This window comes from Labrys sp. ALF-8 (assembly GCF_059699065.1).
This window is the reverse complement of the sequence record NZ_AP048537.1, coordinates 3,952,329-4,067,671: the sequence shown is the minus strand read 5'-3', so window position 1 is coordinate 4,067,671 and position 115,343 is coordinate 3,952,329. Positions and strand designations below refer to the sequence as shown.

The 115,343-nt window shown below is 64.7% G+C and carries 93 protein-coding genes, 2 tRNA genes and 1 pseudogene (1 of these 96 only partly in view); 47 read left to right on the top strand and 49 right to left on the bottom strand.

Features of this window, described 5'->3' with window-relative positions; all coding sequences use genetic code 11:
* Together AC6H34_RS18620 and AC6H34_RS18615 are read right to left on the bottom strand one after the other, a co-directional pair.
* Positions 1-375, bottom strand: partial view of a peptidoglycan-binding domain-containing protein gene (locus AC6H34_RS18620; protein WP_448148429.1) — the beginning only. It extends 417 nt beyond the left edge of the window; only the first 375 of its 792 coding nucleotides appear in the window; its start codon is at positions 373-375; its stop codon lies off the left edge, out of view.
* The gene (locus AC6H34_RS18615) at positions 368-2,161 is read right to left on the bottom strand and encodes a sensor histidine kinase (protein WP_448148430.1); all 1,794 of its coding nucleotides are present in this window, start codon (positions 2,159-2,161) and stop codon (positions 368-370) included. The genes AC6H34_RS18620 and AC6H34_RS18615 overlap by 8 nt, the downstream gene beginning before the upstream one ends.
* 317 nt (positions 2,162-2,478) lie before the next feature.
* Here AC6H34_RS18615 and AC6H34_RS18610 point away from each other — a divergent pair, with 317 nt between their 5' ends.
* Together AC6H34_RS18610 and AC6H34_RS18605 are read left to right on the top strand one after the other, a co-directional pair.
* Positions 2,479-2,775 carry a hypothetical protein gene (locus tag AC6H34_RS18610; RefSeq protein WP_448148431.1) on the top strand — a complete coding sequence of 99 codons (297 nt, stop codon included), beginning with the start codon at positions 2,479-2,481 and terminating at the stop codon, positions 2,773-2,775.
* Between the two features lie 41 nt (positions 2,776-2,816).
* The gene (locus AC6H34_RS18605; RefSeq protein ID WP_497539701.1) at positions 2,817-3,236 is read left to right on the top strand and encodes a SufE family protein; all 420 of its coding nucleotides are present in this window, start codon (positions 2,817-2,819) and stop codon (positions 3,234-3,236) included.
* A 108-nt stretch (positions 3,237-3,344) separates the two neighbouring features.
* On the opposite strand, the gene AC6H34_RS18600 is transcribed toward AC6H34_RS18605, so the two are convergent.
* Positions 3,345-3,764 (bottom strand): Ros/MucR family transcriptional regulator, encoded by a 420-nt coding sequence (locus AC6H34_RS18600; RefSeq protein WP_448148433.1) that lies wholly within the window; start codon positions 3,762-3,764, stop codon positions 3,345-3,347.
* A 652-nt stretch (positions 3,765-4,416) separates the two neighbouring features.
* Here AC6H34_RS18600 and msrB point away from each other — a divergent pair.
* From msrB to murJ, 4 genes are all read left to right on the top strand, one after another.
* On the top strand, positions 4,417-4,824 hold the full coding sequence (gene msrB / locus AC6H34_RS18595) for a peptide-methionine (R)-S-oxide reductase MsrB (RefSeq protein WP_497539700.1): 408 nt from the start codon (positions 4,417-4,419) through the stop codon (positions 4,822-4,824).
* Between the two features lie 7 nt (positions 4,825-4,831).
* Positions 4,832-6,931, top strand: a complete 2,100-nt coding sequence (locus tag AC6H34_RS18590) for a S9 family peptidase (RefSeq protein ID WP_448148435.1) — start codon at positions 4,832-4,834, stop codon at positions 6,929-6,931.
* 210 nt (positions 6,932-7,141) lie between these two features.
* The gene (locus AC6H34_RS18585) at positions 7,142-7,741 is read left to right on the top strand and encodes a superoxide dismutase (RefSeq protein WP_497539699.1); all 600 of its coding nucleotides are present in this window, start codon (positions 7,142-7,144) and stop codon (positions 7,739-7,741) included.
* 417 nt (positions 7,742-8,158) lie between these two features.
* Positions 8,159-9,688 (top strand): murein biosynthesis integral membrane protein MurJ, encoded by a 1,530-nt coding sequence (gene murJ / locus AC6H34_RS18580; RefSeq protein ID WP_497539698.1) that lies wholly within the window; start codon positions 8,159-8,161, stop codon positions 9,686-9,688.
* Here murJ and AC6H34_RS18575 read toward each other — a convergent pair.
* The 4 genes from AC6H34_RS18575 to AC6H34_RS18560 form a co-directional block, all read right to left on the bottom strand.
* Positions 9,666-10,706, bottom strand: coding sequence for a zinc-dependent alcohol dehydrogenase family protein (locus AC6H34_RS18575; protein ID WP_497539697.1), 1,041 nt, complete (start codon positions 10,704-10,706; stop codon positions 9,666-9,668). The genes murJ and AC6H34_RS18575 overlap by 23 nt on opposite strands.
* A 141-nt stretch (positions 10,707-10,847) precedes the next feature.
* On the bottom strand, positions 10,848-12,233 hold the full coding sequence (locus AC6H34_RS18570) for a dipeptidase (RefSeq protein ID WP_448148439.1): 1,386 nt from the start codon (positions 12,231-12,233) through the stop codon (positions 10,848-10,850).
* Positions 12,234-12,376: 143 nt separating this feature from the next.
* Complete coding sequence (locus tag AC6H34_RS18565) at positions 12,377-12,835, bottom strand: response regulator (RefSeq protein WP_448148440.1); 459 nt, start codon at positions 12,833-12,835, stop codon at positions 12,377-12,379.
* 195 nt (positions 12,836-13,030) lie between these two features.
* Positions 13,031-14,533: a helicase HerA-like domain-containing protein gene (locus AC6H34_RS18560; protein WP_497539696.1), complete on the bottom strand. Its 1,503-nt coding sequence runs from the start codon at positions 14,531-14,533 to the stop codon at positions 13,031-13,033.
* A gap of 220 nt (positions 14,534-14,753) precedes the next feature.
* Here AC6H34_RS18560 and AC6H34_RS18555 point away from each other — a divergent pair, with 220 nt between their 5' ends.
* The 3 genes from AC6H34_RS18555 to scpA are packed head-to-tail and all read left to right on the top strand — an operon-like array spanning position 14,754 to position 18,643.
* Positions 14,754-15,146, top strand: coding sequence for a DUF2780 domain-containing protein (locus AC6H34_RS18555; protein ID WP_448148442.1), 393 nt, complete (start codon positions 14,754-14,756; stop codon positions 15,144-15,146).
* A 3-nt stretch (positions 15,147-15,149) separates the two neighbouring features.
* Positions 15,150-16,490, top strand: a complete 1,341-nt coding sequence (locus AC6H34_RS18550; RefSeq protein ID WP_497539695.1) for a methylmalonyl-CoA mutase family protein — start codon at positions 15,150-15,152, stop codon at positions 16,488-16,490.
* Positions 16,487-18,643 carry a methylmalonyl-CoA mutase gene (gene scpA, locus AC6H34_RS18545; protein ID WP_497539694.1) on the top strand — a complete coding sequence of 719 codons (2,157 nt, stop codon included), beginning with the start codon at positions 16,487-16,489 and terminating at the stop codon, positions 18,641-18,643. Before AC6H34_RS18550 ends, scpA begins: the two co-directional genes overlap by 4 nt.
* Positions 18,644-18,730: 87 nt before the next feature.
* On the opposite strand, the gene AC6H34_RS18540 is transcribed toward scpA, so the two are convergent.
* The 4 genes from AC6H34_RS18540 to AC6H34_RS18525 form a co-directional block, all read right to left on the bottom strand.
* Complete coding sequence (locus AC6H34_RS18540; RefSeq protein WP_497539693.1) at positions 18,731-19,297, bottom strand: invasion associated locus B family protein; 567 nt, start codon at positions 19,295-19,297, stop codon at positions 18,731-18,733.
* A 73-nt stretch (positions 19,298-19,370) separates the two neighbouring features.
* Entirely contained in the window at positions 19,371-20,000 is a 630-nt protein-coding gene (locus tag AC6H34_RS18535; protein WP_497539692.1) for a L,D-transpeptidase, read from the bottom strand.
* A gap of 91 nt (positions 20,001-20,091) precedes the next feature.
* Positions 20,092-22,566 carry an autotransporter family protein gene (locus AC6H34_RS18530; protein ID WP_497539691.1) on the bottom strand — a complete coding sequence of 825 codons (2,475 nt, stop codon included), beginning with the start codon at positions 22,564-22,566 and terminating at the stop codon, positions 20,092-20,094.
* A 601-nt stretch (positions 22,567-23,167) separates the two neighbouring features.
* Positions 23,168-24,208 carry an alpha/beta hydrolase gene (locus AC6H34_RS18525; protein WP_497539690.1) on the bottom strand — a complete coding sequence of 347 codons (1,041 nt, stop codon included), beginning with the start codon at positions 24,206-24,208 and terminating at the stop codon, positions 23,168-23,170.
* Between the two features lie 281 nt (positions 24,209-24,489).
* Between AC6H34_RS18525 and pstB the strand changes: the two genes are divergently transcribed.
* A complete protein-coding gene (gene pstB, locus AC6H34_RS18520) occupies positions 24,490-25,347 on the top strand; it encodes a phosphate ABC transporter ATP-binding protein PstB (protein WP_497539689.1) in 858 nt (285 codons plus the stop codon).
* Positions 25,348-25,526: 179 nt separating this feature from the next.
* Here the strand turns inward: pstB and AC6H34_RS18515 are convergent, their stop codons facing one another.
* On the bottom strand, positions 25,527-26,990 hold the full coding sequence (locus tag AC6H34_RS18515) for an NAD-dependent succinate-semialdehyde dehydrogenase (protein ID WP_497539688.1): 1,464 nt from the start codon (positions 26,988-26,990) through the stop codon (positions 25,527-25,529).
* A 122-nt stretch (positions 26,991-27,112) separates the two neighbouring features.
* Between AC6H34_RS18515 and AC6H34_RS18510 the strand changes: the two genes are divergently transcribed.
* Positions 27,113-28,117 carry an asparaginase gene (locus tag AC6H34_RS18510; RefSeq protein ID WP_497539687.1) on the top strand — a complete coding sequence of 335 codons (1,005 nt, stop codon included), beginning with the start codon at positions 27,113-27,115 and terminating at the stop codon, positions 28,115-28,117.
* Positions 28,118-28,212: 95 nt separating this feature from the next.
* Positions 28,213-29,301: a PLP-dependent cysteine synthase family protein gene (locus AC6H34_RS18505; RefSeq protein WP_497539686.1), complete on the top strand. Its 1,089-nt coding sequence runs from the start codon at positions 28,213-28,215 to the stop codon at positions 29,299-29,301.
* A gap of 69 nt (positions 29,302-29,370) precedes the next feature.
* Here the strand turns inward: AC6H34_RS18505 and AC6H34_RS18500 are convergent, their stop codons facing one another.
* The 10 genes from AC6H34_RS18500 to AC6H34_RS18455 form a co-directional block, all read right to left on the bottom strand.
* Positions 29,371-30,387, bottom strand: coding sequence for an aldose epimerase family protein (locus AC6H34_RS18500; protein ID WP_497539685.1), 1,017 nt, complete (start codon positions 30,385-30,387; stop codon positions 29,371-29,373).
* Between the two features lie 87 nt (positions 30,388-30,474).
* Positions 30,475-31,416 carry a phosphatidate cytidylyltransferase gene (locus AC6H34_RS18495; protein ID WP_448148454.1) on the bottom strand — a complete coding sequence of 314 codons (942 nt, stop codon included), beginning with the start codon at positions 31,414-31,416 and terminating at the stop codon, positions 30,475-30,477.
* Positions 31,413-32,060 carry a lysophospholipid acyltransferase family protein gene (locus AC6H34_RS18490; protein WP_497539684.1) on the bottom strand — a complete coding sequence of 216 codons (648 nt, stop codon included), beginning with the start codon at positions 32,058-32,060 and terminating at the stop codon, positions 31,413-31,415. The genes AC6H34_RS18495 and AC6H34_RS18490 overlap by 4 nt, the downstream gene beginning before the upstream one ends.
* Positions 32,061-32,074: 14 nt before the next feature.
* Positions 32,075-32,518 (bottom strand): hypothetical protein, encoded by a 444-nt coding sequence (locus tag AC6H34_RS18485; RefSeq protein ID WP_448148456.1) that lies wholly within the window; start codon positions 32,516-32,518, stop codon positions 32,075-32,077.
* Positions 32,511-33,926: a phosphatase PAP2/dual specificity phosphatase family protein gene (locus tag AC6H34_RS18480; protein WP_497539683.1), complete on the bottom strand. Its 1,416-nt coding sequence runs from the start codon at positions 33,924-33,926 to the stop codon at positions 32,511-32,513. The genes AC6H34_RS18485 and AC6H34_RS18480 overlap by 8 nt, the downstream gene beginning before the upstream one ends.
* Complete coding sequence (locus AC6H34_RS18475) at positions 33,923-35,680, bottom strand: bifunctional alpha/beta hydrolase/class I SAM-dependent methyltransferase (protein WP_497539682.1); 1,758 nt, start codon at positions 35,678-35,680, stop codon at positions 33,923-33,925. Before AC6H34_RS18475 ends, AC6H34_RS18480 begins: the two co-directional genes overlap by 4 nt.
* Before the next feature lie 58 nt (positions 35,681-35,738).
* Positions 35,739-36,359 carry a CDP-alcohol phosphatidyltransferase family protein gene (locus AC6H34_RS18470; RefSeq protein WP_497539681.1) on the bottom strand — a complete coding sequence of 207 codons (621 nt, stop codon included), beginning with the start codon at positions 36,357-36,359 and terminating at the stop codon, positions 35,739-35,741.
* A 188-nt stretch (positions 36,360-36,547) separates the two neighbouring features.
* Positions 36,548-38,815, bottom strand: coding sequence for a xanthine dehydrogenase family protein molybdopterin-binding subunit (locus tag AC6H34_RS18465; RefSeq protein WP_497539680.1), 2,268 nt, complete (start codon positions 38,813-38,815; stop codon positions 36,548-36,550).
* The gene (locus tag AC6H34_RS18460; protein WP_448148461.1) at positions 38,805-39,863 is read right to left on the bottom strand and encodes an FAD binding domain-containing protein; all 1,059 of its coding nucleotides are present in this window, start codon (positions 39,861-39,863) and stop codon (positions 38,805-38,807) included. Before AC6H34_RS18460 ends, AC6H34_RS18465 begins: the two co-directional genes overlap by 11 nt.
* The gene (locus AC6H34_RS18455; protein WP_448148462.1) at positions 39,860-40,357 is read right to left on the bottom strand and encodes a (2Fe-2S)-binding protein; all 498 of its coding nucleotides are present in this window, start codon (positions 40,355-40,357) and stop codon (positions 39,860-39,862) included. Before AC6H34_RS18455 ends, AC6H34_RS18460 begins: the two co-directional genes overlap by 4 nt.
* A gap of 199 nt (positions 40,358-40,556) precedes the next feature.
* Between AC6H34_RS18455 and AC6H34_RS18450 the strand changes: the two genes are divergently transcribed.
* A complete protein-coding gene (locus AC6H34_RS18450) occupies positions 40,557-41,138 on the top strand; it encodes a TetR/AcrR family transcriptional regulator (protein ID WP_497539679.1) in 582 nt (193 codons plus the stop codon).
* Positions 41,139-41,214: 76 nt separating this feature from the next.
* Here the strand turns inward: AC6H34_RS18450 and AC6H34_RS18445 are convergent, their stop codons facing one another.
* Positions 41,215-41,694 carry a hypothetical protein gene (locus AC6H34_RS18445; protein WP_448148463.1) on the bottom strand — a complete coding sequence of 160 codons (480 nt, stop codon included), beginning with the start codon at positions 41,692-41,694 and terminating at the stop codon, positions 41,215-41,217.
* Positions 41,687-45,523 carry a glycogen debranching protein GlgX gene (glgX, locus tag AC6H34_RS18440; RefSeq protein ID WP_497539678.1) on the bottom strand — a complete coding sequence of 1,279 codons (3,837 nt, stop codon included), beginning with the start codon at positions 45,521-45,523 and terminating at the stop codon, positions 41,687-41,689. Before glgX ends, AC6H34_RS18445 begins: the two co-directional genes overlap by 8 nt.
* Positions 45,524-45,731: 208 nt before the next feature.
* Between glgX and AC6H34_RS18435 the strand changes: the two genes are divergently transcribed.
* Entirely contained in the window at positions 45,732-46,667 is a 936-nt protein-coding gene (locus tag AC6H34_RS18435) for a lysophospholipid acyltransferase family protein (protein WP_448148465.1), read from the top strand.
* 15 nt (positions 46,668-46,682) lie between these two features.
* Here the strand turns inward: AC6H34_RS18435 and AC6H34_RS18430 are convergent, their stop codons facing one another.
* The 9 genes from AC6H34_RS18430 to AC6H34_RS18390 form a co-directional block, all read right to left on the bottom strand.
* Positions 46,683-48,245 carry a hypothetical protein gene (locus tag AC6H34_RS18430; protein WP_497539677.1) on the bottom strand — a complete coding sequence of 521 codons (1,563 nt, stop codon included), beginning with the start codon at positions 48,243-48,245 and terminating at the stop codon, positions 46,683-46,685.
* Between the two features lie 259 nt (positions 48,246-48,504).
* Positions 48,505-50,133 carry an alpha-D-glucose phosphate-specific phosphoglucomutase gene (locus AC6H34_RS18425; RefSeq protein WP_497539676.1) on the bottom strand — a complete coding sequence of 543 codons (1,629 nt, stop codon included), beginning with the start codon at positions 50,131-50,133 and terminating at the stop codon, positions 48,505-48,507.
* A gap of 47 nt (positions 50,134-50,180) precedes the next feature.
* The gene (gene glgA, locus AC6H34_RS18420; RefSeq protein WP_497539675.1) at positions 50,181-51,617 is read right to left on the bottom strand and encodes a glycogen synthase GlgA; all 1,437 of its coding nucleotides are present in this window, start codon (positions 51,615-51,617) and stop codon (positions 50,181-50,183) included.
* Between the two features lie 86 nt (positions 51,618-51,703).
* A complete protein-coding gene (glgC, locus tag AC6H34_RS18415) occupies positions 51,704-52,975 on the bottom strand; it encodes a glucose-1-phosphate adenylyltransferase (protein ID WP_448148469.1) in 1,272 nt (423 codons plus the stop codon).
* 120 nt (positions 52,976-53,095) lie between these two features.
* The gene (glgB, locus tag AC6H34_RS18410) at positions 53,096-55,282 is read right to left on the bottom strand and encodes a 1,4-alpha-glucan branching protein GlgB (protein ID WP_497539913.1); all 2,187 of its coding nucleotides are present in this window, start codon (positions 55,280-55,282) and stop codon (positions 53,096-53,098) included.
* Between the two features lie 326 nt (positions 55,283-55,608).
* Positions 55,609-57,039, bottom strand: coding sequence for a hypothetical protein (locus tag AC6H34_RS18405; RefSeq protein ID WP_497539674.1), 1,431 nt, complete (start codon positions 57,037-57,039; stop codon positions 55,609-55,611).
* 188 nt (positions 57,040-57,227) lie between these two features.
* Positions 57,228-58,538: an esterase/lipase family protein gene (locus AC6H34_RS18400; RefSeq protein ID WP_497539673.1), complete on the bottom strand. Its 1,311-nt coding sequence runs from the start codon at positions 58,536-58,538 to the stop codon at positions 57,228-57,230.
* 24 nt (positions 58,539-58,562) lie between these two features.
* On the bottom strand, positions 58,563-59,870 hold the full coding sequence (locus AC6H34_RS18395) for a ComEC/Rec2 family competence protein (protein WP_497539672.1): 1,308 nt from the start codon (positions 59,868-59,870) through the stop codon (positions 58,563-58,565).
* A gap of 190 nt (positions 59,871-60,060) precedes the next feature.
* Entirely contained in the window at positions 60,061-62,574 is a 2,514-nt protein-coding gene (locus AC6H34_RS18390) for a glycogen/starch/alpha-glucan phosphorylase (RefSeq protein ID WP_448148473.1), read from the bottom strand.
* A gap of 224 nt (positions 62,575-62,798) precedes the next feature.
* On the opposite strand from AC6H34_RS18390, the gene AC6H34_RS18385 reads away from it, so the two are divergent.
* From AC6H34_RS18385 to AC6H34_RS18335, 11 genes are all read left to right on the top strand, one after another.
* Positions 62,799-63,683, top strand: a complete 885-nt coding sequence (locus AC6H34_RS18385; RefSeq protein ID WP_448148474.1) for a glucosamine kinase nucleotide-binding domain-containing protein — start codon at positions 62,799-62,801, stop codon at positions 63,681-63,683.
* A 134-nt stretch (positions 63,684-63,817) separates the two neighbouring features.
* Complete coding sequence (locus tag AC6H34_RS18380) at positions 63,818-64,846, top strand: SIS domain-containing protein (RefSeq protein WP_497539671.1); 1,029 nt, start codon at positions 63,818-63,820, stop codon at positions 64,844-64,846.
* Positions 64,843-65,994 carry an N-acetylglucosamine-6-phosphate deacetylase gene (gene nagA / locus AC6H34_RS18375; protein ID WP_448151320.1) on the top strand — a complete coding sequence of 384 codons (1,152 nt, stop codon included), beginning with the start codon at positions 64,843-64,845 and terminating at the stop codon, positions 65,992-65,994. The genes AC6H34_RS18380 and nagA overlap by 4 nt, the downstream gene beginning before the upstream one ends.
* Positions 65,995-66,342: 348 nt before the next feature.
* Positions 66,343-67,668 carry an ABC transporter substrate-binding protein gene (locus AC6H34_RS18370; RefSeq protein ID WP_448148476.1) on the top strand — a complete coding sequence of 442 codons (1,326 nt, stop codon included), beginning with the start codon at positions 66,343-66,345 and terminating at the stop codon, positions 67,666-67,668.
* Between the two features lie 127 nt (positions 67,669-67,795).
* Entirely contained in the window at positions 67,796-68,686 is an 891-nt protein-coding gene (locus tag AC6H34_RS18365; protein ID WP_448148477.1) for a carbohydrate ABC transporter permease, read from the top strand.
* A gap of 3 nt (positions 68,687-68,689) precedes the next feature.
* A complete protein-coding gene (locus AC6H34_RS18360) occupies positions 68,690-69,511 on the top strand; it encodes a carbohydrate ABC transporter permease (protein WP_448148478.1) in 822 nt (273 codons plus the stop codon).
* 55 nt (positions 69,512-69,566) lie between these two features.
* Entirely contained in the window at positions 69,567-70,340 is a 774-nt protein-coding gene (locus tag AC6H34_RS18355; protein ID WP_497539670.1) for an SDR family NAD(P)-dependent oxidoreductase, read from the top strand.
* A 477-nt stretch (positions 70,341-70,817) separates the two neighbouring features.
* Entirely contained in the window at positions 70,818-71,948 is a 1,131-nt protein-coding gene (locus tag AC6H34_RS18350; protein ID WP_497539669.1) for a sugar ABC transporter substrate-binding protein, read from the top strand.
* A 166-nt stretch (positions 71,949-72,114) separates the two neighbouring features.
* A complete protein-coding gene (locus tag AC6H34_RS18345) occupies positions 72,115-73,668 on the top strand; it encodes a sugar ABC transporter ATP-binding protein (RefSeq protein ID WP_497539668.1) in 1,554 nt (517 codons plus the stop codon).
* A complete protein-coding gene (locus tag AC6H34_RS18340) occupies positions 73,665-74,645 on the top strand; it encodes an ABC transporter permease (protein WP_497539667.1) in 981 nt (326 codons plus the stop codon). Before AC6H34_RS18345 ends, AC6H34_RS18340 begins: the two co-directional genes overlap by 4 nt.
* Before the next feature lie 126 nt (positions 74,646-74,771).
* Positions 74,772-75,761, top strand: coding sequence for an ABC transporter permease (locus tag AC6H34_RS18335; RefSeq protein ID WP_497539666.1), 990 nt, complete (start codon positions 74,772-74,774; stop codon positions 75,759-75,761).
* Between the two features lie 38 nt (positions 75,762-75,799).
* On the opposite strand, the gene AC6H34_RS18330 is transcribed toward AC6H34_RS18335, so the two are convergent.
* The 4 genes from AC6H34_RS18330 to AC6H34_RS18315 form a co-directional block, all read right to left on the bottom strand.
* On the bottom strand, positions 75,800-76,126 hold the full coding sequence (locus AC6H34_RS18330) for a YnfA family protein (protein ID WP_497539665.1): 327 nt from the start codon (positions 76,124-76,126) through the stop codon (positions 75,800-75,802).
* A 170-nt stretch (positions 76,127-76,296) separates the two neighbouring features.
* Entirely contained in the window at positions 76,297-77,325 is a 1,029-nt protein-coding gene (gene mgrA / locus AC6H34_RS18325) for an L-glyceraldehyde 3-phosphate reductase (protein WP_497539664.1), read from the bottom strand.
* 194 nt (positions 77,326-77,519) lie between these two features.
* Positions 77,520-79,064 (bottom strand): monocarboxylate uptake permease MctP, encoded by a 1,545-nt coding sequence (gene mctP / locus AC6H34_RS18320; RefSeq protein WP_497539663.1) that lies wholly within the window; start codon positions 79,062-79,064, stop codon positions 77,520-77,522.
* Positions 79,064-79,231: a DUF3311 domain-containing protein gene (locus tag AC6H34_RS18315; RefSeq protein WP_448148487.1), complete on the bottom strand. Its 168-nt coding sequence runs from the start codon at positions 79,229-79,231 to the stop codon at positions 79,064-79,066. Before AC6H34_RS18315 ends, mctP begins: the two co-directional genes overlap by 1 nt.
* A gap of 314 nt (positions 79,232-79,545) precedes the next feature.
* Here AC6H34_RS18315 and AC6H34_RS18310 point away from each other — a divergent pair, with 314 nt between their 5' ends.
* Entirely contained in the window at positions 79,546-81,051 is a 1,506-nt protein-coding gene (locus AC6H34_RS18310) for a multicopper oxidase family protein (protein ID WP_497539662.1), read from the top strand.
* 246 nt (positions 81,052-81,297) lie between these two features.
* On the opposite strand, the gene hutC is transcribed toward AC6H34_RS18310, so the two are convergent.
* Entirely contained in the window at positions 81,298-82,023 is a 726-nt protein-coding gene (gene hutC, locus AC6H34_RS18305; RefSeq protein ID WP_497539661.1) for a histidine utilization transcriptional repressor HutC, read from the bottom strand.
* Positions 82,024-82,126: 103 nt separating this feature from the next.
* Between hutC and hutI the strand changes: the two genes are divergently transcribed.
* From hutI to AC6H34_RS18260, 9 genes and pseudogenes are all read left to right on the top strand, one after another.
* Positions 82,127-83,350 (top strand): imidazolonepropionase, encoded by a 1,224-nt coding sequence (gene hutI, locus AC6H34_RS18300; protein WP_497539660.1) that lies wholly within the window; start codon positions 82,127-82,129, stop codon positions 83,348-83,350.
* Positions 83,347-84,894 carry a histidine ammonia-lyase gene (gene hutH / locus AC6H34_RS18295; RefSeq protein ID WP_497539659.1) on the top strand — a complete coding sequence of 516 codons (1,548 nt, stop codon included), beginning with the start codon at positions 83,347-83,349 and terminating at the stop codon, positions 84,892-84,894. Before hutI ends, hutH begins: the two co-directional genes overlap by 4 nt.
* Positions 84,891-85,718 (top strand): N-formylglutamate deformylase, encoded by an 828-nt coding sequence (gene hutG / locus AC6H34_RS18290; RefSeq protein ID WP_497539658.1) that lies wholly within the window; start codon positions 84,891-84,893, stop codon positions 85,716-85,718. The genes hutH and hutG overlap by 4 nt, the downstream gene beginning before the upstream one ends.
* An 81-nt stretch (positions 85,719-85,799) precedes the next feature.
* Positions 85,800-86,363 carry a HutD/Ves family protein gene (locus tag AC6H34_RS18285; protein ID WP_497539657.1) on the top strand — a complete coding sequence of 188 codons (564 nt, stop codon included), beginning with the start codon at positions 85,800-85,802 and terminating at the stop codon, positions 86,361-86,363.
* Positions 86,364-86,416: 53 nt separating this feature from the next.
* Positions 86,417-87,232, top strand: a complete 816-nt coding sequence (locus AC6H34_RS18280) for a GntR family transcriptional regulator (protein WP_448148494.1) — start codon at positions 86,417-86,419, stop codon at positions 87,230-87,232.
* A 145-nt stretch (positions 87,233-87,377) separates the two neighbouring features.
* Positions 87,378-88,875, top strand: a pseudogene (locus AC6H34_RS18275) (putative N-acetylmannosamine-6-phosphate 2-epimerase).
* Positions 88,872-90,191: an ABC transporter substrate-binding protein gene (locus AC6H34_RS18270; RefSeq protein ID WP_497539656.1), complete on the top strand. Its 1,320-nt coding sequence runs from the start codon at positions 88,872-88,874 to the stop codon at positions 90,189-90,191. The pseudogene AC6H34_RS18275 and the gene AC6H34_RS18270 overlap by 4 nt, the downstream one beginning before the upstream one ends.
* A 192-nt stretch (positions 90,192-90,383) precedes the next feature.
* The gene (locus AC6H34_RS18265) at positions 90,384-91,247 is read left to right on the top strand and encodes a carbohydrate ABC transporter permease (RefSeq protein ID WP_448148496.1); all 864 of its coding nucleotides are present in this window, start codon (positions 90,384-90,386) and stop codon (positions 91,245-91,247) included.
* Positions 91,244-92,074: a carbohydrate ABC transporter permease gene (locus tag AC6H34_RS18260; RefSeq protein ID WP_448148497.1), complete on the top strand. Its 831-nt coding sequence runs from the start codon at positions 91,244-91,246 to the stop codon at positions 92,072-92,074. Before AC6H34_RS18265 ends, AC6H34_RS18260 begins: the two co-directional genes overlap by 4 nt.
* Before the next feature lie 76 nt (positions 92,075-92,150).
* Here AC6H34_RS18260 and AC6H34_RS18255 read toward each other — a convergent pair whose 3' ends face one another.
* Both AC6H34_RS18255 and AC6H34_RS18250 read right to left on the bottom strand, forming a co-directional pair.
* A complete protein-coding gene (locus AC6H34_RS18255) occupies positions 92,151-92,285 on the bottom strand; it encodes an entericidin A/B family lipoprotein (RefSeq protein ID WP_497539912.1) in 135 nt (44 codons plus the stop codon).
* 151 nt (positions 92,286-92,436) lie between these two features.
* Positions 92,437-93,765, bottom strand: coding sequence for an NAD(P)/FAD-dependent oxidoreductase (locus tag AC6H34_RS18250; RefSeq protein ID WP_448148499.1), 1,329 nt, complete (start codon positions 93,763-93,765; stop codon positions 92,437-92,439).
* Positions 93,766-93,947: 182 nt separating this feature from the next.
* On the opposite strand from AC6H34_RS18250, the gene AC6H34_RS18245 reads away from it, so the two are divergent.
* From AC6H34_RS18245 to AC6H34_RS18235, 3 genes are all read left to right on the top strand, one after another.
* Positions 93,948-95,222 carry a hemolysin family protein gene (locus AC6H34_RS18245; protein WP_497539911.1) on the top strand — a complete coding sequence of 425 codons (1,275 nt, stop codon included), beginning with the start codon at positions 93,948-93,950 and terminating at the stop codon, positions 95,220-95,222.
* Positions 95,223-95,337: 115 nt separating this feature from the next.
* A complete protein-coding gene (locus AC6H34_RS18240; protein WP_497539655.1) occupies positions 95,338-96,552 on the top strand; it encodes a trans-sulfuration enzyme family protein in 1,215 nt (404 codons plus the stop codon).
* Entirely contained in the window at positions 96,549-97,154 is a 606-nt protein-coding gene (locus AC6H34_RS18235; protein ID WP_497539654.1) for a peptide deformylase, read from the top strand. The genes AC6H34_RS18240 and AC6H34_RS18235 overlap by 4 nt, the downstream gene beginning before the upstream one ends.
* 39 nt (positions 97,155-97,193) lie before the next feature.
* Here the strand turns inward: AC6H34_RS18235 and AC6H34_RS18230 are convergent, their stop codons facing one another.
* From AC6H34_RS18230 to AC6H34_RS18210, 5 genes are read right to left on the bottom strand one after another with little or no spacing between them, the layout of a single operon-like run.
* Complete coding sequence (locus AC6H34_RS18230; RefSeq protein WP_497539653.1) at positions 97,194-97,877, bottom strand: ABC transporter ATP-binding protein; 684 nt, start codon at positions 97,875-97,877, stop codon at positions 97,194-97,196.
* Positions 97,874-98,713 (bottom strand): ABC transporter ATP-binding protein, encoded by an 840-nt coding sequence (locus AC6H34_RS18225; protein ID WP_497539652.1) that lies wholly within the window; start codon positions 98,711-98,713, stop codon positions 97,874-97,876. The genes AC6H34_RS18230 and AC6H34_RS18225 overlap by 4 nt, the downstream gene beginning before the upstream one ends.
* On the bottom strand, positions 98,706-99,548 hold the full coding sequence (locus tag AC6H34_RS18220) for an ABC transporter permease (protein ID WP_497539651.1): 843 nt from the start codon (positions 99,546-99,548) through the stop codon (positions 98,706-98,708). Before AC6H34_RS18220 ends, AC6H34_RS18225 begins: the two co-directional genes overlap by 8 nt.
* Positions 99,549-99,550: 2 nt before the next feature.
* Positions 99,551-100,645: an ABC transporter permease gene (locus tag AC6H34_RS18215; RefSeq protein ID WP_448148505.1), complete on the bottom strand. Its 1,095-nt coding sequence runs from the start codon at positions 100,643-100,645 to the stop codon at positions 99,551-99,553.
* Positions 100,646-100,652: 7 nt separating this feature from the next.
* Positions 100,653-102,254, bottom strand: a complete 1,602-nt coding sequence (locus AC6H34_RS18210; RefSeq protein ID WP_448148506.1) for an ABC transporter substrate-binding protein — start codon at positions 102,252-102,254, stop codon at positions 100,653-100,655.
* Between the two features lie 160 nt (positions 102,255-102,414).
* On the opposite strand from AC6H34_RS18210, the gene AC6H34_RS18205 reads away from it, so the two are divergent.
* The 7 genes from AC6H34_RS18205 to AC6H34_RS18175 all read left to right on the top strand — a co-directional run bounded on the left by AC6H34_RS18205 (position 102,415) and on the right by AC6H34_RS18175 (position 110,210).
* Positions 102,415-103,704, top strand: coding sequence for a M24 family metallopeptidase (locus tag AC6H34_RS18205; RefSeq protein ID WP_497539650.1), 1,290 nt, complete (start codon positions 102,415-102,417; stop codon positions 103,702-103,704).
* Positions 103,701-104,129: an OsmC family protein gene (locus tag AC6H34_RS18200; RefSeq protein WP_448148508.1), complete on the top strand. Its 429-nt coding sequence runs from the start codon at positions 103,701-103,703 to the stop codon at positions 104,127-104,129. The genes AC6H34_RS18205 and AC6H34_RS18200 overlap by 4 nt, the downstream gene beginning before the upstream one ends.
* A 51-nt stretch (positions 104,130-104,180) precedes the next feature.
* Positions 104,181-105,140: a serine O-acetyltransferase EpsC gene (gene epsC, locus AC6H34_RS18195; protein ID WP_497539649.1), complete on the top strand. Its 960-nt coding sequence runs from the start codon at positions 104,181-104,183 to the stop codon at positions 105,138-105,140.
* A 181-nt stretch (positions 105,141-105,321) separates the two neighbouring features.
* Positions 105,322-106,362: a sugar ABC transporter substrate-binding protein gene (locus AC6H34_RS18190; RefSeq protein WP_448148510.1), complete on the top strand. Its 1,041-nt coding sequence runs from the start codon at positions 105,322-105,324 to the stop codon at positions 106,360-106,362.
* A gap of 281 nt (positions 106,363-106,643) precedes the next feature.
* Positions 106,644-108,182, top strand: coding sequence for a sugar ABC transporter ATP-binding protein (locus AC6H34_RS18185; protein ID WP_497539648.1), 1,539 nt, complete (start codon positions 106,644-106,646; stop codon positions 108,180-108,182).
* Entirely contained in the window at positions 108,172-109,206 is a 1,035-nt protein-coding gene (locus tag AC6H34_RS18180; protein ID WP_497539647.1) for an ABC transporter permease, read from the top strand. The genes AC6H34_RS18185 and AC6H34_RS18180 overlap by 11 nt, the downstream gene beginning before the upstream one ends.
* Positions 109,203-110,210, top strand: coding sequence for an ABC transporter permease (locus tag AC6H34_RS18175; protein ID WP_497539646.1), 1,008 nt, complete (start codon positions 109,203-109,205; stop codon positions 110,208-110,210). Before AC6H34_RS18180 ends, AC6H34_RS18175 begins: the two co-directional genes overlap by 4 nt.
* Positions 110,211-110,470: 260 nt before the next feature.
* Here the strand turns inward: AC6H34_RS18175 and AC6H34_RS18170 are convergent, their stop codons facing one another.
* From AC6H34_RS18170 to AC6H34_RS18160, 3 genes are all read right to left on the bottom strand, one after another.
* Entirely contained in the window at positions 110,471-112,447 is a 1,977-nt protein-coding gene (locus AC6H34_RS18170; protein WP_497539645.1) for a family 2A encapsulin nanocompartment cargo protein cysteine desulfurase, read from the bottom strand.
* 114 nt (positions 112,448-112,561) lie between these two features.
* Complete coding sequence (locus AC6H34_RS18165) at positions 112,562-113,509, bottom strand: family 2A encapsulin nanocompartment shell protein (RefSeq protein ID WP_448148515.1); 948 nt, start codon at positions 113,507-113,509, stop codon at positions 112,562-112,564.
* Positions 113,510-113,674: 165 nt separating this feature from the next.
* Positions 113,675-114,073, bottom strand: coding sequence for a hypothetical protein (locus AC6H34_RS18160; RefSeq protein ID WP_448148516.1), 399 nt, complete (start codon positions 114,071-114,073; stop codon positions 113,675-113,677).
* Between the two features lie 266 nt (positions 114,074-114,339).
* Here AC6H34_RS18160 and AC6H34_RS18155 point away from each other — a divergent pair, with 266 nt between their 5' ends.
* A complete protein-coding gene (locus AC6H34_RS18155; protein WP_448148517.1) occupies positions 114,340-114,789 on the top strand; it encodes an RrF2 family transcriptional regulator in 450 nt (149 codons plus the stop codon).
* Positions 114,790-114,897: 108 nt separating this feature from the next.
* On the opposite strand, the gene AC6H34_RS18150 is transcribed toward AC6H34_RS18155, so the two are convergent.
* A tRNA-Pro gene (locus AC6H34_RS18150) sits at positions 114,898-114,974 on the bottom strand.
* A 144-nt stretch (positions 114,975-115,118) separates the two neighbouring features.
* Here AC6H34_RS18150 and AC6H34_RS18145 point away from each other — a divergent pair.
* Positions 115,119-115,193 (top strand) — tRNA-Gln (locus AC6H34_RS18145).
* The last annotated feature ends 150 nt before the right edge of the window (positions 115,194-115,343 follow it).

The window sequence follows — 115,343 nt, the reverse complement described above, 5'->3', positions numbered from 1 at the left end:
GTTCACGCCATCCGCGAGGCCGTCGTAAAGGCCACGCTCGGCGAGAGCGAGCTGGACGTCGCGCAGCACGGCCACCGTGTCCTGGGCCGACTGGTCGGAAGAACCACGTTCGGCCGCACTGGAGGCGGAGGCCGGCGCCGCGACGGAGCCTGCCCTTTCCTGGGCACGGATAAACGGAGAAGCCCGCATGCCGGTCTGCAGGCTGAGCGCGTTGACGAGGATCGCCATGCCAAGTCCTGCCATCGCGGCAAGACCAGCAATCTCCATGGGACGCTGCAACAGGACACGCATCACGCCGACATAGCGCGACGGCGACTCTTCCATCTTATCCGACAGCGTGAAATCGCGGTCGGAGCGGGCTAACGCTTCACGCACGTTTTTTCCCCAATTCTTCGTCGATAAAATGTTCTGTCGCCGCCGGAGCCGGACGGACCGGCAGCGTCTCGATCACCGCGCTGCCCGCAAAGGCGCGGCGGGAGGCTTCGTTCTCGCAATCGTTCGGCAGCAGCACGGTCACCGTTGTGCCATGGCCGACGAGGCTGTCGACTTCCATGCGGCCACCATGAAGCTGCGCCAGACCCTTCACCACGGAAAGGCCAAGGCCGGTGCCTTCATAAGTGCGCTCATAATCCTTCGTAGGCTTGCCGGCCGTGGACTGGAAGAAAGCTTCTCCCAGGCGCGGCACGTCCTCGCGCGCCACACCCACGCCGTCATCGGCAACGAACAGGGCCACGCCGTGCTTTTCCTGGCGGGCGCCTATGGTGACATGGCCGCCCCGCTTGGTGAACTTCAGCGCATTCGACATGAGGTTGAGATAGATCTGCCGACAGGCGCGCTTGTCCGCGATGATAGGCGGCATATCGGCGCTGATCGAAGTCTCCAGGGCGATGCCGAGTTCCTGCGCCTTCAGGAGCAGGAGGTTGCGGCAATTCTCCGCAAGGTCGCGCACCTGGAAGGATTCCGGCACCAATTCGAAGCTGCCGCTCTCGATCTTCGACATGTCGAGGATGCCGTTGACCATCGACAGGAGGTGGTGGCCGCTGTCGTGGATCAGGCCGGCATATTCGTGGCGACGCTCGGCGGAGAGCTTCATCATCTCCTCGTTCAGCATCAGCTCGGAGAAGCCGATGATGGCGTTGAGCGGCGTGCGCAGCTCGTGGCTCATGGTGGCGAGGAAACGGCTCTTGGCGGCGTTGGCCTTTTCGGCCTCGATCTTGGCGTCGATGAGCTGGTGCTCATAGGCCTTGCGGTCGGTGATATCCTGCATCACCGCGACTGTCTGGCGGTCCTCGTCCTCGCCGAGCGGCCGGCAGCGCATTTCGACCCAGAGGAACACCGGAGCGCCCTCGCCCTTGCGGCGCAGGCGGAACTCCACGGTGGAAGAGAGCCCGTCCATCTCGGCGGCCGAGAGGGCAGAGAGGTAGGCGGGGCGGTCGGCGATGTGGACATAGTCGAACAGGCCCTGGCCAAGCAGATCGGAAGGCTCGACGCCGAACAGCGCCTGCGAGGCAGGAGAGGCATAGACCACCTGTCCCCGTTTGCCGTGGCGGGTCACGAGGTCGCTGATATTCTCGGCGAGCAGCGTGTACCGCGCCTCGCCGGACTTCACGAGCTGGCGGTCGTACCGACGCAGGCGCAGCTCCGCCAGCATGATGCCGCTGACGGCTCCGACCGCGAGCACGACGCCGAGTCCGTCGAGGAAACGCGCGGCCAGGGTGAAAGGGACGGCTGTGCCGGAACCTGCCAGCGCAGCGGCCAGGCCCGTCAGGCCGGCCAGGACCATGGCGCGAATGACGATGTTGCGGGCGCCGGTGAGCATGGCGATCGCAGGCGCGATGGCGAGCAGGGCATAGGCGGCGGCGCTATGGCCGCCGCTCTGGCGGGCAAGAAGTCCGGAGAAGCCGCAAATGACCAGCACCGTCATCAGGGCTGCAATATCCAGGCGTCCCGTGGTGGACAGCCGCCAGACGATGGCGAGGAGAGCAGCGCCGAGCAACAGGACGCCGGCGGTGATGAGGCTGGGACCTTGCGAGAAGGCCAGAATGGGTGGCACCAGGGTCATGCCGAACAGGGCGGCCCCGAGAAGCATGGCGACGAAGGTGCCATGCCGGGCCGCGGTCAGGGGATCGTGACGAGCCGAACCATGGACCAGACGGTCCACGGATGCCTTGGCTGATATGAACCAATCGAACTGACGCAACGCCCAGGCACGGCCCCCGGCCGCGCTCCCTACCATGACCCCACGACCATGGCAGCGCGTCCTTTAAGCGAACCCTAAGACGGCGGTGCCGCGGCGGCCTCAGACGCCCCTGAACGGCCTCCAGGACGACGAACCGATGAATATGGTGAACAAGGTATCAACGAGATGCCCTTTCAGGTTAACCACTTCTTCACTTTGGCGGCCGTCCTGTCGCTCATCACGCCGGCATCCAGCAACCTCATGATAAAGTGAGCTCCTCTCACCGGGAGTTCCTGAGAATGTTCTTCATTCTCCGCATGGTGTTCTGGATTGCTGTTGTCGCCCTGCTCCTGCCGGCCGCCCCGGGGCCGCGCACGCAGAGCGCTTCCGCGAGCACGACGTCGCTGACGGACAGGGCCGTCTCCGCCGCGATCTCCTATTGCGCCGCGAGCCCGGACAAATGCGCTGCCGGATTGGAAGGCGCCCGCAAGATTGGCGAACTTCTTGCCGGCAAGAGCGAGCCGGCCGACGGTTCGGCGCCCTCGGTGCCGCAGCGTGTCGTGACCCTGCCGCCGCCGCGGCCGGCCATTCCGTGAAGGACTTTGTCTTTCGATGCATCTCACCTATATGGTGAGGCATGAGCACGACGCAGATTTCAGAGATCATCGAGAATTTCGAACTCCTCGACGATTGGGAAGACCGCTATCGCTACCTGATCGAGTTGGGAAAGACGCTTGAGCCTCTGCCGGACGAGGCTCGCACCGCCGCCAACAAGGTGCAGGGCTGCGTCAGCCAGGTCTGGCTGGTGACGCATTGGCAGGATGGGCATGCCTCTTTCATATGCGACAGCGATGCCTTCATCGTACGCGGGCTGCTCGCAATCCTCGTGTCCGTCTACAGCGGACACACCGCACTGGAGATTCTTGCCATCGACGCGCTGCAGATTTTCCGTGACCTGCAACTGCAGGAGCATCTCACGCCGCAGCGCTCCAACGGGCTCAAGTCGTTCGTCGAGCGCATCCGCCACGATGCCCAGCAAGTTCTTGCGGCGACCTGAGTTAGAAGCGTCTTTTCTTCACTTTCATTTCTGCACGCAATAGAAAAGCCGGGCGCATGGCACCCGGCTTTCTCGCTGCATGGAGAGATCCAACAAGGGCTGCGACGTTTACCGGCCCTTGCGGCGACGCTGCTGGCCGAGGCCCATCTGCTTGGCAAGGTTGGAACGAGCCTGCGCATAGTTCGGAGCAACCATCGGATAATCTGCTGGCAGAGCCCACTTCTCGCGATATTCTTCCGGCGAGATATTGTATTGCGTGCGCAGGTGACGCTTCAACGACTTGAACTTCTTACCGTCTTCAAGGCAGATGATGTAATCAGCGGTCACCGACTTCTTCACAGGAACGGCGGGCTTGGGAGCTTCTGCCGGAACCTCCTGGACCCCGCTGGTGATGCGCTGGAGAGCACCATGGACCTCATTGATCAAGCCCGGCAGGTCCGATGCAGCGACCGAATTGTTGCTGACATAGGCCGAGACGATGTCCGCTGCGAGCTCGATGAAGTTGGTGTTGTTTGATCCGTCGCTCATGGAAAATCGACTTTCTTCTTTTGGTCTGATTCAACTAAATGTTCACCACAGGCTACACTGCCGCGCCATTCAATTACAGCAGAGCCAGCCATACATTCGCTTCGCAACATTGGAATCGCGAAATTCGAATTGGAATTTGATTTAAACTCGGAATTCTTATCAATCAAGTTCTTTTGCAAGACAAGCTTGAAATTTGCATTGAGGTGGCGCTGTTTACTGCCGCTAAAACATGCAACCGCCTACGTAAGGCCACCACCTACCACAATTGGGTACTGAAATGCCCCATTGGTCTAGCTGAGATTCACTGTGGATGAAAGCGACCTACCCCATCGGATAGAAAGCAATTTTCTAAAAAAGGCATGAACAATCAGCGTATTAAACAGAATCAGCCTGAACGGTATCAAAATACCGCCACGATAAAGCCCATGTCGCCAATCGTCTTCCCCTGCGACAACCAGCGCCACCACAAACACCGCCTGCAAATTTGCAAGACCTAACTCCATCGTGATCAGTGCAAGAATTGCGGACCCTCGGTCTCCTCCCTATCTACGGCTCAGTGACGACTACCTAGCGATGGGTTCGTCGAATCAGTCGCCAAGTATGTTCTTTGCTTGAATAGCATCCATTTGCGGCAAAATATTGGGAGACAATTGTGCCGAACAAGAAAGTCAGAAAAACCGACGCAGAATGGCGGGCGCTTCTCTCTCCAGAACAGTACCGCATCACCCGCGAACACGGCACAGAGCGTGCTTTTACGGGGCCGTTCTGGAATTCCAAAGAAAAAGGCACCTATTCCTGCGCCTGCTGTGGAGAAGATCTCTTTCGCTCGGACACCAAGTTCGATTCGGGCTGCGGGTGGCCGAGCTATTTCGAGCCGGTTCGGGCGGATGCCGTAACCGAACTCGAGGATCGTTCATACGGCATGCGCAGAATTGAGATCCGCTGCGCCGCCTGTGACGCCCATCTGGGCCACGTCTTTCCGGACGGTCCCAAACCGACCGGATTGCGTTATTGCATCAATGGTCACGCGATGAACTTCACACCCGATTCGAAAGAATAAACGCCCCATGTCCGCCTCGATTCTTCCGCCGGCCGCCGAGAAGCGGCCGAGCGAACGTATTGTCCATGGCGTTACCTTGTACGATGACTATGCTTGGCTGCGTGCCGACAACTGGCAGGAGGTACTCCGGGACGGGTCGGCCCTGCCGGCCGATATCCGGGCGCATCTCGAACGCGAGAACGCCTACGCGCAGGAGCGGCTCGCCGAGGGCGAGGACCTGCGGACGACCCTGTTCGCGGAACTGAAGGGCCGGATCAAGGCAGACGACTCCTCCGTGCCCGCGCCGGACGGGCCGTTCGAATACTATTCCCGCTTTCGGGAAGGCGGGCAGCATCGCCTCTATTGCCGCCGCCCTCGCGGCGGCGGGGAGGAGGCGCTTCTTCTCGATGGCGATGCTTTGGCCGAGGGCAAGAGCTTCTTCGCGTTCGGCGGCTCCGATCCCTCGCCCGATCACCGCCTGATCGCCTGGAGCAGCGACGATAACGGCTCCGAGTTCTACGTGGCCCGAATACTCGATACCGCCACGGGCGCGATGCTGGCAGACGAAGTGCCCGATACTGCGGGCGGCGTGGTCTGGCGCGCGAACGGCACGGCCTTCTACTATGTGAGGATGGACGAAAATCACCGTTCATCAAGTGTGTGGGAGCATCGCTTGGGCACGTCGCCCGGCGAGGATCGCCTCGTCTACGAGGAAAAAGACACTGGCATGTTCGTCGGCCTCGGCCAGACCCAATCGCGCCGGATGGCGGTGATCTCGATCCATGACCACGAGACCTCGGAGGTGCACGTGGTCTACCTCGACGATCCCGAGGGCAAGGCACATCTGATCGCGGCGCGGGAGGCCGGCGTACAGTACGAGATCGAGCATCTGCCGGCGGCTGACGGCCGGGACCAACTGCTGGTTCTCACCAATCTGGATGGCGCCGAGGATTTCCGCATCATGAGCGTGCCGCTCGCCGCCGCCGACCGGCGGTCGTGGCGGGACGTGGTTCCGCACAAACCCGGCCGCTACATCATCTCGATGGTCGTTCTGGCGGATTGGCTGGTGCGGATCGAACGCGAGGACGGCCTGCCCAGAATTATCGTTCGCGAACTTGCCACCGGCACGGAACACAGCATCGCCTTCGAGGAGGAAGCCTATTCGCTGGAACTGCGCGGCTGGGAAGAATTCAAGACCGACGTGATTCGCTTCGTCTATTCCTCGATGACGACACCGGCGGAGACTTACGACTACGATATGCGCACGCGTGAGCGCGTGCTGCGCAAGCGCCAGGAAGTCCCTTCCGGCCACGATCCCTCGCTCTATGTGACGCGTCGCGTCTTCGCGCCCACCGCCGATGGCGAAAGCGTGCCCGTGAGCCTCCTTTACCGTAGGACGACGCCAACCGACGGATCTGCCCCGCTGCTGCTCTACGGCTATGGCGCATACGGCATCTCCATCCCTGCTCAGTTTTCGACCAACATTCTCTCCTTGGTCGACCGCGGCTTCATCTACGCGATCGCCCACATTCGCGGTGGCTCGGAGAAGGGCTGGCGCTGGTACCGCGAAGGCAAGCTGGCGAAGAAGACGAACAGCTTTCACGACTTCATTGCCGCCGGCACCTATCTGGCCAATCACGGCTTTACCAGCAGGGGGCGCATCGTGGCGCATGGCGGCTCGGCGGGCGGCATGCTGATGGGGGCGGTCGCCAACCTGGCTCCCGGCCTGTTCGGCGCCATCGTCGCGGAGGTCGCCTTCGTCGACGTGCTCACCACGATGCTCGACGACACGTTGCCCCTCACGCCGCCGGAATGGCCCGAGTGGGGCAATCCGATCTTGGACGAGGAGGCCTTCAGGACGATTCTCTCCTATAGCCCGGTTGAAAATGTCACTGCTCAGGCATACCCGCCGATCCTGGCGCTGGCCGGGCTTACCGATCCTCGCGTGACCTATTGGGAGCCGGCCAAATGGGTCGCGCGGCTGAGGGAGAAGAACACGGGGCCTAATCCCGCAATCCTCAGGGTAAACATGGATTCGGGCCATGGCGGAGCATCCGGACGCTTCGACCGCCTGAAGGAAGTCGCGCTCGTCCATGCCTTCGCCCTCAAGGCCATGAAGGCGGCATGAGTTGCATAATTTCATGCCAGTCATTCTACCAAATCTGTTCCCTTCCTCCGTCATCCCGCTTAAGTTCGCCTGCCGACAGTCTCGGCGCTCGGTTCCATCCTGGATTTCCACGAAATCTGCGATTTCGGCCCGGAGATTCGGGAACACGCAACGACAGGCGGCGTTTTGCCGTCATGCCCGTTGATCACATGCCAAATGAAGAGGAACGCCATGTCCTTCACGCTTCCCGAATTGACCTACTCCTACGACGCCCTCGCGCCCTACATGTCGCGTGAAACGCTGGAGTTTCACCACGACAAGCATCACCTTGCCTATGTCAACAATGGCAACAACCTGCTCAAGGGCACGGAGTGGGAAGGCAAGAGCCTGGAAGAGATCGTCAAGGGCTCCTTCGGCAAGAATGCCGGCCTGTTCAACAATGCCGGCCAGCACTACAACCACCTCCATTTCTGGAAATGGCTGAAGCCCAATGGCGGCGGCGCCATTCCCGGCAACCTCGAGAAGGCGATCGTCGACGGCCTCGGCTCGGTCGAAAAGGCCAAGGAGGATTTCATCCAGGCCGGCGTTACCCAGTTCGGCTCGGGCTGGGCCTGGCTCGCCGTCAAGGACGGCAAGGTGATCGTCTCCAAGACCGCGAATGGTGAGAGCCCGCTCGTCCACGGGGCGACCCCGATCCTGGGCGTCGATGTTTGGGAACATTCCTATTACATCGACTATCGCAACCGTCGCCCCGACTATCTCAAGGCCTTCGTCGACAGCCTGGTAAACTGGGAATATGTGGCCGAGCTCTATGAAGCGGCCGTGAAGTAAGCCTCGGTGCAGGAAGAAGAACCCTCCTCAAATCGCTTTGGATTTTTCTTCCATCGGAGAACGAAACAGAAGGCGGAGTCGCAAGGCTCCGCCTTTCTCTTTAAGTCACTGAAATATAACGAATTACGCGATAAACGGCGTTAAACCACCTGCGGCGCACCTGCATGGCTTGCCTAACAGCCATGCAAACTCAGCATTTGTTTATTGTGCGCCGCACACTAAACTAACCCTTGTCAGACGGCGCGGATTTGTTCCCCGTCTGGCAGCCCTCCTTGGGCGTTTCCTCCCTAGACTTGGGCCGCAGCGCAAGCTGCGGCCTCTTTCTTTTCCGGCCCGTCGCGGCATGCCGGTGCTTGTCACTGTTCAGACTCGGCAAAGCCGCGTATCAGGGCGAACTCATCTCATATGGGCTCGCCCTTGCTCAAAAACATCCTGAATATCGGTGCCTGGACGATCCTGTCGCGCATCACGGGCTTTGCCCGTGATGCAATGACGGCCGCCCTCCTCGGCAGCGGCCCGGCAGCCGAGGCGTTCTTCGTCGCATCGCGGCTGCCCAACAGTTTTCGCGCCATCTTCGGCGAAGGCGCCTTCAACACCGCCTTCGTGCCGGCCTATGTCAAGGTCCACCAGCAGGAGGGCGACGAGGCGGCACGGCTTTTCCAGGGGCGCATCGTCTCCCTCCTGCTGATCTCGCAGGTGATTCTGCTCGGCCTCGTGCTGCTCTTCACGCCCCAGTTCATCAGCCTGACCGCGCCGGGCTTCGAGGGAGAGCGCTATGATCTAGCAGTTGTCTTCACCCGCATCACCTTTCCCTATCTCCTTCTGATTACGCTGGCGGCGCTCTATAGCGGCGTGCTGAATTCGATCGGACGCTTCACGGCGGCGGCGGCGGCGCCGATCCTCCTGAATATCCCGATGATCCTGGCGCTGGCATGCCACCGCCTGTTCCCCTCGCCCGCCTATGCCGCGACTTGGGGGTTCGTGATTTCCGGGGTCCTGCAGCTCGGCTTCATTCTCTGGGCCGCCTGGCGTGCACATGTGCTGGCGCGGCCCGAACCCATCAGCTTCGACAAGCCGGTTCGCGGCTTCTTCCGGGCGCTCGGCCCCGCGACCATCGGCTCGATGGGTACCCAGATCGCCGTATTCGCGGACACGATCATCGCTTCACAGCTCCTCGCCGGCGCCGTCGCGGCCCTCTATTACGCCGACCGCATCAACCAGCTTCCGCTCGGCATCATCGGCATTGCCGCCGGCACCGTGCTGCTGCCGGAGATGAGCCGCCTGCTGGCAGCCGGCAAGCCCGAGGCGGCCCATGCCGCGCAGAGGCGAGCCATCTTTCTGACATGGCTGATGGCCGCGCCTTTCCTGGCCGGCTTTGCCGCGGTACCCGATCTCATCATGCGCGCACTCTTCATGCGCGGCGCGTTCACGGCCGAGAATGCGAGCTCGGCCGCCCAGGCGCTGCTCGCCTACGGCGTGGGCCTGCCAGCCGTGGTGCTGATCCGCTCGGCGACCGCCAGCTTCTACTCGCGAGGCGACACGGCGACGCCGCTCTGGGCCTCGCTCACCGCGCTCACCGTCAACGTCCTGCTCAAGATCGCCCTGACCGGCACGATGCAGCAGGCGGGCCTCGCCCTCGCCACCTCGATCGGCGCTTGGATCAATCTTATCCTGCTCATCGTGCTTGCCAGCCGGCGCAACTACATGGAACTCGACGGGCGGCTATGGCGCATGCTCGCCTGCATTGCCGCCGCCACGGTCGTCATGGCCGAGGCGATGTACATGGTCTCGGAGGAAGCGGAGCCCTACACGGCCCTGCTGCCGCGCTTCCAGGAGATTGCCCGCCTCGCCCTTACGGGCACCGTGGGCGCCGTCGCCTATGGCGTGGTGGTGCTGCTCGCCTTCCGATTCGCCGGCCTCAACTTCAGAAGCGCGTTACGACGCTGATGCCGAGGCCGTCGAAGCGGTCCATCTGCATCAGCGCCTCGGGCGCCTCATCCAGGCCGATACGCTTGCCGATCAGCTTCTGCGGCGTGAGCTTGCCGGTCTCGATCATGTCGAGCATCGCCTTGTAGCGATAGGCCTGCATGCCATGGCTGCCGAGGATCTCCAGTTCATAAGCGATGACGCGATCCATCGGGACCGGCGGCCGCGCGTGGTCGCCCAGCATCAGGCCCACCTGAACGTGGCGCCCTCGCCGGCGTAGATTGCGTATCGAGTTGAAGCTGGTGGTGGGATGCCCGAGGGCATCGATCGAGACGTGCACGCCCTCCCCCGTCAGTTCGCGCACGGCACTTACCACGCTCCTGGGCTCGGTGGCGTTGATGGTCGCCACCGCCCCGAGTTCGCGGGCGAAAGCCAGCTTCTCCTCGGTGAGGTCGATGGCGACCACATTGGCGCCGATGGCGTTGGCGATCATGATGGCCGAGAGCCCGACGCCGCCGCAGCCATGCACGGCCACCCAATCGCCCGCCTGCACGCGCCCCTGGTCGACGATGGCGCGGAAGGAGGTGGCGAAGCGGCAGCCCAGGCTCGCCGCCGTGGCGAAGTCGAGGCTTTCGGGCAGCGCCACGAGATTGGTATCGGCGAAATCCAGCGCGACATATTCGGCGAAGGAACCCCATGCCGTGAAGCCTGGCTGGAACTGCCGCTCGCAGACCTGGTGATTACCCGAATTGCATTGCGGGCATCGGCCACAGCCGGCGACGAAAGGCACGGTGACGCGGTCGCCCACGCGCCAGCGCTTCACCTCTCGCCCGACCGCCGCCACGGTGCCGGCCAGTTCGTGGCCGGGAACATGGGGCAGCACGATGTCGGGGTCGTGTCCCATCCAGCCATGCCAGTCGCTGCGGCACACGCCGGTTGCTTCCACCTTGACGACCACGCCTTCCTCCGACGGCGTGGGGTCGTACACGGTCTGGATCGTCGGCGCCTGGCCGAACTGCTCGAAAACGACAGCCTTCATGAAAGCTCCGAAGGTGAGAAAGGTCGGACGGAAGCACGCCTGTAGCATGTCTCCTCATCATCACCGGGGAGCCCGATGGTGACAGGATCTCAGCCTTGGCCGGCCGCGCCCAAGGTCGGGTGAGGCTGTTTCGCATCCCCCTCACTTCGCCAGGGCGTGCAGGATGCGCACCCAGGAGCGGATGCCCTTATGGAAGCTGCGCAGCTCGTATTTTTCATTCGGCGAGTGGATCTGGTCGTCCTCCAGCGCAAAGCCGATCAGCAGCGAATCGATGCCGAGGATGCGCTGCATGTCGCCGACCACCGGGATCGAGCCGCCCGAACCGATGACGGGCGCCGTGCGGCCCCATTCCTCCGCCAGGGCCGTGCGAGCCTTGGCAAGGGGCGGGCTGTCCGTGGGCACCGCGATTGCGGGGCTGGCGCCATGGGAGAGGAATTCCGCCTTGCAGTCGGCGGGCAAGCGCCGGGCGACGAAGTCGCGGAAAGCCGCCTGCACCTTGGCTGGCTCCTGGCCCGCGACCAGCCGGAAGGACACCTTGGCAGAGGCCTGCGCGGCGATCACCGTCTTCGCGCCCTCTCCCTGGTAGCCGCCGGTGATGCCGTTGACGTCGCAGGTCGGCCGCACCGTGATCTGTTCAAGGACCGTGCGGCCCTTCTCGCCGGCCGGAACCTTGAGGCCGACCTCGCCGAGGAAGGCCTCGCCGTCGAAACCCAGCGCCTCCCATTCGGCCTTCACTTGGGCCGGCAAGTCCTTCACGCCGTCATAGAAGCCCGGCAGCGTCACGCGGCCGTCTTCGTCGTGCAGGGCCGCCAGGATCTTGGAGAGCACGCGAATCGGGTTCTGCGCCGCCCCGCCATACATGCCCGAATGCAGATCGCGGCTGGCCGCCTTGATGATGACCTCCTCATAGACGATGCCGCGCAGCATGGTGGTAATCGCGGGCGTATCACGGTCCCACAGGTCGGTATCGCAGACCAGACAGAAATCGGCGGTCAGCTCTTCCTTGTTTTCCTTGAGGAAAGGCACGAGGCTGCGGGAGGACGACTCCTCCTCGCCCTCCAGGAAAACGGTGACGTCGACGGGCAATTCGCCTTCCGTCTTCAGGATTGCACGGCAAGCCTCGATAAAGGTCATCACCTGGCCCTTGTCGTCGGACGCGCCCCTGGCGACGATCATGTCGCCATGCGGCCCCTTCACCCTCTCGGGCTCGAAGGGCTTGGTATTCCACAACTCCAGCGGATCCGGCGGCTGTACGTCGTAGTGCCCGTAGAAGAGCACATGGGGCACGCCCTTGCGGCCGGTGCGCCGATGGCCGACGACCATGGGATGGCCGATGGTCTTGCGCGGAGAGGCGTCGAAGCCGATCTCGCGCAGCGTGGCCGCCGCCCATTCTGCAGCCTTGCGGCAATCGGCTTCATAGGCGCCGTCGGCGGAAATCGAGGGGATACGGAGAAACTCGTACAGCCGCTCGAGGCTGGCATCGAGTTCCTGGTCGGCAGCATCGAGCGCTTTGAGAATTTGAGGCATGAATCTGAACTACGCGATGAAGGAAAGCAGCAGGCTATCGCGCATTTGACGCGGTGGGTAGGGCCGACTCGTTCAAAATCGGGCGATGTTCGCGGCACACCTGCAGGCCGATCCTTCCCGAAGCGCCCTGCCGGGATGCCCCGTCAGTTCGCCAGGCTGCGCGTGCGGGCAGAAAGACGTGCCCGCTGAATCATCGAGGCCACGCGGCGATAGATCTGCCGCGGCGACACCGGCTCGCTCAGTACCGCGTCGAAACCGGCATGCGTAGCGGTCAGCAGGACGGCCCGGCTGGGCTGGTTGGCCACGAGGAGAATCGGAACGTCTCGCAGATCGTTCCCTTCATCCTGGCTCAGCGTCCCCATCAGGGCGAAGGCGTCGGCGAGGACCGGGAGGGCGACGACGATGCCTGAGGGCGGGGATAGGCGAACCTGCTCAAGCGCTTCCACGATACTGCACGCGATCCGAACCTTCGTCATGCCGAAGTCGAGCAGACTTGCACGCCAAAATTCCGCGACGTCCCTGTCGGAATTCACCAGCACTATATCGGCGAGCTGTATTATTTTTTTGTTCGCCCGTTGGTGCAGTATCGTTGTACCGTCCATCGTTCCCGAGCTCCTAGCTGTCGCGCCACAAAAGCTCATACGTTGCAAATGTTCAAACGTATATGCGACAGCAATACTTCCCCAGCCCACGGGTAAATGCAATATGATAAATTCGACATTGCGCTGCGTCAGGCTCTCGTCGAGCCTGACGAAGTATATTGGTATATCAGTTGCGTGACTACAAAATGCCTGCCTTCATCTGCGGGATCGGCCACCGAGTACGCCTCGAAGGATCGCCTGGGTTATTTCACGGCCGGCCGTGGTCGCAATGGTGCGCGTGACTGAACGGATGACGGCTTCGGAGGTCGACATGCGGCCCGAAGTCGCCTTTCCGGAGGCCGCTCCTCCAAAGACGCTGCCGAGCACGCCGCCAAGAAAGCCGCCGCTCTCCTGGCCGGCTTCCGTAGTGCCATTCCCCTGCTCGACCCTGCGCTGGAGCACTTCGAAGGCAGACTCGCGATCGATGGCCGTTTCATATTTGCCCCGGAGAGGGGAGGATTGCTGAATTGCCTGCCGCTCCGCGGGCGAGATGGCCCCTACTCTCCCTGCGGGTGGCAGGATCAGCGCTCGCTGAACGATCGCCGGCACGCCATTGCCTTCCAGGAACGAGACCAGGGCTTCTCCCTTGCCCAGTTCCGAAATCGCGCGAGCCGTGTCGATATCCGGGTTCTGCCGAAACGTCTCGGCGGCGGCCTTCACAGCCTTCTGGTCACGCGGGGTGAAGGCACGCAAGGCATGCTGGACGCGATTGCCGAGCTGCCCGAGCACCGTATCCGGCACGTCGAGCGGGTTCTGCGTGATGAAATAGATACCGATCCCCTTGGAACGGATGAGGCGAACCACCTGTTCGATCTTCTGCAGCAAGGCGGGGGGCGCATCGTCGAAGAGGAGATGTGCTTCATCGAAGAAGAAGACCAGCTTGGGCTTTTCGAGATCTCCCACTTCGGGAAGCTGCTCGAACAGTTCCGACATCAACCAGAGAAGGAAGGTGGCGTAGAGCTGCGGCGCCGTCATCAGCTTGTCCGCCGCCAGAATGTTTATGGTTCCCCGTCCCCGCGCATCGACAAGACCGATATCGACGAGGGAAAGTGCCGGCTCGCCGAAGAACTTGTCTCCCCCCTGCTGCTCCAGCACGAGAAGCTGGCGCTGGATGGCGCCGACGCTGCTCTTGGAAACGTTGCCATAGGTCTTCATCAGTTCGGCGGCATTGTCGGCCATGTCCGCCAGCAGGGCACGGAGATCCTTGAGATCCAGCAGGAGAAACCCCTGGTCGTCCGCAAGCTTGAAGGCGACGTTGAGCACGCCCTCCTGAACATCGTTCAGCTGCAGCATCCGCGCGAGCAGCAGCGGCCCCATATCGGAAACGGTGGCGCGGATCGGCGTGCCCTGCTCGCCGAAGATATCCCAGAACTGCACCGGAAACTGGTCGGGCTGGTAGGCAATACCCACCTCCGCCGCGCGCTTGACGATGAAGTCCTTGGCTTCTCCCCGCTGGGATACGCCGGAGAGGTCGCCCTTGATGTCGGCTGCAAAGACCGGAACGCCCCGTGCAGAGAACCCCTCGGCGAGCACCTGCAGGGTCACCGTCTTGCCGGTGCCGGTGGCACCGGTGATCAGGCCGTGGCGATTGCCGAAAGCCAGGGAGAGGTATTCGGGCTGGGTACCCTTGGCGACGAAGATTCGGCTCTGATCGATCATTTCTTCCCGTTCCACAGTGTCAGGTCTGCCGGTGCACCATAAACAGGCGCGCCGTCTATCGCCATGGTTGCATGGCCAGGCCGGTACGATACGTCCTTTTGCGTACCGGATCGGGGGTTCCCGCGGCCTTGATCTCCATGTCAAAATACGAAACAGAGAAAGGCGGTATGCGCACCATGAATCTCTGGTAGCATCGGCGTAACGTCAGGGAGAAATGAATATGGAAGAGCTGGTCGCCCAATTATCCGCGAAAGTTGGCGTAACCCCCGATGTTGCCACGCAGGCCGTCGGTGCGGTCCTGGCTTTCCTCGAACGGGAGGGCCCGGCCGACTCGGTGGCAAAACTGGTCGATTCCATCCCGGGTGCGCGCGAGGTCACCAACGAGGCCATGAATGCGCAGAGCGGCGGCTTCATGGGCATGCTGGCCGGCATGGTCGGTCATGTCGGCGGCGGCATTGCCGGGCTTGGCGGCCAGTTGATGGCCCTCGGTCTGGATCTCAACCAGATCCAGGCCATCGGCAAGGAGCTTTTCGCCTTCGCAGAGAGAGAAGCGGGACCCGAAGTGGTCGGTAAGATCGTTGCGGAAATCCCTGAGTTGGGGCAATTCGTCTGAATCATGAGCGAGTTGGATGCTGGTGAGGCGCGATGGCGGGACGCTGTCGCGGGCGTATTGAAGGGCGCGTCCCTTGAGGACACGCTGACGACGTTCACACCGGACGGCATACGCCTCCAGCCCGTCTATCCACGCAGGACCGGTACCGGTCCCATTCCCGGCCGAGCCCCGGCAATGCCCTGGACGATAGTCCAGCGCATCGACCATCCGCAGGCGAGCGATGCCAATGTGCTCGCGCTGGAGGATCTCGAAGGCGGCGCCGGCGGCCTCGCTCTGGTGACCGGCCACAGCCCGTATTCCCGCGGGTTCGGGGTCTCCGTGCCGCTTGCCGGCGATCTCGACAGGCTGCTGGACAAGATCGAGCGAAAGGCGATCGTGCTACGGCTGGAGGCAGGGGCGCATACGCTCGACCTCGCCCGCCTGCTCGGCGAAATTCCGGGAGGGACGGTTCACTACGGGTACGACCCGGTTGGCCAACTCGCCGCCACCGGCGCACTCCCACCGGCCTGGCCCTCGACGGTTTCCGTACTTGCCGGCCATCGCCAGAACGGCACGGTCGTGAGCGCCGACGGCCGTGTCTTCAACGAGGCCGGGGCGACGCCGGGCCTCGAGCTTGCCTGCGTACTCGCGGCTGGCCTTGCCTATCTGCGCATGCTGGAGGCGACGGGTCTTCGGCTCGAGGAGGCGCGGCACTGCATCGGCTTCACGCTCGCGGCCGACCAGAACGTCTTCGCCACCATCGCCAAATTCAGAGCACTTCGTCTCGCCTGGCGACAGATCGAAGAGGCCTGCGATCTCGCGCCCGCGCCCATCCACATTCATGCGGAGACGGCCTGGCGAATGATGAGCCGGCTGGACCCAGCCACGAATATCCTGCGCAACGGTCTCGCGACGGCAGCAGCCGGCCTTGGGGGAGCCGACAGCATCGCCACCCTCCCCTTCACCAGCGCCAACGGCCTGCCGGACGCGCATGCGCGCCGCATCGCCCGCAATTGCCAGCATGTGCTGATCAGCGAGGCCAATCTCCATCGCATCAGCGATCCAGCCGCTGGTTCGGGCGGGCTGGAGGCCATGACGGACGGCCTTTGCGAGGCGGCCTGGGCCCAGTTGCAGGCCATCGAACGGGAGCATGGCATCGTCAAGGCCCTGCAGTCAGGCTGGATCCAAGCCGAGATCGATCGACTGCGGCCGTCCATCGGCACGATCATCGGCGCGAACAAATACCGCCTGGCCGAGGAGTTGCCGGTCTCCGTGCTGCGACCGCTCGTCGAAAGTACCGTGCAACCATCGGCCCCGGCCTTGCTTCGTCGCCGTGATCCGCTCGAATTCGAGACCGCGCCATGAGCCGTATCCCTGATTTCTCCGGCCTCTCCTTTCGCCGGGCGGCGGCGCCCCTGATGTTCTCCGACGAGACATGGCTCACGCCCGAGAGCATCGAGGTCAAGGCCGTCAACGGCGAGGCCGACATTCTCGGCTCCTCCGAACTCGACGGCTGGCCGGGCCTGCCGCCCTTTCTGCGTGGCCCCTATCCCACCATGTATGTCCAGCAGCCCTGGACCATCCGCCAATATGCGGGCTTCTCGACGGCGGAGGACTCCAACGCCTTCTATCGGCGCAACCTGGCGGCGGGCCAGAAGGGCCTCTCCATCGCCTTCGACCTCGCTACTCATCGCGGCTACGATTCCGATCATCCGCGTGTGACCGGCGATGTCGGCATGGCCGGCGTCGCCATCGATTCCATCATCGACATGCGCACGCTGTTCGACGGCATCCCCCTCGACGAGATGTCGGTGTCGATGACGATGAACGGCGCCGTGCTGCCCATCCTCGCGCTCTATATCGTCGCCGCAGAGGAACAGGGCGTGCCGCCGGAAAAGCTGGCCGGAACCATTCAGAACGACATTCTGAAGGAGTTCATGGTCCGCAACACCTATATTTACCCGCCCGGCCCCTCGATGCGCATCGTCGGCGACATCCTGAACTATACGGCCAAGAAGATGCCGAAGTTCAACGCCATTTCGATTTCCGGCTACCACATGCAGGAAGCGGGTGCGACGCAGGACCTCGAGCTTGCCTATACGCTGGCGGACGGCGTCGAATATATCCGCGCCGGGATCAAGGCGGGGCTCGACATCGATCATTTTGCCCCGCGCCTATCCTTCTTCTTCGCCATCGGCATGAACTTCTTCATGGAGGTGGCGAAGCTGCGCGCTGCCCGGCTGCTCTGGACGCGCCTCGTGAGGCAGTTCAATCCCAAGTCGCCGAAGTCCCTGGCGCTGCGCACCCATTGCCAGACGTCGGGCTGGTCCCTCACCGCGCAGGACGTCTTCAACAACGTCACACGCACCATGATCGAGGCGATGGCGGCGACGCAGGGCGGCACCCAGTCCCTCCATACCAACGCGCTTGACGAGGCCTTGGCACTGCCGACGGACTTTTCGGCCCGCATCGCGCGCAACACCCAACTCGTGCTGCAGCAGGAAAGTGGCACCACGCGGCTCATCGATCCCTGGGGCGGCTCGCACGCCATCGAGCGTCTGACGGAGGATCTCGCGGCCAAGGCCTGGAGCCATATCGAGGAAGTCGAGGCGATGGGTGGCATGGCGAAGGCCATCGAGGCCGGCCTGCCGAAACTGCGCATCGAGGAAGCAGCCAGCCGTACGCAGGCGCGCATCGATTCGGGCGAACAATCGGTGATCGGGGTCAACGTCTACAAGCCCCGGTCCGAACCGCCGCTCGAACTCCTCAAGGTCGACAACTCGGCCGTGCGAGCGGCCCAGATCGCCAAGCTCCAACGCCTCAAGGCGGAGCGGGATCCCGACGCCCTCGCCAAGGCGCTGGACGCCCTTGTCGAGGGAGCTGCCGGCGACGGCAATCTCCTCGCCCTTGCCGTCGACGCTGCCAGGGCCAGGGCAACGGTGGGCGAGATTTCAGCGGCACTGGAGAAGGTCTTCAGCCGGCACAAGGCGGAAATCCGCTCGATGGCTGGCGTCTACAAGGCCGGCATGGACGAAGAGCGCGTTGCGCGAGTGCAGCAACAGACGGAGACCTTCCGCGAAGAGGAAGGCCGGCCGCCCAGGATCCTGGTCGCCAAGATGGGGCAGGACGGGCACGACCGTGGCCAGAAGGTGATCGCTTCCGCCTTCGGCGACCTCGGCTTCGAAGTCGTAATCGGTCCCCTCTTCGCCACGCCCGAGGAAGTGGCGAAGCAGGCCGCCGACGGCGACGTGCATATCGTGGGCATCTCCTCGCTCACGGCGGGGCACCTGACCCTGGTGCCGGCCCTTCGCAAGGCCCTGGTGGCGGAGGGACGTCCCGACATCATGATCGTGGTGGGCGGCGTGGTGCCCGAGCAGGACTTCGAAGCGCTCTACGCCGCGGGAGCGCAGGCGATCTTCCCCCCCGGCACGGTGATCACCGAGGCGGCGGAAAACCTCCTGGCAGAGTTGCTCTCGCAACTGCGCCATCGCCATCACAACCGTCCGCAAGGAGCGTGAAGAATCACGTCTCCAGCGATTGCAGGTCTCGGGCCGATTTCGACGTGGCCGCAAAAGCTCAGATGAGGCTGGCGAACGCGGTCAGGGTCATTTCTGGATTGCGGCCGCCCGATCGAGGGCGGCACCGAAGCCCTTGAGCGAGATGGAGAACACCAGTGGCTTGGCATTGGAGACAACCGGCTTGGCGGTGAGCTTCAACTGCTGGGCGCTGCGCAGGGCAGCGACCGTGCTGGCATCGAGGGTTGCCGGCACGATGCAGCCGGCGGGAAGGCAGGTCTTGAACGCCAGCGGCTTGCCTGCCGGGCCGGCATCGACGGACAGGGCCACCCCCACCTCGAATAGCAGGCCGAACGGCATCACGAACTCGCCGGAAGCGGCACCTTTCGAAGGCGCCAGCTTGGCTGCCAGCACCAGTTGGCCCGTCTTGGCGTCTGACTGCAACTGCTGGATCATGCACTGCCTGGTCCCGTTCGACGAAGCGCAGATCACACGCCAGTCGTCGAATGTTTCCTGAATCGAGCTGGCTCCGCCCGGCAGGGACGAGGGAGCCGGAGCGGGCGCGGCGGCTGCCGGTGCCTGGGGCTTGGACGTCTGCGCTGCGGCAGCACCGGCCAGCAGCAGGACCAGGGCGGAACTCAGGGATATCTTCAACATGGATTTCTTTCTATGGGGAAAACGAAACGGGGACGCGCCCCTGGAGCGCAACCGTTTTGGATCAGGCGCGGCGTCATTGGACGACGACCCTGGCGCCGGGGCGGGTGCGGGCGTAGAGATCGATCACATCCTCGTTGAACATGCGGATGCAGCCCGAGGAGGCCTGGGTGCCGATGGTCCAGGGCTCGCTAGTGCCGTGGATGCGGTAGAGCGTATCCTTGCCGTCGGCATAGAGGTAAAGGGCACGGGCACCGAGTGGGTTGTCCGGGCCGGGTGGGATCTGCCGCGGCATGCCGGGGGCGGTGGAGAGCATGTCGTCGGTGGGGTACCAGGCCGGCCATTCGCTCTTGCGCTGGATGGCGGCGACACCCTTCCAGCCATAGCCGGCCTTGCCGACCGCCACCGTGTAGCGTCGTGCCTTGCCGTTGCTCTCGATGAGGTAGAGCTTGCCGGTCTGCGTCTGCACGATGACGGTGCCGGCGGGCTCCTGGCTCGGATAGTCGACCTCGGTGATGGCGAAGTCGGCGGGAAAGCGCGCGCGATTGATCAGGCGCACCGGGAATCGCTCCCCCGAAAAGCGCGACGATGCCTCCAGCGTGGAGGGAGCCCGGTCCGCGCTCGTCCCGCAGCCCCCCAGGCCGAGACCGATCAGGGCCACCACCCCGGCGATGCGTAGATGTCCGGTTCGCATGCTGTTCGACACGTCGATTGCCTTCCCTTGGTCGATCACTGACACAGGAAAAGGCCGGACCGTTTCCGCCCCGACCTGTCTTGCTGTAGAGCCCCCGAGGTTCTCACCACCTGTATCTGAGGCCTGCGGTGCCCTTGAGGGCATAGTTGTCGCCGGAGCCGGAGGAGAGGGCGGCGGCATAGTCGGCCTCGCCATAGAGGCTCCACTCATCGTTCCAGGCATAGCTGCCGCCCAGGCCGACCTCGCCCCACAGGCGCTTGTTCTGCTGGGTGAAGGAGGAGCCGGCCACCTCGACCGAGGTGCCGTCCAGGAACTGGTAGCTCAGATTGGCGACGGCGTAGAGCTGCAGGCGGTCGGTCCTGCCCTGCTGGTTCTTCCAGCTGGCCAGGTTCTCGACCCGCAGGCCGAGCCGGCCCTTCAGGCTGTCGCCGTCGCCGAGGGCGACGCGGGCGCCGTTGAGGTCGGTGAAGCTGTCGAAGTCGACATGGGCCCAGGCGAGCTGGGCCTGGGGCACCAGCGCCCAGCCCGAGCCGAGCTCGAAGCGCCTGCCCGCCTCCAGGCTCAGCACCGAGGACCAGCCCGAATTGCCGCCGCCCGCCTTGTTGGACAGGTCCGACTCATACCAGGTGAACTGGCCGACCGCATCGGCATAGAAGCCGTCCTGGCCGAGCCAGGTCAGGTTGCCGCCGAGCCCGTAGCCGGTCGAGGTGATCTTGCCGCTGCGCGCCGCCTTGGTCACCGGGTCGGGCGAGACGTCGATCTCGGCGCGCGAGGTGCCGATGGTGGCGAAGGCGCCGAGCGTCAGTTCGCCCGAGCCGTTCTCATGGGCCACGCCCTCATAGCCGGCCTGCAGGAAGCCGAGGGACTGGGTGTAGGCCGAGCCTGTCCTGGGATCGTAGGAGGCATACTGGCCGCCGATGCGCCCCCAGGCGCCCTGGCCGTAGATCACCGGCCTGCCGTCGGCATAGGAGGCGTTCTGCTCGCCGGTCGGGGTGCAGCGGAAGTTGCGGGACGGGTCCTTGCACCAGATCGCCTCGGGCGGCGTGCCGTTCGGCCAGACGCGGTTGCCGGTCCTCTGCTGCAGCGTGCCCAGCGTCGCCTCGGCATAGTTCACCAGCGTGTCCGCATAGGGCAGCGCAGTCTGCGTCGAGGCGGTGGCCTGCCCCGTGGAGCGCAGGTACCAGTTCTGGTCGGTCTTGGCGAGATCCTGGAAGTAGAGGCCGTAGTCATAGGCGCCGACCGCCACCGCCCCGTTGAGATGGAAGGCATCCGAGGTCGAGTTTCCCCCGACCACGACCACCTCGATGCCGTTCGTCGTCTGCGCCCCGGTGCCGCCGACATTATGGATCGCCAGAGTCGTCGAGCCGGAGGCATCGCCATTGATCACGAGCTTGTCGGTCAGGGAATTGTCGTCGCCCAGCACGGTATTGAGCCGGACGACACCGCCCCGGCCGACATAGTCTCCCGTGACGGTCAGCGTCGTGCCAGCCGACGTACCCGCAGCGTTGGTAGCGACGATACCGGCATTGGTGAGCGAGGCAACGGTCTGGTCGAAGCCGTTGGCATCGAGGGTGCCGCCGGTAACGGCGACATCCGAATTCGGGCTGAAGACACCCGCCGCTCCGGCCTGCAACGTACCGGCTGAGACCATCGTCGCACCCGTATAGCTGTTGGCTCCCGTCAAGGTCGTCATGCCTGAGTTCGCCTGGTTCACAGCCAGACTGCCCGTCAGAGTGGGGCTGAATACGATGTCGTCCGTGTGATTGAAATTGACCGTGGCGGCACCGGCGCCGCCATTTACCGTCGCACTGCTCAACTGGCCGGAGAGCCCGCCCGTACCAATATTGAGGATACCGGTGCTGCCTTCCTCGACCGCCAATTGTATCGATGGAGCGTTGAACACCCCTCCATTGCTGAGGTTCAGCGTACCGCTGCCCATATAGCCGATATAGGCATCGCTCGTGCTGGTTATCGAGGAAGACTGGCCGTTGGCGTTCACCCCATCGACACTGATGACCCCGACACCGGTCTCGGAAAACGTCCCCGCAAGCACGCTTCCGTCAGTTGTGACGGAGGCCCCATCCGTAACGTTGAGATTTCCCGTGCCACCACGTCCGACCTCGATCAGAGACGAATCGTGCCAGCTCGTGACGGTGCCATCCGTGTTGATGCCACTGACGTTGATGGTACCCAGCCCGCCGGGGTACTCACCGATGATCGCGGCGAGAGTGCCGAGCTGGCCGCCATCGGTAACGTTGATCGTTCCCTGGCCGTAGGTACCGACACTTATCAACCACGGCACTTGCAGTTCCGAGGCCGCCCCACTCGGGCTTACGCCTGAAATATTGACCGTGCCCTGCCCGGTGCCGAACAGGCCGACGACCATACCGTAGCCGCTAACAGTGGTTACGAACCCGCCGTCGGTAATATTGAGAGTGCCCTGTCCCGTATCGCCTATCTCCAGATTGCCCGCCGGCACATTCCAAGGTGAGGAATAGGTTCCAGGAACATCGACCGTCTGCCCACCGTCGATGACGGTCTGTCCCCAAGCGGGGCCTGCCAAGCCGACAATCAGCATGGAGCCCACCGACAGGAGCCCCTGAGCTCGAAGCTTTGATTTCAGACCGGATGAACTCGAAATATTGCTCTTTACATGGACCAGATCAGAATAACGCCCCTTGCGCATAGAAATGCCCACCTCTCCAGCCACCAAAGACTTGCGAGCTTATTTCGTATCTTTCTCAAGAATATATACGACCCAAAAGCCACAAGTAGGTATGATATTTCCATGCTGGAGAAGCATAAAATCAAACTCAAGTACAAAAAATAAACAATTGATCATTTCATGATAAAAATAGATCATTATGTGATAACTTAATAACCAATACCTCTCTGGTGTTGCAAAAGAGCAACCCACCTCTCAGTTACGGCAGGTGCTGGAATCGTGGCGATCGCGGTGGAGCCGTGAAATTCAGAAGGATCGAGTAATGGGCACTGCTCGCAGCCCGATCGCGCGAGCGACAGTATGCTGATCCCGCAGGCGGGACTCTCGGGTCCGAGCGCACGCCGCACGAAAGAGCCCGACGGTGGCGCGGGTGAGGGGAGAGCTTGCGGAATAGGCGCGAGGGGCCTCTCGGGGGCCTGCTCCCGAAGATGAAGGGCGCTCGCCGCTTTCGTTGCTACTCGTCGGCGTTCTCAATAGCGCGGGCGACGACGGCGCGGACTTCCTCGCGACTCATGAAGATGTCATGGTTGATGATGCCGGAACCGAAATCGGACGCATCCACCACCTTCACCCCGGTCTGGCGCAGCGTGTCGCTATCGCCCGAGCCGACACGGGGAACACCGCCGGCCAGCTTCGTGGAGACCTCGAGGGCGCGGTCGTTGGAGGATACGATCACCGTCATCTTGGAGGAAAGCGACGACAGGCGTTTCATCTGGCGCTTGAAGAGGTCGGTATCGACATCGGGATTGGCGAGCACGATCGCACCGAAGTGATCGCCGACAGTGCTGCCCATGCGGTCGGACATCGAGCGCAACGCTTCCATCGCCACCATGCCGCCCATGGAATGGGCGATCAGGTTGATGCGGCCGACTTTCGGGTCGTTGGCAAGGGCGGTGAGCGTGTCCTCCAGCGCGTCGCGGGACCACATCGCGCTGTCCCTGTCGGTGACGTAATCGAGCAGAGCCGCACGGGATGGCCAGGAGAACAGCACCGGTACGCCCGAGAACTTTATACCGTCGACCAGTCGGGCGTAGCTCGTGGCGGCGCTGTCGAAGGTCTCGTTATAGCCATGCACATAGACGAGCACGTCGCGCCCTTCGGCCTGCGTGGCGAGAGCCGTGGCCGGCTGATCGCCGGACAGCGGGCTTACGCCGGCGATTGTCCAGCCGGACGACGAGATCGGATTGACGCTGGCAAGAAGCGTCTTGGACGGAGGATACATCACCACGCGCGCCGCCGTGGGATCAGAGGCGCGGCCCGTGCCGAACCAGGGCTCTTCGTTGCCGGTGCGGTTGCGCGTGGTCATCGCCAGCATGGTCATGCCGCCGCGCCAGATGCCGAGAGGAGTGGCCCCTGCCGACCGGTCGTTGCTGGCGGTGGTGGTGAGAACCGGCTTGAGGGACGCGGTCGTATCGCCGGAATCGTCATCGATCCCGACGCAACCCGCCAGGGTCAAAGCCGAAACGAACAAAACGAAGAGCGAGGCGACCCGCATCGATACCCAATCCCTGTACTGCGCCGCACTCAATGCAGCCAAAGGGGTGAATAGTCAGTGAACGGGCGAAAATGAGGCAACGGGCCGGTGCGCGAGTAAAAAGCAGGCGATCGCCGTCGCTTTTTCCGCGATGTCGGCAAAAATGTCACTCGTTTCGGGCGTCGGTTGAAAAGTCCCGAAGCCGCACGGCAAGTGTCACATTTTCATGACTGATCTGGCGCAAGGCGCCCTCTCCTCCGTCCGTCATGCTGTCCCGGCAGCGAAACAGGGTGTCCAACACCATGCCATCGGATCTCTCCTCCCGGCCCGGAAAGCAGAGGGTTCTCTCCAACGAAACGCCGGCCGGAAAACCGGACTTCCACGAAGGAGACGGCGCGCCTCAGCCGGCCGCAAAGCTGCTTGTCAGCCATGTGAGCTTTCGCTACGGGGCAAAGAAGGCGCTGAGCGATGTCAGCATGCCGTTCTACCTCCATAAGGTGACGGCGCTGGTCGGCCCTTCGGGCTGCGGCAAATCAACACTTCTGCGGCTGTTCAACCGCATGGATGACCTCTATCCCGATCAGCTTGTCGAGGGGGAGATTTTCCTCGATGGCGAGAACATTCTGGCGCCGTCCTGCGATGTGCTCGCGCTTCGCACCCGCATCGGCATGGTTACGCAGAAGCCAACGCCTTTTCCGATGTCGATCTACGACAATGTCGCGCTTGGCGTGCGCCTCGCCAGGGAACTCCCGCAGGCTGATCTCGATGCCAAGGTCGAAGCAGCGCTGCGACGGGCTGCCCTGTGGGAGGAAGTCCGCGACATCCTCGCCTCCAGCGCCTATGAATTGTCCGGTGGCCAGCAGCAGCGCCTCTGCATCGCGCGTGCCATCGCCATGGAGCCCGAGATCCTGCTCTTCGACGAACCGTGCTCGGCCTTGGACCCGATTTCGACGGCGAAGATCGAACAGACGATCGAAGAACTGAAGGTCGATCACACCATCGTCATCGTCACCCACAATCTGCAGCAGGCCGCCCGCATATCCGACTATGCCGCATTCATGTATCTGGGCGAAATCGTCGAGTTCGACAGGACCAAGACGTTATTCACTACCCCCCGAAACGAGCAGACACAACGCTACGTCACCGGGCGGTTTGGCTGAGGCGGAACAAATCAGGCGTCGTCCCGGGAGCAACCACAGGCAGCTGGACCGGGATCGATGAAACGGCCCCGGCAAGACAACACGTCATAGCGGCAGCTTTTGGCTTCCCAGGGAGCGCTCCGCGATACAATAGGAAAAGGGCCGGACTTGCCGGCCCCTCCTAAACTGTGTGGCCCGGTTCAGCCCAGTCCGCCCAAGCAGACATACTTGGCGTCGATATAGTCCTCGATGCCGTATTTCGAGCCTTCCTTGCCCATGCCTGATTCCTTGACGCCGCCGAAGGGGGCGACTTCCGTGGTGATGAGGCCCTCATTCACACCGACCATGCCGTATTTCAGCGCCTCAGCGACCCGGAAGGCGCGGGCAAGGTCCTTGGTGTAGAAATAGGAAGCAAGCCCGAACTCCGTGTCGTTGGCCATCTGCACGGCCTCTTCCTCGGTCTCGAACTTGAACACGGGAGCAAGCGGGCCAAAGGTCTCGTCCCGCGCCACCAGCATGTCCGGGGTCACGCCGGTCACCACCGTGGGTTCGAAGAAGCTTCCGCCGAGCGCATGGCGCTTACCACCGGCCACCACCTTGGCGCCCTTGGAAACAGCGTCACTGAGGTGCTCTTCCACCTTGGCAACCGCCTTCTCGTCGATCAGCGGGCCCTGCTGCACGCCCGCTTCCAGGCCGTTGCCGACCTTGAGCGCGTTGGAAGCGGCTATCAGCTTCTCAACGAACTTGTCGTGGATGCCGGCCTGCACGAGGAAGCGGTTGGTGCACACGCAGGTCTGGCCCGAATTGCGGTACTTGGCGATCATCGCACCCTCGATGGCCCGGTCGACATCGGCGTCGTCGAACACGATGAAGGGAGCGTTGCCGCCGAGTTCCATCGAAACCTTCTTCAAGGTCTTGGCGGACTGCTCGACCAGGAGCTTGCCGATCGGCGTCGAGCCGGTGAAGGTGATCTTGCGCACCAGCGGATTGGAGGTCAGCTCGCCGCCGATAGCGGACGCAGAGCCCGTGAGCACATTCACCACACCAGCGGGAATACCGGCCATCTCGGCGAGCGCACCCCAGGCAAGGCCGGAATAGGGCGTCTGCAGCGCCGGCTTGATCACGATGGTGCAACCGGCCGCGAGCGCCGGGCCGAGCTTGCGCGCGATCATCGAGGACGGGAAGTTCCACGGCGTGATGGCGCCGACGACGCCGACAGGCTCCTTCGTGACGAGGATGCGGCGGCCCGGCCAAGGCGAAGGAATGACGTCGCCATAGATGCGCTGCGCCTCCTCGGCGAACCAGCGCACATAGGCGGCCGAGAAGTTGACCTCGCCCTTTGCCTCCGCAAGCGACTTGCCCTGTTCCACCGTAAGCAGCACGCCGAGGGCATCGGCATTGGCTTCCACGAGATCGGCCAGCTTGTGCAGGATCTTGGCGCGCTCCTTGGCGGTCTTGGCGCGCCAGGCGGGAAAGGCCGCGTTCGCCGCCTCGATGGCGCGAGCCGTCTCTGCCTTGCCGCAATCGGGAACGGAACCGATCAACTCGCCGGTGGCGGGATTCGTTACGGACAAGGTCTTGCCGCTGTCGGCCGCGATCCATTGCCCGTTCACATAGGCGGCCTCACGTTTGAATTCGAGTTTCTGCGCGGTCTTGTCCAACATGAGCCTTCCTCCGAAGCATGATGGCGCTTAGATAAGGCTTCCCGAGGCGTCGATCAATGCGGCGCTGCGGGAGAGACCGGTATTTCAGGCCTCCGACCGGCCTGCCATGAAAGCGAGTATCGATGTCGAACCCCGTTCTGGCTGAGTTGTTGCGTGGCGGTCTGGTCGAAAGCCGTCATACCGGGGCAGTGGCCGTCTCGGATGCCGAGGGCAGGCTCGTGCTGGCGATCGGCGACGTCGAACGTCCCGTCTTCCCGCGCTCGGCCGTGAAGGCTTTCCAGGCCCTGCCGCTGCTTGAATCCGGAGCCGCCGACAGGCTCGGGCTGACGGACGCCGAGATCGCCCTCGCCGTCTCCTCGCATGGCGGCGAAGCGCGCCATGTCGAAACGGCCGTCGGCATGCTGGCGAAGGTGGGTCGCGACGTCGGCACCCTCGAATGCGGCATCCATCCGCCGAGCTACCGTAAAGCCGCCGAAGCCCTCATCCGGGCCGGGGAAAAGCCGTCCGCGCTGCACAACAACTGTTCCGGCAAGCACGCAGGCTTCATCTGCGTCGCCTGCGCCGAGGCTCGCGACCCCAGGGGCTATATCCAGGCGAGCCACCCGGTGATGCGGGAAATCATGGGTGCGGTGAACGAGATGAGCGGTGCGGCACTCTCGGGCAACGGCGTGGGCATCGATGGTTGTTCGATTCCGACCCAGGCCGCACCGCTCGCGGGCGTGGCCCGCGGCTTCGCCCGCTTCGGCACGGGCGCGCATCTCGGTCCCGAGCGCTCCCGGGCCGCGGCCCGCATCCGCAAGGCCGTCGCCGCTGATCCCTTCCTCGTGGCCGGAACAAAGCGTTTCGACACGGGCATCATGGCGCTTTTCGGCGAGCGCGTGTTCGTGAAGACCGGCGCGGAAGGTGTATTCTGCGCGAGCTTTCCCGAGCTCGGCTATGGCGTCGCCCTCAAATGCGACGACGGCGGCACCCGGGCATCGGAACTCATGATGGCCGGCGTCATCGCCAAACTGCTGCCCTTGTCGCACTCCGAAGCCGGAGCCCTGGGGCCATACCTCGCTCCCGTCCAAAGAAACTGGAACGGGATGGAGGTGGGGCGGCTGAAGTTGGCGGGGGCCTTGGCCTAGCGGCTCCTCGTCGAACGAAGGGCCCGACGCTCACGTCACGGCTGGATGCTACCACTTTTCCGTGTCGGTTTGCATGACAACAAGGAAAGGCTGAAATGACCAAGCAAAGCGAACCCAGGGCGACAGCCGGCCGAGGCCGCCTTTTCGAGAGTATTCTGGAGACGGTGGGCGACACGCCCGCCATCCGCATCAACAATCTCGCGCCTTCCCACGCGACGATCTATGTGAAGGCCGAATTCTTCAATCCCGCCGCATCGGTGAAGGACAGGCTCGCCCTCAGCATCATCGAGCACGGCGAACGCACGGGTGCGCTCAAGCCCGGCATGACCGTCGTCGAGGCCACCAGCGGCAATACCGGCATCGGCCTGGCGATGGTCTGTGCCCAGAAGGGCTACCCGCTCGTCGTCACCATGGCGGACAGCTTCTCCGTGGAACGGCGCAAGCTGATGCGCATGCTGGGTGCCAAGGTGGTTCTGACACCGCGCGCGCAGAAGGGTTTCGGCATGTACCGCAAAGCCGTGGAACTCGCCGAGGCCAATGGCTGGTTCCTGGCCCATCAGTTCGAAACCGAGGCCAATGCCGCCATCCACGAGGCGACGACCGCCCGGGAGATCATCAACGACTTCGCCGGCAAGCGTCTCGACTGCTTCGTGACGGGCTACGGCACCGGCGGCACCGCCGTAGGCGTGGGGCGCGTCCTTCGGCGAGAGCGTCCGGAAACCCGCATCGTGCTGTGCGAGCCCGCCAATGCCCAGCTGATCGGCAGCGGCAAGAAGCAGGAGCGAGAGGCCGATGGATCGCCCGCCGTCAGCCATCCCGCCTTCGAACCGCATCCGATCCAGGGGTGGACCCCCGATTTCATACCCAAGGTGCTGCAGGAGGCGCTCGACAAGAGCCTCTATGACGAACTCGTCCCCATACCGGGAAGCGAAGGCGTCAAATGGGCTCGGGCGCTTGCCCAGAAGGAGGGCATCTTCGTGGGCATTTCGGCGGGTGCCACTTTCGCGGTCGCCCGCCAGGTAGCCGAGAGGGCGCCCGAGGGATCGGTGATCCTGTGCATGCTGCCGGACACCGGCGAGCGCTACATGACGACGCCCCTGTTCGAAGGGATCGAAGCGGAGATGGACGCCGAGGAAGAGGCTCTCTCCCGCTCGACCCCCGGCTTCCAGTTTCCCCCGGCGTGAATCCCTGCAGGCAGGGCGAGATCCTGGCGCGGACAGGATGTCTGCCCCAGAAAAAACCGGCGCTTCGGGCTACACCTGTCCGAAGCGATATTGCGTCTCGTGGTGATAGACCTGCCCCGGCCGCAGGATGGACGAGGGGAAGTGCGCCTTGTTGACCGCATCGGGAAAATTCTGGGTCTCCAGGCAGAAGCCGCCGAAGGCGCCATAGGTCGCGCCGCCAAGGCCCGGTACGGGAATGTCCAGCTTCGCGGCGTCGTAGAGCTGGACGCCGGGCTGCGTCGTCCAGGTTTCAAGGCTCACGCCGCTCTTGGGCGACCATGCCCGCGCTGCACGCGCCAGTACGCCCGAGGAGCGCAAAACGACGTTGCCGTCATATTTGAACGGCCCCTCCGACGTGTCGAGGCGCAAGCTACGTTCCTCGCGGAAATCCCAGGGCGTGCCCGCCACGGAGAGGATCTCGCCAGTGGGGATGAGGTCCGCATCGGTCGGCGTATAGAAATCGGCATCAATCTGAATGCGATGATCGAGCACGTCCGGCGAGCCGTCGAGATTGAAATAGGAGTGCTGCGCAAGATTGACCGGCGTCGCCTTGTCGGTGGTGGCGGCAAAGACGACCTGGAGCGTCGCGGGTTCGAGCAGGCGGTAGGTGCAGGTCGTCACCACGCGGCCGGGGAAGCCCATGTCGCCATCCTCGGAGACCAGCACGAAGGTGGCGGAGCGCTCGTCGGACTGCACCAGCGACCATACGCGCTTGCCGAAGCCGGTCGCGCCGCCATGCAGCGTATGCGGCCCCCCATGGCTCTTGGAAAGATCATAGGTCACGCCATCCAGCGTGAACTGGCCGAGGCCGATGCGGTTGGCGACACGGCCCGGCACGGCGCCGAAATGCGGAGAGTGTTCGGGATAGTCGTCGAACTTCTCGAAGCCCAGCACCACGCGCTGCGGACCGGCCTTGGATGGCACCAGGAGATCGCGCACGACACCGCCGTAGGAGATGATCCTGGCTTCTGCCCCGGCATCCGAACGCAGGGTGACCTCGAACACGTCGGCGCCCTTGAACGTGCCGAACAGAACGGAATTGGACATGGGATTTCCTTACGGTGGGGGACTTTTGTTCGACGGGATGTCGCACCAGGCGGCGCATGGCGCCACCGCGGGAGCGATGACTGGCATTTATACCGTCCACCAATACCGAACCAAGTGAAAGAATATCGGCGCGGCAAAGATGACGGAATCGAGACGGTCGAGCATGCCCCCGTGCCCCTCGATCAGATGGCCCCAATCCTTGACGCCGCGGTCGCGCTTGATGGCCGACATCACGAGCCCGCCGAAAAAGCCCATCAATGTAAGCACGAACGCGACGACCCCCGCCTGCATGACGGTGAAGGGCGTAATCCACCACAGGCATGCGCCCAGCAGCGTGGCGCTGGCGACCCCGCCTACAAGGCCTTCCCAGGTCTTCGAGGGCGAGAGCCTGGGCGCCACCTTGTGGCGGCCGAACAGCTTGCCCCAGACATATTGCAGGACGTCGCTCATCTGCACGACGATGACGAGGAAAGCGATGAGCAGGAGCTTGCGCGACTCGAAGCCAGGGATGTCCAGCGTCAGCAGCGCGGGCACGTGGGAAATGCAGAAGATCGCGATCATCACGCCCCACTGCATCTCGGCCACCCGCGTCATGAACTTCGCCGTGTCGCCCCGCAGCGCGATCAGGATCGGCATCAGCAGGAAGACATAGACGGGGATGAAGATCGAATAGAGCCCGTACCACTCGATCCAGATCAGATAGTACTGGAGCGGCAGCACCACGAAGAACATGGCGAAGAGCGTGCGGTGATCGGCCCGGCGCGTGGGCGTGAGCGTCAGGAATTCCCGCAGCGCCGCGAAGGAGGCGAAGGCGAAGAGAAGGATCACGCCTGGCTTGCCGAGCAGGAAGGCCGCGGCCATCAGCGCCACCATCACCCACCAGGCGCGGATGCGGGCATTGAGATTGTCGATGCCGGGATTGCCTTCCGGACCGGCCTTGCGGCCGAGAAGCCAGCCGACGGCCGATGCCAGGAAGAGGAAGGCGACGATGCCGCCGAAGAGCATGAGGGCGTGGCCGTCGACGATCATGCCTCCTCCCCTTCCTTCGGCCGCAGGGCGAGCAGGGCGTCACGGCTCCGGTCGAGGAAGGCCTGCCGCTCCTCGCCGACAGCCAGGCGCAGCGGCGCGCCAAAGGTGACCGTGCACAGGAAGGGCACGGGCAGGAACTCACCCTTGGGCATGACGCGGTTGAGGTTGTCGATCCACACCGGCACGAGGTCGATTCCCGGCTGGCGCCTGGCGAGCCAGTAGAGTCCCGACTTGAAAGGCAGCAGCGGGCGGTCCCCGGTATTGCGCGTGCCCTCCGGGAAGAGAATCAGCGAGGAACCGGCTTCGAGTGCATCGCTCATCTGCCCGATCGGATCGACGCTGCGCGTGATGGCCTCGCGGTCGATCAGCACGGCATCGAAGACGCTGCGGGCGATGAAACGCCTCAGCGTTCCGGCTTCCCAATAATCACGCGCGGCGACGGGCCTGGCTGAGGCGCGCAAGCCGGCCGGGAACACGGTCCAGACCAGGATGAAGTCGCCATGGCTGTTATGGTTTGCGAAATAGATGCGAGGCGCTGTCGACGGCAGGCAACCCAGCCAATTGCCTCGCACGCCGGTGACGAGGCGAGCAAGGCCTATGGTGGCAAAGCTCACGGCCCGCCCGGCAACCGACCGGTCAGCCATACGAAAGGAGGAGGTCACAGAAGGATACCGAGCACGGGAAGCGTCAGGATTGACAGGACCTGCAGCCCGACGACGGTGGCCTGGCGACGTACGAGGACCATCGCGCCCCGTGCCCTGTCCGACATGGGACGCGGCGTGCGCTCCGCGTCGATCAGCCTGAGGATCTTCATGGAACCGTCGAAGGTCGTGGCGCTGAAGGAACCGGTCGCGAGATGCCCGAAGATCTCGGCATCGAATCCGGCTCGCAGCGCGAAATAGACCTGCAGCATACCAAACAATACCGAAAGAGCGGCCACACCGGTTACCAGCAGGGGGGCAGAGGCAAAGGCCCCCACGATCACGGTCACGCAGCCGACGATCGTCAGGCCTCGCGAGATCTTGTCGAGCAGTTTGCCCTGGCGGAGATAGGAAGCGGCGATTGCCGCGATGACTGCCGGATTCTCTTGCGCCTCAGCCATCGATCTGCCCCGCCTTCCCCGCCGCCGCTATGGCGGCGCGCGCATCCGGACCGAGAACGATGCCGGGCCGGACGGCGCGTATGATTGCAACTGCTTCCTCCACCGTCCTCGCGCGCCCGCTGTACAGCAGCCAGGTTGCGACGGCGGCGGCGCTGCGCGAATAGCCGAGAGCGCAGCACGCGAGCACTCTACCTTCACCGCGAGCGGCTTCAATCGATTTGGCGACATCCCTGAGAGCGGCGGGCGACGGAGCGACGAGGTCGAGCAGCGGAAAGGCTCGGACAACGCCCCTCCCCCGCCAGGCCGGCAATTCGGCGCAGAGGTCGATGATCACGTCGAACGCTTCGGCCGGGCGATCGAAGCGGGAGGGAATGCGGCCGAGGAACAGGCCATGGCCGATCTCGACCGGCCGCGGCGCCGAGCGCGTCCACCAGCGGGAATTGAGGAAGGCACCAAGCTGATAGGGGGCGAACAGCAGTCTCTCCGCGAGCGGCATGCTGCCGTCCGGCCGCTTGTGAAAACCGACGGCGCCCCGCCAACGGTATGCCGCCGCCACCAGCGCCAGCGAAGCTGCCGGATAGCACAGCCACAGATACCAGCCTCCAAGGGCGATACCGGACAGCGCCAGCAAAACCGCGCCGAGGGCATAGAGGCCCGCTAGCTTCAGGCGCTTCGTGGATCCGGCACGAAGCGAGGACCTGTGGTTCTCGGTCACTTCCTCCCGATGGCCGGCAACCGCTGAGGGATCCCCAGCACGCTGACCCTCCGGTCTCTCGACATCCGGCCAGAGCCAGAGGCAGAACAGACCCAGCAGGGCGCCGGTGGGAATGTCGAGGAAGTGATGCTGATAAGTCGTGAGCACGGAGGCCCCTATCAGCACACACCAGACACTCAGCGCTCCACGCGCCCAGACCGGTACGTGGCGGTGATAGTGGGTCCACAGGATCACGAGCAGTGCGATATGCAGCGATGGCGCCTGGTTGTACGGCTTGTCGAAGCTCAGCAACGCATCGAACAGGAGGCGAGGCAGGCCGTCACCGATTTCCGGCCTAGCGAAGCTGAAGCGCAGCGGAAACAGGATGAAGCAGGCGACGGCGATGAGTTGCGCCGTCAGCAGCCGCCGGCCGAGCGTATCGAGCTCTGCCTTCGTGGTGCAGAAGAACAGCGAGGCGGCATAGAAGAGATTGATCGACCAGTAGGGGATGATCGTCCAGGGCAGAAACGGCATGCCCTGCTCCCAGCCGAAAACGACGGAGGGCACGGAGGCGCGACGGTCGGCCAGATAGTTGGCGAGCGGATAGCTGGTGTAGAAGAACACGCCGAGGCCCGCGAGCCAGATGAGCGCGCGCAGCCACGGCCGGCGAGAAGGCAGGTCCTGCGGCGGCGTGGGGGGAACGGCGACGGTCACGAAACGACCCTGCGGCGGGCGAGCGACACGGTGAAGATGCCCCATTCGTCGATGCGCTGCTCCAGCTTTTCGAAACCAGCATTTTCAACGAGTTGGTCCATTTCGGCCTGTGTGCGGCGGCGCATGACCCAGGCCTGGCCTTGGCGATGGCTGGTCAGGGCCCGGGCGATGAATTCGAGCTGGGGGTGCCAGGGCTGTCCGGTGTAGATGAGGTAGCCGCCGGGCCGGATTGCGGCAGCAAGGCCGCCAAGCGACCATTTGACCAGGTCGTTGTCCGCAAAGAGCTCGTAGAGGCCGGAGACCAGACCCAGCGTCGGTGCGGGCTCGATACCGGCGAGGCTGGCGGCATCGAAGGCGTCGCCCTTCACGAAGCGGGCGATGTCCGCGAGGCCTTTTTCGGCAATCAGCCTGTTGCCGGCTTCGACATTGATGTCGCTGTAGTCGCGCAGGAGAATGGAGTTGGGCCGCGCCACGCCTTCCGCCTCCAGTGCCTCGAGCACATAGCGGCCGTGGCCTGCGGCAATATCGACGATGTCGATCTGCCTGCCCTCTTCCCCCAGACGGGCAATGGCCGCGCGGAGGAGTTCCTCGACGTGGATCTTGCGCTGGCGGATGCCGCGCCAGCCGATCGCATCGAGATAGTTCCCGTCGGCCAGACGCCCCAGGGCCGAACGTCCCGAGGGGGTATTGCGGTAGACATAGTCTAACGTCGACCCGGAATCGAAGCCCGTCCTGTGGCCCAGCCTTATGCCGTCGGAGATCAACCCCGCTGCCTTGAGGCCCAGCCTCGTTCCGGCCCAGTAGAGCCCCCGGGGCGAGGACAGGGGCAGCGGGGATGCGAGACGGTCCGCCTCGTCGCGCGTGGCCCCCGTGCGATCGGCGTCCAGGAGATCCGGGCGTTCGAGCGGAGCGGCGAAACGCTCGGTGAGGAAGCGGCGGATATGGCCGATGGCCAGCGCTCGGTCCTTCTCCCCCAGCGTATCGTGATAGAAGCCCGGCAGGATGCGGCGTTCCTTGATGGCCGAGCCCAGATTGACGTAGAAACGGTGCTGCGGTCCATGGTGCACCACCCAATCCGAGCCCGAGACAAGCAGCTGCGTCGGCACGACGATGGCGCGGGCATCCTCGACGACGCGCTTCGCCGCTTCGTAGAGACCGAGCAGGATGCGCACCGAAATCGCGCGCGTGATCAGCTTGTCCTCGTCGAAGGACCGCTGGCGCGCCTTGTCGTGCGTCAGGAAGGTCGACTTCACATAGGACTGCACGAAGAAATTGCCCTGGACGGCCTGCATGAACCGCAGGCCGGGCCGGGCGAAGGGCACATAGAGCTTCACCTTGAAGGCCGGCGACGCCACGACAAGTGCCCTGATCTTCGGCGCATAATCGTGCACCCAGGTCGCGGCGACTACCGCACCCACGCTCTGGGCCACCACGGCGATATCGGCGGGCTCGATGCCGTGCACATGGCCAATGTGGTCGATGAAACTCTGTACATCGCGCACCAGGGCGGCAAAGCTTGGCGCGTCGCCCCGACTGCCAGGGGACTCGCCATGGCCGCGTGCGTCCCAGGCGAAGAAATCGTAGTCGGGCATGTCGAGTTCGTCCGGAATATGCGCCATGCGCCCGGAGTGCTCGTGGCCCCGATGGAACAACACCACCGCGCCCTTGCGATGGCCGCTCACGGCAGGCCAGTGTCGATAGAAAAGCGCCTCGCCATCGTGCGTGGTGAAGTGGTCTGTCCGAACGGAACGCATTACGTCTCCTTCAAGGCGCATTTCGAAGCGTCTTTGCGATTCCCGGCGTGAAATCGGGTCACAAGACGTCCTGGTGCTCTCGCGCTTCGCGCAGGCCCTTATGCACGCGATTGGCGATGGTCAGTGTGAGGAAAAGCACGGCGAGCGGCATGAGCCAGAACAGCCAGGCCGGCAGCGGCAGGCCGAGGCCAATCCACAGTCCCAGCGCTCCGAATATGAAGGCCCGGTCGCTCTTGCCGAGAGGACCGTCATAGCGGCGCGAGGCCCCCACCATCGGCCCCATCACGCCGGCGAATTCGGCGATGACGGCCAGCATGATCACGGCACCGGTCCAGAACGCTCCAAAGACCGGAAGGGTGGCGAAGGGCAGAATCAGTGCCGCATCGGAGACGACGTCGGCGATCTCGTTGAGATAGGCCCCGAGCAGGCTCTTCTGGCCGAATTCGCGCGCGAGCATCCCGTCGATCGCGTTCAGCGCCATACGAATGAACAGCCAGGCCGGCAGCAGGAGAAAGAGGATGCGCAGATCCGACAGCGCGGCGACGCCGAGGCCGACGAGAAGCGACCCTGCGGCCGCGGCCAGCGTGACCTGGTTGGCCGTACGGCCAGCCGCGGCGAGCCGCGTCGCCTGCGGGCGCAACAGGGCCTGGAATCTCGGCTTGAGGGCATAGAGGCTCATGAACGAGTCCTGCGACACAAAGCCGTCATACTCGTTCAATGCACGGCAATTGCAACCGCATGGCTCCTCTTGCCTGTGAAGAGTGCCTCTAAGCTGCGATCCTCCCTCAGCGCCGGCGGGTGTGGAACGAGGACTGCCCGGGACAAGCCCGGGCAGTCCTGGAAGGTAGCGTTTCCCCTACTCTTCGTTCATTCCTCGGCCGGTGCCAGGAGATCCTCGATACGGATCGGGAACCGGCGGACGCGCTTGCCGGTGGCGTGCCAGATGGCATTTGCGATCGCGCCGACAGTTCCCGTGATCCCGATCTCGCCAACACCCTTCACGCCGAGCGGATTGATGTAGGGGTCGTCCTCCGGAATCAGGATCGCATCCAGCGCGGGTACGTCCGCGTTGACGGGCACGTGGTACTCGGCGAGGTCGGCGTTCATGATCCGCCCCGTCCTGTGGTCGGTGATCGCCTCCTCGTGCAGGGCAAAGGAGATCCCCCAGATCATGCCGCCGAAATACTGGCTGCGCACCAGACGGGGATTGATGATGCGCCCGGCCGCGAAGGCGCCGACCAGACGGGTGGCGCGAACCTGGCCGAGATCGGGATCGACCTTCACCTCCGCGAAGACCGCGCCATGCGAATAAAGCGCATGCGCCGAGCCGACGGCTGGGTCCCTCATGGCCCTTGCCGTGCCGACGACCTCGGCGCGGCCGGCGCGCCTGAGGATATCGGCATAGCTTTCACCCTGGCCTTCATCGTCGCGGCGATGCAGCCGCCCGCCACGGGCGACCACGCCGATATTGCCGGCGCCGAACAGCGGCGACTGTGGATCGGCGGTCGCCAGTTCGGCCAGCCGGGCGATGGCGTCCTCGCCGGCATTGTTCAGCGCCAGGCCGGCGCTGGCAGTGTGGCCGGAGCCACCGGCTATACCGCCATCGGGCAGGCTTGAGACGCCGGAATGAAACTCGACCTGATCGGGATCGAGGCCGAGCGTCTCGGCGGCGATCTGGGCGAGAGCAGTCCAGGCCCCTTGCCCCATGTCGGCGCCCGACGTCTCGACGAGTGCGGTGCCGTCGTCCCGCAAGGTCGCGCGCGCCTCGGCCGGAAAATGCGGACAATGGAAGACCGCCGTACCCATGCCCCAGCCGACGAGAAGGCCATTCTCGTCGCGCATCTGCCGTGGCCGGAGCGGACGCCCGGACCAGCCGAAGCGCTTGGCCCCTTCCGCATAGCATTCGCGGAGCGCCTTGGAGGAGAAGGGCTTGCCGCTGCCGGGCTCGGTCTCGGCGTAGTTGGCGAGCCTGAAATCGAGCGGATCCATGCCGCAGGCGTCTGCCGCCTCGTCCATCGCGATCTCGAGTGCAGCCGATCCGGAGGCCTCGCCGGGCGCGCGCATCGGTCCAGGCGTGCCGATATCGAGCCGCAGACCCGTGTGCTCGGCAAGAATGGCCGGGCTTGCATAGAGAGGCAGCGAGGCGTTTGCCGCCGGCTCGATGAAATCGTCGAAGCTGGAAGTGGCGCAGAGGGCGTGATGATGAAGCGCGGTGAGGTGTCCCTCCCCGTCCATGCCGAGACGCAAGGTCTGCCAGGTCTTGCCGCGGTGCCCGACGGGGCCGTACATCTGTGCCCGCGTCAGCACCAGCTTGACAGGTCGCTTCAGCATGCGAGCCGCCAGAATTCCCAGGAGTTGCGGCCCGTTGAGGATCGCCTTGGAGCCGAAGCCGCCACCGAGGAAGGGCGAACGAATGAGCACGTTCTCGGCAGGAATGCCGAAATAGGCCCCGTAGGAAATGCAACTCAGCGCCATCGCCTGATTGGGCATGTCGAGGGTCAGGTGGTCGCCATCCCACTGGGCTACCACGGCGTGCGGCTCCATGGCATTGTGATACTGCGGCGGGGTGACGTATTCGGCCTCGGTGACGATGCTGGCAGCCTGGAATCCGGCGTCGAGATCGCCATGGGCGGTTCTTGCGGGGGAACCGATGCCGACGGCGCTGAGCTCATAGTGCTGGCCGTTCTCGAGCGTCGTGCGAGCCTCCTCGACCGCATAGCGGGGATTGAGCAGCAAGGCACCCTCGGTTGCAGCCTCCAGCGTTTCGGCGATCACCAACGCAATCGGCTGGTTGACATAGCGAACGGTGTCGTCCTGCAGCACCTCCACGCGGAAGCCGAAGGGCGCCATTTTCACATCCGGGTCATGCGACAGCGGCGGCCTGTTGGCCGGCGTCATGATTTCCACGACCCCGGGATGGCCCTTGGCAACCTCGATGTCGAGATGGGTGACCCGCCCGCGCGCGATGGTGCTCACGGCCGAGACGGCATAGAGCATGCCCTCGGGGTGGTTGTCGGCGGCGAAGGTCGCCCGGCCCGTTACCTTGAGTCTGCCGTCGCGGCGCGTCAGGGGCTGGCCCGCGTTGGAGCCATGCCGGCGGTGGGGCACGGACAGGGTAGCGCTCTCATGCGGCATGATTCGCTCCGGTGTTTGTCGAGAAAAGCGAGGCTGGCAGCGCTGGCATGACCGTAGGGGTGCCTTCCAGCGCCAGATTGAGCGCGCGTGCGAGAATGCCGCGCGCCAGTTCGATCTTGAAGGCATTGTCGCCCGACGGCCGTGCCTGGGCCAGCGCCAGCACGGCGGCGTTCGCGAAAGCCCGTGTCGATGGCCGCACCCCCATCAGGGAAGCCTCCGCCTCGTAGGCTCGCCACGGCTTGGGGGCGACACCGCCGAGCGCGAGGCGCGCCTCGCGGACCACGCCCCCCTCGATATCCAGGGCCGCCACGGCCGAAACCACCGCGAAGGCGTAGGATGTCCGCTCGCGCAGCTTGAGATAACGAGCATGGCGCGCAAAGACGGCCGCCTGTGCGGGAATCCGGAGCGCCACGATGAGTTCGCCCGCCTCCAGTTCCGTCTCCCGTTCCGGAGACGTGCCGGGCAGCCTGTGCAAGGCCGAGACGGCGATTTCGCGGGCACCGCTCGGCCCCTGGACTTCGGCCACGGCGTCGAGCGCCACCAGCGGCACGCAGAAGTCGGACGGATGGGTGGCGATGCAGTGCTCACTCCAGCCGAGCACGGCGTGGAGCCGGTTCTCGCCTTCGCGCGCATCGCAGCCCGAGCCGGGAGAGCGGCGGTTGCAGGCACCGGCGCGGTCATGGAAATAAGGGCAGCGCGTCTGCTGCAGCAGGTTGCCGCCCACGGTTGCCGCGTTGCGCAGCTGCGCCGATGCCCCGGAAAGCAGCGCTTCGGCAATGGCCGGAAAAGTCCGCGCGAAGCGGGCGTCATAAGCGAGATCGGCATTTCGCACGAGCGAACCCACGCGAACACTGCCGTCGGCGAGCCACTCGACCCTGTCGAGGCCGGGCAGCCGCGAAATGTCTATGACCCGCTCTGGGCGTGCAACGCCCACCTTCATCAGGTCGAGCAGGTTCGTGCCGCCGGCCAGATAGGCGGAACCTGGCTCGGCCGCCGAAGCCACGGCCTCCGGAATGCTGGAGGGGCGAATATAGTCGAAACGGTTCATGCCGCGTTCCTCCGGTTGCGTTCTGCAAGGATCTTCTGTGCTTCGAGCACAGCTTCGGTGATGCCCTGGTAGGCGCCGCAGCGGCAGATATTGCCGCTCATGAGTTCGCGGATCCGCTCCGGATCGTCTCCCGCGTGGCCCTCCAGGATGAGGCCCACGGCACTCATGATCTGGCCGGGAGTGCAGTAGCCGCACTGGAAGGCGTCATGGGCGATGAAGGCCTGCTGGACCGGATGGAGTTCATCGCCTTCCGCCAGCCCCTCGATGGTCGTGATCTCGGAACCATCGAGGCTGGCCGCCAGTGCAAGGCAGGAATTGATGCGCCGGCCGTCCACGAGGACTGTGCAGGCGCCGCATTGCCCCCGATCGCACCCCTTCTTGCTGCCGGGGAGATCGAGGCGCTCGCGCAACAGGTCGAGCAGCATCACGCGCGGATCGTCGAGCTCGACCGTGCGCGGGAGCCCATTGACGGTGAGGCTGATGGAGAGTGACATGGGGTGGGTACTCCATTCAGTATTTGTGATGTATGAGTGACACCGCGAGGCGGCGGCGAGGAAGGCTGGCGGGCAGACCGACGAAAGGTCATCGGATCTCATCGGCATGGCGTCGCTGATTGCGTTGCCCCGCTGCATCACTATTTATACGGAGGCATCCTCCGTTTATCAAGAGGCAATCAACGCCGTCGGAAAAAGAATGGATTCCGCGACCCCCAAACCACAGCGCAAGCTGCGCGCCGATTCGATCCGCAACCGCGAACTCCTCCTCGAGGCCGCGACGCATGTCTTCAGCGCCGGCGGGCCGCTGGCGACCCTGGAGGCCGTCGCAAAACGGGCGGGGGTCGGAATCGGCACGCTCTATCGGCATTTTCCGACGCGCGAGGCGTTGTTCGAGGCGGTCTATCGTCATGAGGTCGACCATCTCGGAGACCTCGCCGGGCAACTCGTCGGGGATGGCAGCCCAACGGAGGCGCTGCGGAAATGGCTGCACGCCAATGTGCGCCTGGTCGCCGCCAAGAAGGGGATGATGGAAGCACTCCAACCCGCCGCCCACGGCTCTTCGGAACTGAAGGCCTATTCCTACGAGCGGCTGACGACCGCGATCGGCCTGCTTCTCGAACGTGCGATCGCCGCGGGCGAGATTCGCTCCGACATAACGGCGGACGACCTTCTGCGCACCCTCGTCGGCATCTTCTACTCGCAGGGCACCAGCGAATGGCAGCCGACGGCCCTGCGCCTCGTGGATGTCTTCGTCGACGGGCTTCGCAAGCGCGGATAGCGCATTCTATATCCCGATCGATCGCACGACGGTCATTCCGGCTCTCTGCTCAACTGGTGTCGGATGTTCGCGCGCCCTATGTGCGGGCGGGGCGTTTTCCGAGCCGTTCAAGTTCCAGCGAAAAGCAGAACCACGAGAACAGCACGGCGAAGAAGAGGACCATCCGGAGCACGCTGGCTGACGTCAGGTTCGATGGTGCCAGGAGCGGCACATGGCGGAAGAAGATGAGCGAGGCCAGGGTGGCGGCGAACAGGAAGCTCAGCCGGCCGACGAACAGGAACAGATGGGAAATCACCTGGCTCCTGGTGGCGAACGGCACACCGAGATTTGCAAGCCGCCACCAGTAGCAGGCCTGGAAGATCGCCACGCAGGTGAAGGCCAGGGCCTGCCGCGGAGCGGAGATGTCCTGCACTTCGCCGAGTTCGTCGACGAGACGCCAGAAGAACGGCATGAGTTCCAGGACGAGGATCGTCGCGCAGGCGGTCTGAATAGCTAGCAGCACCAGATAGAGCACTCGCCGCTTTCGCAGGCCGGCGGACGCCAACCCGCTACCCATTCGACCGCCCCTGTTTCTTCATCGCCGCGAACACGGCGTCTGCAGCCTCGGTCTCCAGAATGGCCTCGACGTCGAGATCGAGCCGGCGGCGCCAGTTCGGATATTCGCGGTTCGTACCGGGCAGGTTGACGGGGTCGGTCTCGCCCGCAAGATCCTCGACCTGCGCCACCACGAGCCCGGAAGGAGCGGAGGCAAGGAAGCCATGGATGGCGCCGACGAGTCCAGGCGTCAGCACCTTCGCTCCCTCCTCGCCGACTGCCTCCAGCAGAGCGGCCTTGTCCCGGTCGCGCTCCTCCTCAGCCTCCTCGCTGACCGTGCGGCCGAGCGAGCGGTTGAGCTCGATATCGGCGCCGCTCCACCAGCCGCGCAGGGTCGCGAGATCATGCGTGGCAACGCAGGCGAGCGATTGTGCGGGATAGACATCTGGCTGGCGGAACACCTCCCCGTCGCGCTCGAAGAACAACACACGGTAGGAGTAGAGATCGGCTTCGGCGAGACGCTCGCGGAACCCTTCCGGGACGGTGCCGAGATCCTCGCCCACGACGAGGCAATCGGCACGCGCGCTTTCTTCCGCCAGCACTTTCAGCATCGCCTCGATCGGATAGCGCAGATAGGCGCCTTCCTTTGCAGGCGCACCGTCGGGGATGACGAAAAGCCGCGTCAGTCCCATCACGTGGTCGATCCTCAACGCACCGGCGTGGCGCATGTTCGCCGCCAGCAAATCGCGATAGTGGCTGAAGCTGCTGTTCTGCAGGGCCACGGGATCGAGCGGGGGGATGTGCCAGATCTGCCCGTCCGCCGAGAAGGGGTCGGGCGGCGCGCCGACCGAGACGCCTTTCAGGAAGGACTCGGGCGAAGTCCAGACTTCCGCGCCATCCGCCGCGGCGCCGACCGCAAGATCGCGGCAGAAGCCGATGGCGAGTCCGTTCCGGCTGGCGGCCGCAAGCTGCTCTTCGGCGAGGAACTGCAGGTAGCAGGCGAAGTCGGCGGCCTTGTGGACCTCGCCGCCGAGATCGACCGCCTCTTCCAGCGGCATGATCGCCGCCGAACCTGCCTGCTCCTCCAAGGCCTGGAACAAGGCAAAACGGGCCAGCGCTTCACCTCCGGCCGTCTTGAAGGCCTCGAAGGCGGCCACGCGCGCCGGCCTCGATGCAAGCGTCGCGAAGGCCTCCGCCAGGGCGGAACGCTTGAGCCGCCACACGGCCGGCCAGTCGATCAGGCGTCCCTCGGGCAGCGTGAAACGGCCGGGATCGGCGATCTCCGGCACGGCATCCAGGGCTATCATGGCCGGATCGAGAAAACGGCGGTCCGAGGGCTGGTAGGGGCTCGCCCGCTCCCGGTCCGACGGGAACATGGCATGGAACGGATTGAGAGCCAGAAGGCTCGCGCCCTTCGCCGCAGCAGCCCTGCCGAGCTGTTCGAGCGTACGGAAATCACCGACGCCCTGATCGCCCTGGCGCCGCAGGGTATAGAGCTGCGCCGAAAGGCCGAAACGCTGGCCGCCATCGGCAAGGACGGACGGCTGATAGCATTTTCCGGCCACCGCCATGCCAGCCGTGGGGGCCAGCAGGCGAAGCCGGTCGAGACTCTCGCGGGCCTGCGCCAGCGTGTGGTGCGGAAGACCCATGGCCGCAAGCAGCGTTCGCTTCGTATCCGCCGAGACAAGAGTGTGCTTGCCCGAGACCTCCCACCATTCCGGGGCAATTCCGGCGGCGGTCGCGAGCAGATCCAGCATTTCTGGCGGTGCATCCCCATCGCGGCGGGGCGCCTGTCCCGGCTCGGCGATGAAGACCCCGACGGATCGGGGCGCGAGTTCCATGATGTCGAAGGCGCCATACAAGGTCGGCAGCGCCAATGCCTGATATTCGTCGCTGGCATGCGCCAGACGCCAGATCCTGCGTGGCGGCAGGTCGGGAAGCCGGGCATAGAAGGGCTCATTGCCGGCATGGAACCAGATCAGCACTTCGCCGCCGTCCGCTCCACTCAACAGCATGCCCAGCGTACGCCGCGCGGGATTGCTCCATTCGGCACCCTGCAACGGCTGGCCGCTGGCCCCAAGCCAGATCACGTCGGGCCTTCCCGCAGGACCGGTCCGGCCGGTCAGGAAGCTCGCGGCGGCTACCACCGGCAGCGACTTGCGCAGCCGCGTGAGCCCGCCGACGAAGGCGATCAGCGATTGGTCGGCGTCGTCCCAATCGATCCAGGTCGTGTCGTTGTCCTGCGCATAGGCATTGTTGTTGCCGCGCTGGCTCCGGCCGAGCTCGTCGCCCATGCCGATCATCGGTGTGCCGCGCGAGAGCAGCAGCGTCGTCAGCATGGCCCGCACGTAGGAGCGGCGCAGCGCCACGATCTCGGGAGCCGTGCTCGGTCCCTCCGCCCCATTGTTCCAGCTGATCTCGCCCGAATGCCCGTCGCGGTTGTCCTCGCCGTTGGCCTCGTTGTGCTTCGTCGCGAAACTCACCGTGTCGTCGAGCGTGAAACCGTCATGCGCGGCGATGAAGTTGACGCTGTCGGTCGGATGACGCGTGCCCGCATCGAACAAATCCGAAGAACCGGCGAGCCGTGTTGCCAGCGCGCCGATGCCACCGTCTCCGCGCCAGAAGCGCCTGATATCGTCACGATAGCGGTCGTTCCACTCGCCCCACCCCGCGGGAAAATGACCAAGCTGGTAGCCGCCGGGACCGACGTCCCACGGTTCGGCGACCATCAGCCTGCCGCTCAGCAGCGGATCGGTGGCGATCGCCGCGAAGAGAGGCGCCCTGGCATCGAAGCCCTGCTGCGTGCGACCGAGAACCGGGGCGAGATCGAAGCGGAAACCGTCGAAGCCGCCCACGCCGGCCCAGTGGCGCAAGGCGTCGAGCGCAAGGCCCATGGCAGGCTCGCGATCGAGCGCCAGCGTATTTCCGCAGCCCGTGTCGTTGGCGTAGAAACGGGGATTGCCCGCAAGGCGATAGTAGGTGCGGTTGTCGAGACCGCGCAACGAATGGGTGCCGCCTCGTTCATCGCTTTCGGAGGTGTGGTTGTAGACGACGTCGAGGATGACCTCCAGGCCCGTTTCATGCAGCGTGTCGATGGTCCGTGCAATTTCGGCCATGCCACCCGGCGCGAGCCGCGGGTCCGGAGCCAGGAAACAGGCAGGATTGTAGCCCCAGTAATTGCTGAGGCCGAGCGGCTCGAGATGGCGCTCATCGATCCAGGCGGCCAGCGGCATGATCTCCAGGGTGGTCACGCCAAGCGCCTGGAAGTGGCTGATGGCGGCCGGATGCGCCAATGCCGCGAAGGTGCCCCGCAGCTCCGCCGGGATCTCAGGGTGCTTCTGGCTGAAGCCCTTCACATGAAGTTCGTAGACGATCCTCGTTTCCGGCTTGGGCCTGGACGGCCTTCCGGTATCCGCCGGCGGCCGCTCCAGCACCGCCTTGGGCATGATGGGCGCCGTATCGGTTCCCTCGAGGACGAGATCGTCCACGCCGCCCGCCCCCTTCACCGGCAGGGCCGAGGTCAGGCCGGCCGGCAGGACGAGTCGCGTGGCATAGGGATCGATCAGCAGGCGGGCGGGATTGAAGCGCAGTCCCTGCTCTGGCGCCCACGAGCCATATGCACGCAAGCCGTAGAGCTGTCCTGCGCCAAGCCCCGGAATGACGCCATGGTGCACCGCGCCCTCCCGCCCCGACAGGACGAAACGAGCGGTTTCGCTGCCGTCCGGATCGAAAAGGCAGACCTCGACATGTTCCGCATCGGCTGAATAGACGGCAAAGTTGACACCCTGTGCAGTCCAGCTTGCTCCAAGGGGTAAAGCTGCGCCGGGATCTGCCGTTGAAACATTTGCCATGCCGTCCATGCCTCGATTGTCGAATTACCGTCGTACTTTCCTGACACTCTGAACGGTCAAAAGGCAAAGACCAGATGCTCTGCGTTTGACAAATATCAGGCGCGCCCACAAGGAATTGCCAATCTACAGGTTGTGGCACGTGCTTCGCTACCGATGCCGCGATATAGTGATATCCCGCCAAGGGAAAACCGGCAGCTGAAGGCAACACATGGCTGGCAAGACAGGGCATGGCGCAAAGGGCAACGAGGTCCAGTTCACCTATGCGGATCCGACCTTTTCCAAACCGAAACAGGCCCTGATCAAGGTCATCGAGAAGGTGACAGGTCAGCCCAGGCTGAAGAAGCTCTACCTCGAGAACCAACGCAATCCCGTCGAAGGCGAGACGTTCTTCGCCGCTGCCGTGCGCAAGCTCAAGCTCGACGTCCAGTTCGACTATTCGCAACTCGCCAAGATCCCGCCGACGGGCCCCTGCGTCATCGTGGCGAACCACCCCTACGGCGTGCTGGACGGCGTCACCATAGCCTGGCTGATCGGCCTGGTGCGCCAGGACTACGTCATTCTCACCCACGCCTTGTTGCTGCGTGCACCCGAAACGCACAAGCATCTGCTCCCCGTCGACTTCTCGGAAACCGAGGAGGCGATGAAGACGAATTTGCGCACGCGCGCCGAGGCCCGGCGCCGGCTGGACGCGGGTGGCTGCGTCATCGTCTTCCCCGCGGGCGGCGTCTCCACCTCGCCCGACAAGCTTGGGCGTCGCCCAGCGATGGATGCGCCCTGGCAGCCCTTCACCATCCAGTTGATCCAGCGCTCGGGCGCCGTGGTCGTGCCGATCTTCTTCGGCGGCCAGAACAGCCGCCTCTTCCAGATCGCGAGCCACCTGAACCAGACGCTTCGCCTGTCGCTGATCTTCAAGGAAGTGCGCGACCGCATCGGCACGGTACTGCCGATCGCCATCGGCGATCCCATCGACGGCAAGGACTTCGCCGACGTCACCGATCGAAAGGCCGCGGCGTTGCGCTTGATGGAGCGTACCTACGCCCTGGCCCGCAACCTGCCCGGCGACAAGACGGCTAGGCGCATCTCGGCCGGCAAGGTGGAACCGGTGGTCCTCGACCAGCCGCGGGTGAGCGCTCCGAGAGGATAGGATCGCGGTTCCCGGCTACTCCCGCGCGATCACGCAGGCGCCGTAGGCCGGATCGTGCGCCGTCTTGGCGGCGCCGTTCTCGACATGGCGCAGAAGCCTGGCGACGGCCACTCGCCCCTCGACTCTCGCTTGCAAGTCGGCGGCCTTGGCGAATGCCTGCTCCCAGGCCAGAAACTGCGCGTCGCCCGGCATGCAGCCGGCGATCTGCAACTCGGCATCCGCGAGCATCACCTCCGTCAGTTCCCGCGGCAACCCCTCCGCTCCTGGCAGGGCGGCAATACGCTCGCCAAGGGCTTTCAGCCTGACCACGAAGGGGCGCTTGGCCTCCTTGTACCCCGGAAGAGCCTCCGCCGTTCGCAACATCTGGGACATGGCGTCGACGCCGACATTATCGTCGTCCTCCTTCTCCCACCGATCGACATCGGCAAGGACCAGCCGGGCATCGCTGCTCAGGGAACGCGCCTCGGCCCAACTCCTGTACTCTGCCTGCCAACCACCTTCGCCGTTCTGGGCATCGGGGTCCCCCGGTGAGCCATCCGAACCGAGAGTGACGCTGTCCGAGCTATCCTGCGCCGGTAGACGGGCGAATATCCGCTCGGCGTCGTCCGTGCGGCCGGCATCGAGATAGGCTCGGATCAGCGGCCGCACACCGGTTTCGGCGACCGCCTGTTGCAGGAGGTCGACGGTAGCCTGCGCATCGTCCTTGTCGGCGATATGCGTCCGGATGGCGGCGACGTCGCCCTGCATCTGGCTCTCGGCGGCATCGAGCCGCTTTTCCGCCGCCGCGAAGCCGTCGCAGGACGCAACCGCCATCACAGAACTCGCGAGATTGGTCGCGTCATGGCTCCTATTGGTGTTCCAGGCCGTGCGCTCCTCTTCCAGAAGCGCCAGCAGGCTGTCGCCCTTGTCTCGCGCACCCTGGCGGCAGAGGCGTTCCGCCACACCGGAAATCGCCGCCCAGCCGCCCTCCGCCAGCCCTCTTGTCCTGATGCTGTCCCGCAGGATGTCGGGCGCCGTCTCGGCGAGCCAGGCGTCGATGGCGAGTTCCGCCTGCGGCGCATTGCGCCAGAGCTGCTTGCCCTCCTCGCGCCAGAGCTTGAGGATGGTGTCCCTGTCGTTGCGCGCGATCAGGCCCTGAAACGCCAGCCGGGCGTATTCGGTGAGCGCGAAATCCGGCTCAGGCGAGATGCCGGTTGCCAGGGCCTTCTTCAGCGCCTCCACATCCGGCTTCTGGCGAAGCCGCGCCGGCACCAGGAAATTCTCGATCCTCGTCTGCAAATCATCGTCCCGGCCGGCGGAAGCGAGAAACTGCTGCGCGACCTCCACTCGCTCGGCCTCGGGATAACCCTTGACGATGTCGACGAGATAGCGGCCATGGCTGCCGCCACTTTCCTGCTTGTCCTTGCGCACATCCTCCGCCGCCTTCTTCAGGAGGCAGTGCCAGTCGCGCGTGGCACAGGCATCCTGGGCCTGTTCGGCCGCGGGCGCAGCAGCGACGCCGCTGGAAATGCAGGCGGCAAGGAAAGCCGGGACCGAGACCGATCGCAGGAAGCGGCGGAAGGAGGCCAGCGCAGGCATGACATGCCCTCAAGAGGGGTATGAAACCTACGATAGAAGTAAGGCGCCGAACCTGGCAAGACGTGCGCGCGCACGATCGCAGCCGCGTCCTCGGAACTCAGGCCAAAAGTCGCAACAGCGTAAAGACAGGCTCAATATTCGTCGTGCCCGGGCGTCTCCCGGGCATCCGAACGCAGGCTCTGCGATCTTCGCGCATCCCCCGATTGCCGGGACAGGCCCAGCAATGCCAAGGGTCGGTCGGGCTTCTCTCCGATCTGCCTCAGGTCACGACCGTCGGTTCGGCCATGCCCGTCTTGTCGGCGATGCCGCTGACCTTGCGCGCCACGGCGATGACATCGGCCAGCGCCGTCTGAGTCTCGATGCCCTGATGGGCGCTATCTGGTTCGTAGCGTTCCAGGTAGACGCGCAGCGTGGCCCCCTCCGTCCCCGTGCCGGAGAGGCGGAACACCGCGCGGGAGCCGCCCTCGAACATGATGCGCAGTCCCTGGTTCTTGGAGTCCGAACCGTCGACGGGATCATGGTAGGAGAAATCATCGGCCGAATGGACCTTGAGCTTGCCGAAAGTCTGCCCGGGCAGGCTGGAGATCTGCGAGCGGATCGCCTCCATCACCGCATTCGCCGCTTCGGTGGGCACAGCCTCATAGTCGTGGCGCGAATAGTAGTTACGGCCATATTTCACCCAATGCTCTCGCACGATGTCGATGACGGGCTGGCGCCGCTTGGCCAGCAGGGTCAGCCAGAGCAGCACGGCCCAAAGGCCGTCTTTCTCGCGGATATGGTTGGAGCCCGTTCCGGCGCTCTCCTCCCCGCAAATGGTGGCGAGGCCCGCATCGAGCAGGTTGCCGAAGAACTTCCATCCCGTCGGCGTCTCGTAGATCTTGATGCCCATCGCCTTGGCGACCTGGTCGGCGGCAAGGCTGGTCGGCATCGAGCGGGCGATGCCGGCGATGCCCTTGGCATAACCGGGAGCAAGGTCCGCATGCGCGGCGAGGATAGCGAGACTGTCGGAGGGTGTCACGAAGATGCCCCGGCCGATGATCAGGTTGCGGTCGCCGTCGCCGTCGGAAGCGGCGCCGAAATCGGGGGCATCCGGCCCCATCATCAGGTCATAGAGTTCCTTGGCATTGACGGGATTCGGATCCGGATGGTGGCCGCCGAAATCGGGCAGCGGCGTATCGTTCACCACCGTGCCGTGCGCGGCGCCAAGCTGTCCCTCGATGATGCGCTTGGCATAGGGACCGGTGATGGCGGACATCGCGTCGAAACGCATGGCGAAGCCGCTCTTGAACAGGTCGCGCAGGGCGTCGAAGTCGAAGAGATTCTGCATCAACTCGGCATAGTCGGCGACGGGATCTATGACCTCTACGACCGTGTCGAGGATCTTCAGCTCTCCGAGTTGATCGATATCGACGTCCGGCACGTCGGCGATCCTGAATTGGCTGATCGTCTTGGTGTGCGCGTAAATGGCGTCGGTGATCTTCTCCGGCGCAGGACCGCCATTGCCGATATTGTACTTGATGCCGAAATCGCCGTGCGGGCCGCCGGGATTGTGCGAGGCGGAGAGCACGATGCCGCCGAAGGCACCATATTTGCGGATCACGGCGGAGACGGCCGGCGTCGACATCAGGCCGCCCTGCCCTACCTTGATGCGGCCGAACCCGGCGGCGGCGGCCATCTTGAGGATTTTCTGCACCACTTCGCGATTGTAGTAGCGGCCGTCACCGCCGACGATGAGCGTTTTGCCGGCAAAACTCTCGAGCGTGTCGAAGATCGACTGCACGAAATTCTCGACGAAGTGGGGCTCCTGGTACACCGGCACTTTCTTGCGCAGACCGGATGTGCCGGGCTTCTGACCATCGATGGGCTTGGTGGGGACGGTACGGATCATGTCAGGGTTCCGGTTGGTCGAGGAGAGGGAAGAAGCGCGAGTGAGCCCTAGGCCAGCAAGTCCTGGTAGAGCCTTGCATAGGCACTGGCGCGGGAGTTCCAGGACAGGTCCAGCCCCATGCCACGTCTCTGCATCGACTGCCAGACCGTTCTGTCGCGGTAGAGGGCTATGGCGCGGGAGATCGCATCCTGCAGCATGGCGCCGCTGATCGGCTGGAACTGCACGCCGGTGGCGGCCTTCAGGGTGAGCGCGGCATCGTTTGCATCGACGATCGTGTCGGACAGTCCGCCGACGCGGGCCACCACGGGCGTGCATCCATAGCGCAGGCCATACAGCTGGGTGAGACCACAGGGCTCGAAGCGCGAGGGTACCAGCGTCATGTCCGCGCCCCCGAACATCAGATGAGAGAGCGCCTCGTCGAAGCCGAAGACGGCTCCCACGCGGCCGGAATACTGATAGGTCGCCTGGCGGAAGATGCCCTCCAGCTCCTTGTCGCCGGAGCCGAGCAGGGCGAGCCTTGCCCCATGGGCCACCAGATGCGGCACGGCCTCGGCCATGATGTCGATGCCCTTCTGCCAGGTGAGCCGGCTGACAAGGCAGAACAGGGGCGAGTTGTCGTGGTCCAGGCCGAAGCGCTTTTCCAGCGCCTCGCGATTGGCGGCTCGCCGGCCGAGCGACTTGGCATCGTAATTCACGGCGAGCTTGGTGTCCGTCGTCGGATTCCACTCCGTATCGTCAATGCCGTTGACGATGCCGGACAGCACGTCCGCACGGCCTGACAGGAGGCCCTCCAGGCCCATACCCGCTTCCGCCGTCTGGATTTCCACGGCATAGCGGGGCGAGACGGTCGTGATGCGATCGGCAAAATGAAGCCCGGCCTTCAGGAAACCGATCATGCCGTAGTATTCAATGCCGTCCACCGCGAAGGAGCGCTGCGGCAGTGCGAGGCTGCCCAGTATCGAGCGCGGAAACTGCCCCTGGAAGGCGAGGTTGTGCACGGTGATCACCGATTTCGGCCTGGGAGCCTCGGCATAATTGAGATAGGCCAACGTCAGGGCCGCCTGCCAGTCGTGGACATGCACGATATCAGGCCGGTAACCGGCCACCAGCCCATGACAGATCTCGGCGGCGGCGCTGGACAGAGCGCCGTAGCGCTGGGGATTGTCGAGCCAGTCGCGCCCATCCTTGTCCGTGTAGGGATTGCCCGGCCTATTAAACAGATGCGGCGCATCGACGACGAAAAGATCGAGCCCCTTCGCCGTGCCGCGCTTCACGGTCGTGCGCCCGCCAAAGAAGCTGGGCAGCTTGGCGACAGTCTCCCATTTGTCGCTGGCGGCCAGCACGGCCGGGTAGCCGGGGATGACCGTCGTCACCTCGACATCATAGCGCTTCAAGGCGCCGGGCAGCGCACCGACGACGTCGGCGAGCCCCCCGGTCTTGATCAGCGGATGGATTTCTGAGGCGACGGCGAGGACTTTGATCATCGGAATTTCCGCATTTCGACAGGGGATCGGGAAGGTGGGAGCATTCCTGGCGGAAACGACCATACTCCCGATCCGGTTGCCTCGGCTCAGAGCTTCAGCTTGTCGATCATGGGCTGGGTAATGAGGCAGATACCCTTGTCGGTCCGCCGGAAGCGCTGGGCGTCGAGAACGGGATCCTCGCCCACCACCAGGCCTTCGGGAATCTCCACGCCGCGGTCGATGACCACGTTCCGCAGGCGGGCCGAGCGGCCTATCTCCACATAGGGCAGGATCACGGCATTCTCGACAGTGGAATAGGAGTTGATGCGCACGCCCGTATAGAGCAAGGACCGCTTGGCGGTGGCACCCGACACGACGCAGCCGCCCGAAACGAGAGAGGAGACGGCGACGCCGCGGCGTCCCTCGGTGTCGTGCACGAATTTGGCGGGCGGCGTGATCTCAGCGAAGGTCCAGATCGGCCATTCCTGATCGTAGAGATCGAGAGCCGGCACCACATCCGTCAGGTCGATGTTCGCCTCCCAGTAGGCGTCGACCGTACCGACGTCGCGCCAGTAGGATTCCTTCTCGTGCTCGGATCGCACGCAGCTCGCCGTGAAGCGATGGGCGATCGCCTTGCCGTTCTTGACGATGTTGGGAATGATGTCCTTGCCGAAATCGCGGCTGGAGTTGGGGTCGTTGGCGTCACGGATCAGTTCCTCCTTGAGGAACTTCATCGAGAAGACATAGATGCCCATCGAGGCGAGTGCCATGTCGGGCTGGCTGGGAATGCCGGGCGGATCCTTGGGCTTCTCGACGAAGGCGACTATGCGGTCCTTCTCGTCGACATGCATGACGCCGAAGCCGGTCGCCTCCATGCGCGGCACTTCGAGGCAGCCGATGGTGACATCGGCCTTCTGCTCCACATGCTGCTGGAGCATCAGCTCATAGTCCATCTTGTAGATGTGGTCTCCGGCGAGAATGACCATGTATTCGACGCCGGTGCCGTCGATGATGTCAAGGTTCTGATAAACCGCGTCGGCCGTGCCGCGATACCACATGTCTTCCGAAATGCGCTGGCTCGCAGGAAGAATGTCGAAACTCTCGTTACGTTCAGGACGCAGGAAGTTCCAGCCGCGATTCAGATGCCGGATCAGCGAATGCGCCTTGTACTGGGTTGCGACGCCGATGCGGCGGATGCCGGAATTGATCGCATTCGAAAGGGCGAAATCGATGATGCGGCTCTTGCCGCCGAAATAGACCGCCGGCTTGGCGCGGCGATCGGTCAATTCCATCAATCGGCTTCCGCGGCCGCCGGCCAGCACATACGCCATGGCCGAACGTGCAAGCGGACCACCCGTCGAATGTCTCGGTCCCGTCATATAAACTCCTCCCATACTGGCTGTACCGCTCGGGGGTGCCTCATCCCTCACCCGCCCGCGTTCCTTGGTTTTCTATGAGGTGGTGCGTGGAAATCCAGCCTTCCACGCGCCACATTCTTGTTAATTTCCCGCCCATTCCAGCAGTATGGCGGTCAATGGCGGCAAGTTGATCCTGGCCATGGCCGGCTTGCCCTTCCAATTTCCCTCATGCGCGTAGATGCCGCCGAGGTTGCCGCGATTGAGGCCGAAATAGCGCTCGGAATCGGAGTTGAGCAGCTCCTTCCAGTTCCCCTTCAACGGCAGCGGCAGCACATAGTCGTCTCGTGCGACGGGCGTCAGGTTGGCGACCACGACGATGGGAGCGACATCGGAGGCATAGCGCGCCCAGGCGAAGATGGAATTGGCGTTGTCGTCCACCACCATCCACTCGAAGCCATCGCCTTCGCAGTCGCGCTCATGCAGGGCCGGGCGCCCGCGATAGAGATGGTTGAGATCCCGCACCAGATCGCTGAGCCCCCTGTGCGGACCATACTGCATCAGGTCCCAGTCGAGCCCGACATTCTCGTTCCACTCACGGCGCTGGCCGAAATCCTGCCCCATGAAGAGGAGCTTCTTGCCCGGATAGGCCCACATCATGGTGTAATATGCCCGCAAGGTCGCGAATTTGTCGCCCTCGAGACCCGACATCTTGTTCACGATCGAATTCTTGCCGTGCACGACCTCGTCATGGGAAAGCGGCAGCACAAAATTCTCGGCAAAGGCATAGATCAGTCCGAAGGTCAGGTCGTCGTGATGATACTGGCGATAGATCGGCTCGCGCTCCATATAGTCCAGGGTGTCATGCATGAAACCCATGTTCCATTTGAAGCCGAAGCCGAGGCCGCCTTCATGCACGGGCTTCGACACGCCCGGCCAGGCCGTGGATTCCTCGGCGATGGTCACCACCCCGGGATGGGCGGCGTAGACTTCCTTGTTCATGTGCTGGAGGAAGGCGATGGCGTCCAGGTTCTCGCGCCCGCCATGGATGTTCGGAATCCACTCCCCTGCCCGCCGGGAATAATCGAGATAGAGCATGGAAGCGACGGCATCGACGCGCAGCCCGTCGATGTGGAAACGCTCCAGCCAGAACAGCGCGTTCGCGATGAGGAAGTTCGCCACCTCGCGCCGACCGAAATCGTAGATCGCGGTGTTCCAATCGGGATGGAAGCCCCGGCGCGGATCCGGATGCTCGTAGAGCGCTCCGCCGTCGAACCAGGCAAGGCCATGGGAATCAGTGGGGAAATGCGCCGGAACCCAATCGAGGATAACGCCGATGCCGGCCTCGTGCGCCTTGTTGACGAAGCGCGCGAAGCCATCCGGCGAGCCGAAGCGGCTGGTGGGCGCGAACAGGCCTGTCGGCTGGTAGCCCCAGGAGGCGTCGAGCGGATGCTCGCTCACCGGCAGCAGCTCGATATGCGTGTAGCCCAAGTGCAGCGCATAGCTGACGAGTTGGTCGGCAAACTCGTCATAGTTGAGGAAGCGCTGGTGATCGCCCCGCTTCCAGGATCCTAAATGCACCTCGTAGATCGACATCGGTGCCTTGCGGGGGTCCTGGCGGGCCCGGTCCTCCAGCCATTTCTGGTCGGTCCAGGCAAAAGGCTCGGACGACAGCACGCGCGAGGCCGTGCCGGGCCGCATCTCGGAGGCGAAGGCGAAAGGATCGCTCTTCAAAGGCAGCAAGGCGCCGTTTGGGCCGATGATCTCATATTTGTAATAGGCCCCGGGAACGACACCGGGCAGGAAGATCTCCCACACGCCGGTATCGATGCGCTTGCGCATAGGGTGGCGGCGACCGTCCCAGTTGTTGAAATCGCCCACGATGGAAACGCGACGGGCATGCGGCGCCCAGACGGCGAAATGCACGCCGTCCGTACCCTCATGGTGGGTCGGATGAGCACCCATCTTGTCCCAGAGCCTGAGATGGGTGCCCTCGACATAGAGGTAGTCGTCCATCTGCCCCAGAATGGGCCCGAAGCGATAGGGATCCTCGACATCCCACTCCCCGCCGGCATTGGCGGCGTGCAGGCTGTAGACGCGGCCCGCCCCGGCGGCGAGCCCCTCGAACACGCCGTCGTCATGCCGCCGCTGCAGGGCCACCGGCTCCTTGAGCTGCGGCGACACCACGAAGACGCTCTCGGCATTGGGAACGAAGGCCCTGATGACCTCGCCGTCGGCGGTGTCGTGAGGGCCTAGCACGGCGAATGGATCATGGTGGCGGCCGGCAGCCAGCGCCGCTATCTCGACCTCGGGCAGGCGCCAGCCTTCCAATTTGCGGGCAACAGGTTTCTTGGCCAAGGGCGCCGGCTTCTGGGCCTTGGACGGTGAGGCGCTCGTCTTCGTATCCTTTGCCACGCCGCTGCCACCTCTCGCACTTGACGGCTGACGCCGCTCTTACCACGGGCCAAACGTTCTACGCCGGGCCTCTTGAAGGGATAAGCTAGGGGTTTTGCCGGAGCGGTCAATGATTAAACGCATGCAAGCAAAACACAGTTAAGCCACAAGTGTATCTGCCGTGGGACAGACCTACGTCGGGGTTAAACACGCGGCTCTGGGGAAGGTTCCCAAGACGTTGGCGTTCGTTTCACACTACAGACTCAGTTGGAATCACCATCGCTACCATTGTCTTCGGCGTCACCACCATCCCTCCGGAAGGCCGGCGTATCGGTCGGTTCGGGAGGATCCTCGGTTCGCCTCGAACGTTCGTCCACGAAGGAAGGGGTGCCGACGCTGGGTTCCGGAGGATCTTCGGTTCGCCTCGGGCGCTGATCGACGAAGGACGGCGTTCCGGTACTCGGTTCGGGAGGAGCCGCGGGCCGCCTCGGGCGCTCGTCCACGAAGGGCGGCGTATCGATTTCCTGCTGCCTCGGCCGACGATCGATGAAATGCGGTTGGATCGAAGGCGGCGGGGGTGGCGCCATTGCGATCACGTTCAACCGCACATTGGCGAACTGACCATCCCAGCGGCAGGTGAAATTACCATGCTGATAGCCGATGTTGCGTGTGGCGGACCAGATACCTTCCACCATGAGAGCGGGACCATTGGCGTAGACATCGGCGATATTGTCGACACTGTTCGATGCTGTGCCGGCTATATTGTTCTGGCGGATGACTTCGTTCGAGCAGGCACGAATGGCCGCAGCCCGAGACAGGCGAGGCTGGGCGCCCGGAAGCACCACCACCTGCGGCGGCTGGGGCGGAGGCTGAACCACGACGACATGGGACGCCGGAGGCGGCTGCACGACGATCGTCTGCGGTGGAGGCGCCGGTTGCGCGGGAGGACGAGGCTGGGATGCCAGCCGGTATATACCTGTCGCGGTGCCGTTCTCCGGAATGCCGCAGCCATTGTCGGAGGAGACCAGATAAGGACCCATCAGCCAGAAGCGGGCCCGGCACAGATCATGGTTTCCCGGATCGGCGTTGAAGTTCCTTGTTATGCCCTTGTCGAGGTCGACGGAGAATGCCGCGGCAGCGCCCCGCGGCAATGCCGTCGCCTGGTAGCCGGGCAGGTGCACGCCGTCAGTGCCGATCGGCTGCCCCGCAAAGGTCGACGTCACATTGAAACGAAAGGCTCCGCTGCGCGCAGGCGTGATCCTGATCTCCCGATCGAAGCCGACCTTCCAGTCCCCCAGCCACTCGGCCGAATCGACGGGCGGCTCAGCCGGGCTGTTGGTGAGTGCGGAAAGCGGAAGCCATCCCCCTGTCGTCGAGAATTTCGGAGCGCCGCCCGTGTAGGTCGTGCAGGCGTAGTTGCCCTGCACGGACGTCACCACCACCGGATCGCCCGGCACCACGAAAGCAGCCAAGGCACAGTTGGGGCCGGCTCCGGGGCAACCTCGCTGTGCATCGTCGCTTTTCAGGAAATGCAGCCGGGTCGGCCCCTGCGCAACCACCGCGAGTTGCGGCACGGCGCCGTCGACCGCCAGATCATTGATAGGGTAGCACCCCGGCGCAGCGGCAAGAGCCGGCAAGCTGCCGCACATGAATATAGCCGCGGACAGATAAGTCCCGACACGCTTGCGAGTCATGAATTAGCCCCTTCGCCGTACGGCAGGATAAGCCCCGGCGAAGGGTCGCCCGCAAGACGAAGCGCCCGTGGAGCTGTCATCCGGTCCGTATTTCCCTAGAGGCTATCGGCACTATAGGATGCAAGCAAGAAAAATACACTTAGCCGGCGGCATTTATTCAACGGCACCTGCTCCTGGAGACCTACCGTCTATCCGGCACTGACCGTGAACTGCACGGGCTGCGCAGCGGCAGGCTCGCCGACGAAGCTTATCCTGTAGAAGCCCGGCTGTTTCAGGGCTGGCAGTCTCGGCTTCAGCACCGGCACGGGCGGGCCGGCATAGCTCAGCTCGACCGGCTCCCCGAAGGCGGTGAAGGGATGCGCGGGATCATCGGTCCTCTGAAGCACGAGCTTGCCCTTGACGATGCCTGCCGGGGTCGGCGGCACAATCACGACCTCGACTTCGTCGCCTGTGCCGATGACGATGGACTGGACCGACAGGGTGGATGGGAGGCCCGCCAGACCGACGGGCGCAGTGGGAAAATCCTTGCCGAAGAGGCGGAAGAACACGGCCTTGAATGGTGTTGCGGTGAAAAAGTTCGAGTGTTCGCCGACCACGAGTTGCTTCTGTCCCGATTTGGGCAGGGCACTCCATAGCGGCACCGTACCATCGCCCGCATCCTCCGAGCGGGTCACGACTTGCTCCGCCGCGTCTATGTTCACGCGGGTCGCCGTCTTGTGGCCGGTGGCGGCAAAGTAGAAATAGCGGGCATGCGCGGGTGCCTCTCCCTTGGCAAGGGTGGCGTGGACCCAGGCGGCTCGCGCCACCAGGTCCGGATCGAGGCCCAGCGTCTTCGCGACGGCGGGGTCGTAGATGTCGAGCTGGCCGAGCGTGCTCGAAGGCCTGACATCCCAGCATGCGGCTTCCGCAGGTGCAGGCAGGAGCTGGTAACCGGAAGGATAGCGCCTGTCGGCGGCGAGGGCCTTGAAGTCGGCGGCGCTGATGCCCATGGCGCTGTCGAGGCCCATGATGCGGGCGAGAGCCAGCGGCGCGCCCAGGTGTGGCGTCGCCAGCGTGATGAAGGCGTCGATCTTCTTGAGCCACGGCTTCGCCTTGAACTTTCCGGCCTCGATGGCAAGGCGGGCGACGAGGCCGCCCATGCTGTGGGCAACGATGGCGATCGAACTCGTCCCTGCCGGAAGGGTATCGAGCCTGGCGGCCAGTTGATCGGCAAGCATCTCGAGGTCGCGGCGCCAGTCGTAGGGGAAGAGGAAGAGGCGGTCTCCCGCGCCGCTCTCCTTGAAACCGATGGCCGAAAAAGTATCGATCAGCGGCTGATAGACGTCAAAGCACGATACTCTGCGCACGATGTCGCCGACCTTGAGGTCGTCCTGCATCAGCTTGTCCTTGCGCCCATAGCCGAGCGTCGCTTCGAGCGGCGTCGGCGGCCAGACCTCCTCGCCCGCTGGCGTGGAAAGGATCGTCCCCATGGTTCCCGGTACGAACAGCACGCATTTCATGTGGTCCCCCCTCGAAGCATCGGCCTATTGCGTCGGTGTGATGGTGCAGCCGCAGGAGCACGACCGCGTCCTGATCGCTCCCCCGCTCCAGTCGAGCTTGATGTGGCCAAGCCCGTTGGCGGCCCTGTCCTCGGTTCGCCTCTCGTCAATGGGAGGCCCGGGATGGCCGATATTCCAGCTCGCGTTCCTCAGCCTGTTCAACGGGGTGGCGAGCGGGTGGGTATACTGATTGTTGATGCCGTAGGAGAACGCAGCACGCGCCTGCGGACCGGCTGGCCTGGCGGGGGGCTGGCCCGCTGATTGGCCACCGTGATGGGCGACGGCAAAGGCCGCTATCGAGCGACCATTCTTGAGAAGCAGGATATCGGAATAGCCGGCATCGCCCGGCAGGAGGATGGGTTCCTCGCCGGACGGGCCGTGAACCCATACCGCGATCCCGGTTCGGTTCTGGTTGCCGGCCGGGCCGTTGCAAAGCTCAAGTTCGATGGCCCCGGCCGAGAGCACGCTCCCGCCCGTCGTGCTCCACACCATGAGGACGCCCGTCGGGTGACCGGTGATCGCACTCGCCATGGCGGACTGGGGCCCGGGACCGAGCGTCTGGAACGGGGCGATCCAGGTCAGGCCCTGCGCGTTGGGGTAGATGTTCGCAGCCTCGAAATGATCGTAGTGCCAATGGGTCAGGATGACGACGGGCGACTGCTGAAGACAGATCCCGCCCATCGCCGAAGGCCAGGTGCGCGCGTCCTTGAGCACGCCTGCACCCAGGTCGACATAGGCGGCGACATCCCCCCCCGTGGTGACCAGGGCATTGGCGGCCCCCTGTCCCACATCGAGCGCGAAAACCTCCTCGATGGGCAGTGAGGGCAATTTACCCTGGATTTCCTGCTCGGTCCTGATCTCGGGAGAGAGATCGGTCGCCTTCTTCAGCTGCAGTTCCCTCAGCGCCGAAACGCGCTTGATCGAAATGGCTGCAAGCTGGGGCAAGGCTGCGATGTTGTCGTAGACCTCGGCCTCCCCCATCGGGTCCGGCGAGAGGAAGATCTCCGACCATTCCGGCAGGTCCGCGACGGGATTCCTCCCAAGCCAGTCGCGGGCACGGAACTGGGTCAGTCCATTGACCTGGACCGCATAGATCGGCGCATCCCCGATGGCACCGCGCCAGGCTGCGGGAGTAGGTTCTTCCTCCACGGATCGCACGAAGCGATCGAAAGCCTCCGCCTCGACGGCATCGAAGAGGACGTACCCATCGCCTTCCTCGCCATCGATCAAGCGGGCATAGACACGGGGCGGGACATGAGAGGGTTCCTCCCTGCGCTGAAAGAACCGATGCATGAAATCCCCCTGGTCTCACGCGAAATTCTTCAAGGCAGCTGCTGCCCGCATTTTGCTCTAGCGGAGAGTTCGTGATTCCCTCGTGATTCCGACGGCAGCGCGCGGCCCCGACCGGTCCGAAGCCAGCTAAAGAAAAAGGCCTCCTCCCAGGCGGGAGAAGGCCTTGTCCGGTTTGCGCGGCAGTTCCGTCTTACTCGACCGGAACGGTCGGAACGCCCCAGATCTCGTCCGCATATTCGCGGATGGTGCGGTCGGAGGAGAACCAGCCCATGCGCGCCACATTCAGGATGGCCTTCTCGCGCCAGGCAGTCTTGTCGGTCCAGAGGGCATCGACATTGCGCTGCATGGCCGCGTAGGCGTCGAAATCGTCGGTCACGAGGAACCAGTCGCTGGAACGCAGCGATTGCACCGTGCCGCGATGGCGCTCGCGATCGGTGGGGGAGAACACGCCGGATTCCACGGCATCCAGCACCTCGGCAAGGGCCGGGGAAGCCGCGATGTTGTCCGACGGATTTCGGCCCGCACGCTTGCGATCCTCCACCTCGTTGGCCTTCAAGCCGAAGATGAAGATATTGTCGTCGCCGACATGCTCCTTCATCTCGACATTGGCGCCGTCGAGCGTACCGATGGTCAGCGCGCCATTAAGACCGAACTTCATGTTGCCGGTACCGGAGGCCTCCAGGCCCGCCGTGGAGATCTGCTCGGAAAGATCGGCGGCCGGGATGATCACCTCGGCAAGGCTGACATTGTAGTTCGGCATGAACACCACCTTGAGGAGGTTGCGCACGGCCGGATCGGAATTCACCACCTTGGCGACATCGTTGATCAGCTTGATCACATACTTCGCCGCTGTGTAGCTCGCCGCTGCTTTGCCGGCAAAAATCTTGACCCGCGGCACCCAGTCCTTCTCGGGATGGGCGCGGATCGCGTTGTAGAGCGCGATCGTCTCGAGGATGTTCAGGAGCTGGCGCTTGTATTCGTGGATGCGCTTGATCTGGACATCGAACATCGATGCGGGATCGACGCGCTGGCCGATCGTCTGCTGGATGACCTTCGCCAGCCGTGCCTTGTTGGCGTGCTTGACCGCGGCGAAGGCCTCCTGGAAAGAAGCGTCCTTGGCATAGGGCTCGAGCGCCTTCAACTTCTCGGCGTCGTCGAGATAGGCGTCGCCGATGGCCTCGCGCAGCAGCGTGGTGAGGCCGGGATTGGCCGTCATCAGCCAGCGGCGCGGCGTGATGCCGTTGGTCTTGTTGGTGATCCGTCCCGGGAACAGCGCGTTCAGGTCCCGGAAGACGGTTTCCTTCATCAGGTCCGAATGCAGGGCCGAGACGCCATTGACCTTGTGGGAGCCCACGAAGGCGAGGTTGCCCATGCGGACGCGGCGTCCATGCGTCTCGTCGATGATCGAAACGGCGGCGATCATCGCATCCGAGGCGCCGGTTCCGCGTGCTTCCGTCAGCACCCGGGCGTTGATGGCGTAGATGATCTGCATGTGGCGGGGCAGGAGACGCTCGATCAGCGGCACCGGCCAGGTCTCCAGTGCTTCGGGCAGCAGCGTGTGGTTCGTGTAGGAAATAGTTTCGCGCGTGATCGCGAAGGCATCGGCCCAGCTCAGCGAGTGGATGTCGATGAGGATACGCATCAGTTCAGCGACCGCGATGGCCGGATGGGTATCGTTGAGCTGGATCGCCGCCTTGGAAGGCAGCGTCTTGATGTCGCGATGCTGCTGGAGGTGACGGCGAACGATGTCCTGGAGCGACGAGGAGGTGAAGAAGTACTCCTGGCGCAGGCGCAGTTCCTGGCCGGCCGGCGTGGAGTCGGCCGGATAGAGCACGCGCGAGATCGACTCCACCTTCGTACGATCGGCGAGCGCGCCGATATGGTCGCCGGCATTGAAGGCGTCGAGCGAGATCGGATCCAGCGAGCGGGCCGACCACAGGCGGAGCGTGTTGACGCGATTGCCGCGCCAGCCGACCGCCGGGGTATCGTGGGCGACTGCCAGGATCGTCTCCGCCGGCTTCCAGCTGTGCACGGCCGAGCCGTCCCAGCCGTCGCTCGCCTCGACTGCGCCGCCGAAGCCGACCTCATAGGCTACTTCGCGCCGCGGGAACTCCCAGGGATTGCCGTTCTGCAGCCAGTTCTCGGGTGACTCGGTCTGCCAGCCGTCGACGATATTCTGCCGGAACAGGCCGTTCTCGTAACGAATGCCATAGCCATAGGCGGCGACGCCGACGGTAGCCATGCTCTCCATGAAGCAGGCGGCGAGCCGTCCCAGGCCGCCATTGCCGAGAGCCGCGTCGGGCTCCATCTCGGCGATCATGTCGAGATCGACGCCCACGGAAGCGAGCGCCTCGCGGGCCGTGTTCAGGAGGCTGAGATTGTTCAGGCCGTCCTTGAGCAGGCGGCCGATGAGGAATTCGAGCGAAAGATAATAGACGCGCTTGCCGCCCATGCGGTACACGCCGCGCGTCGTCGCCATCCAGCGGTCGACGATGTGGTCCCGCAGGGCCAGGCTCACCGCTCGGAGCCAATCGTGGTCGCGGGCGACGATCGGATCCTTGCCGACGGCGTAGGTCAGCTTTGCCAGGATAAGATCACGGAAAGCACGCGCATCTCCCGTCGCTTCCGGGAGCTTTGCCGTATCGTCCGCCACCGCCAGGGCTGTCTCGGCCGAATAGAGCTTGTTCTGCAACGGTGACTTCATGAGCATCGTCTCGATGTTGATCTTCGCACCGTGCTCCTTAACGCAACTCCCCCTCACATGCGAGTGCTCAAAGCGCATAAAATGCGGCTTGGAACGCCTGGTGGGTAATTTGCCTTTTTAAGAGGCAGCACGATATTGGAACGCCGCAAACACGGTCAGTTTACACGGCCGTTTCAGGCCTTTATCGGTGATTGCAAGAACTGTTCCGCCGCACGGAGAAATGAATGTCGGGCCCCTACTTTCTGGCGATCGATGGCGGCGGCACAAATACCCGCGCCCGTCTTAGCGACGAAAGCGGGCGCATTCTGGGCGAAGGCCTCTCGGGTTCCTCCAATCTGACGCTCGGCACCGAGATAACGGGACCGGCCATCGCGGATGCGGGCGACAAGGCGCTGGCAGCGGCGGGCCTCCCGCCGGAGGCCAGGGCGCGGGTGCACGCCGGGATGGGCCTTTCGGGCGCGAACGTCCCCGCCCTCGCAGAAGGCATCCGCGGCTTTCCGTTCGGCTATCAGTCGATCGCCCTGGCTTCCGATGCCGTGACGGCCTGCCTGGGCGCCCATGCCGGCGAGGATGGCGGCATCCTCATCCTCGGCACGGGCTCGCAGGGGCTGGCCTTGGCCGGCGGCAAGGAGACGGCGGTCGGCGGCTGGGGTTTTGCGCTGTCCGACGAGGCCTCGGGCGCGATCCTCGGGCGTGCCGCCATCCGGGCCTCGATCCTCAGCATCGACGCCCTCGCCCCCTCCTCCGACCTCACGCGCCTCATCATGGCGCGCTTCCATGACGATCCCAGCGAGGCCGTGCTGTGGAGCAAGACGGCGACCCCGCGCGACTATGGCAGCTTCGCCCCGATGGTCTTCCGCGCAGCCCGCGGCGACGGCGTGGCGGACCATCTGATCGCCGGCGCCGTCGGCTCGATCGTGACGATGCTCGACCGGCTCATTCATCTCGGCGCCCCCCGGATTGCCCTGATGGGCGGGCTTGCCGCGCCCTACCGTCCCTTCCTGCCGACGCGCTATGACGACGTGCTGGTCGAGCCCCGAGGGGATGCGCTCGATGGCGCGCTGACGCTGGCCAGGCGGCCTGTCCAAGGGATCCCGGTGGATGTCTGATCCTCGCACCCACCGCATATGTTGGAAGACCGGCGAATTCTCCACCGCGGAGTCTGTGGCCGGCCAGAGAGAATCCGCTTAGGAATGCCCGTCGATCTGAAACCTTCTCCTGCCAATCACTCCAAGGTGGCCCCATGACCTCGCCTTCCGACGCATCCTCAACCCTGATGGCTGCGGAAATCGCCGAGGCGCCTGCGGCCCTCGCCCGCTTCTTCGATGCCGAAGGCGCCAATCTGGCGAGGATCGGCGCGAAGCTGCGCGATCTTTCGCCGGCTTATGCAGTGACCTGCGCTCGCGGCTCCTCTGACAACACGGCTGGGTACTTCAAATATCTCAGCGAGATCCTGTCGGGCGTGCCAGTGGCGTCGGTGGGTCCCTCGGTCGCCTCGATCTACAAGGCCTCCCTGCGCTTGCAGGGCGCCGTCGTCGTATCGGTCTCCCAGTCCGGCAAGAGCCCCGACATCGTTGCCCTACAGGCCCGCGCGAAGGAAGCCGGCGCCTTCTCGGTGGCCATCGTGAACGATGCCTCCTCTCCCCTCGCGACCGAGGCGGATGCAGTCCTCCCGCTCCATGCCGGCCCCGAGCGGAGCGTGGCGGCCACGAAGACCTGCCTGAGTTCGGCCGCGGTCCTGGCGGCGCTCATCGCCGAATGGCATCAGGACAAGGCCCTTCAGCAAGGCGTGCGGGCCCTCCCGGCCGCCTTCGAGGCGGCCCTGTCCGCCGACTGGAGCCCCGCCCTTCCCATCTTCGAGAAGGCGCAGTCGGCCTATGTGATCGGCCGTGGCCCGGCTTTCCCCATCGCGCAGGAGGCTGCGCTGAAGCTGAAGGAGACGGCCGTTCTCCACGCCGAGGCCTATAGCGGCGCCGAGGTGATGCACGGCCCCCTGCAACTCGTCGACAGCGGTTTTCCCGTGCTGGCCTTCCGGCCGGAGGATGCCGCATTCGCGGCCATGGGCGAGGCGATCGATCGCATGCGTGGTGCCGGCGCGAACGTCTTCGTCGCCGGCGGCGGCGGCCTGCCGTTCCGCAGTTCGGGCCACGCCTTGCTCGACCCGCTCGCCATGCTGGTCTCCTTCTACGGCCTCGCCGAGAAGGTGGCGCGCGGACGCGGACACGACCCCGACCGGCCAAGCCGGCTGCGCAAGGTGACGGAGACGATCTGATGAGTCTCGATGCTCTCACGGCACCGCGCCTGTTCAACGGCGAAACCTTCCTCGACCACCACGCGCTGCTCGTCGAAGGCGAAAAGATCGCAGCGGTGGTGCAACGCTCGGAAATCCCTTCCCACGCGGTGGTCACCTCCCTGCCCTCCGGCCTTCTCGTTCCAGGCTTCATCGACGCCCAGGTCAATGGCGGCGGCGGATTCCTCTTCAACGAAGCCCCGGAGGTAGCCACGCTCGACGGCATCAGCGCCGCGCACCGCAGGCACGGCTCCACCGCCCTTCTGCCGACCTATATCACCGACAGGATCGACGGCATGAAGCGGGCGCTGGAAGCCGCGCGGGCCGCGATCGCCGCGAGCGTCCCCGGTGTCGCCGGCATCCATCTCGAAGGCCCCTACCTGTCCGTGGCGCGCAAGGGCGCCCACGATCCCGCCCTGATCCGGCCGCTGACAGACGAGGACGTCGACCTCATTCTCGGCAGCGGCATCGAGACGATCCTGCTCACCGTCGCGCCGGAGAACGCGTCCAACCGCCTCATCCGCCGGCTTGCCGAAGGCGGCGTCATCGTCAGCCTCGGCCACACGGATACCGACTACGATACCGCCATGGCGGCGGCCGATGCGGGCGCGACAGGCATCACCCACCTCTTCAATGCCATGTCGCCGCTTCAGGGCCGCGCGCCGGGTGTCGCCGGCGCCGCGCTCGACCACGGCGGCCTCTGGGCAGGCGTGATCGCCGACGGCCACCACGTGCATCGCGGCTCGCTCAGCGTTGCCCTGCGGGCCAAGCGCGCGCCCGGCCGGCTCTTCCTGGTGAGCGACGCCATGCCGACGGCCGGCGACCCCAATGACGTCTTCTTCCTCAACGGACGCAAGGTGACCCGCCGCAACGGTGCCTTGACCCTGGAGGATGGTACGCTGGCCGGCTCCGATCTCACCATGGACGGCGCCGTGCGCTACAGCGTCGACAATCTCGGCATCGACCTCGGCGAAGCACTGCGCATGGCCAGCCTCTATCCCGCGCAATTCCTCAAGCTCGATCGCCGTCGGGGCCGCCTCGCGCCGGGCTTCCGCGCGGATCTCGTCCACCTCGACGAAACCCTCGCAACCAGGGGCGTGTGGATCGCAGGGCACAAACTCGTAGGCTGATCCAACCTTCCATCGAACGGGCAACGATACAGCCGGTCGCGAGACCGGCTTTTTTGTTGACTCGACAAGGCCGTATGATAGCTTTTGAAATAATATGAAAAAATATGCCAAATCACGAAACCGGGGAGGTTCACAATGCAGGCGATAGGTATCAATTCGCATCAATCACACCATTGAGACTTTCGGTCATTGATTGGAATTGATCGACTTTGCCAACTTCCCGGCAAAGCGAAGACGGATAGCGCATGCCCGCGGCAGACCTGCCGGCTGACAGGCGCCCCACATCGTTCAGTCACGTTCGCCGCTGGCGACAAGATGTCGAAAACGACACGCAGCAAGGAGGAAAACATGCGATATCTGAAAGAGCTCTGCGTCGGTGCCACCGCAGCGCTTGCACTAGGTTTAACGGCATTCCAGGCGCTCGCCGAGACCACGCTCACCATCGCCACCGTCAACAACAACGACATGGTTGTGATGCAGAAACTGTCGAAGGACTTCGAGACGAAGAATCCCGACATCAAGCTGAACTGGGTGATCCTGGAGGAGAACGTTCTCCGCCAGCGCCTGACCACCGACATCGCCACCCATGGCGGCCAGTACGACGTCCTCACCATCGGGCTCTTCGAAGCGCCCATGTGGGGCCAGAGAAGCTGGTTGGTACCTTTTGACAACGTGCCCGCCGACTACAAGCTCGACGACGTGCTCAAATCGGTCCGCGACGGTCTCTCCTATGACGGCAAGCTCTTTGCCCTGCCCTTCTACGCCGAGAGCCAGATGACCTTCTATCGCAAGGATCTGTTCGACAAGGCGGGCATCACCATGCCCGACCAGCCGACGTGGCAGGACATCGACGCGGCCGCCGCCAAGATCCACGACCCCGACCACGGCGTCTACGGCATCTGCCTGCGCGGCAAGCCCGGCTGGGGCGAGAATATCGGCCAGATCACCCCGGTGGCCAATTCCTTCGGCGCTCGCTGGTTCGACATGCAGTGGAAGCCGCAATTCGACACTCCCCAGTGGAAGGAAGGCCTGACCACCTATGTCGACCTTCTGAAGAAATACGGCCCGCCCGGGGCCGCCTCCAACGGCTACAACGAGAACCTCGCTCTCTTCGCCAGCGGCAAGTGCGGCATGTGGGTGGACGCCACCGTTTCCGCCGGCTTCCTCAACGACCCCAAGCAGAGCAGCGTCGTGGGCAAGCTCGGCTATGCCCATCCCCCTTACGGCAAGTTCAACAAGGGCAACCACTATCTGTGGTCCTGGGCGCTGGCGATACCGACGTCCTCCAAGGCACCCGATGCCGCCAAGAAGTTCATCTATTGGGCGACCTCACCCGACTACATCAAGCTGGTGGCCGACTATTCCGGCATCGTGACGGTGCCGCCGGGCACGCGCCAGTCGACCTATGACAATGCGGACTACATCAAGGCCGCGCCCTTCGCCAAGCTGACGCTCGATACCATCGAGACCGCCAACATGACGGACGCGACCCAGGAGAAGGTTCCCTATCGCGGCATCTCCTTCGTCGGCATCCCCGAATTCCAGAGCATCGGCACCGCCGTCGGCCAGGAATTCGCAGCCGTGATCGCGGGCAAGAAGAGCATCGACGAGGGCCTCGCCGCCGCGCAGGCGCTGACCCAGCGAGCCATCAAGCAGGCAGGCTATCAGAAATAGGCCCGCCTTGGCGTCACCGGATGCGCGTGCTCCTCCCCATGCGCATCCTCGATGGTGCGGCCCCGATCGCCCAGGATCGGGGTCGCGCCATTCCGTTCGAGTTCGATCCTGCTGAAGGAAGAGTCCCATGGCGCTTGCCCTGCTCGCGCGACATAAGGGAGCCGGCGTCGATGCCCGCCCGTTGCTGGCCCCCTCCGTCGTGCTGCTGTTCATCTGGATGATCGTCCCGCTGGCGATGACGATCTGGCTCTCCTTCCAGCGCTACAACCTCAACTATCTCGACCAGACCGGCTTTGCCGGCTTCGACAACTACCAGTACCTCCTCGAGGACCCCGGTCTCACCAACGCCATCCTCCACACCATCACCCTGGTGGTGAGCGTTCTGGCGATCACGGTCGTCGTAGGGGTCATCGGCGCTGTCCTGCTGGACCAGCCCGTCTGGGGACGCGGTCTTGCCAGGCTCTTCTGCATCGCGCCGTTCTTCATCATGCCCACGGTCGGGGCCCTCATCTGGAAGAACCTGTTGATGCACCCCGTCAACGGGCTGTTTGCCTGGGTCTCCCGTTCCCTCGGCCTGCCGGTCGTGGACTGGATGAGCGACTGGCCTCTCCTGTCCATCGTCATCATCGTCGCCTGGCAGTGGATCCCCTTCGCCCTGCTGATCCTGCTCACGTCCCTGCAGTCGCTGGACCGCGACCAGATCGAGGCCGCGCGCATGGACGGCGCCAATGGCCTGCGCCTCTTCGTCTACATCACCCTGCCGCATCTCTATCGCGCCATCACCATCGTGATCATGATCGAGACGATCTTCCTCTTGTCGATCTTCGCGGAGATTCTGGTGACGACGGTGGGCGGGCCGGGCGATGCCTCGACCACCCTGCCCTACCTGATCTACAAGACAGCGCTGCTCGACAACGACATAGGCGGTGCTTCCGCCGGCGGCATGCTGGCGGTGGTACTGGCCAATATTGTCGCGATCTTCCTGGTGCGGACCATCTCGCACACGCTGGAGGATTGAACGATGCGGCCGTCCCTGCGCTACAGGTTCATCGTCACGATACTATGCTGGCTGCTGACCTTCATCCTGTTCTTCCCAATCCTGTGGATGATCGTGACCGCCTTCAAGACGGAGCAGCAGGCCATCGCTAGCCCGCCCGTCCTGTTCTTCCAGCCGAGCCTGCACAATTTCGAGGAGATCCTGGAGAGTGCGGACTATCTGCATTTCTTCGCCAACAGCGTAATCATCTCGGTGGGTTCCACCCTGCTCGGCACGCTCATCGGACTGCCCGCCGCCTATGCCCTCGCTTTCTATCCCGGCAAGCGCAGCAAGGATCTCCTGGTGTGGATGCTTTCCACCAAGATGATGCCGGCGGTAGGCGTGCTGGTCCCGATGTATCTCATCTTCCAATGGGTCGGGCTGATGGATACGCGCTTCGGCCTGACAGCGCTCTATACGCTGGTCAACCTGCCGATCATCGTCTGGATGCTGTTCACTTTCTTCAAGGATGTGCCCAAGGAGATTCTCGACGCCGCCCGCATGGACGGCGCCGGACCCCTGAAGCAGTTCGTCTGGATGCTGCTGCCGATGACGCTGCCCGGCATCGCCTCTACCGCCCTGCTCGCCATCATCCTGTCCTGGAACGAGGCTTTCTGGAGCATCAACCTCACGGTGACGCAGGCGACGCCGCTGACGGCCTTCATCGCGCGCTTCTCGAGCCCCGAAGGGCTGTTCTGGGCCAAGCTCTCCGCCGCCTCGCTGATGGCGATCGGCCCCATCCTGATCTTCGGCTGGCTCACCCAGCGCCAGCTGGTAAGAGGACTGACCTTCGGCGCCGTGAAATGACGGCGCTCCCCTCCGAAGAACCTGAGAAAGACCTGAACCAGGGAAAGACGTGAATATGTATTTGAAGAAGTTCGATTTGAACGGACAGACCGCCTTCATCACCGGCGGCGGCCGCGGTATTGGATTGTCCACCGCCGAAGCACTCCTGGAGTGCGGCGCCAAGGTCGTGATCTCGGATCTCGATCCGACCGTGCTGGAGAACGGGCGCAAGGAACTCGGCGCGAAGGGTTGGGAGGTGGATGCTGTCCAACTCGATGTCACCGATGCCGATGCGGTCGGCAAGGCCGCGCGCGAAGCCAATGAACGCCACGGCGGCGTGGATATCCTGATCGCCAATGCCGGCATCGCCTGGCCCGATACAGCCGGCGAACTGATGAGCGATGAGGTCTGGCGCAAGGTCATCGACGTCGATCTCAATGGCGTCTACTGGTCCTGCCGAGAATTCGGACGCGCCATGCTGGAACGCGGCCGGGGTTCGATCGTGACCACGGGCTCGATGTCCGGTATCATCTCGAACAAGCCGCAGCGCCAGGCCCACTACAACGCCGCCAAGGCCGGCGTGCATCACCTCACCAAGTCGCTGGCGGGCGAATGGGCCGAGCGTGGCGTGCGCGTCAACACCGTCGCGCCGACCTATGTGGACACGGTAATGTCGAATCGCAGCTTCGATGATCCCACCCGTTTTCCGATCTGGATGGAGATGACGCCGATGAAGCGTGTCGCGCGTCCCGACGAGGTCGCCTCCGCCATCCTGTTCCTTGCGAGCGATGCCTCCAGCGCCATGACCGGCGCGCTGGTGGTAGTGGACTGCGGCTACACGATCTGGTGAGGCCCCTCCCGACGGGCTCGCCGCCGCGCGTGACGAGCCCTCCGGCGCGGATGCCGGGTGAACCCGTCCCAGCCGAAACATCGCTATTGCGGATCAACCCGCGGCGCCTTCGCTCCGAACGGCTCATTTCTGCCCGGAATGCGGCCCAGCGTGCCGGCCTGCCCCACCCCCCTGTCCGCGTGTGACCGGCGCAATGAAGCAGCGCAGGCCCGATATCGACGGTGCCACGCCATGACCGCACGGGCTTTCATGCCCGTTGAAATGTAAACACTCTTCATTTATTAGTCGGACAATTGACAAGCCAGCGAAATGAGCGGCGAACTTGCTCGTCGCAATCCAGCTTGCCGACTTCCACCCGAACCGGACGACAGCGCCCGACGCGGTATCGCCGCAGAGCGTCAAAAAGCTCCGGAAGGTGGACCAGGAAACACCCGAACAGCCGGACAAGAGTCCGAGCAGAACCCGAGGGAGCTGTCTATGAAACGTCCTATCGTCACACTGGCAACCGCCTGTGCCGCCCTGGCCGGCCTGTTGCTCGGCACGGCTGCAGCCAGTGCCGCAGGACCCGAGGTCGTCTCCGGTCCGAGCAAGGATCCGAGCTGCTTCGTGCCGTGGACCGACAAGACAAAGTTCTTCAAGTTTCCCGCAAAGAAGGGGCCTTATCGCATCGCGCTTGCAAACGGCTTCATCGGCAACACCTGGCGCATCCAGATGATCAAGACGGCCAAGGCCTACGCCGATCAGCCCGACGTGAAGGCCAACCTGAAGGAATTCAAGGTCGTGTCGACCGGCGAGGACATCGCCGCCCAGATCGCCGCCGTGAACAACTTCATCGATTCCGGCTATGACGCCGTGGTGATCGACGCCCAGAATCCCACCGCCTTCAAGTCGGTCATCCGCCGCGCCCAGAATGCCGGCGTCGTGCTCGTGGCCTTCGACAACACGGTCGACAGCGAAGACATCGTCAACGTCAACGTCGACCAGCGCGGCCTCGGCAAATACTGGGGCGACTGGCTGGTCAAGAACATCCCCAATGGCGGCACCATCCTCGAAGTGCGCGGCGTGGCGGGCACTTCGGTCGATACCGATCGCCATGAGGCCATCCAGGAAGCCCTGAAGGCCTCCGGCAAGCCGTTCAACACGGTGGAAGTCGTCGGAAAGTGGGATGACGGCACGGCCCAGAAGGTCACCGCCGACGCCATCGCGGTCCACAAGCACTTCGACGGCATGACGGCGCAGGGCGGGTCCACCGGCATGGTGCGCGCCTTCATCGACGCCAAGCATCCCTTCATACCCTCGGGCGCCGAAGCCGAGAACGGCTATCGCAAGCTGTGCGCCGCCAATGCGGATAAGGGCCTGAAATGCGCCTCCGGCGGCACAGGGCCGGCCCAGGTGGCGGTGGCCATCAAGACCGCGATAACGGCACTGCAGGGCGACGTGATCCCGCAGGCCATCAAGCTGCCGCTCGCCCATGTCGAAGATCCCGATTTCAAGGACGGCGAGAACTACTACTCCAAGGAGACCGACAACTTCTTCGTCGGCAACGCCTTCCCGACCTGCGGCATCAACTTCACCGCCCAGGAGATCATGGGTCAGTCCGAGCAGTGAGGATCTCGATTGCTTCCTGCAGACCGATGAGAAAAGTGCCGACCTGAAGGTCGGCACGCCATCCTGGGACCGCAGGCATCTCGCCTGCTCTTGAAACCGCGACGCCTGTCGGATGGGAAGAAGCAGGCGAGGCGCCTGCGATCCCAGGAAATTCGGAGTTCACCTCATGGTCGATGCGGTACCGCTCTTTCGGATGGAAGGCATTTTCAAACGCTATGGCGGTGTATCCGCGCTCGAGAAGGCTTCCCTTACCATCGAGGCCGGCCGCATCCATGCCATTCTCGGCGAGAACGGAGCGGGAAAATCGACGCTCATCAAAATCCTTTCCGGCGTCGTGCAGCCTGACGAGGGGGTGCTGCAGCTCGAGGGGCAGGACATACGCTTTTCAGGCCCCGCTGCCGCGAAGCAGAACGGCATCGTCTGCATCTTCCAGGAACTTTCGCTGGTTCCCGACCTGTCGGTGGCCGACAACATCTTCATCGACGCGCCTCCTCGTCGCCTCGGCCTGATCGACCGCCGGGCCCAGAGGCGGATGGCAACCGAATGGCTGGCACGCGCCGGCGCCGAGGACATCCATCCCCTCGCCCTGGTCAAGGACCTGCCGCTGTCACGACGGCAGATGGTGGAGATCGCCAAGGCGCTCGCGCGCAAGCCGCGCATCCTCATCCTCGACGAGGCGACCTCCGCGCTCACGGCCGCCGACGTCACCCGCATCGTCGCCGTCCTGAAACGCCTGCGTTCGGAAGGGCTGGCCCTTCTCTACATCTCGCACCGCATGGCCGAGATCGAGGAACTCGCCGATGAGTGCACGGTGTTCCGCAATGGGCGCAACATCGCCACCTTCAAGGCGGGCACAAGGACCGACAACGAGGTCATCGAGATGATGATCGGGCGTGAATACAGCCACGTCTTCCCGCTCAAGCCGCCTCCGCCCCCACCCACCGTCAAGCCTCTTCTCGAAGTGGCGAACCTATCCTGGACGGATCGGCTGAGGAACGTCTCGCTCGCCATCCGGCCCGGCGAGGTCGTCGGCCTCGGCGGGCTCGACGGCCAGGGCCAGCGGGAACTGCTGCTCGCCCTGTTCGGCGTGCTGCGCGGCACCACGGGCGAGATCCGCGTGGAGGGCCGGCCGGTGTCGATCGCCAGCCCCGGCGCCGCCAAGCAGCCGGCCATCGGCATGGCTCTCATCCCCGAGGATCGCAAGACGGAAGGATTGATGCTGCCGATGTCGGTGCGCGACAATCTCTCCTTCGCCTCGCTCGGCCGCATCTCCAGGGCCGGACTGATCGATCGCGCCGCGGAAAAGCAGGCGATCGCGGAGATGGTCAAGCTGCTTGCGATCAAGACCGCCGGTGTCGACATTCCTGTCGGCGCGCTGTCGGGCGGCAACCAGCAGAAGGTGGTGATCGCCAAATGGCTGATGGTCTCTCCGCGGATCATCCTGCTTAACGATCCCACCAGGGGCATCGACGTCGGCACCAAGCAGGAGATCTATCAACTGCTGCGCCACCTCGCCGACAAGGGTGCGGCGATCCTGCTCTATTCTACCGACTATGACGAACTTATCGGCTGCTGCGACCGTGTGCTCGTGCTCTACGAGGGCGCGGTCAGACGCGAATTGGCGGGGGCCGAGATCACCGAGAACGCGCTGATCTCCAGCGCCCTCAACATCACCTCGGAGAATGGGGAGGCCGGCCGCAAGCCGGCAGTGAACGCGTGAGCGACTGGCGCTACAAATTTGCGGAACACCGCAGCACGCTGCTGGCGGCCCTCGTCTTCGTGGCGATGTTCGCCATCTACACCGCCAACCACGAGGCGGGCTTCTCCGCCAATGTGGTGCAGACCGCGGCCAACAAGGGCGTGCTGCTGGCGCTCCTCGCCGTGGCGCAGACCTTCGTGGTGCTGACGGCCGGTATCGACCTTTCCGTCGGCACCATCTTCATCCTGACCAACTGCCTGGCCTCCTGGATCGTGGTCGGCTCGCCCGGTATGACGGCGCTCGGCGTCCTCGGCGTGCTTGCCACCGGCCTCGTCTGCGGCGCCGTCAACGGCGCCATCGTGATCTTCGGCCGCCTGCAGCCCATCGTCACCACCATCGCAACGGGCGCTGTCTATTTCGGACTTGCTCTCTGGCTGCGTCCCGATCCCGGGGGCGACGTGAACGGCGATCTCGCGGATGCCCTCACGAGCCAGCTCTGGGGCGGCTTTCCGGCGAGCCTGCTCGTCCTGATCGTCGTGATGCTGCTGATCTGGGTGCCTTTCCGGCGCTCGATGCTGGGCCGGTCGGTCTATGCCGTCGGCTCGTCGGAGGTCGCGGCCTACATGTCGGGTGTCTCGACCGACCGGGCCAAGTTCATGGCCTATGTGCTCTCCGGCCTGTTCGCGGCGATGGGCGGGCTGATGCTGACCTTCTTCACCTATTCGGGCGAGGCGTCCTCCACCAATGCCTCGACCTACACCCTTAACTCCATCGCTGCCGTGGTGCTGGGAGGCGTCTCGCTGTTCGGCGGCACGGGCAGCGCGGTGGGCGCGATCTTCGGTGCGCTGATCTTCCGCACCATCAACGACCTGCTTTTCGTCTTCGACCTCGATCCCCTCTGGCAGCCGCTGTTCCTCGGCGTCGTACTGCTCATTGCCGTCTGCATGGGTTCCTTCCGGCTCCTGCAGATCAAGAACCGTCTCGATCTCTTCGGGTGATGCGATGGAACGATCGACATTCATGCCTTGCCCGTTCGAGGAGAGCGGCCCTGCCATTTCCGGCGAAGCCGAACGCTTCGGGAAGGGGATCCAGGAGATGACATCCCACCTATCGGGAGTGCCGGCATGAGCCAGCAGGATACCCCCCAGCTCCGCTCCCGCCTTCCCGCCTTCCTACAGGGGATCGACACGGCGGTGGTCACGGCGTTTGCCTGCATCGTCGTGCTGCTCCTCGTCGGCAGCCTCTACTCATCCAGCTTCCTGTCCCCCGAATATCTGCTTCAGCAGCTGCAGGTAGGCTCGTTCCTGGCCATGGCCGCGACGGGCATGATGCTGGTGATCCTGCTTGGCCAGATCGACCTTTCCATTCCCTGGCTGATCACCATCGGCGCCATGATGTCGACGGCGGCCGCAGGCTGGGGCGAATGGGGCCCGGCCCTGGCCATTCCGGTCGGCATCGTCAGCGGCATGGTGTTCGGCTTGATCAACGGGATCGGCGTCGCCTATCTGCGCGTGCCTTCGATGATCTTCACCCTCGGCACGAACGCCGTGATGCAGGGCCTCATGGTCGTGCGGACGGGCGGCGCGGCACCCCAGGACATGTCGACGGAGTCCATGCATGACCTTGCCACCGGCCGCCTGATCGCGGGCATCCCCAATCCGGTCTGGATCTGGGTGCTGGTCGGTGCGGCGACGGTCTTCGTGCTAAAGCGCACCACGTTCGGGCGCGCCCTCTACGCCATCGGCAACCGCGAGCGGGCCGCCTATCTCTCCGGGGTCCACACGCGCCGCATCGTCGTGCTGGCCTTCGTGATCTGCGGAGCGCTGTCCGCCTTCGGCGGCGTGCTGCTGGCGGGCTATTCCACCAAAGCCTACCAGGGCATGGGCGACCCCTATCTCCTGCCTGCCATTGCGGCCGTGGTGCTCGGCGGCACCTCGATCCTGGGTGGCCGCGGTACCTATCTGGGCACGGTGGCCGGGGTGATCCTGATCACGCTCCTGCAGTCGATTCTCGCCATCGTCCAGATGCCGGAAGCCGGGCGCCAGGTGATCTATGGCGGGACGATCATCGCGATGCTGCTGCTCTATGGAAGATCCGCGCGGCTGAGGACCTGAATCCGCAAGCGCCGGCTTCAGGCCGGCGCTCCTCCCGCCTATGCCCGGTGCGGCGCAAACAGGATCACCGCCATGCCGGCCAAGCAGAGAGCCGCGCCCGCAAGATCCCACAGGTCCGGCCTGACATCCTCCACCCGCCACAGCCAGAGAAGCGAAGCGGCGATGTAGATACCGCCGTAGGCCGCATAGGCCCGGCCGGCGGCATCGCTGTCGACACGCGTGAGGAGCACGGCGAAGACGATCAGGGAGGCGATGCCGGGAATGAGCCACCAAGCGGGCTTGCCGAGCCGAAGCCAGCCCCAGAAGGCATAGCAGCCGGCGATCTCCCCGACTGCCGCCAGGCAGTAGAACAGTATGGACTTCATGGAAAATTGAATCCCGGCAACAGCTTCCGGCGGAGAGCTTAGCTGCCGCCGCAGGAAACGAAAGGGAGTGTCGACAACCAATCGACGTTCGCCCTTTCCTTTAACGAGGCGTTTGCCCGAAGTAGCCCGAGTGCGCCGCTCCGCGTTTGTGGCACCCGCGCCCTTACCGCTCAGTTGCTGCTGGAAGCCGCCCAGAGGTTGACGCCGCCCTCCTGGGCGAAACTGTCGATCTCCGCGAGTTCGGCCGCGTCGAAGGAGGCATTCTTCAAGGCAGCGACGCAATCCTCGATCTGGTCGGGCCGGCTGGCGCCGATCAGCGCGGAGGTCATGCGCGGGTCGCGCAGTACCCAGGCGATCGCCATCTGCGCGAGCGACTGGCCGCGCTTGGCGGCAATCCCGTTGAGGCCCCGCAAGCGGGCAAGATTCTCTTCGGTGAGTTGCGTGGGCGAGAGGGATTTGCCGGCAGCAGCCCGGCTGTCTGTGGGAATGCCCTTCAGATATTTGTCGCTGAGCAGCCCCTGCGCCAACGGCGTGAAGGCAATGCAGCCGGCACCGTCCGCTTCGAGCTGGTCCAGCAGCTTGTCCTCCTCGACCCAGCGATTGATCATCGAATAGCTCGGCTGGTGGATCAAAAGCGGCGTACCCAGGCGCTTGAGGATGGCCGCCGCCTCCCTGGTGCGCGCCGCGCTGTAGGAGGAGATGCCGGCATAGTGCGCCTTGCCCTGCTTCACCGCGTCGTGCAGCGCCGTCATGGTCTCTTCCAGCGGCGTCTTCGGATCGAAGCGATGCGAATAGAAGATATCGACCGTCTCGATGCCCATGCGCCGGAGGCTGCGATCGAGGCTGGAGAGCAGGTATTTGCGGCTGCCCCATTCACCGTAGGGGCCGGGCCACATGCGATAGCCTGCCTTGGTGGAGATGACGAGTTCGTCGCGGTGATGGGCGAAATCCGTCTTCAGGATACGCCCGAAGGTCTCCTCGGCCGAGCCGGGAGGCGGGCCGTAATTGTTGGCGAGATCGAAATGCGTGATGCCGAGATCGAACGCCTTGCGGCAAAGGGAACGAGCCTTCTCGAAAGGCAGGTCGCCGCCGAAATTGTGCCATAGGCCGAGCGAAAGCGCCGGCAGCTCGAGACCGGAGCGGCCCGTTCGACGATATTGCATGGTGGTGTAGCGTGCGGCATCGGCGACGTAAGTCATAGGCGCTCCGATCGATGAAGTGTGGGGAGGAGAAAGGAGAATGCGCGGCAAACTAGCGCCGCCCCAGGCGCTCCTTCAACCCGCCGCGTGTTCACATTGCCGACACCAGCCCCGAAATTACGTCCAGGAACCGTCGCCGTCCATGATGGAGGGCCCGGCGCAAGGACCGGGCCCGTCCGTGGTCGATCCGCGTCTCAGCGAACCGCGGCGGCATCCTCGTAGTCGGAAGCCCTGGTCACGTCTTCCGCGGTGGATCCGAGGACCATGGTCAGCACGACCGAGACGACGAAGTTGAGCGCCACCGCGACGAGGCCGATGTAGAAGGTGGTGCCGTAGATCGACACGGCAGGCGTCAGCGCCGTCGGTCCCCAGGCAAGGTAGCTGCCCACCAGCATGCCGACGGCCCAGCCCACCAGCAGGGCCCAGCCGTTGAACCAGCGGGTAAACAGGCCCGCGACGACGGCAGGGAAGATCTGGATCATCCAGATGCCGCCCAGCAACTGCAGGTCCAGGGCGAATTGCGTCGGCAGGAAGATGATCACCACCAGGGCGCCGACCTTGACCACCAGCGACATCAGCTTGGCGAGGTAGGATTCCTCGCGCGGCGACATAGCCGGGTTGACGAAGGGCTTCCAGATGTTCCGGGTGAAGGTGTTCGCCGCGCCGATCGACATCACCGCCGCGGGCACCAGGGCGCCTATGGCGATGGCGGCGAAGCAGAAGCCGGCGAACCAGTCCGGGAACATCTGCAGGACGAGCAGCGGCACGGCCTGCGAACTGTCCGTCGTCTTGATTCCCGCCGCCAGTGCCATCACGCCCAGCAGGGCGATAAGCCCGAGCACCAGCGAATAGGCCGGCAAGGTCACGGCATTGCGGCGGATGGCGTCCGGGCTGGAGGCCGAGAGCGTGCCCGTCATGGCATGGGGATACATGAACAGCGCCATCGCCGAGCCGATCGAGAGCGAGATGAACATCCAGATCTGCGAGGGCGCCAGGGTCAGGCCGGCCGCGACGGGCTTGCCGGCCGCCGTCGTGGCCGCGACCTTCGCCTCGTAGGCAGTCTTCGCGGCATCGAAGACCGCGGCGTACCCGCCGAGCTTGGCCGGAATGATAATGACCGCCGCGATCACGAAGATATAGATCATGATATCCTTGACGAAGGCGATCATGGCAGGCGCCCGCAGGCCGCTCTTGTAGGTGTAGAGCGCCAGGATGACGAAGGCTACCGTAAGTGGGATATGCGAGGCCCAGCCCTGCGCCTGGAAGCCCAGCGCCTGGATCACCTTCTCCATGCCGACGAGCTGGAGGGCGATGTAAGGCATGGTGGCAAGGATACCCGTGAAGGCGACCGCCAGCTCCAGCCAGCGATTGCCGTAGCGTCCGGCAATGAAATCGGCACCGGTCAGGTGCCCGTGGCGATGGGTGACGTTCCACAGCCGCGGCATGATCAGGAACACCAGCGGATAGATCAGGATCGTGTAGGGCACGGCAAAGAAGCCGTAGGCCCCCAATGCATACATCACGCCGGGAACGGCGATCACGGTGTAGGCGGTGTAGAGGTCACCACCGAGCAGGAACCAGGTGATCCAGGCGCCGAAGCGCCGCCCGCCAAGGCCCCATTCATGCAAGTGGTCGAGGTCGGCTGACTTCCAGCGCGCGGCCACGAAACCGATGATGGTCACAACGGCGAAGAAGAAGGCGAAGACGGCGGCGGCTGTCCAGTTGAGATTGTCCAGCATCAGCGTTCAACCTTCCAGGCGAGGTAGACGAACAGCGATGAGACTGGAACCAGCAGCAGCAGATACCAGTAGAAAAAAGGCAGGCCGAACAGCACAGGCTCGACGCTGTTGTAGAGCGGCGTCAGCAGTGCCAGCACGCATGGCACCAGCAAGAGAATATATTTCATGGCATTTCCCCCGGAATGCTTGGACACGGCCACAGCCGAATCCCGCTTGTCGAGAAGCGTGGACGAAGTTGTTATTCCCCTCGTCAGTAGCCGTGTCCAGAGGGATTATTACATTCGCAGCAAGGACTTGCCTCCATCGGCCGGTTCGGCTGTGCCTCACGCCGCAACGGATCGCCTCTCCGCATCGACCGCTTGACCTTCCCACAGTGGGAAGGTGCAGGGTCCGAATCGAAAGGCGGAGCGCTTCCATTCCGATGAGACCGGCTTGCCGACCCACGATGGACTGCGCACGATCATGAAGGAGCAGGCCAGTGATGAACCGACGCAGCTTTCTTCTCGCGGGAGCCGCGATTCTGTCGCTGCCCCATGCGGCCATAGGGCAGCAGCACGACCATTCCATGCACGGCATGCCGGGGATGGGCATGGGCGGCGATACGTCAGCTCCATCGGATTCCCCCTCGCTTCCCGAGGGTGCGCCCCTGCGCGAGTTGCCGCGCCTGGAGAACCGGTCCCGGGAGCCTGGCCGGTTCGAGGCCGAACTCGTCGCAGCGCCGGCCCGCACCAGCTTCGCCACCGGCCTGGAGACACCGATCTTCGCCTATAACGGTCTCAGCCCTGGGCCCGTCATCGAGGTCTTCGAGGGCGATAGCGTCAGCCTCGCCTTCCGCAACGAGTTGCCGGACCAGGAAAGCACCATCCACTGGCACGGACTGCCGATCCCAGCCGAGCAGGACGGCAATCCCATGAATCCCGTGATGCCGGGCGAGGACCGGACCTACGCCTTCGATCTGCGGAAAGGCAGCGCCGGATCCTACTGGTACCATCCTCATCCGCATGGCAGGACGGCGGAGCAGGTCTATCGCGGCCTAGCAGGCGCCTTCCTCGTCAAGGACCGGGACGACCCCATTCCCGCAGCCTATGGCGATAGCCTGCTCGTCTTCACGGACCTTCGTCTGTCCGCCGACGGAACGATGCCGCCCAATGGCATGGCGGACGTGATGAACGGGCGAATCGGCGACCATGTGCTGGTCAACGGGCAGAAGAATCCGGTTCTCAACGTGCCGGCCGGCACCGCCCGTCGCTTTCGCCTGCTGAACGCGACGAATGCCCGCTTCCTGCGCCTTTCCCTGGCCGGCGCCGGCATCACCTTGATCGGCAGTGACGGCGGATTGCTGGAAGAGCCCATTGCCGGAGTAAAGGAATTGTTCCTTGCGCCGGCCGAGCGGCTTGAAATCATTGCCCGTTTCGACGAGCCGGGTACGACCAGCCTGCGGACACAGGACTATGATCGCGGCTGGATGGGCCCGAACCGTCCACAGGAAGCAGGCCTGGATCTGCTTACGGTCAGGGTTTCACAGGAGCGCGCGCCTGCTCAGCCGCCCCTGCCCCAAATGCTGCGGCCGATCGCCGAATTCGGCGCACCGGCCCTCAATCGGCGCTTCGTGTTCACGGAAACCATGTCGATGGTGTCGGGCGGCATGGCGATGGGCTTCCTCATCAACGGCGCGGCCTTCGACATGAACCGGGTGGATATCGTCTCCAAGGTCGGACAGGTCGAACTCTGGGAGATCGAGAACCAGGCGGACATGGACCACCCCTTCCACCTGCACGGAACACAATTCCAAATCGTCGAGCGCGAGAGCGCGGGCAAGGTGGCAAGGCCGCCCTATCGGGCTCTCAAGGATACCGTCAATGTCCCACGCCGGGAGACGGTGCGCATTCTGGTTCGCCAGGATCTGCCTGGCCCGCGCATGTATCACTGCCATATCCTCGAGCACGAGGATCTCGGCATGATGGGGCTCGTGAACGTCGAGGCTTAGAGCCTTGTGTGTTCTGACGAAATCGGCAGAACGCAAAGACGCTTCGAAAAACAAAGAGTTAGCGCAAAGCTCTAGGACGAATGCACTCTCGCCTGCATCTCGAAGCGTGTCGTTTACAGGAGCAGGCGGGACGCCTGCGATCCCAGGAGCACTTCCCGAGCGGGGTCCTTCCCACGCCGCGACGATCGTACCGGAGGCTTCATTTCCACATGGTCGCCCCCGAGACTATGTGGCCTCGGCTGCCTCTTATGAGGGCGAGAAGCGCGCCACCAGCTGGTGCCGCTCGCCGGGATAGGTGAAGCGCACCGCCGTGACCAGCGGCTCGCCCCGCCAGGTCTGGCGCTCCACCACCAGGCAGGCCGTCCCCGCATCGAGCGACAGCAGCGATGCCGCCTCGCCGCGCGCGCCCACGGCCTTGATGTGATGCTCTGCCACTGTCCAGGGAACATGCTTGAGCAACCACACTCCCGGCGGCTCGACGGAAAAGTCGGCCTCCCCGGCCTGCGGCACCACCTCCAGATTGATGAGACGCTCCTCCAGGCAGAAGGGCGCGTCACCGGCGAAATGGCGGCAGGTCAAGGCGAGAAACGGCGTGTTGCCGCCGAGGTCCAGCCGCAGCATTTCCACGGATTTTGCCTTGCGGCGGCGACACTCCAGCAATTCATAGCGGTAGGGCAGGCCGAGCGCCGCGACCTCCGCCTCGATGCCATGGATGGCGAGCACGGCCGCCTCGCTGCGGGGCTGCACCACGAAGCTGCCGGCCTTGCGCCGTCTCTCGATCAGGCCCGCGCCGGCAAGCTGCGTCAGAACCTTGTTCACGGTCATGCGCGAGCAGCCGTAAATCTCGGTCAACTCGGTTTCGAACGGGATGCGATGTCCCGGCGGCCATTCACCGGAGACGATGCGGTGCTCCAGTTCGCCGAGGATGCGCTGGTGCATGGTCCGGCGAGGTGCATCTTCCGTGGCGCTCATGGTGTTGCCTCCCCTCGACACGAGGTAAACTCCCATCTTCGGGCTTGCGCGTCAATAAATATGTCTATACATGATCCTCACTTTCATCGGGGCGGAGAGGACGATGTCGGAAGGCAGCGAAAGGCTTCATCTGTGGCGCAATGCACGCCTCGCCACCCTGGCCGAGGGCACGGCGGGTCTCGGCGTCGTTGAAAACGGGGCCATTGCGGCCAGGGGCGGCCGCATCCTGTATGCCGGCCCCGAGAGCGAGCTTCCGGCCGATATCCGCAGCCAGGCACCAACCACCGATTGCGAGGGGCGCTGGGTCACGCCGGGCCTCATCGACTGCCACACGCATCTCGTCTTCGGGGGCGACCGCGCCCGCGAGTTCGAGCTTCGCCTCGAAGGCGCAAGCTATGAGGAGATCGCCCGGGCAGGCGGCGGCATCGTCTCCACCGTCAGCGCCACGCGTGCAGCAAGCGAGGACGAACTGGTCGCGACCGCCCTGCCTCGCCTCGACCGCATGATCGGCGAGGGCGTCACCACGATTGAGGTCAAGTCGGGCTACGGCCTCGACACCAGGACCGAGTGCGCCATGCTGCGGGCCGCCCGCAGGCTCGGGCAGGCTCGCAGTGTGAGCGTCAGTACCACATTCCTGGGCGCCCATGCCCTCCCGGTGGAGGCCAAGGGCGACAAGGACGCCTATATTGATCTCGTCTGCAACGAGATGCTGCCCGCGGTGACCGCCGAGAATCTCGCTGACGCGGTAGACGGATTCTGCGAGGGCATCGCCTTCTCGCCCGAACATATCCGCCGCGTCTTCGATGCGGCCCAGGCAGCGGGACTGCCCATTAAACTGCATGCCGACCAGCTTTCCAACCTGCACGGCGCCAGGCTCGCCGCAGGCTATGGGGCCCTGTCGGTGGATCACCTCGAATATACGGACGACGACGGCGCAGCGGCCATGAGCGCCGCGGGAACCGTGGCCGTGATCCTGCCGGGCGCCTATTATTTCATCCGCGAGACGAAGCAGCCTCCGATCGCCGCCTTCCGGGCCCACAAGGTGCCGATGGCCGTCGCCACGGACTGCAATCCCGGAACGTCGCCGCTGACGTCGCCGCTGCTCACCATGAACATGGCGGCGACGCTCTTTCGCATGACGGTGGACGAATGCATCGCCGGCTTCACCCGCAACGCCGCAAAGGCGCTCGGCAAGCTCGGAGAAATCGGAACGCTCGAGGCCGGCAAATATTGCGACCTCGCCATCTGGGACATCGAGCGCCCCGCCGAGCTCGTCTACCGCCTCGGCTTCAATCCCCTTCATCAACGCATCTGGAGAGGCCAGTGACCAACCCCGTTCTGCTGCGTCCCGGCAAGGTCTCGCTCGCGACCTGGCGGGCGATCTATCACGGCGCCCCCGTCACCCTGGACGAGGACTGCCACACGCAGGTCAAGGCCAGCGCCGAGGCCGTCGCCGCCATCATCGCGAAAGGCGAGCCAGTCTACGGCATCAACACAGGCTTCGGAAAGCTTGCCAGCGTGCGCATCGAGAATGCGGATCTCGCCGTTCTCCAGCGCAACATCGTGCTCTCGCATGCCGCCGGCGTGGGCGATCCTCTGCCGGCCGAGGTCGTGCGCCTCATCATGGCGCTGAAGCTCGGCAGCCTGACGCAGGGCGCCTCCGGCGTGCAGTGGTCTACGGTAACGGCCCTGCGCGACTGCCTCGCCAAGGATCTCGTGCCGGTCATTCCCGGCCAGGGCTCGGTCGGTGCATCCGGTGACCTCGCGCCGCTCTCGCACATGACGGCGGCGCTGATGGGCGTCGGCGAGTTCTTCGTCTCCGGCAAGCGCGTTCCCGCCGCCGAAGCGCTTGCCGCGGCCGGCCTGCCGCCGCTCGTGCTCGGCCCGAAGGAAGGCCTCGCCCTCCTCAACGGCACGCAGGTCTCGACCGGCCTTGCCCTTGCAGGGTTGTTCTTGGCCGAGCGCGTCTTCCAGGGAGCGCTGGTCACCGGCGCCCTGTCGACCGATGCCGCCAAAGGATCCGACGGCCCCTTCGACCGGCGCATCCATGCGGTGCGCGGCCATCGCGGCCAGGCGGAAGTGGCACACACCCTCCGCGAACTGATGGCAGGCAGCACCATTCGCGCCTCGCATCTGGTGGGCGACGAGCGCGTGCAGGACCCCTATTGCCTGCGCTGCCAGCCCCAGGTGATGGGCGCCTGCCTCGACCTGCTGCGCCAGGCCGCGGCGACGCTGGCGATCGAGGCGAATGGGGTCACCGACAACCCTCTCGTCTTCACCGATACGGGCGAGGTCATCTCGGGCGGGAACTTCCACGCCGAACCCGTGGCCTTCGCCGCCGACATGATCGCCATGGCGCTGTGCGAGATCGGCTCCATCAGCGAGCGGCGCATCGCCATGCTGGTCGATCCCGCGCTTTCCGGCATACCGGCCTTCCTCACGCCGAAACCGGGCCTCAACTCCGGCTTCATGATCCCGCAGGTCACCGCCGCCGCCCTCGTCTCCGAGAACAAGCAGCGCGCCTTTCCCGCCAGCGTCGATTCCATCCCGACTTCGGCGAACCAGGAGGACCATGTTTCCATGGCCGCCCATGGCGCCCGCCGGCTCCTGGAAATGGCCCGCAACACCGCCGGCGTGATCGGCATCGAGTATCTCGCCGCCGCGCAGGGGTGCGACTTTCACGCACCGCTCGTTTCCAGCCCCTCCCTGGAGCGTGCCCGCGCCACGCTGCGGGCCAAGGTGCCGCACCTGTCCGACGACCGGCATTTCGCTCCCGACATCGAGGCGGCCACCGCCCTCGTCTGGAACGGCTTCGCCCAGGCGGCCGCTGGCCTCGAAACGCTGGCCCGCGTGGTGGAGGACGCAGCATGAGCAGGCCCAGCTGGCTCGAGATCCGGCAGGGCCAGGCGCCCCTGGTCGTCAGCATTCCCCATACCGGCACGGAGATTCCGGCCGAGATCGAGGAGAAGCTCGTATCGCCCTGGCTCGCCCGCAAGGATACCGACTGGTGGATCGAGACGCTCTACGATTTCGCTGCCGAGCTGGATGCCACCATCGTGCGCACGGCGATCTCGCGTACCGTGATCGACGTCAACCGTGATCCCAGCGGGGTTTCGCTTTACCCCGGCCAGGCCACGACCGAACTCTGTCCCACCACGAGCTTCGATGGCGAGCCGCTCTACAAGGACGGCGACGCCCCGGGCGTGGATGAGGTCGCGGCGCGCCGTGCCCGGTGGTTCGATCCCTACCATCTGGCCCTGGCGAGTGAAATCGAGCGGCTCAGGAAGCGCCATCCCACCATCGCCGTCTACGACTGCCATTCGATCCGCTCGGTCATTCCGCGCCTTTTCGAAGGCACGCTGCCGCAGTTCAACATCGGCACGAACAGCGGCAGGAGCTGCCATCCCGCGCTCGCCGGAACCATCGAGGCTCTGTGCACAGCCACCGGCCGCGAGACGGTGATGAACGGGCGTTTCAAGGGCGGCTACATCACCCGCAGTCTCGGCCAGCCCGACAAGGGCGTCCACGCCGTCCAGATGGAACTCGCCTGCCGCGGCTATATCGACGAGCCCCTCGGCCCGGTTTTGGAATCCAGCTGGCCCGTGGCCTTCGATGCCGCCTATGCACGGCCGATCCGCGAAACGCTGGGCAGCATTCTCAACGCCTGCCTGATCTTCGCGAGGGCGACACGGTAGGCGGATCGAATCCGTCATCCCTTCTTGTGCCTACTTGCCCTGTCGGCACAAGCAGACCGGGCCATCGCTTCGGAGCCCCTGATGAAGCTCATCCGCTTCGCCGACCTCACGCCCAAGCCCTGGAAGAACGGTGGAGGCACCACCACAGAGATCGCCGTGTCGCCCGCCGGCGCGGGTTTCGATGATTTTGACTGGCGCCTTTCCATCGCGGACGTAGCCAGCGACGGCCCCTTCTCGCTATTCCCCGAGATCGACCGTACGCTCACCCTGATCGCGGGCGTCGGTCTTGCCATGACGATCGAGGGGCTCGCTCCGCAGACCGTGACCCCGGCCTCCGCGCCCCTTTCCTTTCCCGGCGACGTCCCAGTCAAGGCGAAGCTCGTGGATGGGCCTATCCGCGACTTCAACGTGATGACGCGCCGCGGGCGCATCAGCCACGCCGTTGCAAGGCACGATCTTCGCGATGAACGGATCGCCGCGGCGGATGAAGAACTCACCGTGCTTCTGTCGCTCGGACGCGGCACGATCATGGCCGAGGGCGCCAGCGTGGAGATGGCTTTCGGGGACGTCGTCCTTTTCGAGGCGCGGGGCGCCATCTCCGGAACACACAAGGTATTGATCGCGCGATTGAAGCATATGCCTTAAAGATCACGAGAGGCCGTCCCGCATGGCGGCCGGTGACATGTCCGGTATGTTGAATGACAGTAACCAGCGCTGACGAGCAGCCGAGGGGAATCGGCGCGGCGCAGCCGGCCGAGGTCGACCGGCTGATCGACTATCTGCTGCTCAAGGGCCGCCTGGATGCCGAGAGCCCCACGGCTCTCTACCGGCGGCTGCAGGACGCCCTGCGCAGCGCCATCCACGAGGGCGTGGTTTCCGCGGGCGCCATGATCCCTGGGGAGAGGGAGCTTGCCCAGCGCCTGAACCTCTCGCGCGTCACCGTCCGCAACGCCCTCAAGGGGCTGGTCGACGAGAGGCTGATGGTGCAGCGCCACGGCGCGCGCACCAGCGTGGCCGAGCGCCTTGAAAAGCCGATAGCCGTCTTCACCAGCTTTTCCGAGGACATGGGCGCTCGCGGGCGCGAACCCGGCGCGAAATGGCTGCTCGCCGAAGTCGGTCTCGCCAGCGCCGCCGAGACCGTGGCGCTTGGTATCGCGCCCGGAACGCAGGTCTGCCGGCTGCATCGTTTGCGCACCGCGGATGCAGTGCCGATGGCCATCGAATACACGATCATTCCCACCGAGTTCCTCCCCAGCCCCGACCTCGTCGGCAACTCGCTCTACGAAACCCTGAGGGTCAGGGGATGCATGCCGACGCGCGCCCTGCAGCGCCTGCGCTCGGATATCGCCACCGAGGCGGAGGCGCCGCTGCTCCAAGTTCCCGTCGGCGCTCCCGTGCTCGAGATCGAGCGGCGGTGCAGCCTGGAGAATGGCAGGGTGGTCGAGCACACATGCAGCCGCTATCGCGGCGACGCCTATGATTTCATGATCGAGTTGGTTCGGCTGTCCCCCTGAACAAAGTGGTATTAAACTGGTTGCATCCAGGTTACGCGCGTGGCAGGCTTCGCACGTCAAAGCGCAGGAGTCTTGCGTGCCCTCCCCTGTTGAACGAACTCTCGGCGGCCTGATCGTCTCCTGCCAGCCCGTGGTCGGCGGCCCAATGGACCGGCTCGACATGATTGTCGGCTTCGCGCTTGCGGCGGAGGCGGGCGGAGCGGCGGGCTTGCGCATTGAAGGGGTTGCCAATGTGCGCGGCGTCCGGGCGGTGACCCGGCTGCCGATAATCGGCATCGTAAAGCGGGCCGAACCAGGCACGCCCGTCATCATCACGTCGCGGCCGGAGGACGTGCACGCCTTGGCCGAAGCCGGAGCCGACATCATCGCCTTCGACGCCACGGACCGCACGCGGCCGGCGTCCACCATGGAACTCCTTGCAGCCGTCCGCCAGGCGGGCCGGCAGTCCATGGCGGATTGCGCGAGCTTCGCCGACGCCAGGGCAGCGGCTGCCGTCGGGGTCGATGTGATCGGCACGACCTTGTCGGGCTACACCGGAGGGCCTGTCCCCAAGGGGCCCGACCTCGACCTCGTCCGGCAAAGCGCGACACTCGGGCTGCCGGTTTTCGCGGAGGGGCGCTATCATACGGTGGAGGACGTGAAGGCTGCCCGGCTCGCCGGCGCCGATGCCGTCGTCGTCGGCTCGGCCATCACGCGGCCCGAACACATCACCGGCTGGTTCGCCGATGCCGTTCGCACCCCGGCCGGCCCCACTGCGCAACGGGCTTGAGGGGATCGCCGTGCCCGACCTGCCCGTCCTCGCAATCGATATCGGCGGCACCAAGACGCTGATCGCATTGGTAGAGGGCGCAAGGGTACTCGGAAGCCGCCGCATCGAAACCGACAGAGCCGGCGGTGCCGAGGCCTGGCTCGACGCCCTCGCGGCGGTGGCCGGCGAATGGGAAGGCCGCTTCGACCTGGCCGGAGCCGCCGTCACCGGCAGGATCAAAGACGGGCACTGGTCCGCCCTCAATCCCGCCGTGCTGCCGGTGCCCGACCGCTATCCCCTCATCGAAAGCCTCCGATCCCGTCTCGCCGTCCCGGTGGTGGCGGCGAACGATGCCCAGGCGGCCGCCTGGGGCGAATACCGCTTCGGCGCCGGGCAGCGCTGCGATCTCGTCTTCATGACGGTTTCGACGGGCGTGGGCGGCGGTCTCGTCATGGGCGGGCGGCTGCTCACGGGGCGCGGCGGGCTCGCGGGCCATGTCGGCCAGATCCTCGTCGACCCCCTTGAAGGCAATCGACGGCTGGAGGACATCGCTTCGGGCTCGGCCCTGGGCCGTACCGCAGATCCCCGCAACCTCTTCGCCGCGGCCGCCAAGGGGGATGCCCGGGCCGATGCCCGGATCCAGGAAATGGCCGTGCCCGTTTTCCGCGCAATGCGCTCGATGCAGTTGCTGCTCGATCCCGACTGCTTCGTGATCGGCGGAGGCATAGGCCTCGCGGACGGTTTCATCGCAAGGCTGCGCGCCCTCGCCCACGACATCGAACCCGACTATCGCCCCGACATCCGCGCCGCCGCGCTCGGCGCTGATGCGGGGCTGATCGGCATCGCCGATCTCGCCAGAACCCAAGAAAAAAGCGCATCAGAGGTGAAACGATGAACAGACTGAAGGCAGCGTTCGCCGGCGCAGTGGCGCTTCTGGCTCTCGGGACTACGCAGGCCCTCGCCGAGGTCACGGTGCTCGGCTGGCCGGGAGGCCCCGAGGAAACGGCGCTGCGCGCCGTGGCCAAGATCTACAACGACCAGGCAGGCATCAAGGACGACGACAAGGTCAAGCTGATCTTCTTCAACCGCGAAGGCTTCTGGGACAAGCTCCAGGCCGACCTTGCCGCCGGCTCGAGCGAATTCGACCTCAACCTCATCGCCACCTATTCGCTGGGCAAATACGCCCCCTTCCTGCAGCCCGTCGACCTGCCCGCCGACGCCGCCAAGACCTTTGGCGAAAAGGTATTGAAGACCATGCAGTACGACGGCAAGCAGTATGGCGTGCCGACGGACCTCTCTCTGCATTTCATGTATGTCCGCAAGGACCTGATGGCCAAGCTTCTCAGCGACGACGACTGGAAGAAGGCCTATGCCGAGATTTCGCAGAAATACCTGGGCAAGGCCATGCAGCCCGTCGCAGCCGACGACTGGACCTGGGACGACTATGCTGCGACGGCCCTGTTCTTCACCAAGAGTATCAACAAGGCCAGTCCGACGCGCTACGGCACCGTGCTGCAGATGAAGAACCTGCTCTTCAACATGATGGTGTTCGGCAGCGTGGCGCGCTCCTATGGCGCCGACTGGGAGGCTTCCTCCGGCAAGGTCACGGTGGATTCTCCCGCCTACAGGACCAGCCTCGAACTCTACAAGAAGCTCTACGACGCCGGCGCCACACCCAAGGACTCGCTCTCCTATGAATTCGCGGAGGCCAACGCCGCCTTCGGCGCCGGCCAGGCAGCGACCATGCTGCAATGGAACGCCGCTGCGGCCGACCTCGACAATGCCGACAAGACACCCGCCGTGGCCGGCAAGTTCGACACGCTCGCTCCGCCCAAGGGACCGCAAGGCCGCACCACCCACATCCACGGCCTGGGCTTCGGCCTCAACAAGGCCTCGGCCCACAAGGAAGGCGCCCTCAAGTTCCTGACCTGGCTGGCGAGCCCGGACGCCATCAAGGCCTATGCCGACGCGGGCGGTTCGCCCGCCATCGACAAGAGCCTGACGGCGCAGCTTCCCAAGCGCCCCGATCTCGTGAAGCTCGGCGACTTTGCCGGCCAGTACGGCTTCGTGATGACGGGCGGCACCTCGGCCAACGCCCTGCAGGTCTACGAGGCGCAGGCCAAGTTCTTCACGGGCTACTGGGCCGGAACCACCGATCTCGACAGTGCATTGAAGGATACCACGACGAAGATGCAGGAGTTGTTGAAGTAGGGGCGTCGTCATCCGAGGAAAGGGAGATCCAGGGGCCGGGAGGCGTGCCCTCCGGAACCTGAATCTTCCCCTGCACCGCCGGTCCTGCCGGCGATGGGCTTCTTCCTTTCATCGGCGCGTCAACCACGGGGGCGTTCATCGTCTCCTGGCACCCGCAGGATCGTTCCACCCACCACCTCGGATCCCTCGCCCATGGCCCCAGGCCGATCGAGCACCCCCTATATCCTGATCACGCCGATGACGGCCTTCCTGGTGCTGCTTGTCGGCGTCCCACTCGTCATCGACCTCGTCTATTCCGTTTCGCAGGTCAGCTTCGAGAACCTCAGGGCGCCGACGCTGCAGGGCTTCGGCAACTTCCTCGCCGTGCTCCAGGACGGCGCCTTCTGGGGGGCACTCGGCTTCTCCTTGAAATTCGCCGTCTTCGCCTCCCTGGCGCAGATCCTGCTCGGCCTTTTCCTGGCGATCTTCCTCGCGCCGCTCCTGGCCAAGCGTCCCTGGCTGATGGCGGTCCTGATGCTGCCGATGATGCTGGCGCCGGCGCTCGTCGGCCTGATGTACCGGCTGGTGCTGCAGGAATTCGTCGGCGTCCTGCCCTATTATTTCGAACTGTTCACCGGCGACAGTCCTGCCTTCCTCGCACCGGGCAACGCCTTCGCCACGCTGGTGACCATCGAGGTCCTGCAATGGACGCCCTTCGCGCTGCTCATCCTCTATTCGGCCTATCAGGCCATCCCGCTCGATATCCGCGAGGCGGCCGCGATCGACGGGGCCGGCCCCTTCCGGCGTCTGCAACAGATCGACCTGCCCTTCATGGCACCGACCATCGTCATTACCTTCTTCTTCCGTTTCATCGACAGTTTCCGCGTCTTCGACAACATCTACGTGCTCACGGGCAGCGGTTCCGGCGGCAGCACGACGACGATCAGCATCTACATCTACGAAGCCTTCTTTCGCGGCAACAATATCGGCGTGGCCGTCGCAGCGTCCCTCCTGCTTCTGCTGATTTCCTTCTTGGTCCTGCTCGGGCTTCTCAAGCTGGCGGAGCGGCGCACATGAGGATCCTTCTCGCGGCCCTGCGCTGGGCGGTGTTCGTCATCGCCGCCATCGCCCTGAATTTCCCTCTGATCTCGACCCTGATCACATCGTTCAAGAGCGACGCCGAGATCGCCGAGAATCCCTCGCTGATGATCGAGGCGCCGACCTTGGAGAATTTCCGCAAGGTCTTCGCCATCGCCGACCGCTTCGATATCGTCCATTACCTCGTCAACAGCGTGATAGCGGCCACGCTCGGCTCGGTCCTCGCCATTGCCCTGGCCTTCCCGGCGGCCTACGCCATCATCCGCCATGGCGTGGGACGACGCTGGCTGCTGCCCGCCGTCACGAACCTGCGGGCCATCCCGCTTATCATCTTCGCAATCCCCATCTACCTGATCTATCAGCGGCTTTCCCTGCTGGATACTCGTTTCGGCCTGTCGCTGATCCTCTGCCTGGTCAACCTGCCGCTGGTACTGGTGCTGCTGGCCAATGCCGTGCGCGACCTGCCCCTCGAGATCGAGGAGGCGGCCCGCGTTGACGGTGCCGGCACTATCCCGCTGCTGCGCTACATCGTGCTGCCGCTGTCGACGCCGGTGATCGCGTCCTCCCTGATCCTCGCCTTCATCTATTCCTGGAACGAGTTCCTGTTCGGGCTGATGCTCACCACGCAGAGCGCGGTGCCGATCACGGTTGGGGCTTCGTTCTTCTTCGCGGCGAGCGGCGGCGGGGTCCAATGGGGCACGGCCGCGGCCGTGATGATGCTGAGCATCCTGCCGCCGCTTGTGCTGAGCCTGTTCGCCTATCGCTATATAGGCCGCTCGCTGACGGCCGGCGCCGTGAAGGGCTGAGCGATCACGGCGACGCGACGCGCCGACGGCCCCTGTCGCCGGTGCATCCTCCCATGGATGCAGTCCATTCCCGATCTTACTGGACTGCCTGCTTTACGGCGCGACCCGTCGATTTAACGTCCTGGCCCACACCGCGGACCGTGTTGGCGCAAGAGGTCAAGGCAAGGGAGCAAATAACGAGAGCGATGATCGCGATAGCGGACTTGCGCATGAGTTCAATCCCTGAACAGGCCATGCCGAAATTGGCAAAGACACAACGGCTTAATGCCATCTTCGTTTCATGCAGCGGCCGAATAGTTTCATCTTTCAAAAGGGAAAGCGAAGACTGTACTCGACTTGACCCCACCGATCCCTACGGTCGCTCAGAATCCCGCCTCGAGCGTCACCTTCGAACCGTCGCTGAAGCGCGAAAACCGGAACGGAGCGGGGTCGACGATCGGGTCGTCGCCTGCCACCAGATCGGCCATCAGCCGTCCCGCACCCGGCCCCAACCCGAAACCGTGGCCTGAGAAACCGGTGCCGATGAAGAAGCCGGGGAGTGCCGCGACCCCGGAAATGACGGGCACCGCATCCGGGGTCACGTCGATCAGCCCGCCCCAGCGCTGGGCCTCCGCCACGCCCTGGAAGACAGGATGCGCCTTGCGCAGATTGGCGAGCGCCTGGTCGAGGAGGCGGTTGTCCGGCTCCGGATCGAGCACCCGGATGCTTTCGAAGGGCGTCGTCTCGTCAGGCTTCCAGCGGCGCTTCCAGCCCATCTCGGTGACGAACTGCCGGCCCAGATGCAGGCGTATGCCCTTCCACTCCTTGCGCAGCGCCGGCAGGAAAGCGCCGAACAGGCGGAAACTGTCCGGCGTGATCTCGGCGGTGGAAAGGCCGCCATGGGCCACCGTATAGCCCCCGTCCGCGCGCTTTCGGAAGGCGAAGTCCGAACCGGCGGCCGAGCTGTCCGGCCCGCCCTCCAGCGGCTGGGTGCGCAGCACGGAGCCGAGCACCTTGAGCTGCGGCAGGTCGAAGCCGAGATTGCCGGCAAACAGCCGCGACCATGAGCCGCCCGCCAGCACCACGGCATCGCAGGCAATCGGCCCTTTTTCGGTGACGACGCCGCTCACCTTTCCCGCCGTCGTTTCGACGCTGCGAACGGCGCATCCGGTCATCACGGTGCCGCCGAGCGACTGCAGCGCCCGGGCGATGGCGGGCGCGGCGACCGCAGGCTCGGCGCGCGCGTCGGTCTTTGTGTAGAGCGCGCCGGCGACCTTTCGCTGGAGGCCCGGCAGCACGTCCTGCACTTCCTTCGCCGTGATCAGGCGCGAGCCGATCTGATGCTGCCTGGCATGTTCGAGCCAGGGCTCGTAGCCCTGCATCTCCGCCTCGTTCTCGCACAGGTAGAGAATGCCGCATTTGCGGAAACCGAGATCCTGCCCTGCGACCTGATCGAGGCCGCTCCAGATGCGCAGGCTTTCCTGAATCAGCGGAATCTCCCTGCTGTCGCGGCCCATGGCGCGGCACCAGCCCCAGTTGCGGCTGGACTGCTCCCCGCCGATACGCCCCTTCTCGCACAGCACGACGGAATGCCCCTTGCGGATCAGCGCCAACGCCGTGCTGACGCCGACGATGCCGCCGCCAATCACGACGACGTCAGCACGAACGGGAAGGGAGGGAGAGGAAGTGACGGAATCAACGGGAGGCGACATCGGACTCACAGGCGCAATGCAGGAAAGCGCCACTATAGAACGCGCCAGCGCCGCGGCAACTTGCACGGCATGCACGATCAAATTTCGACACCCTCTATCCTTGGACTTGCGCTGCCCCTATGCTTGCCGCTCGTGAAGCGGCCCGACACGTCGTCGCGGGCTTGCAACCCCTGCAAGGCACCTTGTTCCTCGACATCGCCATCATCGTCCTTCTGACGCTTCTCAACGGCGTCCTCGCCATGTCGGAACTCGCCATCGTTTCCTCCCGCCCGGCCCGGCTTCGCATCATGGCGGATCGTGGCAAGCGCGGCGCGGCAACCGCCCTGCAGCTCCTCGAGAACCCCGGCCGCTTTCTTTCCACGGTACAGATCGGCATTACGCTGGTCGGCGTGCTTTCCGGCGCCTTCTCCGGCGCCACGCTCGGTACCCGCCTGGCAGCCTGGCTGCGTGACCAGGGCGTTTCCGCCAGCGCCGCCGACACGCTCGGCGTCGGCATCGTCGTGGTGCTGATCACCTACCTGTCGCTGATCATCGGCGAACTGGTGCCCAAGCAGATCGCCCTGCGCGATCCCGAACGGGTCGCTGCGCGCGTCTCTCCCGCGATGAAGCTCCTGTCGCGTTGCTCGGCACCCCTCGTCTGGCTGCTCGACGCCTCCGGTCGCCTGGTCCTCGCCTTGCTCGGCCACCGTGGCAAATCCGAGGAGACCGTTACGGAAGAGGAAGTACGCACCATCCTGGCCGAAGCCGAAAGCGCCGGCGTGCTGGAGCGGGCCGAAAAGGACATGATCTCCGGCGTCATGCGGCTGGGCGACCGAACCGCGCGCTCACTGATGACGCCACGGCGAGAGGTCGAGGTCATCGACCTCTCCGACTCCTCCAAGGCGATCATGGCGCAGTTGCGAGCCACCCGGAACACCCGCCTGCCCGTCCAGGACGGTGAGGACGACAACATCATCGGCGTCATTACCGTGAAGGACCTGTTCCAGACCCAGCTCGACGGCAGGGCGCTGAACGTGCGCGACCACGTCCAGGCGGCGCCCATCGTGATGGATACCACCGAGGCCCTTGCAGTGCTGCAGGCCCTGCGTTCCTCCAAGGCCCACATGTCGCTCGTCTTCGACGAGTACGGTCATTTCGAAGGCATCATCACCGCCAACGACGTGCTGGAGGCGATTACAGGAGCCTTCCAGGATGACGACGAGGACGAGCCGGCCATCACCATGCGCTCGGACGGCTCCTATCTCGTGGCGGGCTGGATGCAGGCCGACGAGCTTGCCGAGACGCTGGCGATGCCCATCGAGCGCGGCGGCTACGAGACGGCGGCTGGCTTCATCCTTGCCGAGCTCAACCATCTGCCGCAGACCGGCGAGAGCTTCGTGCGCGACGGCTGGAAGTTCGAGGTGGTGGACCTCGACGGCAGGCGCATCGACAAGATCCTGGTCTCGAAGGCGGCATGAGGGGGAATCGGACCAGCGCATTTGGCCCTGCGAGGTTGACGACTCCGTTTCGGCCGGACGATCTTCGAGCCACGATGGGCGGTTCCCCCGCCCCACCCGCAGTCAGCTCCGGTCGATGATGAAACCCAGATCCAACAAAAGGCAGGGTCCCTCCACCCGCGCAATCCACCTCGGCTATGATCCTGCCAGCGAGAACGGCGCCCTGACCCCGCCGGTCTACATGACCTCCACCTACGCCTTCGAGAGCGTGGAGCAGGGCGCCGAAATATTCGAAGGCAAGCGCGAGGGATATATCTACGGGCGCACCAAGAATCCCACGCAGGGCCTGCTGGAGGAACGGATCGCCGATCTCGAAGGCGCCGAAGCCGGCCTCGTCGTCTCCTCGGGCATGGGCGCCATCAGCGCCACCCTGTGGACGCTGCTCAAAGCAGGTGATCGCATCGTTGCCGACAAGATCCTCTACGGCAACACCTTTGCCCTGCTCACCAAGGGTCTCTCCAAGTTCGGCGTGAGCGTCGATCTCGTCGACTTCAAGGACCACGACGCAGTGGCCAGGGCGGCTCCAGGGGCGCGGGTGCTCTATTTCGAGACCCCAGCCAATCCCAACCTGCGCGTCATCGACATCGCCACCGTCACCGGAATCGCCCGGCGGGCCGGTGCGGTCTCCATCGTCGACAACACTTTCGCCACTCCCATCCTGCAGCGTCCCATCGAACTCGGAGCCGATCTCGTGGTGCATTCGGCCACCAAGTATCTCAGTGGGCACGGCGACCTTCTCGCCGGCGTCGCCGTCGGCAAGGCCGACGTCATCCATGAGATCCGCATGAATGGGCTGCGCTATCTCACCGGCGCGGTCGTCGCGCCCCTCACCGCCTTTCTGGTGCTGCGCGGCCTCAAGACGCTGGAACTGCGTGTCCGGCAGCATTCTCATTCGGCACTGGCCATCGCCCAGCTGCTGGCCGAGCATCCCGGCATTGCCTCGCTCGCCTATCCCGGCCTCCCCGGTTCTCCCGATCATGCCGTCGCCATGGGCCAGATGTCCGCCGGCGGAGGCCTGGTCGCCTTCGAGCTGAAGGGCGGCTACGCGGCCGGCGTCGCCTTCATGAACGCGCTGGGCATCGCCAGCCGCGCCGTCAGCCTCGGCGATGCGGAGACGCTCGTCCAGCATCCCGCCAGCATGACGCATGCGACCTATGGCGCGGAGGAGCGCGCGCGCCACGGCATCTCGGACAGCCTCATCCGCATGTCGGTCGGCCTCGAAAACACCGAGGATCTCATCGACGACGTCGAAGCGGCGCTTGGCGCGATCTCCGGGGAGGTGAGCCCTTGACGACACTGCCCATCGTCCAGATCGGGGACCCGGTCCTGCGCCGGCGCGCAGCCGAGGTGCTGCCCGAGACCATCGCCTCCAGCGAACTCCAGACCCTGATCGACCGGATGATCGAGACGATGCGGGCTGCGCCCGGCGTCGGCCTCGCCGCGCCGCAGGTCGGCGAGGCAAGGCGCATCATCGTCGTCGAGGATCCCCCGGCAGCGATCGAGCGGCTCGGCGAGGCACAACGCGAGGAGCGCCAGCGAACCGACGCCTTTCCCCTGCAGGTCTTCATCAATCCCCGTATCAGGCCGCTCGCGGGCACGGGCCGCACGATCTTTCCGGAAGGCTGCCTGAGCATACCCGGCTATGCCGGCCTGGTTGAGCGTCCGCTCGACATCGAGATCACCTATCTCGACCGGCGCGGCATCTTCCACGACTGGACGCCGGTCCACGGCTGGCCGGCGCGAATCATCCAGCACGAGATGGATCACCTCGACGGCATCCTCTACACCGACACGGCGCTGCCGCGTTCGCTGATGACGGACGAGAACATGAGGCGGCGCACCGAGGGAAGGTCCGTATCGGCACTGATCGCGGAACTCGCGGACGAAGGCTGATCGAATTTCCCATCGCCGCCGCAAAATCTCCGTCCGAGGTCAGCCGCCCTCCCGCGAGACGATTTCGCCGCGCTCCATCCTCGCAACGCGGTCGCACAGATGGGCAACCACGCCGGGATCGTGGCTGACCAGTATCATGGTCATGCGGTGGCGTTCGCGAAGGTCGGCGAGAAGGTTCAGGATGCCGGCCTGCACCGAGACATCGAGGGCTGAGGTCGGCTCATCCAGGAGCAGCAGCTTCGGCTGCTGGAGCAGCGCGCGGGCGATGGCGACGCGCTGGCGCTGACCCCCGGAAAGCTGGTGCGGGTAGCGCGCGGCCAGCCCGGGCGGCAGCCCGACCTCGCCAAGGATGCGCGCGACCTTGCCCTCCACATCCGCCTCGCGGCGTACCTGGAGGGGTTCGGCGAGGATGCGTCGGATGCGATGCCTGGGATGCAGCGAGGCGTAGGGATCCTGGAAGACCATCTGGATGTCACGCCGGAGCGGCCCCACGATGCGGTGGTGGGGGGCCAGCGTCGCGCCGAGCACCTCGATCCGCCCGGCCCAGTCGAGGTTGAGGCCGGCCAGTACCCGCAGGACAGTCGTCTTGCCGCACCCGGACGGCCCGACCAGGCCGAAGATCTCGCCGGCCTCGATCGAGAAGGCGACGTCGCGGACCACCGAGCGACGGCTTTCGTAGCGCCCGAACTCCACGCCAAGCCCCGATACGACGACTGCTGTCATGGCCTCTCCTCCCCTGCCATCCACTCGGCGGACGGCAGGCGCGTGCCATGCGTGGCGGCGGAGGGGCGAGCACCCCAGAGCGCCCTCGTATAGGGATGGCCGGCGTGGGCGAGATCGCTCGCCGGCAGGCGATCGACGATGGCCCCGCGATACATCACCAGCGCCCGGTCCGCGAACTCCGCGACCTGCTGCAGGTCGTGGCTGATCAGCAGAAGGCCCATGCCCCGCTCCTCGGTGAGCCGGCGAAGCATGCCGAGGATCTGGCTGCGTACCGCGTGGTCGAGCGCCGATGTCGGCTCATCCGCGATGAGCAGCTTCGGCCCGGCAACCAGCATGGCGGCGATCATGACACGCTGGCCCATCCCGCCGGACAGTTCGGGAGGATAGAGGTCATAGACGAGCCGGGGATTTTCGAGACCGACCCCGGCCAGCATTTCCAGCGCCTTCTCCCGCCTTTCGCGGCGCGAAAGCCGAGTATGGAGCAGCAGGGTTTCCTCGACCTGGCGTCCGACCCGATGCACGGGGTTGAGGGAATAGCGCGGATCCTGGAGCACCAGCCCCGCGATCCTGCCGCGAACATGGCTCAAGCCACCTTCGCCGAGCCCGGAAATATCCTTGCCGTCGAGCACGACGCGCCCGCCGCTCCGCCGGACGCCTCGCGGCAACAACCCCAGGACGGCCCGGGCCGTCATCGACTTTCCAGACCCCGATTCGCCGAGCAGCGCCACTCTTTCCCTTCCCACGGCAAAGGAAATGCCGTTCAGGATCGGCACGGGCGCGTCGATGGCTTGCGCCTCGACCCGGAGATCATCGACGCTCAGGAGGATATCAGCCATGGCGCGGATCCAGGACGTCGCGCAGGCCGTCGGCGATGAGGTTGAAGGCAAGGCAGGTGACCAGGATGCACAGGCCCGGTGCTGCGGCGATCCACCATTGATCGAAGATGACCTGCGTGCCCTCCGCCACCATCGACCCCCATTCGGCAGTGGGCGGGCGCACGCCGAGGCCGAGAAAGCCGAGCCCGGCCGCCGCCAGGATGATGCCTCCGAGGTCGAGCGCCAAGCGGATCAGGGTGGAGGGAAGCACGAGCGGCAGGACATGGCCGAACAGCAGGCGCGGCCCCCGTATCCCGACCATCTCGGCGGCGGCGAGATAGTCGGTGCGTCGCAGGAGCTGCGTCTCGACCCGCGCCTGACGCGCATAGGCCGGCCAGCTCGTCAGGGCGAGAGCCAGCACGCCGTTCACCAACCCGGCTCCGAGGATGGCCACGAAGGCAAAGGCGAGCAGGAGGCGCGGGAAGGACATCACGATGTCGGTCGCGATCATCAGCACGCGTTCGACCACGCCGCCGAAGAAGCCGGCGAGGATGCCGACGGCGACACCGAACGGCGCCATCAGAGCGCCCACCAGGACGACGATCAGCAATGTCGGCCGGGCGCCGTAAATCAGGCGGGAGAGGAGGTCGCGTCCGAAGCCGTCCGTGCCGAGCCAATGCAGCGCGGAAGGCGCGGCGAGCCGATTGGCCGTTTCCTGGAGATTGGGATCGTATGGCGCGATCAAGGGAGCCAGGGCGGCACAGCCGATCACCAAGGCGAGAACGATGGCCCCGACGGAGAGGGACTGGTGCCGCCAGGCAAGACGCCGAAGGGCCATTGAAGAAATTGCGGCCATGTTCAGCGCGCCCTTCGCGGGTCGAGCCGTCCGACCGCAAAATCGGTAAGGCTGTTGAGGAGGATGAAGGCGGTGCCAATGACCAGCGTGGCGCCGAGGATCGCCGCCGTGTCGCCCGCGAACATCGCCACGGTAAGGTAGCGCCCGATGCCGGGCCAAGCGAAGACGGTCTCGGTGAGCACCGCGCCTTCGAGCAGGCTGGCATAGGAGAGAGCCACGATGGTGAGGAGCGTGCCGGCGATGTTGGGCAGGACATGGACGAAGACGACGCGGGCGGATCTGGCACCCTTCGCCCGGGCGGTCAGCGCGTATTCCTGCGCAAGTTCTCCCAATACGGCCGAACGCGTCAGCCGGCAGATGCCCGCCAGGGCGTAGACCGCCAGCACCAGGGTCGGCAGGACGAGATGGCTCACCGCGCTGCGAAAGGCGCCCGGGGTTCCGGCCAGCCAGCTGTCGACAAGAGCGAAGCCCGTCACCGGCTTCATCGTGTATTGGTAGAGGATGTCCATGCGCCCCGTTCCCGGCAGCCAGTGCAGCCGGGCATAGAACAGAAGCAGCATGAGGAGACCGAGCCAGAAGATCGGCACGGAGTAGCCGAGCAGCGAAATCACGCGGATGACGCCGTCGACGATGCCTCCGGCGCGCATCGCCGCGACAATGCCGAGCGCAAGCCCGATGGACGCGCCCAGGACGATGGCGGCAGTCGCCAGTTCCAGCGTGGCGGTGAAGGTGCGAGCGATATCGCTCGCCACCGGCTGGCCGGTCGACTGGGCCAAGCCCAGGTCCCCATGCGCGAGGGTGACGAGATAGCGCCAGAACTGCAAGGGCAGCGGCAGGTCCAGGCCGAGAGCCGTGCGGGCCGCCTGGTAGGACGATTGGCTGGCATGGTCGCCAACCAACTGAAAGGCCGGATCGATCGGGGCCATCCGCGTCATGGCGAAGGTCACCAGCACCAGGCCGAACAGGGTGACGGCGAGCCTGGCCAGCCAGCGCGCGAGGCCCAGCACGACCCGGACGGCAGGGCGCCGGCGCCACGGAGGCGCCGGTCGCGAAAGAGCTGCGAGGATCGCGTTGGTGCGGATGTCGGCCTCTGCCAAGGCAGGCCTACTTGTCGACCTGGTCGTAATAAACCTGGTCCGCGTTGAGGCCCTGCGCGTAACCCTTGATTCCGTCTCGCAGCACGACCTGGTCGCTGCCCTGCAGGATGAAGACGAAGGGCGAGCTCTTCTGGAGATCGCGCTGCAACTCCTCGTAAAGCGCGGCACGCCGGGCCGGATCCTGCTCCTTCACCGCCGCTGCAGTTCTGTCGCTCAGTTCGGGAATGACCCAGCCCGCCTGCTTGGCCACGGTATTGTGGGTGTTGTCGCGATTGACGGCGAAGGCGCTGGCATTGGAATTGGCGTCGAAATAATCGGGAATCCAGTAGCGCAGGGTGAACTGGTATTGGCCGGCGCGGGCCTTGGCGTAGATCTCGCTGGTCACGCCCGGCTGGATGTCGAGCGTGATTCCGGCCTGCGCGAAGGTGGATTGCAACGACTGGGCGATCTGCAGGAACGGTGCCTCGTTGAAGACGGGAAAGGCGATGGTGGCAGGACCGATCCCTGCATCGGCGAGGATCTTCTTGGCCTTTGCGACGTCCAGCTTATAGGGATTGTCGGTCAGGGCGCCGGGGAAGCCCACCGGCAGGAAGGACTGGTGAACCTGGGATTGGCCGCGCAGCAGGTTGTTCGCGATGCCGTCATAGTCCACGAGGTAGCGGGCAGCCTCCCAGAAGGCGGGGTTGCCGAGGGTGGCGTTCGCCTTGGTGTTGATGAGCAGATAGTCGCTGCGGGCCGAGGGTACCGCCAGCACCTTCACGCCGGACTTACCCTTGAGAGCTTCGATCTGGTCCGATGCGAGGCCCCTGGCGATGTCCGCGTCGCCCTGCTCGATCACCAGGCGGCGGGCGGCGGCATCCGGCACATTGCGCAGGATCACGCTCTTCAGCTTCGGCGCACCGCCGGGGGAACTGTCGTTGGCGTCCAGCACCAGCGCCTCATGGGGCGTGTAGTTGGTGATCTTGAAGGGGCCGCTGCCGGCCGAATGCGTCTTCAACCAGCCATTGCCGAGATCGTCCCCGCTCGCCTGCGGCGCCACCGTGGCCGCATCGACGATGGAGGAGACCGGCGCGGTGAGGATCGCCAGGGCGAAGGCCGGGCCGACATCCGCCTGCCAGCTCAGCTTCACATGGGCGTCGTCGATCTTCTGGATGGACTTGTCCACATTGTCGGCGGTCCAGCCGAGTTCGTTGAGGATGAAGGCGGGAGACTTGTTGAGCTTCACCACGCGGGACAGGGAGAAGATGACGTCTTCCGGGCGCAGGGGATTGCCGGAGGCGAATTTGGCGTCCTTCTGCAACGCGAAGATCAGGCTCTTGCCATCCGATCCAGCTTCCCAGCTGGCAGCCAGGCCCGGCACGATCTTGTTGGCATCGGCCCGATCGGTCTGCACGAGGCGCTGGTAGAGATTGTTGAAGGACTGCACCGTGGTCAGCTCGAATCCTTCCGCCGGATCGAAGCTCACCGCATCGTCTATCGACTGGGCCACCACCAGAACGCCGGGCGGCGTCTCGGCATGAACGGGCCTTAGCGCCGCCAGCAGCGTGAGGGTGCTTACCGCCACACCCAGGACGCCGAGGCTGGCCATCCGTCTTGCAAGACCCGACATTCTATTTCTCCGTTCATTCCCTGAAGTTTCTCAAGAAGGCCGCTACGATAGGAGGCGTCGTTCCCGCCCCGATTCCGGTACCTTTCGGCGCAACCATAGGGAGCGGCATTTTTAAAGTCTATAGACTTTATGTATTAAATGTGATCGAGAGGAAGGGGACATGAGTTCGAAGGAGCAGACGCGGATGGCGGGTGGTCATCTCGACAGGCAGCGCGCAGCCAGGCTGATGGAAGCGCTCGGCATCGAGGCCGTCGTTCTCGTGCAGCCGGAGAGCATTCTCTATGCGACGGGAGCATTCGCCGGCGTGGCTACGCTTTGGCGCCGGGCAGGTGCCGCAGCGGTCCTGGTCCCCGCCGATCCGGCCGCGCCACTTGCCGCCGTCGTGGGTGACCTGCAGGCGGCGAGCTTTCGCGAGGCCTCGGGCATCGAGGATACGCGCAGCCATCCCATATGGGTCGAGACCACCGTGGCGGCCAGTGGCGATGCTCCGATAGTAGAGGATATCCTCGCTTATGATCGGACACGCCTGCCCGGCTTCGAGCGGCCGGCGACCTTCGACCCGGCCCTGATGCTCGCGCGGCTCGGCGACGTCCTCGCCGAGCGGAGCCTCGACAAGGCACGGCTCGGACTTGAACTGGGCTTCGTCGCCGTGGCCGACATGCAGTTCTTCGAGGCGGCACTGCCGAACGTGCGGTGGGCGGATGCCTCTCCCCTGGTGGCGCACCTGCGCATGATCAAGCGACCCGCCGAGATCGAAGCCCTCAGGATCGCCGCCGAACTCACGACGAGCGGGCTCCGCCACGCGCTCGCCTCCCTGCACGAAGGTATCGACGCACAGGCGATCGGCGCACTCTGGCGCGGCAGGGTCGAGGAGGAAGCGAGGCGGCGCCAGCTACGGCAATCGCTGTCGAGTTGGGCCTATATCGCCGTCGGCCCCGATGGATTCTCACCCGGTGGCCCGGCCCGGCGCGGCGACGTCGTGAAGATCGATGTCGGCGCCGTGGTCGGCGGCTACAGCGCCGACGTCGCCCGCACGGCCGTGATCGGCAAGGCCAGTCCGGCCCAGCGCCGAATTCACGACGCCCTGCGTGGCGCGCTCGATGCTGCCCTGGCGGCGCTCGAGCCGGGCCGGCCGCTCCGCGAGGCGCATAGGGCGGCGACGCGGACCATGCATGCCGCCGGCTTCACGAGTTTCAGCCGCGGCCATTTCGGCCATGGGGTCGGCGCCAGCGTCTTCAGCGAGGAATGGCCCTTCATCGCCGAGGACGGCGACACCCTCCTGGAACCGGACATGGTGATCGCCGTGGAGGCTCCCTACTACGTACGCGGCGTCGGCGGCTTCATCGTCGAAGACCAGTTCCTGGTCACGGGAAACGGGCTCGAACTGCTGTCGCCGCTGCCGCGAGATCTTATCGAGGTCGACGCCGCTCAGGAGGATACCCTGTCATGACGATCGGCACCATCACGCCCCGCAAGACCGGCGCCACCGCCATATTGTCGCGCCATGGCCATCCCCTGGTGACGTCCGTCACAGGTGGGGAAATCGCCGTGGTGACCCGGCCGAGCGAGGCGGGTTTCAACCCGCTGGACCTGCTCTATGCCTCGCTGTCCGCCTGCCTGGTGCTGAGCGCGCGCATCGCCGCCAGCGAACAAGGCCTACTCGACAGGCTCCGGACGGTGGAGGCGAGGGTAAAGGGCAGCAAGGCTTCGGAAGGCCCATCGCGGATCGAGCGCTTCGAGATCGAGATCCTCATCGATGCCGATCTCGACGATGCCGCAAAGGACGCGATCGTGGTTGCCGCCGAGCACATCTGCACGGTGAGCAACACCCTGCACGGACAGGCCGCCTTCAAGATCGCCCGCGTCAACCGTTGAACCAAGGAGCCGGCTAACCGAAGCCGGCCGCCTCAAGAGGAGTTGCCAGCCATGGATACGTCCCGGCAGTCTTTCGAGCCGAGCAGAGACGATACCCTGGAGGCCGGCGGCAGGCTCCCGAGCTGGAACCTGGACGCGCTCGTCGCCCAGCTCCGCCTTTCGCGCGAGGTCACGCACAATATCCGCCACCATGGCCGCATCCGGCGCACGCCGTCGCGCGAGGTCCTTGCCACCATCCTGGATGGCCTGTCGGCGGCGCTGTTTCCAAGTCACTACGGGCAATCGGCCGTCGGCGTCGAGAACATCGACTATTTCGTCGGCCACACCCTCAACGATGCGCTGCAGCTCCTGGCCGAGCAGGTCGGACGAAGCCTCGTCTTCGAGCAGGAAAAAGAGCAGCCGGAGGCCGATATCCAGCGGCACGCACGGTCGATCGCCCGGGACTTCGCAGCTCGCCTGCCCTCCATCCGCGGCCTGCTGGTGAGCGACCTGCGGGCTGCCTTCCAGGGCGATCCGGCGGCCACCAACTTTCCGGAGATCCTGCTGGGATATCCGGGCATGACGGCGATCGTGCACTACCGCCTCGCCAACGCGCTGCACGGCCTGGGCGCCAGGCTGCTGGCCCGGCTCGTTTCCGACATCGCCCATTCGCGAACCGGAATCGACATTCATCCCGCCGCCCAGATCGGGCCCAGCTTTTTCATCGACCACGGCACCGGCGTGGTGATCGGCGAAACCGCGGTCATCGGCGAGCGCGTGCGCCTCTACCAGGCCGTGACCCTGGGGGCGAAGAACTTTCCCACCGACGACAGCGGTACCCTCATCAAGGGCAATCCGCGCCACCCCATTCTCGAAGACGATGTCGTGGTCTATGCCGGCGCCACCATTCTCGGCCGCGTCACCATCGGCAAGGGTTCCACCATCGGCGGTAATGTGTGGCTGACGCGCAGCGTACCGCCCGGCAGCCAGATTACCCAGGCACAGACCCGCAGCAATGGCCACATCGAATAGAGGACCGGCGGGGTAGCCACGCCCAGCGCGCCAGGGGCTACCCCTCCCCATTCCTGCCGGCGCTCGGGCCTGACGAGGCGCACGACGATCATGCTGTTCACCAACGCATAAAGTTTATTTACACTATAATTTTTATATACTACTAGAGTCACATCACTCCTCACGATGCAGGTCCAGCAGCATGTCCGACCCGAACACCCCCCTCCCCCCGGCCACTCAGCCTCAACTCGGCAGGCGCGGCCTTCTCAAGGCGGGGATTGCTGCCGGCGCCGTGCTCGCCGCCGGCAAGCTGGCGCTGGACGCCTCCCCCGCGCAAGCCGATGACGCCGATGTTCCCTCGCTGAAGGGCAAGCGCATCGCCATCAGCGCCACCGGCACCGATCACTACTGGGATCTCAAGGCCTATCAGGCCCAGATCGAGGAAGTGAAGCGCCTGGGCGGCGAGCCCATCGGCCTCGATGCCGGCCGGGACGACAAGAAGCTGGTGGCACAGTTGCAGACGCTGATCGCACAACGTCCGGACGCCGTGATCCAGACCCTCGGCACGCTCACCGTGATCGACCCCTGGCTGAAGAAGATCAAGGATGCCGGCATCCCCGTCTTCACAGCCGACGTACCGACCACCAACAGCATCAACAACACCACGTCGGACAATTTCGGTCTGGGTTCGAGCCTCGCCCTGAAGCTGGTGTCCGACATCGGCGGCGAAGGCAATATCGTCGTGTTCAACGGCTTCTACGGCGTGCCGGTTTGCGCGATCCGCTATGACGAGCTCAAGCACGTCCTGAAATACTATCCCAAGGTGAAGATCCTCGAGCCCGAACTGCGCGACGTCATCCCCAATACCGTGCAGGATGCCTTCGCACAGATCACCGCCATCCTGAGCAAATATCCGGAGAAGGGCTCGATCAAGGCAATCTGGTCCGCCTGGGACGTGCCGCAACTCGGCGCCACCCAGGCGCTGGTCGCCGCCGGCCGTACCGAGATCCTCACCTATGGCGTCGACGGCAGCCCCGAGGTGGTCGAACTCGTCAAGGATCCGAAGTCGCCAGCTGCAGCCGTCGCGGCACAGCAGCCCGCCATCATCGGCAAGACAGCCGTGCAGAACGTGGCGCGCTACCTCGCCGGCCAGACAAACCTGCCGAAGGAAACCTACATCTCCTCGATCATCGCCACCAAGGCCAATGCGGCCGAGGTTCAGAAGACCCTCGGGCAGGTCTGATCCCCTTCACCCGGTTACTCCCCTGGCCGGGCGTTGACGCACGGGAGAGGCCCACCAGGCCTCTCCCGGAGCGTTTTTTGGAAGGGCTGGCAATTTCCCTCGAGAACCTGCCCGGCGCCGTACCGAGGTTCGACTTTCATCATTGCCGGCCTCGTCCCGACAATCCCGGGGCCGGCATCGGCAAGGCTGAAACCGAATGCCGGCGACGAGGGCGGGCCTGACGAACGTCCAGCCTTCCTCTCGGTATCGCGATGTTGGACAGGATACCAAGGATCATCATCATGCCGGACACCGGTCTCGCCCTTTCGCTTCGCCATATCGTCAAGCAATTCGGCGGCGTGCGTGCGCTCGACGACGCCACCTTCGAGGTGCGGCGCGGCTCGGTGCACGGGCTGGTCGGCCAGAACGGCGCCGGCAAGTCGACCCTGATCAAGATCCTGGCCGGCCTGCACAAGCCCGACGGCGGTGAGATCCTCATCGACGGCAAGACCGAGCAAAACCTCACGCCCCATCACGTCGAGCGACTTGGCATTCATTTCATCCACCAGGACCGCCTGCTGGTGCCGAGCTTCACCGTGGGCGAGGCGCTGCTGCTCGGCCAGGAGATCACGCTGGCTCCCCGCACGGTCGGCCGCGTCATCCCGCTTTTGAACCGGCGCGCCATGCAGCGTCACGCGGCCGAGATCCTGAAGAACTATTTCGACCTGACGCTGCCGCCCGGAGCTCTCATCTCCTCGCTCACCACGGCGCAGAAGCAGATCGTGCAGATCACCCGCGCGCTGCTGCGCAAGCCTTCCGTCATCGTCTTCGACGAGCCTACCGCGGCGCTGGTGCGCAGGGAGGCCGACATTCTCTTCGCGCTGATCCGGCGCCTGCGGGACGAGGGCATCACCATCGTCTACATCTCGCACTATCTCAACGAGATCGAGGCGCTGTGCGACCGGGTGACCGTGCTGCGCAACGGCAAGGATGTCGCCAGCCTCGACAAGGCCGAGATCTCGGCGGGCGCCATCGCCTCGCTGATGGTGGAACGCGACATCGGCGACATGTTTCCCAAACAGGTCGTCCCCCTCGGCGAGCCTGTCCTCACCGTCACGGATCTGCGCCATCGCAGCGCCTACAGCGACATCGGCTTCACGGTCCGGCGCGGCGAGATCGTCGGCATCACCGGCCTGCTCGGTTCCGGCGCCAAGGAAGTCATCCGCACTCTGTTCGGCCTGGAACGGCCGCAATCGGGCGAGATCCGCCATGACGGGAAGGTGGTGGCGGTGCGCAACACCGTCGAGGCAGTGGGCCGCGGCACGGCCCTGGTACCGGAGGACAGGCGAGGCCACGGCGTGGCGCTCGGCCTCAGCGTGGAGGAGAACACCACGCTGGCAAGTCTGAGCCGCTTTTCGAAGGCGGGCTTCCTGGGGCGCCTGGCCGAGCGCGGCGAGGTCGACCGCCTGATCAAGGCGCTGGCCATCCGCACGCCCTCGCGCGAGGCCGCCGTGCGCACCCTCTCGGGCGGCAACCAGCAGAAGGTCGTGCTCGCGAAATGGCTCAGCCGGCAAGCCGATCTCTATATCCTCGATGAGCCTACGGTGGGCATCGACATCGGTTCAAAGGTCGAGATCTATCGCCTCATCGGCGATCTTGCCGCCCGCGGCGCCGGTATCCTCATCCTGTCCACCGATCTGCCCGAGCTGGTGGGGATCGCCGACCGCATCATCGTCATGTATCGCGGCGAGATCATTCGCGACGGCGCCGCCTCGGCGACCAGCGTCGACGGTGTGCTCGCGGCAGCGACCGGCAGCTGGGAGGTACGCCATGTCGGCTAACGCGGACAGTCTCGGGGACGGCTTCAATGCGAGGCCATCCTCGCATTTCGCGGCGAGGGCCGGCCGGAACTTCGCCGCCGCATCCCTGCGTGCAGGCTCCTATCTCGCCTTCGCAGCCATCCTCGCCTTCTTCGCCTGGCACGTGCCCTTCTTCCTGTCGATCGGCAATGTGGGCGGCGTGCTCGGCCAGTCGGCCATTCTCGGCGTCCTCGCCATCGGCATGACCGTCGTGGTGATCGGCGGCGGGTCCAATGTCGTGACCGGCGGCATCGATCTATCGCTCGCCGCCAATATGGGCTTGAGCGCCGCCATCTACGCCACGCTGATCGCGGCCGGTTTCCCGGACTGGACGGCCGCCGGCGGCGCCCTCGTCACGGGCCTCGCGATCGGCCTCGTCAACGCGGTCGCCGTCACCCGGCTCCACATCGTTCCTCTGCTGGCGACCCTCGCGGTCATGAACATCGTGGCCGGGCTGGAACTGGTGGTGACGCAGAATACCGTCGTGCCCGCCTCCACCGACTTCCTCTCGCTGCTGTCCGGCTACGGACCCCTCTCCATTCCCATCCTCGCCTTCGTGCTCGTCGCCTTCACGCTGGTCGCCATCGTGATCGTCCAGTACACGCCGCTTGGACTGCGGCTCTACGCCGTCGGCGAGTTCCCGGAAGCGGCACGGGCAAGCGGCCTGTCCGTCGATCGCGTCGTCGCCGGGACCTATGTGGCAAGCGGCCTCTGCGGCGGCATCGCTGGCATCCTATCCGTCGCCTATCTCAGCGGCAGCACCACCGGCTCGGGCGACATGCTGCTGCCCGTGGTGGTGACGGCACTGCTCGGCGTCGTCTTCTCGCGCCGGCTGGTGCCGACCATCGGCGGGGCCTTCCTGTCGACGCTGTTCGTCGGCTTTCTCATCAACGGCTTCCAGCTCCTCAACGTCTCCAGCTATTGGGTCAGCGGCGTGCAGGGTGTCCTGATCCTGGCCGTGGTGGCGGCCACTTCGATCCTGCGGCGGGAAGGAACGCGCCCATGAGCAACCTCGATCTGGCGGACAGACGCCCCCTCAACGCCCGTATCGTCACCGCACTCCTGCTGCGCTACGCGGTGCTGGTCGCCCTGATCGGCGTCTTCGCGCTGTTCTCGGTGCTGGCGCCCTCCTTCCTCGCGCCCGCCAATCTCCTCAGCATCCTCGTCAACAATGTCGCCCTGCTCGCCATCGTCTCCATCGGCATGACCCTGGTGGTGGCGGCCGGCGGCATCGATCTGTCCGTTGGAACGGCGATCGATTTCGCCAGCCTCACCTTCGTCACCCTGGTGCTCGGGGGGGAGCCGGTGTGGCTGGCGACGTTGGCTGGCCTTGCGGCCGGCGCGTTGGTCGGCCTCTTCAACGCCGTCCTGATCGTGGGGTTGGGCATCGCCCCCTTCCTGGCAACGCTCGGGACGCTCTTCATCGGACGAAGCGCCCAGCAGTTGATCACGGGTGGCGGTAATCCCATCTATCTGCCGGCCTCTGCGACGCCCGAGAGCTTCCGGGCCATCGGGCACGGCGCGATCCTCGGCATCCCCGTGCCTCTGGTGGTGGTTGGCCTGCTCGCGGCGATCGTGGCCGTCGTGCTCACGCGCACCCGCTTCGGGCGCATCGTGCTTGCCATCGGCGTCCAGCCGGGGGTCGCGCGCTATTCCGGCCTCGACGTGCCGCGCGCCACGGCCTCCATCTACATATTGGCTGCGCTGGTAAGTGCGATGGCGGGCATCCTGCTCTCGGCGACCGTCAGCGTCTACGTCCCCTATTCCGGCAATGCCTTCCTGCTCAACGCCATCGGGGCCACCTTCATCGGCACCACGCTCAGCGCCGAGAGCCGGCCGAACGTCCCAGGCACCGTCCTCGGCGTGCTGCTGCTCGGCATCGTGGCGAACGGCCTGCTGCTGGTCGGTCTCAGCTATTACTGGCAGCAGGTGGGGACGGGCGTGCTGATCTTCCTCGTGCTCGCGGCAAGCTTCGCAACCCGGGGGGGCGCGTCGCGGGCGAGAAATTGAGGCGCAGGAGCCAACTTTGGGGACGGGCGCGACGTTCCTCCCCTACCTCAAGAAGAGGATGAACGTCGCGCCACCGCAAAATGGCGTGAGGCCCGGTCACCGCCTGAAGATGCCGAGGACGAGAGGCCGTCCTTCCGGGCGGACTGCGCGGCGCCCTGGAAACCGCCCTGTAAAGGCCGGGTGCCCGGATGCAGGCTCCCGGCATCGCCGCGGCCGGAATGACTCCACGGTCCGCGACCAAGTCCTGGGCGGCCGCGCCCTCAGCGGTAGCCCCGGCCGCTCTGGATCCGCTGGAGCGCCGCGATCAGCGCGTCCACGTCCTCATAGGTGTTGTAGAAGGCGAGCGACGGGCGCACCGTGCTCTCCAGGCCGAAGCGCCGCAGGATGGGCTGGGCACAATGATGGCCGGCACGCACCGCGATGCCTTCGCGGTCCAGCGCCACGCCGACATCCTGGGTGCGGCAGCCATCGAGCACGAAGGAGAGCACGCTCGCCTTCTCCTTCGCCGTGCCGATCAGCTTGAGGCCGGGAATCGTGAGCATCTTCTCCGTGGCATAGACCAGCAGTTCGTGCTCGTAGCGCCCGATCACATCCATGCCGATGGTTTCGACATAATCGAGGGCGGCGCCAAGCCCGACGGCATCGGCGATGTTGCCGGTGCCGGCCTCGAACCGCTCCGGCGGTCCCTGGTAGACGGTCTTCTCGAAGGTTACGTCGGCGATCATGTTGCCGCCGCCCTGCCATGGCGCCATATGGGCAAGCACGTCCGGCTTGCCGTAGACCACGCCGATGCCCGTCGGTCCGAACACCTTGTGGCCGGAGAAGACGAAGAAATCGCAGTCGAGCGCCTGGACGTCTGTACGCATGTGCGAGACGGACTGGGCACCGTCGACGATGGTGGTGGCGCCGTGGCGCCTCGCGATGGCGACCATCTCGCGCGCCGGCGTCACGGTGCCCAAGGCATTGGAGACCTGCGTGATCGAGACAATGCGGGTGCGCGGGTTCAGCAGCCTCTCATATTCTTCCAGGATGACCTGGCCGCTGTCGTCGACGGGCGCGACGCGCAGCTTCGCGCCCGTTTCCGCGCAAAGCATCTGCCAGGGCACGATATTGGCGTGGTGCTCCAGCCAGGTGACGACGATCTCGTCGCCCTCGCGGACATTGCGGCGCCCGAAGGCCTGGGCGATCAGGTTGATGCCCTCGGTGGTGCCGCGCACGAAGATGATGTCGCGGGTGGAACCGGCATTGAGAAAACGCCGCGTCTTTTCGCGGGCACTTTCATAGGCATCGGTGGCGCGCGCGGCGAGCTGGTGGGCGGCGCGGTGGATGTTGGAATTCTCGTGCTCGTAGAAATAGCTCAGGCGGTCGATCACGCTTTGCGGCTTCTGCGTCGTCGCGGCATTGTCGAGCCAGATCAGGGGCTTGCCGTGGACTTGCTCCTGCAGGATGGGAAAATCGCGCTTGACCGCGCTGGCGTCGAAGGGCCGGTTGGATCGGCCGAGATCGGGCACGGCATCGGGGCGCAGTTCGAGTGACAGCACGCTGAAATCTGGGGTCAGCCGGCCCGGGGAGATGGGCGTGGAGGACGGAGCCGGCACGGCCGCTGGCGAGGGAACGGCTGGTATGGCCGGTGTCGCGGGTACGGTCAGCCCCGCGGCCGGGACAACTGCGGGAGCCTCCCTGAGGAAATAGAGATCGCCCTGTGCAGGCTGCGCAGCGGCACCGGGAATGGAAGCCGTCGACGGAGTGTTCAACGGCGCGGCCGCGGCGGCATCCGGGCGCACGAATCCAAGAAATTCGGCAATACCGGGCGGCAGGGCGCTGAAATCCGCCTGGGTCGGCACGCTCGGAATGAAAAGGCCGGCCGTGCCGCCGGGTTGCGGTACGTCGGAAGGGATGGCCGAGGCACCGGAGAGCGGCAACGGCGCCGTCGCGGGAGCGATCGGGATGCTGGGCGTCGGCACGATCGAGGGTATGGTCACCGGCGGCAGGTCCGGAGGGCCGACAGGAGGCCGCGCGGGAACATGCGGCGCGGCACTGGTGACCACGGAGGGCGCGGGAGCCAGGGTCGGACTCGGCGGGACAGCCGGCAGGGTCGGAGCAAGCGGCACGGTGCCCTGGTTGGGCGGCGCCTGGAACAGGGCGTTGGCGAGTTGCGCCAGGGTGGAAGGATCCGGCCAACTCGGCGTCGCGGCGGCCGGAGGGATCGGGGTCTGCGGCAAAGGGGTGGATGACATGGCCAGGAACTCCCGCGGATAGCCCTCCATCCCGAAGAGGGCCCGACGTCTTCAAGAGAAGGAAGGAGGCGCGGCGAACAGGGCCGCCGCGCCGGTCAGCCTCAGGCTGGAGGATCAGACGTACTTGTCCGGATATTCGTGATACTTGCCCACATCCACGCCTTCGAGCACGGCGAGCGCATCATGCGTGAGCACGGCTGCCGAGCAGTATAGCGAGATCAGGTAGGAGGCGATCGCCTTGCGGTTGATGCCCATGAAGCGCACCGACAGGCTCGGCTGGACCTCGCCCGGCACGCCCGGCTGGAACAGGCCGATGACGCCTTGCTTCTTCTCGCCCGTGCGCAGCAGCAGGATGTTCGACTTGCCGTTCTTGTCGATGTCGAGCTTGTCGCTCGGCACCAGGGGAAGGCCGCGCCAGGTGAGGAAGGGCGAGCCGAACAAGGTGACCGTTGGCGGCGGCACGCCTCGGCGGGTGCATTCGCGCCCGAATGCCGCGATGGCGCGCGGGTGGGCGAGGAAGAATGCCGGTTCCTTCCAGACCTTGGTGATGAGCTCATCGAGATCGTCCGGCGTCGGGGCGCCGGTACGCGGCTTGATCCGCTGGGAAGCAGCCGTATTGGGTAGGAGGCCATATTCCCGGTTGTTGATCAGCTCGTATTCCTGTTTCTCCTTCACCTTCTCGATGAGGAGACGGAGCTGTTCCTGGATCTGGTCGTAGGGATGGCTGTAGAGGTCGGAGACGCGGGTCTGCACGTCGAGTACCGTGGTCACCGCATTGAGCGAATATTCGCGCGGAGCCGCCTCATACTGCACGAAGGTCTCCGGCAGATCGGGATCCTGGTCCCGGCGCGGGGAGCATTCGACCTCGGCGCTGATGTCGCCCTGGTCTTCCTTCACGCGATTGAGGCGATAGATGCCGGCTTCCACCGGCGTCCAGGGCAGGAAGGAGACCAGCCAGCGTGGCGAAATGCCGGACCACTGCGCCCTCGTCTTGGTGGCGTTGGCTAATTGCCGGGCCGCCGCCTCATCGAGCGTTCGGCGAACGGCGGGTTCGTCAGTCATGCGGAGCTCCTTGTCTGATCCGTTCCGGAAAATGATTCGACTTGTGCTGGTTAAGTGGCCGGCCCCAAAAGGCCGGGCAAATACGCTATGTACCGGCGCGTCCTGTTGGTCGGCCTATCTCCATCGAAAAGCTGTGAAAATTCGGGTGCAGTGCCGCGCTGGCCTTCATGTCGAAGCAGTTCCTGAAGCTCTCGTGGCCGGGAGGGGAGTCGACGTCCTGTCACTCTCCATCGACCTGTGATGCGCCAGCGCCTTCTCGATCGTCCGGACGGAACGATGGAAGCGATCGGCCAGGATCAGGATTGCCTGCTGCCGGATGAAGCCATCGGCGCGCAGCGCCAGGAAAGCCTCGCCGATATCGGACCATTGCGGCGGCGGCAGGCGGCGGCGCGAGCGTTTCTGCCGGGAGGGATCGATCAGCTCCGCCACCAGCGCGAGCAGTTGAGGCGACACGTTTCCGTCGCGCAGCCAGTCGGCGGCTTGCTGCCTCGCCGCAACGATGCGCCCCTCACGCAGCATCTTGCGCAAATGCAGGGTTTTCACGCAGAAATCCGGCTTGGGCATCTAATTCCTTAATATCTATAGAAATAGTAGATAATAAGGAATTTCGGCAGAAGTCAATTCCGGCCTGCACCGGTTTTTTTCGGGCGCGCGCGGTGTCTAGAACCGGAGATTCCCCCGAGGACGCTCGATCCCGGCCTTGGGGCAAAGGACGCCCGCCGCGGGGGGAAATGGAACAAGCAGCTTACGAGGTGATGTAAATTTCCACAAACCCTCCTATATTATAGACAAAATCAATTGTAGCGCCCCGTGAGGGGCTCGAGGGTTTCATGCTCACCAAGAAAGGAAAGTATGGCCTGAAGGCCATGGTTCATCTCTCCGGAGCCGAGCCGGGCCGGCCAGTACTGGTCACCGAGATCGCCGAACGGAACGGCATACCGAAGAAGTTCCTCGACACGATTCTTGGCGAACTGCGCAACGCCGGGCTGCTTCATTCCAAGAAGGGCAAGGGCGGGGGCTATACACTGGGGCGCCCCGCCAGTGAAATTCGCGTCGGCCACATCATTCGCGTGCTCGACGGCCCGCTCGCGCCGATCGCCTGTGCCAGCAAGACGGCCTATCAGCGCTGCGACGACTGTACCGACGAGAAGCAATGCGCCGTGCGGATGATGATGCTCGAGGTTCGCCAGGCAATCTCCACTGTCCTGGACAATCGCACCCTGGCCGAGATGCGGGCCCTGAGCGACGTCGACGACCTCGCCCTTATGTACCAGATCTGAAGGAGACGTCAGGAAGACCCTCGGGCGGTGCGTTATCGCACCGTCCACACGCCCACGCCATTGCAGCGGCGGCTAAAAAAGAAAGCTGCAGGTCTTTCGGGATCCAACTGGTCGGAGTGGCAGGATTTGAACCTGCGACCCCTACGTCCCGAACGTAGTGCTCTACCAGGCTGAGCCACACTCCGTATTCCAGTCGTGGGCGGGTCTATAGCGGGATCATAGGCGAGCCGCAAGCAGGTTATGACGTTTTTGCGGAATGAATTTAGGGAGGTGATTTTTACGCTCCCGCCTTGCAGCGTTCCGGCGAACCGGTTATGAGCCGCACCGATTGGGGCGTAGCCAAGTGGTAAGGCAGCGGATTTTGATTCCGCCATTCGGAGGTTCGAACCCTCCCGCCCCAGCCACCAACCTATTGATTTCTTATATATTTTGTCGCGGACAAAGGCGACAGATGAGAACAGATGGTGGATATCCGCCGCACAAAATCCAGCACAATTGCGGCGGGGCCTTCTCGCAAAGGCGCCTCTCTCACAAAAAAATTGAAGATCCCTCCC

Coding starts and splice junctions, on each gene's coding strand:
- AC6H34_RS18610 (WP_448148431.1), top strand. CDS start 2,479: ATGTTCTTCATTCTCCGCATGGTGTTCTGGATTGCTGTTGTCGCCCTG.
- AC6H34_RS18605 (WP_497539701.1), top strand. CDS start 2,817: ATGAGCACGACGCAGATTTCAGAGATCATCGAGAATTTCGAACTCCTC.
- AC6H34_RS18600 (WP_448148433.1), bottom strand. CDS start 3,764: ATGAGCGACGGATCAAACAACACCAACTTCATCGAGCTCGCAGCGGAC.
- AC6H34_RS18590 (WP_448148435.1), top strand. CDS start 4,832: ATGTCCGCCTCGATTCTTCCGCCGGCCGCCGAGAAGCGGCCGAGCGAA.
- AC6H34_RS18585 (WP_497539699.1), top strand. CDS start 7,142: ATGTCCTTCACGCTTCCCGAATTGACCTACTCCTACGACGCCCTCGCG.
- AC6H34_RS18575 (WP_497539697.1), bottom strand. CDS start 10,706: ATGAAGGCTGTCGTTTTCGAGCAGTTCGGCCAGGCGCCGACGATCCAG.
- AC6H34_RS18570 (WP_448148439.1), bottom strand. CDS start 12,233: ATGCCTCAAATTCTCAAAGCGCTCGATGCTGCCGACCAGGAACTCGAT.
- AC6H34_RS18565 (WP_448148440.1), bottom strand. CDS start 12,835: ATGGACGGTACAACGATACTGCACCAACGGGCGAACAAAAAAATAATA.
- AC6H34_RS18560 (WP_497539696.1), bottom strand. CDS start 14,533: ATGATCGATCAGAGCCGAATCTTCGTCGCCAAGGGTACCCAGCCCGAA.
- AC6H34_RS18555 (WP_448148442.1), top strand. CDS start 14,754: ATGGAAGAGCTGGTCGCCCAATTATCCGCGAAAGTTGGCGTAACCCCC.
- AC6H34_RS18550 (WP_497539695.1), top strand. CDS start 15,150: ATGAGCGAGTTGGATGCTGGTGAGGCGCGATGGCGGGACGCTGTCGCG.
- scpA (WP_497539694.1), top strand. CDS start 16,487: ATGAGCCGTATCCCTGATTTCTCCGGCCTCTCCTTTCGCCGGGCGGCG.
- AC6H34_RS18540 (WP_497539693.1), bottom strand. CDS start 19,297: ATGTTGAAGATATCCCTGAGTTCCGCCCTGGTCCTGCTGCTGGCCGGT.
- AC6H34_RS18530 (WP_497539691.1), bottom strand. CDS start 22,566: ATGCTGATTGTCGGCTTGGCAGGCCCCGCTTGGGGACAGACCGTCATC.
- AC6H34_RS18525 (WP_497539690.1), bottom strand. CDS start 24,208: ATGCGGGTCGCCTCGCTCTTCGTTTTGTTCGTTTCGGCTTTGACCCTG.
- pstB (WP_497539689.1), top strand. CDS start 24,490: ATGCCATCGGATCTCTCCTCCCGGCCCGGAAAGCAGAGGGTTCTCTCC.
- AC6H34_RS18515 (WP_497539688.1), bottom strand. CDS start 26,990: ATGTTGGACAAGACCGCGCAGAAACTCGAATTCAAACGTGAGGCCGCC.
- AC6H34_RS18510 (WP_497539687.1), top strand. CDS start 27,113: ATGTCGAACCCCGTTCTGGCTGAGTTGTTGCGTGGCGGTCTGGTCGAA.
- AC6H34_RS18505 (WP_497539686.1), top strand. CDS start 28,213: ATGACCAAGCAAAGCGAACCCAGGGCGACAGCCGGCCGAGGCCGCCTT.
- AC6H34_RS18500 (WP_497539685.1), bottom strand. CDS start 30,387: ATGTCCAATTCCGTTCTGTTCGGCACGTTCAAGGGCGCCGACGTGTTC.
- AC6H34_RS18495 (WP_448148454.1), bottom strand. CDS start 31,416: ATGATCGTCGACGGCCACGCCCTCATGCTCTTCGGCGGCATCGTCGCC.
- AC6H34_RS18490 (WP_497539684.1), bottom strand. CDS start 32,060: ATGGCTGACCGGTCGGTTGCCGGGCGGGCCGTGAGCTTTGCCACCATA.
- AC6H34_RS18485 (WP_448148456.1), bottom strand. CDS start 32,518: ATGGCTGAGGCGCAAGAGAATCCGGCAGTCATCGCGGCAATCGCCGCT.
- AC6H34_RS18475 (WP_497539682.1), bottom strand. CDS start 35,680: ATGCGTTCCGTTCGGACAGACCACTTCACCACGCACGATGGCGAGGCG.
- AC6H34_RS18470 (WP_497539681.1), bottom strand. CDS start 36,359: ATGAGCCTCTATGCCCTCAAGCCGAGATTCCAGGCCCTGTTGCGCCCG.
- AC6H34_RS18465 (WP_497539680.1), bottom strand. CDS start 38,815: ATGCCGCATGAGAGCGCTACCCTGTCCGTGCCCCACCGCCGGCATGGC.
- AC6H34_RS18460 (WP_448148461.1), bottom strand. CDS start 39,863: ATGAACCGTTTCGACTATATTCGCCCCTCCAGCATTCCGGAGGCCGTG.
- AC6H34_RS18455 (WP_448148462.1), bottom strand. CDS start 40,357: ATGTCACTCTCCATCAGCCTCACCGTCAATGGGCTCCCGCGCACGGTC.
- AC6H34_RS18450 (WP_497539679.1), top strand. CDS start 40,557: ATGGATTCCGCGACCCCCAAACCACAGCGCAAGCTGCGCGCCGATTCG.
- AC6H34_RS18445 (WP_448148463.1), bottom strand. CDS start 41,694: ATGGGTAGCGGGTTGGCGTCCGCCGGCCTGCGAAAGCGGCGAGTGCTC.
- glgX (WP_497539678.1), bottom strand. CDS start 45,523: ATGGCAAATGTTTCAACGGCAGATCCCGGCGCAGCTTTACCCCTTGGA.
- AC6H34_RS18435 (WP_448148465.1), top strand. CDS start 45,732: ATGGCTGGCAAGACAGGGCATGGCGCAAAGGGCAACGAGGTCCAGTTC.
- AC6H34_RS18430 (WP_497539677.1), bottom strand. CDS start 48,245: ATGCCTGCGCTGGCCTCCTTCCGCCGCTTCCTGCGATCGGTCTCGGTC.
- AC6H34_RS18425 (WP_497539676.1), bottom strand. CDS start 50,133: ATGATCCGTACCGTCCCCACCAAGCCCATCGATGGTCAGAAGCCCGGC.
- glgA (WP_497539675.1), bottom strand. CDS start 51,617: ATGATCAAAGTCCTCGCCGTCGCCTCAGAAATCCATCCGCTGATCAAG.
- glgC (WP_448148469.1), bottom strand. CDS start 52,975: ATGACGGGACCGAGACATTCGACGGGTGGTCCGCTTGCACGTTCGGCC.
- AC6H34_RS18405 (WP_497539674.1), bottom strand. CDS start 57,039: ATGACTCGCAAGCGTGTCGGGACTTATCTGTCCGCGGCTATATTCATG.
- AC6H34_RS18400 (WP_497539673.1), bottom strand. CDS start 58,538: ATGAAATGCGTGCTGTTCGTACCGGGAACCATGGGGACGATCCTTTCC.
- AC6H34_RS18395 (WP_497539672.1), bottom strand. CDS start 59,870: ATGCATCGGTTCTTTCAGCGCAGGGAGGAACCCTCTCATGTCCCGCCC.
- AC6H34_RS18390 (WP_448148473.1), bottom strand. CDS start 62,574: ATGAAGTCACCGTTGCAGAACAAGCTCTATTCGGCCGAGACAGCCCTG.
- AC6H34_RS18385 (WP_448148474.1), top strand. CDS start 62,799: ATGTCGGGCCCCTACTTTCTGGCGATCGATGGCGGCGGCACAAATACC.
- AC6H34_RS18380 (WP_497539671.1), top strand. CDS start 63,818: ATGACCTCGCCTTCCGACGCATCCTCAACCCTGATGGCTGCGGAAATC.
- AC6H34_RS18370 (WP_448148476.1), top strand. CDS start 66,343: ATGCGATATCTGAAAGAGCTCTGCGTCGGTGCCACCGCAGCGCTTGCA.
- AC6H34_RS18365 (WP_448148477.1), top strand. CDS start 67,796: ATGGCGCTTGCCCTGCTCGCGCGACATAAGGGAGCCGGCGTCGATGCC.
- AC6H34_RS18360 (WP_448148478.1), top strand. CDS start 68,690: ATGCGGCCGTCCCTGCGCTACAGGTTCATCGTCACGATACTATGCTGG.
- AC6H34_RS18355 (WP_497539670.1), top strand. CDS start 69,567: ATGTATTTGAAGAAGTTCGATTTGAACGGACAGACCGCCTTCATCACC.
- AC6H34_RS18350 (WP_497539669.1), top strand. CDS start 70,818: ATGAAACGTCCTATCGTCACACTGGCAACCGCCTGTGCCGCCCTGGCC.
- AC6H34_RS18345 (WP_497539668.1), top strand. CDS start 72,115: ATGGTCGATGCGGTACCGCTCTTTCGGATGGAAGGCATTTTCAAACGC.
- AC6H34_RS18335 (WP_497539666.1), top strand. CDS start 74,772: ATGAGCCAGCAGGATACCCCCCAGCTCCGCTCCCGCCTTCCCGCCTTC.
- AC6H34_RS18330 (WP_497539665.1), bottom strand. CDS start 76,126: ATGAAGTCCATACTGTTCTACTGCCTGGCGGCAGTCGGGGAGATCGCC.
- mgrA (WP_497539664.1), bottom strand. CDS start 77,325: ATGACTTACGTCGCCGATGCCGCACGCTACACCACCATGCAATATCGT.
- mctP (WP_497539663.1), bottom strand. CDS start 79,064: ATGCTGGACAATCTCAACTGGACAGCCGCCGCCGTCTTCGCCTTCTTC.
- AC6H34_RS18315 (WP_448148487.1), bottom strand. CDS start 79,231: ATGAAATATATTCTCTTGCTGGTGCCATGCGTGCTGGCACTGCTGACG.
- AC6H34_RS18310 (WP_497539662.1), top strand. CDS start 79,546: ATGAACCGACGCAGCTTTCTTCTCGCGGGAGCCGCGATTCTGTCGCTG.
- hutC (WP_497539661.1), bottom strand. CDS start 82,023: ATGAGCGCCACGGAAGATGCACCTCGCCGGACCATGCACCAGCGCATC.
- hutI (WP_497539660.1), top strand. CDS start 82,127: ATGTCGGAAGGCAGCGAAAGGCTTCATCTGTGGCGCAATGCACGCCTC.
- hutG (WP_497539658.1), top strand. CDS start 84,891: ATGAGCAGGCCCAGCTGGCTCGAGATCCGGCAGGGCCAGGCGCCCCTG.
- AC6H34_RS18285 (WP_497539657.1), top strand. CDS start 85,800: ATGAAGCTCATCCGCTTCGCCGACCTCACGCCCAAGCCCTGGAAGAAC.
- AC6H34_RS18280 (WP_448148494.1), top strand. CDS start 86,417: ATGACAGTAACCAGCGCTGACGAGCAGCCGAGGGGAATCGGCGCGGCG.
- AC6H34_RS18270 (WP_497539656.1), top strand. CDS start 88,872: ATGAACAGACTGAAGGCAGCGTTCGCCGGCGCAGTGGCGCTTCTGGCT.
- AC6H34_RS18265 (WP_448148496.1), top strand. CDS start 90,384: ATGGCCCCAGGCCGATCGAGCACCCCCTATATCCTGATCACGCCGATG.
- AC6H34_RS18260 (WP_448148497.1), top strand. CDS start 91,244: ATGAGGATCCTTCTCGCGGCCCTGCGCTGGGCGGTGTTCGTCATCGCC.
- AC6H34_RS18255 (WP_497539912.1), bottom strand. CDS start 92,285: ATGCGCAAGTCCGCTATCGCGATCATCGCTCTCGTTATTTGCTCCCTT.
- AC6H34_RS18250 (WP_448148499.1), bottom strand. CDS start 93,765: ATGTCGCCTCCCGTTGATTCCGTCACTTCCTCTCCCTCCCTTCCCGTT.
- AC6H34_RS18240 (WP_497539655.1), top strand. CDS start 95,338: ATGATGAAACCCAGATCCAACAAAAGGCAGGGTCCCTCCACCCGCGCA.
- AC6H34_RS18230 (WP_497539653.1), bottom strand. CDS start 97,877: ATGACAGCAGTCGTCGTATCGGGGCTTGGCGTGGAGTTCGGGCGCTAC.
- AC6H34_RS18225 (WP_497539652.1), bottom strand. CDS start 98,713: ATGGCTGATATCCTCCTGAGCGTCGATGATCTCCGGGTCGAGGCGCAA.
- AC6H34_RS18220 (WP_497539651.1), bottom strand. CDS start 99,548: ATGGCCGCAATTTCTTCAATGGCCCTTCGGCGTCTTGCCTGGCGGCAC.
- AC6H34_RS18210 (WP_448148506.1), bottom strand. CDS start 102,254: ATGTCGGGTCTTGCAAGACGGATGGCCAGCCTCGGCGTCCTGGGTGTG.
- AC6H34_RS18205 (WP_497539650.1), top strand. CDS start 102,415: ATGAGTTCGAAGGAGCAGACGCGGATGGCGGGTGGTCATCTCGACAGG.
- AC6H34_RS18200 (WP_448148508.1), top strand. CDS start 103,701: ATGACGATCGGCACCATCACGCCCCGCAAGACCGGCGCCACCGCCATA.
- epsC (WP_497539649.1), top strand. CDS start 104,181: ATGGATACGTCCCGGCAGTCTTTCGAGCCGAGCAGAGACGATACCCTG.
- AC6H34_RS18190 (WP_448148510.1), top strand. CDS start 105,322: ATGTCCGACCCGAACACCCCCCTCCCCCCGGCCACTCAGCCTCAACTC.
- AC6H34_RS18185 (WP_497539648.1), top strand. CDS start 106,644: ATGCCGGACACCGGTCTCGCCCTTTCGCTTCGCCATATCGTCAAGCAA.
- AC6H34_RS18180 (WP_497539647.1), top strand. CDS start 108,172: ATGTCGGCTAACGCGGACAGTCTCGGGGACGGCTTCAATGCGAGGCCA.
- AC6H34_RS18175 (WP_497539646.1), top strand. CDS start 109,203: ATGAGCAACCTCGATCTGGCGGACAGACGCCCCCTCAACGCCCGTATC.
- AC6H34_RS18170 (WP_497539645.1), bottom strand. CDS start 112,447: ATGTCATCCACCCCTTTGCCGCAGACCCCGATCCCTCCGGCCGCCGCG.
- AC6H34_RS18165 (WP_448148515.1), bottom strand. CDS start 113,509: ATGACTGACGAACCCGCCGTTCGCCGAACGCTCGATGAGGCGGCGGCC.
- AC6H34_RS18160 (WP_448148516.1), bottom strand. CDS start 114,073: ATGCCCAAGCCGGATTTCTGCGTGAAAACCCTGCATTTGCGCAAGATG.
- AC6H34_RS18155 (WP_448148517.1), top strand. CDS start 114,340: ATGCTCACCAAGAAAGGAAAGTATGGCCTGAAGGCCATGGTTCATCTC.